Annotated in this window: 108 protein-coding genes (1 of these 108 cut by a window edge); 63 read left to right on the top strand and 45 right to left on the bottom strand. The window is 68.5% G+C overall.

The genetic code is table 11. The annotated features are described in order from the left end of the window. Window positions 1-424, bottom strand: the 5' portion of a protein-coding gene (locus tag AC1DMS_RS24670) for an FtsX-like permease family protein (protein ID WP_478181921.1). 2,183 nt of this gene lie to the left of the window's left edge; the window shows 424 of its 2,607 coding nt (coding positions 1-424); its start codon is at window positions 422-424; its stop codon lies beyond the left edge, outside the window. 100 nt (window positions 425-524) lie between these two features. Here AC1DMS_RS24670 and AC1DMS_RS24665 point away from each other — a divergent pair, with 100 nt between their 5' ends. Then, window positions 525-1,928, top strand: a complete 1,404-nt coding sequence (locus tag AC1DMS_RS24665; protein ID WP_478181920.1) for a serine hydrolase domain-containing protein — start codon at window positions 525-527, stop codon at window positions 1,926-1,928. A gap of 19 nt (window positions 1,929-1,947) precedes the next feature. Here the strand turns inward: AC1DMS_RS24665 and AC1DMS_RS24660 are convergent, their stop codons facing one another. The 5 genes from AC1DMS_RS24660 to AC1DMS_RS24640 form a co-directional block, all read right to left on the bottom strand. Next, window positions 1,948-3,177 carry an RNA polymerase sigma factor gene (locus tag AC1DMS_RS24660; protein ID WP_478181919.1) on the bottom strand — a complete coding sequence of 410 codons (1,230 nt, stop codon included), beginning with the start codon at window positions 3,175-3,177 and terminating at the stop codon, window positions 1,948-1,950. Further along, on the bottom strand, window positions 3,174-3,545 hold the full coding sequence (locus AC1DMS_RS24655; protein WP_478181918.1) for a YciI family protein: 372 nt from the start codon (window positions 3,543-3,545) through the stop codon (window positions 3,174-3,176). Before AC1DMS_RS24655 ends, AC1DMS_RS24660 begins: the two co-directional genes overlap by 4 nt. Window positions 3,546-3,693: 148 nt before the next feature. After that, complete coding sequence (locus tag AC1DMS_RS24650) at window positions 3,694-5,055, bottom strand: NAD(P)H-dependent oxidoreductase (protein WP_278876028.1); 1,362 nt, start codon at window positions 5,053-5,055, stop codon at window positions 3,694-3,696. Between the two features lie 4 nt (window positions 5,056-5,059). After that, window positions 5,060-5,965, bottom strand: a complete 906-nt coding sequence (locus tag AC1DMS_RS24645; RefSeq protein WP_012748569.1) for a phytanoyl-CoA dioxygenase family protein — start codon at window positions 5,963-5,965, stop codon at window positions 5,060-5,062. Beyond that, window positions 5,962-6,669 carry a GntR family transcriptional regulator gene (locus AC1DMS_RS24640; protein ID WP_478181917.1) on the bottom strand — a complete coding sequence of 236 codons (708 nt, stop codon included), beginning with the start codon at window positions 6,667-6,669 and terminating at the stop codon, window positions 5,962-5,964. Before AC1DMS_RS24640 ends, AC1DMS_RS24645 begins: the two co-directional genes overlap by 4 nt. A gap of 114 nt (window positions 6,670-6,783) precedes the next feature. Here AC1DMS_RS24640 and AC1DMS_RS24635 point away from each other — a divergent pair, with 114 nt between their 5' ends. Beyond that, on the top strand, window positions 6,784-7,740 hold the full coding sequence (locus tag AC1DMS_RS24635; protein WP_478181916.1) for a threo-3-hydroxy-L-aspartate ammonia-lyase: 957 nt from the start codon (window positions 6,784-6,786) through the stop codon (window positions 7,738-7,740). An 8-nt stretch (window positions 7,741-7,748) separates the two neighbouring features. Here the strand turns inward: AC1DMS_RS24635 and AC1DMS_RS24630 are convergent, their stop codons facing one another. From AC1DMS_RS24630 to mutL, 4 genes are all read right to left on the bottom strand, one after another. Then, entirely contained in the window at window positions 7,749-8,399 is a 651-nt protein-coding gene (locus AC1DMS_RS24630; RefSeq protein WP_478181915.1) for an ABC transporter ATP-binding protein, read from the bottom strand. Then, on the bottom strand, window positions 8,396-9,385 hold the full coding sequence (gene miaA, locus AC1DMS_RS24625) for a tRNA (adenosine(37)-N6)-dimethylallyltransferase MiaA (RefSeq protein WP_478181914.1): 990 nt from the start codon (window positions 9,383-9,385) through the stop codon (window positions 8,396-8,398). Before miaA ends, AC1DMS_RS24630 begins: the two co-directional genes overlap by 4 nt. 33 nt (window positions 9,386-9,418) lie before the next feature. Beyond that, window positions 9,419-10,417 (bottom strand): alpha/beta hydrolase, encoded by a 999-nt coding sequence (locus AC1DMS_RS24620; protein ID WP_012748564.1) that lies wholly within the window; start codon window positions 10,415-10,417, stop codon window positions 9,419-9,421. A 185-nt stretch (window positions 10,418-10,602) separates the two neighbouring features. Further along, the gene (gene mutL, locus AC1DMS_RS24615; protein ID WP_478181913.1) at window positions 10,603-12,486 is read right to left on the bottom strand and encodes a DNA mismatch repair endonuclease MutL; all 1,884 of its coding nucleotides are present in this window, start codon (window positions 12,484-12,486) and stop codon (window positions 10,603-10,605) included. Window positions 12,487-12,654: 168 nt separating this feature from the next. On the opposite strand from mutL, the gene AC1DMS_RS24610 reads away from it, so the two are divergent. Further along, entirely contained in the window at window positions 12,655-13,323 is a 669-nt protein-coding gene (locus tag AC1DMS_RS24610) for a DedA family protein (protein ID WP_062366482.1), read from the top strand. A 73-nt stretch (window positions 13,324-13,396) separates the two neighbouring features. Here the strand turns inward: AC1DMS_RS24610 and AC1DMS_RS24605 are convergent, their stop codons facing one another. The 3 genes from AC1DMS_RS24605 to tsaE all read right to left on the bottom strand — a co-directional run bounded on the left by AC1DMS_RS24605 (window position 13,397) and on the right by tsaE (window position 15,883). After that, window positions 13,397-13,687 (bottom strand): glycine zipper domain-containing protein, encoded by a 291-nt coding sequence (locus tag AC1DMS_RS24605; protein WP_230537887.1) that lies wholly within the window; start codon window positions 13,685-13,687, stop codon window positions 13,397-13,399. A gap of 133 nt (window positions 13,688-13,820) precedes the next feature. Next, window positions 13,821-15,377 (bottom strand): N-acetylmuramoyl-L-alanine amidase, encoded by a 1,557-nt coding sequence (locus AC1DMS_RS24600; RefSeq protein ID WP_018905883.1) that lies wholly within the window; start codon window positions 15,375-15,377, stop codon window positions 13,821-13,823. After that, window positions 15,374-15,883, bottom strand: a complete 510-nt coding sequence (tsaE, locus tag AC1DMS_RS24595) for a tRNA (adenosine(37)-N6)-threonylcarbamoyltransferase complex ATPase subunit type 1 TsaE (protein ID WP_062366485.1) — start codon at window positions 15,881-15,883, stop codon at window positions 15,374-15,376. Before tsaE ends, AC1DMS_RS24600 begins: the two co-directional genes overlap by 4 nt. Here tsaE and queG point away from each other — a divergent pair. Next, window positions 15,869-16,957 (top strand): tRNA epoxyqueuosine(34) reductase QueG, encoded by a 1,089-nt coding sequence (gene queG / locus AC1DMS_RS24590; protein WP_478181912.1) that lies wholly within the window; start codon window positions 15,869-15,871, stop codon window positions 16,955-16,957. The two genes, tsaE and queG, sit on opposite strands and share 15 nt — an antisense overlap. Here the strand turns inward: queG and AC1DMS_RS24585 are convergent. Beyond that, on the bottom strand, window positions 16,954-17,871 hold the full coding sequence (locus AC1DMS_RS24585; RefSeq protein WP_018905886.1) for an AEC family transporter: 918 nt from the start codon (window positions 17,869-17,871) through the stop codon (window positions 16,954-16,956). The genes queG and AC1DMS_RS24585 overlap by 4 nt on opposite strands. A 106-nt stretch (window positions 17,872-17,977) precedes the next feature. Here AC1DMS_RS24585 and AC1DMS_RS24580 point away from each other — a divergent pair, with 106 nt between their 5' ends. The 6 genes from AC1DMS_RS24580 to AC1DMS_RS24555 all read left to right on the top strand — a co-directional run bounded on the left by AC1DMS_RS24580 (window position 17,978) and on the right by AC1DMS_RS24555 (window position 23,313). Then, window positions 17,978-18,952 (top strand): tripartite tricarboxylate transporter substrate binding protein BugE, encoded by a 975-nt coding sequence (locus tag AC1DMS_RS24580; protein ID WP_012748556.1) that lies wholly within the window; start codon window positions 17,978-17,980, stop codon window positions 18,950-18,952. A 68-nt stretch (window positions 18,953-19,020) separates the two neighbouring features. Beyond that, window positions 19,021-19,932, top strand: coding sequence for a site-specific tyrosine recombinase XerD (xerD, locus tag AC1DMS_RS24575; RefSeq protein ID WP_018905887.1), 912 nt, complete (start codon window positions 19,021-19,023; stop codon window positions 19,930-19,932). Window positions 19,933-19,978: 46 nt separating this feature from the next. Further along, window positions 19,979-20,935, top strand: coding sequence for a Bug family tripartite tricarboxylate transporter substrate binding protein (locus tag AC1DMS_RS24570; RefSeq protein WP_478181941.1), 957 nt, complete (start codon window positions 19,979-19,981; stop codon window positions 20,933-20,935). A 44-nt stretch (window positions 20,936-20,979) separates the two neighbouring features. Then, the gene (locus AC1DMS_RS24565; RefSeq protein ID WP_307596587.1) at window positions 20,980-21,570 is read left to right on the top strand and encodes a TetR/AcrR family transcriptional regulator; all 591 of its coding nucleotides are present in this window, start codon (window positions 20,980-20,982) and stop codon (window positions 21,568-21,570) included. Window positions 21,571-21,663: 93 nt separating this feature from the next. Next, entirely contained in the window at window positions 21,664-22,797 is a 1,134-nt protein-coding gene (locus AC1DMS_RS24560) for a thiolase family protein (protein WP_369663116.1), read from the top strand. Between the two features lie 39 nt (window positions 22,798-22,836). After that, a complete protein-coding gene (locus AC1DMS_RS24555) occupies window positions 22,837-23,313 on the top strand; it encodes a MaoC family dehydratase (protein ID WP_012748551.1) in 477 nt (158 codons plus the stop codon). A 9-nt stretch (window positions 23,314-23,322) separates the two neighbouring features. On the opposite strand, the gene AC1DMS_RS24550 is transcribed toward AC1DMS_RS24555, so the two are convergent. Next, window positions 23,323-24,135 carry a ferritin-like domain-containing protein gene (locus AC1DMS_RS24550; protein WP_369663115.1) on the bottom strand — a complete coding sequence of 271 codons (813 nt, stop codon included), beginning with the start codon at window positions 24,133-24,135 and terminating at the stop codon, window positions 23,323-23,325. 37 nt (window positions 24,136-24,172) lie between these two features. Here AC1DMS_RS24550 and AC1DMS_RS24545 point away from each other — a divergent pair, with 37 nt between their 5' ends. Further along, a complete protein-coding gene (locus tag AC1DMS_RS24545; protein ID WP_278876574.1) occupies window positions 24,173-24,697 on the top strand; it encodes a gamma carbonic anhydrase family protein in 525 nt (174 codons plus the stop codon). A gap of 123 nt (window positions 24,698-24,820) precedes the next feature. Beyond that, a complete protein-coding gene (gene hslO, locus AC1DMS_RS24540) occupies window positions 24,821-25,828 on the top strand; it encodes an Hsp33 family molecular chaperone HslO (protein ID WP_478181911.1) in 1,008 nt (335 codons plus the stop codon). Between the two features lie 53 nt (window positions 25,829-25,881). Here hslO and AC1DMS_RS24535 read toward each other — a convergent pair whose 3' ends face one another. From AC1DMS_RS24535 to AC1DMS_RS24500, 8 genes are read right to left on the bottom strand one after another with little or no spacing between them, the layout of a single operon-like run. Next, window positions 25,882-26,847 carry a hypothetical protein gene (locus tag AC1DMS_RS24535; protein ID WP_478181910.1) on the bottom strand — a complete coding sequence of 322 codons (966 nt, stop codon included), beginning with the start codon at window positions 26,845-26,847 and terminating at the stop codon, window positions 25,882-25,884. Between the two features lie 3 nt (window positions 26,848-26,850). Further along, window positions 26,851-27,552 (bottom strand): AAA family ATPase, encoded by a 702-nt coding sequence (locus tag AC1DMS_RS24530; RefSeq protein WP_478181909.1) that lies wholly within the window; start codon window positions 27,550-27,552, stop codon window positions 26,851-26,853. Then, complete coding sequence (gene pnuC / locus AC1DMS_RS24525; protein WP_369663113.1) at window positions 27,549-28,175, bottom strand: nicotinamide riboside transporter PnuC; 627 nt, start codon at window positions 28,173-28,175, stop codon at window positions 27,549-27,551. The genes AC1DMS_RS24530 and pnuC overlap by 4 nt, the downstream gene beginning before the upstream one ends. A 16-nt stretch (window positions 28,176-28,191) precedes the next feature. Further along, a complete protein-coding gene (ftsB, locus tag AC1DMS_RS24520) occupies window positions 28,192-28,470 on the bottom strand; it encodes a cell division protein FtsB (RefSeq protein WP_012748544.1) in 279 nt (92 codons plus the stop codon). Between the two features lie 17 nt (window positions 28,471-28,487). After that, complete coding sequence (eno, locus tag AC1DMS_RS24515) at window positions 28,488-29,771, bottom strand: phosphopyruvate hydratase (RefSeq protein WP_012748543.1); 1,284 nt, start codon at window positions 29,769-29,771, stop codon at window positions 28,488-28,490. 34 nt (window positions 29,772-29,805) lie between these two features. Next, entirely contained in the window at window positions 29,806-30,096 is a 291-nt protein-coding gene (locus tag AC1DMS_RS24510; protein ID WP_012748542.1) for a DUF1330 domain-containing protein, read from the bottom strand. After that, window positions 30,093-30,950, bottom strand: a complete 858-nt coding sequence (gene kdsA, locus AC1DMS_RS24505) for a 3-deoxy-8-phosphooctulonate synthase (protein ID WP_436311244.1) — start codon at window positions 30,948-30,950, stop codon at window positions 30,093-30,095. Before kdsA ends, AC1DMS_RS24510 begins: the two co-directional genes overlap by 4 nt. Next, complete coding sequence (locus tag AC1DMS_RS24500; protein WP_012748540.1) at window positions 30,947-32,626, bottom strand: CTP synthase; 1,680 nt, start codon at window positions 32,624-32,626, stop codon at window positions 30,947-30,949. The genes kdsA and AC1DMS_RS24500 overlap by 4 nt, the downstream gene beginning before the upstream one ends. Before the next feature lie 123 nt (window positions 32,627-32,749). Here AC1DMS_RS24500 and coaBC point away from each other — a divergent pair, with 123 nt between their 5' ends. The 4 genes from coaBC to AC1DMS_RS24480 all read left to right on the top strand — a co-directional run bounded on the left by coaBC (window position 32,750) and on the right by AC1DMS_RS24480 (window position 35,546). Beyond that, window positions 32,750-33,973 (top strand): bifunctional phosphopantothenoylcysteine decarboxylase/phosphopantothenate--cysteine ligase CoaBC, encoded by a 1,224-nt coding sequence (gene coaBC / locus AC1DMS_RS24495; protein WP_436300349.1) that lies wholly within the window; start codon window positions 32,750-32,752, stop codon window positions 33,971-33,973. Next, window positions 33,973-34,422: a hypothetical protein gene (locus tag AC1DMS_RS24490; protein ID WP_018905901.1), complete on the top strand. Its 450-nt coding sequence runs from the start codon at window positions 33,973-33,975 to the stop codon at window positions 34,420-34,422. The genes coaBC and AC1DMS_RS24490 overlap by 1 nt, the downstream gene beginning before the upstream one ends. A gap of 2 nt (window positions 34,423-34,424) precedes the next feature. Continuing rightward, entirely contained in the window at window positions 34,425-34,871 is a 447-nt protein-coding gene (dut, locus tag AC1DMS_RS24485; protein ID WP_012748537.1) for a dUTP diphosphatase, read from the top strand. A 174-nt stretch (window positions 34,872-35,045) separates the two neighbouring features. Continuing rightward, a complete protein-coding gene (locus AC1DMS_RS24480; RefSeq protein ID WP_012748536.1) occupies window positions 35,046-35,546 on the top strand; it encodes an outer membrane lipoprotein in 501 nt (166 codons plus the stop codon). 79 nt (window positions 35,547-35,625) lie between these two features. Here AC1DMS_RS24480 and AC1DMS_RS24475 read toward each other — a convergent pair whose 3' ends face one another. After that, window positions 35,626-36,150 (bottom strand): FKBP-type peptidyl-prolyl cis-trans isomerase, encoded by a 525-nt coding sequence (locus tag AC1DMS_RS24475; protein WP_418145650.1) that lies wholly within the window; start codon window positions 36,148-36,150, stop codon window positions 35,626-35,628. 14 nt (window positions 36,151-36,164) lie between these two features. On the opposite strand from AC1DMS_RS24475, the gene AC1DMS_RS24470 reads away from it, so the two are divergent. The 3 genes from AC1DMS_RS24470 to AC1DMS_RS24460 all read left to right on the top strand — a co-directional run bounded on the left by AC1DMS_RS24470 (window position 36,165) and on the right by AC1DMS_RS24460 (window position 38,184). Next, window positions 36,165-37,310 (top strand): JmjC domain-containing protein, encoded by a 1,146-nt coding sequence (locus AC1DMS_RS24470; RefSeq protein ID WP_412511361.1) that lies wholly within the window; start codon window positions 36,165-36,167, stop codon window positions 37,308-37,310. After that, on the top strand, window positions 37,300-37,815 hold the full coding sequence (locus AC1DMS_RS24465) for a hypothetical protein (RefSeq protein ID WP_412511360.1): 516 nt from the start codon (window positions 37,300-37,302) through the stop codon (window positions 37,813-37,815). Before AC1DMS_RS24470 ends, AC1DMS_RS24465 begins: the two co-directional genes overlap by 11 nt. A 93-nt stretch (window positions 37,816-37,908) precedes the next feature. Continuing rightward, on the top strand, window positions 37,909-38,184 hold the full coding sequence (locus AC1DMS_RS24460) for a hypothetical protein (protein ID WP_012748532.1): 276 nt from the start codon (window positions 37,909-37,911) through the stop codon (window positions 38,182-38,184). A gap of 81 nt (window positions 38,185-38,265) precedes the next feature. Here AC1DMS_RS24460 and AC1DMS_RS24455 read toward each other — a convergent pair whose 3' ends face one another. From AC1DMS_RS24455 to AC1DMS_RS24430, 6 genes are all read right to left on the bottom strand, one after another. After that, window positions 38,266-39,042: an MBL fold metallo-hydrolase gene (locus tag AC1DMS_RS24455; protein WP_478181908.1), complete on the bottom strand. Its 777-nt coding sequence runs from the start codon at window positions 39,040-39,042 to the stop codon at window positions 38,266-38,268. A 5-nt stretch (window positions 39,043-39,047) separates the two neighbouring features. Then, the gene (gene bamC / locus AC1DMS_RS24450) at window positions 39,048-40,142 is read right to left on the bottom strand and encodes an outer membrane protein assembly factor BamC (RefSeq protein ID WP_012748530.1); all 1,095 of its coding nucleotides are present in this window, start codon (window positions 40,140-40,142) and stop codon (window positions 39,048-39,050) included. Window positions 40,143-40,287: 145 nt separating this feature from the next. After that, on the bottom strand, window positions 40,288-41,214 hold the full coding sequence (dapA, locus tag AC1DMS_RS24445; protein WP_370880727.1) for a 4-hydroxy-tetrahydrodipicolinate synthase: 927 nt from the start codon (window positions 41,212-41,214) through the stop codon (window positions 40,288-40,290). 43 nt (window positions 41,215-41,257) lie between these two features. After that, window positions 41,258-41,827 carry a class I SAM-dependent methyltransferase gene (locus AC1DMS_RS24440; protein WP_478181907.1) on the bottom strand — a complete coding sequence of 190 codons (570 nt, stop codon included), beginning with the start codon at window positions 41,825-41,827 and terminating at the stop codon, window positions 41,258-41,260. A gap of 8 nt (window positions 41,828-41,835) precedes the next feature. Beyond that, the gene (locus AC1DMS_RS24435) at window positions 41,836-41,976 is read right to left on the bottom strand and encodes a hypothetical protein (protein WP_018905906.1); all 141 of its coding nucleotides are present in this window, start codon (window positions 41,974-41,976) and stop codon (window positions 41,836-41,838) included. 23 nt (window positions 41,977-41,999) lie between these two features. Continuing rightward, window positions 42,000-43,223 (bottom strand): MFS transporter, encoded by a 1,224-nt coding sequence (locus tag AC1DMS_RS24430; RefSeq protein WP_012748526.1) that lies wholly within the window; start codon window positions 43,221-43,223, stop codon window positions 42,000-42,002. A 178-nt stretch (window positions 43,224-43,401) separates the two neighbouring features. On the opposite strand from AC1DMS_RS24430, the gene AC1DMS_RS24425 reads away from it, so the two are divergent. Genes AC1DMS_RS24425 through AC1DMS_RS24405 form a run of 5 tightly spaced genes read left to right on the top strand, consistent with a single transcriptional unit; the run spans window position 43,402 to window position 50,115 of the window. Further along, window positions 43,402-45,399 (top strand): DNA topoisomerase IV subunit B, encoded by a 1,998-nt coding sequence (locus AC1DMS_RS24425; RefSeq protein ID WP_012748525.1) that lies wholly within the window; start codon window positions 43,402-43,404, stop codon window positions 45,397-45,399. A gap of 26 nt (window positions 45,400-45,425) precedes the next feature. After that, the gene (locus AC1DMS_RS24420; protein WP_307596552.1) at window positions 45,426-46,319 is read left to right on the top strand and encodes a lytic transglycosylase domain-containing protein; all 894 of its coding nucleotides are present in this window, start codon (window positions 45,426-45,428) and stop codon (window positions 46,317-46,319) included. Between the two features lie 43 nt (window positions 46,320-46,362). Further along, window positions 46,363-47,484 carry a Kelch repeat-containing protein gene (locus tag AC1DMS_RS24415; RefSeq protein WP_478181906.1) on the top strand — a complete coding sequence of 374 codons (1,122 nt, stop codon included), beginning with the start codon at window positions 46,363-46,365 and terminating at the stop codon, window positions 47,482-47,484. A gap of 46 nt (window positions 47,485-47,530) precedes the next feature. Next, the gene (parC, locus tag AC1DMS_RS24410; RefSeq protein ID WP_478181905.1) at window positions 47,531-49,927 is read left to right on the top strand and encodes a DNA topoisomerase IV subunit A; all 2,397 of its coding nucleotides are present in this window, start codon (window positions 47,531-47,533) and stop codon (window positions 49,925-49,927) included. Beyond that, window positions 49,927-50,115: a hypothetical protein gene (locus tag AC1DMS_RS24405; protein ID WP_062366517.1), complete on the top strand. Its 189-nt coding sequence runs from the start codon at window positions 49,927-49,929 to the stop codon at window positions 50,113-50,115. The genes parC and AC1DMS_RS24405 overlap by 1 nt, the downstream gene beginning before the upstream one ends. A 12-nt stretch (window positions 50,116-50,127) precedes the next feature. Here the strand turns inward: AC1DMS_RS24405 and AC1DMS_RS24400 are convergent, their stop codons facing one another. Then, window positions 50,128-51,231: an MBL fold metallo-hydrolase gene (locus AC1DMS_RS24400; RefSeq protein ID WP_478181904.1), complete on the bottom strand. Its 1,104-nt coding sequence runs from the start codon at window positions 51,229-51,231 to the stop codon at window positions 50,128-50,130. Between the two features lie 198 nt (window positions 51,232-51,429). On the opposite strand from AC1DMS_RS24400, the gene AC1DMS_RS24395 reads away from it, so the two are divergent. Together AC1DMS_RS24395 and AC1DMS_RS24390 are read left to right on the top strand one after the other, a co-directional pair. Then, window positions 51,430-53,022 (top strand): esterase/lipase family protein, encoded by a 1,593-nt coding sequence (locus AC1DMS_RS24395; protein ID WP_012748519.1) that lies wholly within the window; start codon window positions 51,430-51,432, stop codon window positions 53,020-53,022. Between the two features lie 71 nt (window positions 53,023-53,093). After that, window positions 53,094-53,630 carry a cysteine hydrolase family protein gene (locus AC1DMS_RS24390; RefSeq protein WP_478181903.1) on the top strand — a complete coding sequence of 179 codons (537 nt, stop codon included), beginning with the start codon at window positions 53,094-53,096 and terminating at the stop codon, window positions 53,628-53,630. A gap of 3 nt (window positions 53,631-53,633) precedes the next feature. Here the strand turns inward: AC1DMS_RS24390 and AC1DMS_RS24385 are convergent, their stop codons facing one another. After that, window positions 53,634-54,371, bottom strand: a complete 738-nt coding sequence (locus AC1DMS_RS24385; RefSeq protein ID WP_478181902.1) for a metallophosphoesterase family protein — start codon at window positions 54,369-54,371, stop codon at window positions 53,634-53,636. Window positions 54,372-54,709: 338 nt separating this feature from the next. Next, window positions 54,710-56,410 carry a hypothetical protein gene (locus AC1DMS_RS24380; protein WP_478181901.1) on the bottom strand — a complete coding sequence of 567 codons (1,701 nt, stop codon included), beginning with the start codon at window positions 56,408-56,410 and terminating at the stop codon, window positions 54,710-54,712. Window positions 56,411-56,545: 135 nt separating this feature from the next. Here AC1DMS_RS24380 and AC1DMS_RS24375 point away from each other — a divergent pair, with 135 nt between their 5' ends. The 11 genes from AC1DMS_RS24375 to AC1DMS_RS24325 all read left to right on the top strand — a co-directional run bounded on the left by AC1DMS_RS24375 (window position 56,546) and on the right by AC1DMS_RS24325 (window position 66,515). Then, the gene (locus AC1DMS_RS24375; RefSeq protein WP_012748516.1) at window positions 56,546-57,217 is read left to right on the top strand and encodes an amino acid ABC transporter permease; all 672 of its coding nucleotides are present in this window, start codon (window positions 56,546-56,548) and stop codon (window positions 57,215-57,217) included. A gap of 29 nt (window positions 57,218-57,246) precedes the next feature. Continuing rightward, window positions 57,247-57,900, top strand: a complete 654-nt coding sequence (locus tag AC1DMS_RS24370; protein ID WP_478181900.1) for an amino acid ABC transporter permease — start codon at window positions 57,247-57,249, stop codon at window positions 57,898-57,900. A 49-nt stretch (window positions 57,901-57,949) separates the two neighbouring features. Next, entirely contained in the window at window positions 57,950-58,747 is a 798-nt protein-coding gene (locus AC1DMS_RS24365) for a transporter substrate-binding domain-containing protein (RefSeq protein WP_478181899.1), read from the top strand. A 27-nt stretch (window positions 58,748-58,774) separates the two neighbouring features. Next, window positions 58,775-59,530 (top strand): amino acid ABC transporter ATP-binding protein, encoded by a 756-nt coding sequence (locus AC1DMS_RS24360; RefSeq protein WP_478181898.1) that lies wholly within the window; start codon window positions 58,775-58,777, stop codon window positions 59,528-59,530. Then, entirely contained in the window at window positions 59,530-60,273 is a 744-nt protein-coding gene (locus tag AC1DMS_RS24355) for a sugar phosphate isomerase/epimerase family protein (RefSeq protein WP_478181897.1), read from the top strand. The genes AC1DMS_RS24360 and AC1DMS_RS24355 overlap by 1 nt, the downstream gene beginning before the upstream one ends. Window positions 60,274-60,283: 10 nt before the next feature. Then, the gene (locus tag AC1DMS_RS24350; RefSeq protein WP_478181896.1) at window positions 60,284-61,237 is read left to right on the top strand and encodes a sugar kinase; all 954 of its coding nucleotides are present in this window, start codon (window positions 60,284-60,286) and stop codon (window positions 61,235-61,237) included. 2 nt (window positions 61,238-61,239) lie between these two features. Then, window positions 61,240-62,226, top strand: a complete 987-nt coding sequence (locus tag AC1DMS_RS24345) for a 2-hydroxyacid dehydrogenase (RefSeq protein ID WP_478181895.1) — start codon at window positions 61,240-61,242, stop codon at window positions 62,224-62,226. Between the two features lie 7 nt (window positions 62,227-62,233). Further along, window positions 62,234-63,262 (top strand): LacI family DNA-binding transcriptional regulator, encoded by a 1,029-nt coding sequence (locus AC1DMS_RS24340; protein ID WP_012748509.1) that lies wholly within the window; start codon window positions 62,234-62,236, stop codon window positions 63,260-63,262. Window positions 63,263-63,312: 50 nt separating this feature from the next. Then, window positions 63,313-64,149 (top strand): MurR/RpiR family transcriptional regulator, encoded by an 837-nt coding sequence (locus AC1DMS_RS24335; RefSeq protein WP_012748508.1) that lies wholly within the window; start codon window positions 63,313-63,315, stop codon window positions 64,147-64,149. A gap of 207 nt (window positions 64,150-64,356) precedes the next feature. Then, the gene (locus tag AC1DMS_RS24330) at window positions 64,357-65,811 is read left to right on the top strand and encodes an MFS transporter (RefSeq protein WP_478181894.1); all 1,455 of its coding nucleotides are present in this window, start codon (window positions 64,357-64,359) and stop codon (window positions 65,809-65,811) included. 44 nt (window positions 65,812-65,855) lie between these two features. Continuing rightward, window positions 65,856-66,515 (top strand): aspartate/glutamate racemase family protein, encoded by a 660-nt coding sequence (locus AC1DMS_RS24325; RefSeq protein WP_062366536.1) that lies wholly within the window; start codon window positions 65,856-65,858, stop codon window positions 66,513-66,515. A 25-nt stretch (window positions 66,516-66,540) separates the two neighbouring features. Here AC1DMS_RS24325 and AC1DMS_RS24320 read toward each other — a convergent pair whose 3' ends face one another. From AC1DMS_RS24320 to AC1DMS_RS24305, 4 genes are all read right to left on the bottom strand, one after another. Further along, on the bottom strand, window positions 66,541-66,999 hold the full coding sequence (locus AC1DMS_RS24320) for a RidA family protein (RefSeq protein WP_012748505.1): 459 nt from the start codon (window positions 66,997-66,999) through the stop codon (window positions 66,541-66,543). Beyond that, window positions 66,996-67,976 carry a transglutaminase family protein gene (locus AC1DMS_RS24315; protein ID WP_478181893.1) on the bottom strand — a complete coding sequence of 327 codons (981 nt, stop codon included), beginning with the start codon at window positions 67,974-67,976 and terminating at the stop codon, window positions 66,996-66,998. Before AC1DMS_RS24315 ends, AC1DMS_RS24320 begins: the two co-directional genes overlap by 4 nt. Before the next feature lie 47 nt (window positions 67,977-68,023). Continuing rightward, entirely contained in the window at window positions 68,024-70,759 is a 2,736-nt protein-coding gene (locus tag AC1DMS_RS24310; RefSeq protein ID WP_012748503.1) for a circularly permuted type 2 ATP-grasp protein, read from the bottom strand. An 84-nt stretch (window positions 70,760-70,843) separates the two neighbouring features. Beyond that, window positions 70,844-74,386 (bottom strand): transglutaminase family protein, encoded by a 3,543-nt coding sequence (locus AC1DMS_RS24305; RefSeq protein ID WP_478181892.1) that lies wholly within the window; start codon window positions 74,384-74,386, stop codon window positions 70,844-70,846. Between the two features lie 140 nt (window positions 74,387-74,526). Between AC1DMS_RS24305 and AC1DMS_RS24300 the strand changes: the two genes are divergently transcribed. The 3 genes from AC1DMS_RS24300 (at window position 74,527) to AC1DMS_RS24290 (ending at window position 79,524) form a co-directional block, all read left to right on the top strand. After that, on the top strand, window positions 74,527-76,971 hold the full coding sequence (locus AC1DMS_RS24300; RefSeq protein ID WP_478181891.1) for a DNA internalization-related competence protein ComEC/Rec2: 2,445 nt from the start codon (window positions 74,527-74,529) through the stop codon (window positions 76,969-76,971). Between the two features lie 91 nt (window positions 76,972-77,062). After that, window positions 77,063-78,556: a circularly permuted type 2 ATP-grasp protein gene (locus tag AC1DMS_RS24295; protein WP_478181890.1), complete on the top strand. Its 1,494-nt coding sequence runs from the start codon at window positions 77,063-77,065 to the stop codon at window positions 78,554-78,556. A gap of 11 nt (window positions 78,557-78,567) precedes the next feature. Continuing rightward, complete coding sequence (locus AC1DMS_RS24290; RefSeq protein WP_012748499.1) at window positions 78,568-79,524, top strand: alpha-E domain-containing protein; 957 nt, start codon at window positions 78,568-78,570, stop codon at window positions 79,522-79,524. A gap of 25 nt (window positions 79,525-79,549) precedes the next feature. Here AC1DMS_RS24290 and AC1DMS_RS24285 read toward each other — a convergent pair whose 3' ends face one another. Further along, the gene (locus AC1DMS_RS24285; protein ID WP_478181940.1) at window positions 79,550-81,394 is read right to left on the bottom strand and encodes a phosphoethanolamine transferase; all 1,845 of its coding nucleotides are present in this window, start codon (window positions 81,392-81,394) and stop codon (window positions 79,550-79,552) included. A 35-nt stretch (window positions 81,395-81,429) separates the two neighbouring features. On the opposite strand from AC1DMS_RS24285, the gene AC1DMS_RS24280 reads away from it, so the two are divergent. Then, window positions 81,430-81,891 (top strand): SH3 domain-containing protein, encoded by a 462-nt coding sequence (locus tag AC1DMS_RS24280; protein WP_478181889.1) that lies wholly within the window; start codon window positions 81,430-81,432, stop codon window positions 81,889-81,891. Between the two features lie 3 nt (window positions 81,892-81,894). On the opposite strand, the gene glpK is transcribed toward AC1DMS_RS24280, so the two are convergent. After that, on the bottom strand, window positions 81,895-83,388 hold the full coding sequence (gene glpK / locus AC1DMS_RS24275) for a glycerol kinase GlpK (RefSeq protein WP_062366547.1): 1,494 nt from the start codon (window positions 83,386-83,388) through the stop codon (window positions 81,895-81,897). 359 nt (window positions 83,389-83,747) lie between these two features. Continuing rightward, complete coding sequence (locus AC1DMS_RS24270) at window positions 83,748-84,515, bottom strand: DeoR/GlpR family DNA-binding transcription regulator (RefSeq protein WP_012748495.1); 768 nt, start codon at window positions 84,513-84,515, stop codon at window positions 83,748-83,750. Between the two features lie 121 nt (window positions 84,516-84,636). On the opposite strand from AC1DMS_RS24270, the gene glpD reads away from it, so the two are divergent. The 17 genes from glpD to AC1DMS_RS24185 all read left to right on the top strand — a co-directional run bounded on the left by glpD (window position 84,637) and on the right by AC1DMS_RS24185 (window position 100,593). Further along, a complete protein-coding gene (gene glpD, locus AC1DMS_RS24265; protein ID WP_278879888.1) occupies window positions 84,637-86,310 on the top strand; it encodes a glycerol-3-phosphate dehydrogenase in 1,674 nt (557 codons plus the stop codon). Further along, window positions 86,310-87,383, top strand: coding sequence for an ABC transporter ATP-binding protein (locus AC1DMS_RS24260; protein ID WP_478181888.1), 1,074 nt, complete (start codon window positions 86,310-86,312; stop codon window positions 87,381-87,383). The genes glpD and AC1DMS_RS24260 overlap by 1 nt, the downstream gene beginning before the upstream one ends. 2 nt (window positions 87,384-87,385) lie before the next feature. Then, window positions 87,386-88,456 carry an ABC transporter ATP-binding protein gene (locus tag AC1DMS_RS24255; RefSeq protein WP_062366553.1) on the top strand — a complete coding sequence of 357 codons (1,071 nt, stop codon included), beginning with the start codon at window positions 87,386-87,388 and terminating at the stop codon, window positions 88,454-88,456. Window positions 88,457-88,601: 145 nt separating this feature from the next. Then, the gene (locus AC1DMS_RS24250) at window positions 88,602-89,492 is read left to right on the top strand and encodes a carbohydrate ABC transporter permease (RefSeq protein ID WP_018907389.1); all 891 of its coding nucleotides are present in this window, start codon (window positions 88,602-88,604) and stop codon (window positions 89,490-89,492) included. Continuing rightward, window positions 89,489-89,713, top strand: coding sequence for a hypothetical protein (locus AC1DMS_RS24245; protein ID WP_478181887.1), 225 nt, complete (start codon window positions 89,489-89,491; stop codon window positions 89,711-89,713). The genes AC1DMS_RS24250 and AC1DMS_RS24245 overlap by 4 nt, the downstream gene beginning before the upstream one ends. Further along, window positions 89,703-90,515 carry a carbohydrate ABC transporter permease gene (locus AC1DMS_RS24240; protein ID WP_018907388.1) on the top strand — a complete coding sequence of 271 codons (813 nt, stop codon included), beginning with the start codon at window positions 89,703-89,705 and terminating at the stop codon, window positions 90,513-90,515. The genes AC1DMS_RS24245 and AC1DMS_RS24240 overlap by 11 nt, the downstream gene beginning before the upstream one ends. 15 nt (window positions 90,516-90,530) lie before the next feature. Continuing rightward, a complete protein-coding gene (locus AC1DMS_RS24235) occupies window positions 90,531-90,839 on the top strand; it encodes a DUF2160 domain-containing protein (RefSeq protein ID WP_012748489.1) in 309 nt (102 codons plus the stop codon). A gap of 114 nt (window positions 90,840-90,953) precedes the next feature. Continuing rightward, window positions 90,954-92,687 (top strand): ABC transporter substrate-binding protein, encoded by a 1,734-nt coding sequence (locus AC1DMS_RS24230; protein WP_012748488.1) that lies wholly within the window; start codon window positions 90,954-90,956, stop codon window positions 92,685-92,687. Window positions 92,688-92,849: 162 nt separating this feature from the next. After that, window positions 92,850-93,830 carry a hypothetical protein gene (locus AC1DMS_RS24225; RefSeq protein WP_062366557.1) on the top strand — a complete coding sequence of 327 codons (981 nt, stop codon included), beginning with the start codon at window positions 92,850-92,852 and terminating at the stop codon, window positions 93,828-93,830. Further along, window positions 93,820-94,953, top strand: a complete 1,134-nt coding sequence (locus tag AC1DMS_RS24220) for a beta-ketoacyl-ACP synthase III (RefSeq protein WP_436300319.1) — start codon at window positions 93,820-93,822, stop codon at window positions 94,951-94,953. The genes AC1DMS_RS24225 and AC1DMS_RS24220 overlap by 11 nt, the downstream gene beginning before the upstream one ends. 2 nt (window positions 94,954-94,955) lie before the next feature. Beyond that, window positions 94,956-95,351: a DarG family dialkylresorcinol biosynthesis protein gene (locus tag AC1DMS_RS24215; RefSeq protein ID WP_012748485.1), complete on the top strand. Its 396-nt coding sequence runs from the start codon at window positions 94,956-94,958 to the stop codon at window positions 95,349-95,351. Further along, a complete protein-coding gene (gene darH, locus AC1DMS_RS24210) occupies window positions 95,348-96,328 on the top strand; it encodes a BtrH-related acyltransferase DarH (protein ID WP_012748484.1) in 981 nt (326 codons plus the stop codon). Before AC1DMS_RS24215 ends, darH begins: the two co-directional genes overlap by 4 nt. 338 nt (window positions 96,329-96,666) lie before the next feature. After that, complete coding sequence (locus AC1DMS_RS24205) at window positions 96,667-97,575, top strand: ABC transporter ATP-binding protein (protein WP_478081384.1); 909 nt, start codon at window positions 96,667-96,669, stop codon at window positions 97,573-97,575. Between the two features lie 9 nt (window positions 97,576-97,584). After that, the gene (locus AC1DMS_RS24200; RefSeq protein WP_478081383.1) at window positions 97,585-98,742 is read left to right on the top strand and encodes an ABC transporter permease; all 1,158 of its coding nucleotides are present in this window, start codon (window positions 97,585-97,587) and stop codon (window positions 98,740-98,742) included. Beyond that, complete coding sequence (locus AC1DMS_RS24195; RefSeq protein WP_278879944.1) at window positions 98,739-99,017, top strand: acyl carrier protein; 279 nt, start codon at window positions 98,739-98,741, stop codon at window positions 99,015-99,017. Before AC1DMS_RS24200 ends, AC1DMS_RS24195 begins: the two co-directional genes overlap by 4 nt. Continuing rightward, window positions 99,014-100,093, top strand: a complete 1,080-nt coding sequence (locus AC1DMS_RS24190) for a beta-ketoacyl synthase N-terminal-like domain-containing protein (RefSeq protein ID WP_478084176.1) — start codon at window positions 99,014-99,016, stop codon at window positions 100,091-100,093. Before AC1DMS_RS24195 ends, AC1DMS_RS24190 begins: the two co-directional genes overlap by 4 nt. Further along, complete coding sequence (locus tag AC1DMS_RS24185) at window positions 100,090-100,593, top strand: hypothetical protein (RefSeq protein ID WP_018907381.1); 504 nt, start codon at window positions 100,090-100,092, stop codon at window positions 100,591-100,593. Before AC1DMS_RS24190 ends, AC1DMS_RS24185 begins: the two co-directional genes overlap by 4 nt. A 31-nt stretch (window positions 100,594-100,624) precedes the next feature. Here the strand turns inward: AC1DMS_RS24185 and AC1DMS_RS24180 are convergent, their stop codons facing one another. The 5 genes from AC1DMS_RS24180 to AC1DMS_RS24160 are packed head-to-tail and all read right to left on the bottom strand — an operon-like array spanning window position 100,625 to window position 106,385. Further along, entirely contained in the window at window positions 100,625-101,251 is a 627-nt protein-coding gene (locus tag AC1DMS_RS24180; protein WP_062366569.1) for an HD domain-containing protein, read from the bottom strand. A gap of 4 nt (window positions 101,252-101,255) precedes the next feature. After that, the gene (mltB, locus tag AC1DMS_RS24175) at window positions 101,256-102,347 is read right to left on the bottom strand and encodes a lytic murein transglycosylase B (protein ID WP_478081381.1); all 1,092 of its coding nucleotides are present in this window, start codon (window positions 102,345-102,347) and stop codon (window positions 101,256-101,258) included. A 52-nt stretch (window positions 102,348-102,399) separates the two neighbouring features. Further along, window positions 102,400-104,421, bottom strand: a complete 2,022-nt coding sequence (locus tag AC1DMS_RS24170) for a transglutaminase TgpA family protein (protein WP_478081380.1) — start codon at window positions 104,419-104,421, stop codon at window positions 102,400-102,402. A 46-nt stretch (window positions 104,422-104,467) separates the two neighbouring features. Next, window positions 104,468-105,439, bottom strand: a complete 972-nt coding sequence (locus AC1DMS_RS24165) for a DUF58 domain-containing protein (RefSeq protein ID WP_478081379.1) — start codon at window positions 105,437-105,439, stop codon at window positions 104,468-104,470. A gap of 25 nt (window positions 105,440-105,464) precedes the next feature. Then, window positions 105,465-106,385, bottom strand: a complete 921-nt coding sequence (locus AC1DMS_RS24160) for an AAA family ATPase (protein WP_012748474.1) — start codon at window positions 106,383-106,385, stop codon at window positions 105,465-105,467. Between the two features lie 86 nt (window positions 106,386-106,471). Here AC1DMS_RS24160 and AC1DMS_RS24155 point away from each other — a divergent pair, with 86 nt between their 5' ends. The 5 genes from AC1DMS_RS24155 to AC1DMS_RS24135 form a co-directional block, all read left to right on the top strand. After that, complete coding sequence (locus AC1DMS_RS24155) at window positions 106,472-107,425, top strand: histone deacetylase family protein (RefSeq protein WP_478081378.1); 954 nt, start codon at window positions 106,472-106,474, stop codon at window positions 107,423-107,425. Between the two features lie 39 nt (window positions 107,426-107,464). After that, window positions 107,465-108,745 carry a mechanosensitive ion channel family protein gene (locus AC1DMS_RS24150; protein WP_012748472.1) on the top strand — a complete coding sequence of 427 codons (1,281 nt, stop codon included), beginning with the start codon at window positions 107,465-107,467 and terminating at the stop codon, window positions 108,743-108,745. A 139-nt stretch (window positions 108,746-108,884) separates the two neighbouring features. Further along, entirely contained in the window at window positions 108,885-109,634 is a 750-nt protein-coding gene (locus AC1DMS_RS24145) for an electron transfer flavoprotein subunit beta/FixA family protein (protein ID WP_062361769.1), read from the top strand. A 76-nt stretch (window positions 109,635-109,710) separates the two neighbouring features. After that, the gene (locus tag AC1DMS_RS24140) at window positions 109,711-110,643 is read left to right on the top strand and encodes an electron transfer flavoprotein subunit alpha/FixB family protein (RefSeq protein WP_478081377.1); all 933 of its coding nucleotides are present in this window, start codon (window positions 109,711-109,713) and stop codon (window positions 110,641-110,643) included. A gap of 74 nt (window positions 110,644-110,717) precedes the next feature. Further along, window positions 110,718-110,863: acyl-CoA dehydrogenase N-terminal domain-containing protein (locus AC1DMS_RS24135; protein WP_478181939.1), on the top strand; the 146-nt coding region annotated here is incomplete at its 3' end.

The raw sequence follows: 110,863 nt of genomic DNA, 5'->3' as shown, positions 1-110,863 counted from the left end.
CATGGCCCGGCGCGAGCATCGCAAAGCGCGCGGCGTTCCTGCCGGGCTGCGGCATCAGCGCTGGCGCGATGGTGGGCAGCGCCAGCGCATCGATGCCGATCACGCGCATCGGCAGCTGGCGTTCGCCGGCCAGCGCGAGCCCCTGGAATTCGAGCACCGGGCTCGCGAGCGCCACCTGCGGATGCTGCGCGAGCCGTGCGAACACCGCTTCGTCGAAGCTGCCCTGCACGGCGCGCACTTCGAGATCAGGCTGGCCGTTGACCGAGCGCACGGCGCTCGAGAATTCATCGAGCGCGGAAGCGTTGATCAGCTGCACCGAGAACGCGAGCGCCACGCCCAGCATCACGGCCAGCACGGCCGCGGCGTTGCGCCAGGGATGGTGGCGCAGTTCCTGCCATGAGAAGGTGGAGAGCAAGGCACGCATGACGCGATTGTGGCCGCCGCGCGCCAAGTTCCGCGGCCGTGGCACCATGGCGCCTCTTCGATGCCTGGGGAATTCCACGATGCGGCTTTCTTGCTCCGCCTTGGCCCGCCGATGGACGGCCGCCTGGCTTGCTGCCCTGCTGCCGGCCGCCGCCGCATGGGCACAGCCGCTGCCCATCACCCTGGCCAGCGATCCCGCCGCCATCGCGAAGACGGCGCTGGGCGCCGAAAGGGGAACGCTGGTGGTCGGCGTGCTGCGCGGCGGCAACGCCGCCTATGGCGTGGCGCACAACCCCGAGCCGTCAGGCGCAATGCGCGCGATCGAGCCGAACAGCGCCGAGCAGCCGATGTTCGAGATCGGCTCCGTGACGAAGGTGTTCACGGGCCTGCTGCTGGCGCAGTCGGTGGAGCGCGGCGAGGTGAAGCTCGACGACGCGGTGGGCCAGCTGCTGGCCGGCAAGTTGGCGGCGCGGCTCTCTCCTGCGGTGGCCTCCGTGACGCTGCGCCAACTCGTGACCCACACCGGCTGCATGCCCGTGATGGCCGATGGCGTGGCCGGCGGGCCCGCGCTGGCCGCGCAGTTCCGTGCCTTCGACAAGGCGGCGTTCTGGGATGCGCTGTCGCGCATCCGGCTCACGGCGCCGGCGCCGCCCTGCGAAGCGGCGTACAGCAATTTCGGGATGGCGCTGCTGGGCCAGGTCCTGGCCGAACGGCTCGGCACCACCTGGGGCGAGCTGGTGCGCGCGCGCATCACCGAGCCGCTGGGCATGAACGACACGGTGATCCAGCTCGGCGACAAGGCCTCGCGCATGGCCCCGGCCTTTGCCGGCGACCGTCGCCAGCGGCTGCTCGACATGGCGGCCTATGCGCCGGCCAGCGCGCTGCGTTCCACGGCGGCCGACATGCTCACGCTGAGCCGCGCGATCCTCGCCGGCGCCAGCGGTCCGCTGGGCCCCGCGGCCGTGCGCATGCTCACGCCGCTCGCGCGCTACGAAGGCGCCGAGATCGGCTATGCGGTGATGGTGCGCGGCCCCGAGGGCGGCCGGCGCACCTACTACCACGCCGGCGTGACCGAGGGCTACCGCACGCTGTGGCTGCTTGCGCCCGACACCGGAGAAGCACTGATCGTGCTCGGCAGCAATGCGCGCGCGCCGCTTCAGTCCGTGATGCTGGCCATCGGCAAGAGCCGCTATCCGGTGCCGACCGCCCCGGTGCCGATCGATCCGCAGCGCCTTGCAGATTACGAGGGCGAGTTCCGCATCAACAGGGCCAAGACGCTGGGCTTTGCGGTGCGCAGCGGCCGCCTGCTGGTGCGCGAGACAGGCCGGGGCTACAACGCGCTCACGCCCATCGGCAGCGACCGCTTCGCGGTCACGGCCATCGGCGCCGAGGTCAGGTTCCGGCGCGGCGAAGGCAACGCGGTGGTCGGCGTGACGCTGGCGCAGGGCGGCAGCCGGCTCGATGCGCAGAGGGTGGGCGAGGCGGTGGCCGCTCCGCAGGATTGACCGCTCCGGCGCCAGAAGATCAAAGCCGTTCCGACATTGCGTTGAGGTAGGCGCGCACGGCGGCGTTGCTGCTGAGGCCGATCGCGCGGTCGTAGGCCTGGCGTGCCGCGGCGCGCGCACCGCCGGCTGCGAGCAGGTGCGCGCGGGCGGCCCAGAACGGCTGGTAGCTTTGCACCTCGGCCGCCGGCATGGCCTCCAGCGCGCGCAGGCCGACGTCGGGGCCGCGCGCATTGGCCAGTGCGCAGGCCAGGCTGACCTGGGCACCGATGCTGGGCCGCAGCGCCAGCAGTCCTTCATAGAGCGACACCAGCACTTCGGGCGGCACGGGCGCACCCACACGGCGCTCGCAATGGGCCGACTGGATGGCGGCCTCCAGCTGGTAGGGGCCGAGCGATTTCATCTCCGAGGCCCGGCGCAGGCAGCGTTCGGCCTCCGCGAGCAGGTCGGGGTTCCAGCGCAGCGGGTCCTGCTGGTCGAGCGGCACGTAGGCGCCGGCCTCGCTGCGCCGGGCCGCGGCGCGGCTTTCGCAGAAGAGCATCAGCGCGAGCAGGCCCAGCGGCTCGGGCTCATCGGGCATCAGGCTGCACAGGATGCGGCCGAGGTCGATGGCCTCGGCGGTGAGGCCGCGCGGCAGGGCGTCGGCGCCGTCGACGTCGTCCCAGCCGGTGCCGTAGGCGGCGTAGATGCCGCCCTGCACGTCCTGCAGCCGCTGCGGAAGTTCGCGCGCATGCGGATATTCGAAGGGAATGCCCGCGGCCCGGATGCGTGCCTTGGCCCGCACCAGCCGCTGGCCCAGCGTGGAAGGCGCGGTGAGAAAGGCACCGGCCATGCGGGCCGCGTCGAGCCCGAGCACGGTCTGCAGCATCAGCGGCGCGCGCGCCGCCGCATCGATGGCCGGATGCGCGCAGACGAACATCAGGCGCAGCCGCTCGTCGGGCACGGCTGCGCCCTCAGGGGCGTCGTCCATCTCACCGGCCAAGAGCAGCAGCGACTGCGTCGCATCGTCCTGCACGCGGCTGTGGCGCCAGGCGTCCAGCTTGCGGTGCCGCGCCACGCTCAGCAGCCAGGCCTCGGGCTGCGCGGGAATGCCGTCGGCCGGCCAACGCTCCAGCGCGCGCGCGAAGGCCTCGGCGAGCGCATCTTCCGATGCGGCGATGTCGTGCGTGCGCGCGGACAGGATGGCCAGCAGGCGGCCGTACGACTCGCGCGCCGCACGTTCGGCGGCCTGGTGAGCCGCCGGGTGGTTCACGGGGTGGCCGCCGCGAGGGCCGTGGCCGTGAAGACCGGCCGCACCTCCACGCCCCCGCTCGCTGCGCAGGGCGCGCGGGCCGCCCATTCGAGCGCGGCATCGAGGTCCGGCACGTCCACCACGAAGTAGCCGCCGAGCTGCTCCTTGGTGTCGGCAAAGGGGCCGTCCTGCACCTGGCGCTTGTCGCCGCGCACGCGCAGCGTGGTGCCGGTCATCGGCGGCAGGAGGCCGTGCCCGCCGAGCGAAATGCCCGACTGGCGCACCGCATCGGCATACGCCACCCAGCTGGCCCGGTAGGCCTGCGAGGACGCGTCGTTCCGCTGTTCGAATTCGGCCGCGGGCTGATAGAACATCAACATGTACTGCATGGTGTCTCTCCATCGTGGAAAAGAGGCTGAGCAGGATCGCTCACCACAATGACGGCCCGCAGCCGGTCATTTCGACACGGCGTCCGTGTCGAGCAGATGATTTTTTACGCGATTGCCGTTCGGCGCAACGGTTGCGCTACCTAGGCTTTCAGGCCGCCTTGGCCTGCGCGGCGGGGGCGAACATGGCCTCCATCTCGCTTCGCAGCCGGTAGGCGGAGGTCGAGGTGTCCATGGCCACGTCGGCCCAGCAGAGGCTCTGGCCCTTCTTCACCGGTCGCACCAGCTTGACGCTGTGCGCCAGCCCGAGCGGCAGCCCGCCCAGGCCGAGCGAGCGCTCGGCCGGCAGCAGCTTGCCCCAGACGGTGTAGCCGCCTTCGCCGTCGAGCATTTCGCCGGGCGCGAGATCGCGCTTGGCCGTGGCCACCACGTCGGCGTTCCAGCAGGTGGCCACGCCGGTCGGCTCGCCGCGCAAGGCGACGCTGGCCACCGACATGCCGACCTCCAGGCCGATCAGGTGCCAGCGCTTGTAGAGCGTGAAGTAGCGCCCGCTCGGGTCGGTGTGGGCGTTGTATTCCTCGAAGCAGTTCTTGATGTAGTCGGTCTCGGCCTCGACCGTGACCCACACGCCCATGCGGATGTCGTAGGGGATCTTTCGCCCGTTGGCCTCGAGCGAGGAAATGACCTCGACCATGCCCTTGCGTTCGAGCACGCCGCCTTCGCTCCGGGGGCGCGTGACGAAGGGAATGTCCTCCACGCTCGCGGGCGGGTAGAGCAGGCCGTCCGAAGGCACGGTGAGCCCGGTGGCGTTGGCCACCGCCGAGCTTTCGATGGACGGCTTGGAGCCGTCGAGAAAGCTGTTGAACATCTTCGGATTGAGGCCGCCGCGCAGCGCCTGTTCGGGCGTCAGGCCGTAGTTGCCCCAGACGGTCTCGGGCGTCGATTCGGTGAAGTGCGGCAGCCACTTGTGGCCGCGTCCGGCCGCGACCACCGGAAAGCCGCAGGTGCGCGCCCAGTCGACCAGGTCGCAGATCAGCGCGGGCTGGTCGCCGAAGGCCAGTGAATAGACCACGCCGGCCTGCTGCGCGCGGCGCGCGAGCAGCGGGCCGCAGAAGGCATCGGCCTCGACCGTGACGTTGACCACGTGCTTGCCATGTGCAAACGCATCCAGGCAATGCTCGACGGCTGCCACCGGGTTGCCGGTGCACTCGACCACGATGTCGATGGCGGGCTCGCGCGTCACGGCCTGCCAGTCGTCGGTGATCCAGGTGCTGCCCGTCTTCAGGGCCTCCTGCACCGAACCCGCCGCGGCGCGCTCGGGCTTCCAGCCGACGCGCTCGAGGTTGGCACGTGCCGCCGCGGGCGAGAGGTCGGCAATCGCCACCAGCTGCACGCCGGGCGTGCGCGGAATCTGCGCGAGGTACATCGAGCCGAACTTGCCGGCGCCGATCAGGCCGATGCGGATGGGGCGGCCTTCGGCGGCGCGCTGCTGCAGGCGGGCGTAGAGGCTCATGGCGTCAGGCCTCCGCGGTGTCGAGGACTTCGAGCGAGGTCTGCAGGGCACTCTCGGGCAGTCCGTTCTTCCACGGCACCTCGACCGGGTAGGGCTTGAGCAGGCAATCGTCGGGCAGCAGCTCGATGGGCGCGAAGTTTCTGTGCGCGATGTACTCGGGCCGCTTGTGGCGCCGGATGTGGTTGCTGACAGCGCACAGGCTCAGGTACACCGCCACGCGGTTGAACGGCGAAAGATTGCTGCCCGAGGCATGCACGAGGCAGCTGTGGAACAGGATCATCGAGCCGGCGGGCCCCTTGGGCGAGACGATGCCGCCCCCGACGTGGCGGCCCGCCGCGTCGTAGTGGCCTTTGCCGCCAGCGCGGTCCACCAGCTGCCGGATCAGGTCGTTGTCCACCGTCCACAGCGGATAGCTGGTGGTCGTGAGGTCGTGCTTCGCATCCACCACGCCCTTGCGGTGGCTGCCCGGAATGAACATCAGCGGGCCGTTGTGCTCGTTCACCTCGTCCAGGAAGATCGCGACGTTCATCGCGCGCTCGGTGGGCATCAGGTCGTCGTTGAGCCAGGTGCCGTAGTCCTGGTGCCACTGCCATACGTCGCCTTCGAACGCCATCTTGCCGTTGATCTTGAACTGGTGCATGTAGACCTCTTCGCCGAAGAGGTCCATCACCGGCTCCACCATGCGCGGATGGCGCGCGAGCCGCGCAAATGGCTCGCTGATCAGGTGCGCGGCAAAGTTGGTGCGCACCGCATCCGAGCCCTTCTCGCGCACGTTGAAGGCCTCGCGCTTGCTGTACAGGTCGGGCACCGCATCGGTCAGCGCCCTGGTTTCTTCGGGCGAGAAATGGCCGGGAAAGAACAGGTAGCCGTCGCGCTCGAACTGCGCGCGTTGCTCGGGGGTCAACTTCATGCCTTGTCTCCTTTGCGGGTGGGGGTGGATGCGGATGCGGTGCGCGCGAGCTGCTGCGCGAGCCGCCGGCCCAGTGCCTCGCTGGCCCGGGCGACGTGTTCCTCGCTCAGCTGCGCAGCGCGCTGCGCATGGCCGGCCGCAATGGCGGCGGCGATGGCTTCGTGCTCGTCCCAGAGCGTCTCGCGCTGCGGCTCGGCCTGCAGCACGGCGCCCATCGCGCGGCGCAGGTGGCGCCAGTGCTGGTCGGCGCTCTGGCCGATCAGCGGATTGCCCGAGGCCTCGTAGATGGCCTGGTGGAAAGCCATGTCGGCATCGATCATGGCTTCGACATTGCGCCCGCGCGCTGCACGGCGGCCGCGCTCCAGCAGCTTGGGGTCGATGCGAAAGCGCTGTGCGGCTGCAAGCCGCGCGGCCAGCACGTCGAGCGCGCCGCGCACCTGGTAGACCTTGCGCATCCAGTCGGCGTCGAGCGGCGCCACCAGCACGCCGCGGCCGGGCGCGTCGTGCACGAAACCGTCCTTCTTGAGCAGGCGCAGCGCCTGCAGCACGGGCTGGCGCGACACCGACAGGCGCTGCGCGATGTCTTCCTGCGTGATCCGCTCGCCGGGCGCCAGCGCGCCGCTGCTGATGGCGCCGAGCAGGGCGCGATAGACCTGGTCGACGAGGTCGGGCGCGGCTTCGATGCTGACGAGCTGGGCGGGCATGGACGGCTTTCCTTGAACTCTGTATACAGAGTACGGAATCCGGAGCCGCCGCGCATCCCGGGTTTTTACCCATGGGGGCTGCAAAAGAAGGTAACCCGCCGCTAAGCTCGGCCCATGCAACTACCTACCTACGACGACGTCATCGCCGCGGCCGCGCGGCTTGAGGGCCACGCCCACCGCACGCCCGTGCTGCAATCGCAGACGGCCGACGAACGCTGGGGCGCCAAGTTCTTCTTCAAGTGCGAGAACTTCCAGCGCATGGGCGCCTTCAAGTTCCGCGGCGCCTTCAACGCGCTGTCGAAGTTCGACGCCGTGCAGCGCAAGGGCGGCGTGATCGCGTTCTCTTCGGGCAACCATGCGCAGGCCATTGCGCTGTCGGCCCGGCTCCTGTCGATGCCGGCCGTGATCGTCATGCCCAAGGACGCGCCCGCGGCCAAGGTCGCGGCCACGAAGGGCTACGGCGCCGAAGTGGTGATGTACGACCGCTTCACCGAAGACCGCGAGGCGCTCACGAAGCGGCTCGCACAGGAGCGCGGCATGACGATGATCCCGCCCTACGACCACCCGGACGTGCTCGCGGGGCAGGGCACGGCGGTGAAGGAACTCATCGAAGAGACCGGCCCGCTCGACCAGCTGTTCGTGTGCCTGGGCGGCGGCGGGCTGCTGTCGGGTTCGGCGCTGTCGGCGCGCGCGCTGGCGCCCGGTTGCAAGGTCTACGGCGTGGAGCCCGAGGCGGGCAACGACGGCCAGCAATCATTGCGCGCGGGAAAGATCGTGCACATCGAAACGCCCAAGACCATTGCCGACGGCGCGCAGACGCAGCACCTGGGGCAGTACACCTTCGGCATCATCCGGCGCGACGTGGACGACATCTTCACCGTGACCGACGCGCAGCTCGTCGATGCAATGCGCTTCTTTGCCGAGCGCATGAAGATCGTGGTGGAGCCGACCGGCTGCCTCGCCTTTGCGGGCGCGATTGCCGCGGGCAAGGCCATCGCGGGCCAGCGCGTGGGCATCGTGGTCAGCGGCGGCAACGTCGACCTCTCGCGCTACGCGGCGCTGCTCGCGTAGCAGCCCGCTCAGGCGCGGATTCCCTCGGCCGTGAGGTGCAGCAGGCGGTCCGCACGGGCTGCCGCGCTCTCGGAATGCGTCACCAGCACCAGCGAAGCGCCGTGCTTGCGCGTCTGGCCGATCAGCAGTTCCATCACCTTCGAAGCGGTGCCCGGGTCGAGGTTGCCGGTGGGCTCGTCGGCCAGCAGCAGGGCGGGCCGGTGCACCAGCGCGCGCGCGATGGCCACGCGCTGCAGCTGGCCGCCAGAGAGCGTCTGCGGCAGCCGCGCGCCCATGCCGGGCAGGCCCACCGCATCGAGCATGTGGGCGACGCGGCCTTCATCGCGCTTGCCGCCCAGCAGCATCAGCGGCAGCGAGACGTTCTGCGCCACGTCCAGGTGCGGCAGCACGTGGAAGGCCTGGAACACGAAGCCCACGTGGCGCCGGCGCCAGAGCGCGCAGGCTTCGCCGTCGAGCGCGCCGATGTCGACGCCGCCGTGCGTGACCGTACCCGCGTCCCAGCTGTCGAGCCCGGCCATGCAGTTGAGCAGCGTCGACTTGCCGACGCCCGATTCGCCCACGATGGCAACGAACTCGCCGGGCTCGACGCCGAGCGTCACGTTCTCGAAGACGGGCACGTCGCCGTAGTGCTTGGCGAGCCCGGAAATGCGCAGGGTCATGCGGTGTTGCCTGCGATGCGTTGAACAGCGGTCTGCAACGCGCCGGGCGCGTCGCAGGCGATGACGGTGCGCGCCGGCATGCTGCGCAGCCAGGTGATCTGCCGCTTGGCGAGCTGGCGCGTGGCCGCGATGCCGCGCTCGCGCAGCGTGCCGATGGCCTTGGCATCGGGCTGCGCGCCGCCGCATGTGTCGAGCATCTCCCAGGCCTGCCGGTAGCCCACGCAGCGCATCGAGGGAAGCTCGGTGGAAAGATCGCCGCGTGCGCGCAGCGCCCTGACCTCGTCGAGGAAGCCGGCGGCCAGCATGGCGTCGAAGCGCTCGGCAATGCGCGCATGCAGCCACGCGCGGTCGGTGGGTTCGAGCGAGAACAGCGCACCGCCGGCCAATCCTTTCACTGCCTTGTCCTTGTCGCCGGCATGAAAGCTCGACAGGGGCTGGCCGCTGCTTTCCCACACTTCGAGCGCGCGCTGGATGCGCTGGCTGTCTTGCGGCGCGAGCCGCGCGGCCGTCACGGAGTCGACCTTGGCGAGCCGCGCATGCATGGCGGGCCAGCCCAGCGCGGCGGCTTCGGCGTCGATGCGCGCGCGCACGGCGGCATCGGCGGCGGGCATGGCGTCGATGCCGTCGAACAGCGCCTTGAAATAGAGCATGGTGCCGCCCACCAGCAGCGGCAGGGCGCCGCGCGTGCGGATCTCGCCGATGAGCCGTGTCGCGTCGGCCACGAAGGCGGCGGCGCTGTAGCTTTCGCGCGGATCGAGGATGTCGATCAGGTGGTGCGGCACGGCGGCCTGCTCGGCCCGGCTGGGCTTGGCGGTGCCGATGTCCATGCCGCGATAGACCAGCGCCGAATCGACGCTGACGATCTCCACCGGGCGCACCCGCGCCAGCGCGAGCGCCACCGCCGTCTTGCCGGAGGCGGTCGGCCCCGCGAGCGCGATGTATGTCGGGTTTTCAGGAAGGCCGGAGGCGGCAGCGGAGGGCGGCATAAGCGCCCGAGGGTAACAACAAAACCGGAAGCTTCAGATCGCCTGCGCGCTGGCGCTGGCCTTGCCGCGCGCTTCCTGCGGCAGGGCGGGCGAATCGGTGCGCGGGGACGCCGGTGCGGCCGGCAGCGATGGCGTGCCGCGCAGCACCGGCGTGCCTTCCCCTTGCCGCGAAGCCAGCGTGGTCTCGGGCTTCATGCGGAACAGCTGCGAGAGCGCCGAGCGGTACTGAGCCTCGCCGATCGAATTGGTGTTGTGGTGCGAGCCACCCTCCACCAGCACGAAGAGCTTGGGCACGGTGGCCGCGTTGTAGAGCTTGCGGCCCAGCGTGGGGTTGATCAGGCTGTCGGCGGTGCCATGCACCACCAGCAGCGGCGCGCCGATGTCCTTGACGCGGTTGATGGCCTCGAAGCGCTGCGTGATGAACGGGCCGAACGGCAGCCAGCCCCACTTGAAGCCGCTCACCACGTCGGCAATGGAGGTGAAGGTGCTTTCGACGATGGTGCCGCTCTCGTCGTTGACGCTGGCGGCCAGGTCGATGCCGATGGCGCCGCCCAGCGAGTGGCCGAAGATGTAGCGGTGCTGCCGCGGATGCCGGGCCGCGAGCCAGGTCCAGGCGGCGCGCGCGTCCTCGCGCGCCGATTCTTCCGAGGGCAGGCCCTTGGAGCTCTTGCCGAAGCCGCGGTAGTCGATGGCCAGCACCGAGAAACCGAGCTCGTGCATGCGCTGGATGCGCGGCGCCGATCCGGCCACGTTGTAGCGGGCGCCGTGCAGGTACAGCATGACCGGACGGTCGGTGGTCTCGGGCTCGCCGCCGAGCCAGAGGCCGTGAAGGCGGGCGGATTCGCCGGTGATGGAGGACTGGAAGTCGATCCAGACGTCCTGCATGCCCTCGGTCATGGTCGCGGTGTTGCCCCAGCTGCGGTCGCTGGGTTGGAAGATCCACTCGCGCTGCTGTTCGTCGAATGTGGAGCAGCCGGCGGCCAGGAGGGCGCACAGCGAAAGAACGGAGGCAAGGAGGGACCAGCGTTTCATGGACTAGAGGGACAGCGAAGCCGGCGGAAAGTTCATGCTCGAGCAAGGAGCGCGCCGACACTGCGCCCCAGCACTTCCCCCCAAGCGCCCTCAAGTGGCACTTTGTTCTACATATGCAACGCCCGTGCCCGCTTCGCGGATGACCTCCAAAAACTCCGGAAAAACCCTCAAAATGCCCCGATTTGCTATCTGCCGCGCATAAAAAGCGCGTCCAGCTCCCGAATCGACAGCTGCCGCCAGGTCGGGCGGCCATGGTTGCACTGGTCCGAACGCTCGGTGGCTTCCATTTGACGTAATAAAGCGTTCATTTCGTCGATCGTGAGCCTGCGGTTGGCCCGGACCGCACCATGGCAGGCCATGGTCGAGAGCAATTCGTTCTGCGCGCGCTGCACCACGGTGCTGGCATCGTGCTGCGCCAGTTCGGCCAATACGCTGCGCGCAAGCTCCACCGGATCGCCATCGGCCAGAGTGCCCGGCACCGCACGCACCGCAAGGGTGCGCGGCGAAAACGGCGTGATTTCCAGCCCCAGCGTGGGCAGCACCGCGGCGCAGGCCTCGGCGGTGGCCACTTCCTGGGGCGTGGCCGCGAAGGTGGCCGGGATCAGCAGCGGCTGGCTCGTGATGGCGGCGCCGTCGAGCTGGGTCTTGAGCCGCTCGTAGACGATGCGTTCGTGCGCCGCGTGCATGTCGACCACGATCAGGCCCTGGCTGTTCTCGGCCAGGATATAGATGCCCTGCAGTTGCGCCAGCGCGCGGCCCAGGGGCCAGGCTTGCTCATTGGTGGACGGGGCGCCAGGAGCCGTCGATTCGGCCGGCAGCCCGGCAGGGGCCCGGAACGCTGCGGGCGCCGCTTCGGCAGCGGGCCAGGGGGAAGCGCCGGATCCGGGGTTCAAGGCGCCGGTCCGCTGGGGCCACAGGGCCTCGAAATCGCCGGCGCCGCGCTCCGCCGCCACGAAATTGATGCCCGGCTGGGCCCAGGCTGCACCTGACGCGGGCACGTTCGGCTTGAAAAAGGGTTGCTGCGGCGCCGCGGGCGTGACGGCATCGCCCGCGCGCGGTGCCGCAAGCGCGTTCTCGATCGCATGGCGCACCGTCTGGTGCACCTCGCGGCCATCGCGAAAACGCACCTCGATCTTGGTCGGATGCACGTTCACGTCGACGCGCGACGGGTCGATTTCGAGGTACAGCGCATACACGGGCTGGCGCTGGCCGTGCAGCACGTCCTCGTAGGCGCTGCGCACGGCATGCGAGAGCACCTTGTCGCGCACGAAGCGGCCGTTGACGTAGAAGAACTGCTGGTCGGCGCGCGAGCGGGCCGCATCCGGAATGCCGGCACGGCCGGCCACGCGCACCGCGCCGCCCAAGTACTCGACGGCCACGCTCTGCGCCACGAAGTCGTCGCTGAGCGCGTCGGCCAGGCGCTGCTCGCGCCGGTCGGCGGCGCGCCACTGTTCCATCAGCTTGCCGTCGTGCCACACCGAAAAGCCGACCTCCGGCCGCGCCAGCGCATGGCGGCGCACGGCCTCGATGCAGTGGGCCAGCTCGGTGGCGTCGGTCTTCAGGAACTTGCGCCGCGCGGGGGTCGCGAAGAAAAGCTCGCGCACCTCGACCGTGGTGCCGACCGCGCGGGCCACCGGCCGCAGTTCGCCGGTGCGGCCGTCGAGCGCGAAGGCGCCGTCGGCACCCGCAAAGCGCGAAAGAATGCTGAGCTCCGCAATGGCGTTGATGGCCGCGAGCGCCTCGCCGCGAAAGCCCATGGTGCCCACGGTCTCGAGGTCGTTCAGGCTCGCGATCTTGCTGGTGGCATGGCGGCGCAGTGCCACCGTGAGCTCTTCGCGCGGAATGCCCTGGCCGTCGTCCTCCACCGAGATCAGCCGCACGCCGCCCGAAGCCAGCCGCACCGTGACCTGGCGCGCGCCGGCGTCCAGCGCGTTGTCGAGCAGTTCGCGCACCACGGAGGCCGGGCGTTCGACCACTTCGCCCGCGGCGATCTGGCTGATCAGCTCGTCGGGAAGTTCGCGGATCGGACGGCGTTCGGGAGACGGAATGGAAGAGGGAAGGGCGCTCACGCGAGCATTCTAGAAGCCGGTTGCCGCCGCCGCGCGGCAGCGTGTCAGGCCGCCAGGTACATCGGGCTGCTGGCGCCAGACCAGGTCTGGATGTATCGACCTGTCATGTTGGATCTCCGAATTCTTCATGGGACGCCATGCGGCGCGCAGCAAGGATAATCCGCGACCATGGAAATCATCAGCTTTCTCGTCGACTTCATCCTGCACGTCGACAAACACCTCGAGGCCTTCGTCGTTGCCTACGGCCCCTGGGTCTATGCGCTGCTCTTCCTGATCGTGTTCGTGGAGACAGGCGCGGTGGTGATGCCTTTCCTGCCCGGCGACTCGCTGCTCTTCATCGTGGGCGCGCTGTGCGGCGTGGGGCTCATGAGCTTTCCGCTGGCCTGCGCAGTGCTCATTGCCGCGGCCATCCTGGGCGACCAGTGCAACTACAGCATCGGCCGCTACTTCGGGCCCAAGGTCTTCAAGTGGGAGGACTCGCGCTTCTTCAACCGCAAGGCCTTCGACCAGGCCCATGCGTTCTACGAGCGCTATGGCGGCATCACGATCATCCTTGCGCGCTTCATGCCCTTCATTCGCACCTTCGCGCCTTTCGTGGCCGGCGTGGCCGAAATGAGCCGCGCGAAGTTCAGCATGTTCAATGTAGTGGGCGGGCTGGTCTGGGTGCTGGGCATCGCGACGGCGGGCTACTTCTTCGGCAACCTGCCGTTCGTGCGCGAGCATCTCGACAAGATCATCTGGGCGCTGATCTTCGTGCCGGGCCTGATCGCGATCTTCGGTGCCTGGCGCGCATCGCGTGCAGAGAAGGCGCGCGCGCAGCTGCCGTCGAAGGCTTGATCGGCACCGGAAAAAAAAGCGCGCCAGTGATGGCGCGCTCGAGCAGAGAGAGAGAGTCAGGATTGGTAAAAGGTCAGTAGTTCGGGCCGTTGCGCGGGTAATAGGTGTTCGGCGGATAGGCGCGCTGGCTCTCGTAGTAGTTGCGCTCGTCGACGCTGCGGCCCACCTGGTTGCCGATCACGCCGCCAATGGCCGCGCCGCCCAGGGTACTGCCGGTGTTGCCGCCGATGGCGTGGCCCACGGCCGCACCGCCGAGCGCGCCGATGCCGGTGCCCAGGTTCTGGTTGGGGCCGGACGCGCAACCGGCCAGCGCCATGACCGCGCCTGCCGCTGCAGCGGAAATCCAGATTCGTGCCTTCATCATCATGGTGTCCACCTTTCTAGAGTGATGGAGCCATGATGGACAAAAGGCGCCGGCCCCCCGTGTAGGAGCCTGCCGCGCCTGCCTGTGCGTTGCCACGGGCCGGCCCGCGTGGGACGGCACGGCGCGCGCGGGCTCAGAGCTGGCGGCTGCGCGCGAGCGGCGGGTTCTGCGCAAAGTAGCGCTGGATGCCGCGCATCAGCGCATCGGAAAGGTTTTCCTGGTAGCTGACGCTGCGCAGGTTGGCTTCTTCTTCGGGGTTGCTGATGAACGCCGTTTCGACCAGCACGCTCGGGATATCGGGTGCCTTGAGCACCGCGAAGCCGGCCTGCTCGACCGCGGGCTTGTGCAGCCGCGCGCCGATGCCGCGGATCTCGCCGAGCATGGCGCCGCCGAGCTTGAGGCTGTCGTTGATCTGCGCCGTGGTGCTCATGTCGAGCAGCGCGCGCTGCACCTGCACTTCGTGGTTCCCCACGTTCACGCCGCCGACCTTGTCGGCTTCGTTTTCCTTGTTGGCGAGCCAGCGCGCGGCGCTGCTCGAGGCGCCGCTCTGGCTCAGCGCAAAGACGCTCGCGCCGCGCGCGGCGGGCGTGGTGAATGCATCGGCATGGATGCTCACGAAGAGGTCGGCCTGCACGCGCCGCGCCTTCTGCACGCGCACACCCAGCGGCACGAAAAAATCGGCGTCACGCGTGAGAAACGCGCGCATCGGGTTGCCGTTGACGCTGCTCGCGTTGATGCGGTCGCGCAGGCGGTGCGCGATCTGCAGCACGATGTCTTTCTCGCGCGTGCCGTTGGGGCCGATGGCGCCCGGGTCTTCGCCGCCATGGCCGGGATCGAGCGCCACGATGATGATGCGGTCGGTGCGGCTCGCGGTGGCGCTGCCGCGCGCGGACGCGAGGGGCGCGGGAGGCGCCACGGGTACGGCAGGCGCAATGGGCGGTGCGGGTGGCACGACGGGGCCGGGCCGCGTCGACTGCTGTGCCATCAGCTCGCCCAGCGGATCGGGTGCGGGCCCGGCCGCCGTGGCCGGCGGGCGGGCGGGAGATGGCGCGATGCTGCCGGGCGCGGGGATCGGCGCTGGCACGTTGGGCGACGGCCGCACGAGGATCGGCGGCCCGCCGTCGGGCGCGAGGCCCGAGGAGGGCGCGGCCGGCGGCGGCACCGACGGTGCGCTTGCCACGGCACCGTTGCTGCCGCCGGCGCTGCTGCCGCGCGGCGCTTCGCGCAGGCGCTCGGTGATCAGCGCTTCCATCGGGTCGATGGCTTTTTCGGGGTAGAGGTCGAGCACCAGCCGGTGCTTGTACGCGGCAATGGGCGCCAGCGAGAACACCTGCGGCACCACGGCCTGCTTGAGGTCGAACACGATGCGCACCACCTTGGGGGCGTTCTGGCCGACGCGCAGGCCGTTGATGTACGGGTCGCCCGGCTTGATCTTGCCGACCAGGTCGCGCAGCTCGGGGTTGAGATCGATGCCTTCGATGTCCACCGCCAGCCGCGGCGGACTGCCGACCACCAGCTGCTGCGAATGCAGCCGCGCATCGGATTCGATGGTCACGCGCGTGTAGTCGGCCGCGGGCCACACGCGCACTGCGAGGATGGTGGCGCCGCGCGCGATCTGGTGCACGCCGAGCATCAGCGCGATGCTGCCGCCCTGCAGCAGCACGCGCCGCTTGAGGCCGGTGGCCTTCATGCGCCGAGCTGCGCCAGCAGGGTGCTGCCGCGGGGAGTGTTCGCCAGGAGGGTCACGCTGCGTGTGTCGTCTGTCATTGCTTCTATTTTAATAGCGAGGTCGGCAATTGGTGTGCGGCCGGCAGCGTTCTCTGGCCACTCCGCGAGCTTGAGGCCCGGGCCCGCGAAAATGTCGCGGAAGCCGGCGTCGTCCCACTCGCGCGGATCGTTGAAGCGGTAGAAATCGAAATGGAAGATGGCCAGGCCGTCGGGCGCTTCGTGCGGCTCGACCACGGCATAGGTCGGGCTCTTGATGCGGCCCTCGATGCCGAGCGCGCGCAGCAGGTGGCGCACGAAGGTGGTCTTGCCGGCGCCGAGGTCGCCGTGCAGCGCAATGAAGGCATCGCGCAGCGCGGGCGAGGCCGCGAGTGCGCGCGCGAAGGCGTCGGTGTCTTCTTCGCTGCGCCAGTGCAGCGTGCGGCCGGCGTTCTTCGGCGTTTCTACAATCGGCAAGTGATCGTCAGCCATCCACTCGTTGCTCGTATTCAGGCATTGGCCCGGGAACTCGGATTCTCCCAAATCGGAATCGCGGGCGTCGATTTATCGAGCGCCGAGGAAGGTCTGATGCAATGGCTGGCCCATGGGTTCCATGGCGAGATGAAATACATGGCAACGCACGGCACGCGCCGCGCGCGGCCGGCCGAGCTGGTGCCGGGCACGGTGAGCGTCATCACGGCGCGCATGGACTACCTGCCGCGCGGCACGCCGCTCGACGATTGGCAGGCCGTGGAGTTCGATCGCCTCTCGCGGCCCGGCGAAGCCATCGTCTCGGTCTATGCGCGCGGCCGCGACTATCACAAGGTGATGCGTGCGCGGCTGGCCCGGCTGGCCGAGCGCATCGCCGAGGAAGTGGGCCCGTTCGGCCACCGCGCCTTCACCGATTCGGCGCCGGTGCTCGAAGCCGAGCTTGCATCCCGCAGCGGCCAGGGCTGGCGCGGCAAGCACACGCTGGTGCTGGACCGCAGCGCGGGCTCGATGTTCTTCCTGGGCGAGATCTACGTCGACATGGCGCTGCCCGAAAGCGAGCCGGTCACCGCGCACTGCGGCAGCTGCAGCGCCTGCATCGACGTGTGCCCGACCAAGGCGATCGTCGCGCCATACCGGCTCGATGCGCGGCGCTGCATTTCGTACCTCACCATCGAGCACGGCGGGCCGATTCCGCTGGAGCTTCGGCCGCTGATGGGCAACCGCATCTACGGCTGCGACGACTGCCAGCTGATCTGCCCCTGGAACAAGTTTGCGAAGAAGAGCGCGCTGCCCGACTTCGATGCGCGCGAGGGGCTCACCGGCCAGTCGCTGGCCGCGCTCTTTGCCTGGAGCGAAGAGGAATTTCTGCGCTTCACCGAAGGCAGCCCGATCCGCCGCATCGGCCATGAACGCTGGCTGCGCAACATCGCCGTGGCCCTTGGCAACGCACTGCGCGCGGGCGAGAGCGGCGCTGCAAAGGCACTGGCCACGCGGGCCTCGGACCCGAGCGAACTGGTGCGCGAGCACGTGGCGTGGGCGCTGGCGCAGCGCCCCGAAACGCCGAACGCGTCCTAGCGCGGCAGCGCCAGCGCAAACGGCAGGCTCAGCACGCCCAGCAGCGTGGACAGGGTCACGAGGCCCGCCACGTACGGTCCGTTGTAGCCCATGCGCGCCGCCAGCACATAGGCGCTGGAGGCGGTGGGCACGGCGGAAAACGCCATCAGCACCGAGGCCTGCGTCGCGTCCAGCCGCAGCGCAAGCGACAGGCCCCATGCCACCAGCGGCAGGAGCAGGTGCCGTATGGACAGCACCGACACCGCGAGCACCTTGCCGCGCCCCAGCGTGGCGAACTGCATGCCCGCGCCCGCGGCCAGCAGGCCGAGCGCAAGCGATGCGGCGCCGATGCGCGTGAGCGTGGGCGTGGCCCAGTTCGGCACGGTGAAGCCCAGCACGTTGGCCAGCAGCCCGGCCAGCGTGGCGACGATCAGCGGATTGCGCACCAGCTGCCGCGCGAAGCCGCTCTCGGCATGCCGTGCCATCGGCCAGACGGCCGCAATGTTGAACATCGGCACGCACACGCCGATCAGCACCGCAATCAGCAAGAGGCCCTGCGCACCGGCCAGCCGCTCGGCAAGCGCCAGGCAGATGAAGGAGTTGAAGCGGAACCCGATCTGCGCGCTGGCCGCATGGTCGCGGCGGTCGATGTGCGAACCGAGGCCGGGCACGAACGGCAGCGCGTAGGCCATCGCGATGCCGCACAAGCCGATGCCCACGCCTGCGGTGAGCAGGCTCGAGGTGGCGGCAAAGTCGAGCGGGCTGCGCACGATCGAGTGGAACAGCAGCACAGGAAATAGAAAGTAGTAGACCAGGCTTTCGACCTGGTCCCACACGCGGCGGTCGAGCGCCGTGTAGCGGCAAAGAAGCCAGCCGATGGCGATGAGCGAAAAATCCGGAAAGAGCAGCTGTGCGAAGTTCACCGCTTCGAGCATAAACCGTGGCGGACCATGGGTAATCCACAGCATGAGCGCGGTGCGAAGCCGCTAGCATCCGGGGCTTTGGTTTTTCGACATCAACCATTCAATCAAGGAGTTATAGATGCAACGTCGTCAATGGGGCGCCATGGTGGGAGCCGCCGCGCTGGTCGCGGCCGCGGGCCAGAGCTTCGCGCAGGGCTATCCGAACAAGCCGGTCGAGCTGAGCGTGCCCTTTGCACCGGGCGGCACGACCGACATCGTGGCGCGCGTGATTTCCGACCCGCTCGGCAAGGTGCTGGGCCAGCCGGTGGTGGTGATCAACCGCGCGGGCGGCGGCGGCATCGTGGGCGCAGCCGAAACAGCGCGCGCCACGCCCGACGGCTACAAGCTCGGCGTTGCCACGGTGTCGAGCACGGCGGCCAATCCGGCCATCAACCCCAAGGTGCCGTACGACCCGATCAACGACTTCACGCCGATCATCAACATTGCGGCCACGCCCAACATCATTGCGGTCAACCCGAGCTTCCCGGCCAAGAACTATGCGGAGTTCGTCGCCGAGCTCAAGAAGAACCCCGGCAAGTACTCGTACGCCTCGTCGGGCACCGGCGGCATCGGCCACCTGCTGATGGAGCTCTACAAGAGCCTCACCAACACCTTCGTCACGCACATTCCCTACCGCGGCGCGGGCCCGGCGCTCAACGACGTGGTGGCCGGCCAGGTGCCGATCATGTTCGACAACATCCCGTCGGCCATGCCCTTCATCCAGAGCGGCCGGCTGGTTCCGATCGTGGTGTCGGCGCCGCAGCGCCTGGCCGCGCTGCCCAACGTGCCCACCTTCAAGGAAGTGGGGCTCGAGCCGGTCAACCGCATGGCCTACTACGGCATCCTCGGCCCCAAGGGCCTGCCCAAGGAAGTGGTCGACAAGGTCAGCGCCGGCGTGAAGAAGGCGGTGGAAGATCCGGCCGTGAAGAAGCGCATCGAGGACACCGGTTCGCTGATCGTGGCCAACACGCCCGAGCAGTTCGCCGCGCAGATCAAGGCCGAATACGAGGTCTACAAGCAGGTGGTGGTGAAGCAGAAGCTCAAGCTCGACTGAGCTGCTTTTTCCTTCCGCAAAGCCGCCCGCGCCACGGGCGGCTTTTCTTTTTTGATATCTTGCAGCGCATGACAGAGGCCGCCGCCACGCAAACCCCCGAGATCGACGACTTCATCGATGCCCTCTGGCTCGAGGACGGGCTGTCGAAGAACACGCTGGCCGCCTACCGCCGCGACCTCGCGCTGTTCGCGCAGTGGCTGGGCAGCCAGCGCAGCGGCCGCGCGCTCGACACGGCGCAGGAGTCCGACCTGCAGGCCTACATGGGCGCGCGCCTGTCGACCCGGGGCAAGGCCACCTCGGCCAACCGGCGGCTCACGGTGTTCAAGCGCTACTACCGCTGGGCGCTGCGCGAGCGCCGCATCGCAGCCGATCCGAGCATCCGGCTCGCGCCCGCGCGGCAGATGCCGCGGGCCATCAAGACGCTGTCGGAAAAGCAGGTGGACGACCTGCTGGCCGCACCCGACGTGGAAACCCCACTTGGCCTGCGCGACCGCGCGATGCTCGAGCTGATGTATGCGAGCGGCCTGCGCGTGAGCGAGCTGGTGGCGCTCAAGGTCATCGACATGAGCCTCAACGACGGCGTGCTGCGCGTACTCGGCAAGGGCAGCAAGGAGCGCCTCGTGCCCTTCGGCGGCGAGGCGCGGCGCTGGATCGAGCGCTACCTGGACGAGTCGCGCCCCGCCATCCTCGACGGGCAGCAGACGCCCGACCTGTTCGTGACCGCGCGCGGCGCAGGCATGACGCGCGTGATGTTCTGGATCATCGTGAAGAAGCAGGCCGCCGCGGCCGGCATCCATGTGCCGCTGTCGCCCCACACGCTGCGCCACGCCTTCGCCACGCACCTGCTGAACCACGGCGTCGACCTGCGCGCGGTGCAATTGCTGCTCGGCCATGCCGACATTTCCACGACCACCATCTACACCCACGTGGCGCGCGAGCGCCTCAAGCAGCTGCATGCGCAGCACCACCCGCGCGGCTGAAGGCGCGGTGTTCCTTCACTTCACCAACAGCAAAGAGACTTCGTTCATGCAGAAAAGAATCTGGGTCGCGGCGGCATTGCTCGCTGCCGGCGGCGCACAGGCCCAGGCCATTCCGAAGACCATCCGCCTCATCGTGGCGTACCCCGCGGGCGGCGTCAGCGACGTGGTCGCGCGTGCGCTCGGCGACAGGCTCGCCTCGCAGATGGGCACCACGGTGGTGGTCGACAACCGCGCCGGCGCCAGCGGTGCCATCGGCATGGATGCCGTGGCCAAGGCCGCACCCGACGGTGCCACGCTGGGCTTCTCGGCCATCAGCCCGCTGGTGCTGAGTCCGCACCTCGGCAAGCTGCCCTTCGATCCGCTCAAGGACATCGCGCCGGTGGCGAGCGTGATGTATTCGCCGGTGCTGCTGATCGCCACGCCGGCCAGCAGGGCGCGCGACTTCCGCGCGCTGATCGCCGATGCCAAGGCGCAGCCCGGCGCGGTGCGCTGGGCCACCTCGGGGCCGGCATCGCTCGGCCACATCGTGCTCGAGCAGGTGAAGGCGGCCACGGGCGTCGATATCACGCACGTGCCCTACAAGGGCGGCGGCCAGCAGCTCAACGATGCGCTCGGCGGGCAGTTCGAGATTCTCTCGAGCAATGCGAGCCCCACGCTCACTTCGCACATCCGCTCGGGCAAGCTGCGTCCGCTGGCCGTGGGTGCGCCCGCGCGGCTCGAGAGCCTGCCGCAGGTGCCCACGCTGGGCGAGCTGGGCTTCAGTGCCGCGAACATCAACTCGGTGTTCGGCGTCTTCGCGCCCGCGGCCACGCCGCCCATATTGATCGAGAAGTACAACGCCGAGATCAACAAGGCCCTGGCCAGCCCCGAGCTGCGCGCCAAGCTCACGGCCACCGACAACGTGCCGACCGGCGGCACCCCCGCGGCCTTCGCTGCGGAGATCGCCTCGGAGTTCGAAGGCAATGCGCGCATCGTGAAGGCCGCGAACATCAAGGCCGATTGACCCTGCGGCTTGTGCTCCCGATTTCCCTACCTTATAGTAGGTAGATGACCAGCGCCATCGCCCCCTCGACCGCACTCGCCGCCGGCAGCACCCGGGAGCAGATTCTCGGGGTGGCGCGCCGCCTGATCGAAACGCGCTCCTACCTGGGCTTCAGCTTCCAGGATGTGGCCGATGCGGTCGGCGTCCGCAAGGCGAGCCTGTACCACCACTTTCCGACCAAGGAAGCGCTGGGCATTGCGGTGATCCGGCAGGCCACGCAACTCTTCAAGGATTGGGACGCGGCGCGGGTGCGCACGCCGAAGGACGCGCTCGAATCCTATTTCCGCATGTACCGCGACACGCTCAAGGCAGGCTCGGGCATGTGCCCCGCGGGAGCGCTGACGCCCGGCTGGGATTGCATCGACGAGGAACTGCGCCAGGCCGTGCAGGAACTGCGCAACACCCAGGTGCTGTGGCTCACGGGCGTGCTGGGCGCACTGGCGCCGGCCCGGCAGAAGAAGGGCGCATCGCTTGCATCGCAGGCGGCCTATGTGTTCTCGGTGTGCCAGGGCGCGCTGCTCGCATCGCGCATGACGGGGCGCGTCGAAGACTTCGACGAAGCCATTGCGCAGCTCAGGAGTTCCTTGCCCGGCTGATCGCCGGGCGGCCTCGCGGGCACGCGGCGCGTGCCTATTTTTTGACCTCGTTGCCTACCGATTGGATGGTAGGTTTTGCCAAGGAGTGTTTCCATGAAAGCCGTCATTTCCGCCTATGCCCGCTCGCCTTTCCACTTCGCGAAGAAGGGTGCGCTTGCCGAGGTGCGCCCCGACACGCTGGCCGCCGGCGTGGTTCGCGGCCTGCTGCAGCGCACCGACCTCGACCCCGCGCTGCTCGAGGACATCATCCTGGGCTGCGCCTACCCCGAGGCCTCGCAGGGCAACAATCTCGCTCGCATCGTCGGCCTGCTCGCGGGCCTGCCGCACGAGGTGGGCGGCATGACGGTCAACCGCTTCTGCGGCTCGTCGATGCAGGCGGTGCACATTGCCGCGGCGCAGATCGAGGCGGGCATGGGCGAGGCCTTCCTGTGCGTGGGCGTGGAGTCGATGACGATGGTGCCGCAGGGCGGCTTCAACTTCTCGCCCAACCCCGAACTGCAAGAAAACACCGATGCCTATATCTCGATGGGCGAGACCGCCGAGAACGTTGCGCAGCGTTGGAACGTGAGCCGCGCCGACCAGGAGGCCTTTGCGGTGGAGTCGCACCGTAAGGCCGCCGCTGCGCGCGCGCAAGGGCGGCTCGCGGGCGAGATCGTGCCGGTGCGCCTGGCCTCGGGCGAGGTGGTCGATGCCGACGGCTGCATCCGCCCGGCCACCTCGGCCGAGGCGCTGGCGGGCCTCAAGCCGGCGTTCCGTCCTGATGGCGTGGTGACGGCCGGCACCTCGTCGCCGCTGACCGACGGCGCCGCCGCCGTGCTCGTGACCAGCGATGCCTTCGCCGCGAAGCACGGCCTGCAGGCGCTCGCGCGCATCCGCGCGTTCGCGACCGTGGGCGTCGACCCAGCCATCATGGGCATCGGCCCGATTCCGGCCACGCGCAAGGCGCTGGCGCGCGCCGGGCTCAAGGCCGCCGACCTCGACGTGATCGAACTCAACGAGGCCTTCTCGTCGCAGGCGCTGGCCTGCATCCGCGACCTCGGCCTCGATGCGGCGAGGATCAATCTCGACGGCGGCGGCCTTGCCATCGGCCATCCGCTGGGCGCGACTGGTGCGCGCATCACGGGCAAGGCGGCGTCGCTGCTCGCGCGCGAGAACGGCCGCTATGCGCTGGCCACGCAATGCATCGGCGGCGGGCAGGGCATTGCCACGATTCTCGAGCGCATCTGAATAGTTCGAGAATGCGCGCAGGCACTACAAGGAACTCCCATGGCGGCACTCCCTGACGACACGGGCGCCAAGCGCGCGCTTTACCTCGAAGACCTGTCGGTCGGCGACCGCTTCCAGAGCGGCGAACATGCGCTGGATGTGGCGCAGATCAAGGCCTTTGCATCGCAGTTCGATCCGCAGCCCTTCCATACCGATGAAGAGGCCGCGAAGACCACCTTCTTCGGCGGCCTCGCGGCCAGCGGCTGGCACACGGCGGCGCTCACCATGAAGCTGATGGTGGAAAGCGGCATTCCGCTGGCCGAAGGCATCATCGGCTCGGGCGGCGAGCTGCAGTGGCCCAAGCCGACGCGGCCCGGCGACGTGCTGCACGTGGTGAGCGAGGTGCTCGACATCACGCCATCGCGGTCCAAGCCGGGCCGCGCGATGGTCACGATGCGCTGCCGCACGCTCAACCAGCGCGGCGAGGTGCTCCAGTACTTCACGCCCAAGCTGGTCGTGCACGCCCGGCCCGCGTAGGCTTGCCGTTCAGTCCCTGCCGCCGACCGAGAGCGCGCGCAGCTCTTCGGCGCTGAAGCCCGCGCGGCCACGGGCTTCGAGGTTGAAGGGCGGCTTCAGGCGCGGCGCTTCGTAGCGCGCCACGAGTTCTGGATAGGTCGCCTCCGGGTCGCGGCCGGCGCGTTCGCAGAGCCAGCGGTACCAGCGGTTGCCGATGGCCACGTGGCCCACTTCGTCGCGCAGGATGATGTCGAGGATCTCGACCGCGCGCAGCGCATCGGGCGTGTTCACGCGCTTGAGCTTGGCCTGGATCAGCGGCGTGGCGTCGAGCCCGCGCGCTTCGAGCGTGCGAGGCACCAGCGCCATGCGCGCGAGCACGTCGTCCCTGGTCTTCTCGCACATGCTCCAGAGTCCGTCGTGCCCGGGGAAGTCGCCGTAGCGCCAGCCCATGTCCTGCAGGTGCGCATGCAGCAGCGTGAAGTGCTGCGCCTCTTCGTCGGCCACGCGCAGCCAGTCGCGGTAGTAGGCCTCGGGCATGCCGTCGTAGCGCCAGACGGCGTCGAGCGCGAGGTTGATGGCGTTGAACTCGATGTGGCAGATCGAATGGATCAGCGCGGCGCGGCCTTCGGGCGTGAAGGGCGAGCGCTTCTGCACGGCGGTGGCGGCCACGCGCAGCGGCCGTTCGGGGCGGCCCGGCACGCCGACGTCATCGCCCACGACGCGCAGAGGGTCGGTCGCTATGGAATTGGTAGCGGCCAGGGCAGCAGTGGCGCGCGTTGCCGCAACTTTCTGTTCAGGGTCGGTGAGTCGCAGCGCGGCCAGCGCGCTCAATCGGGGGTGCATCCCTACAATTCTAGGTTTTGCCCCCGGAGACTCCACGATGGCCCTCTATGAACTCGACGGCGTTGCGCCGCAACTCGGCACCGGCGCCTGGGTCGCCGATAGCGCGGAGGTGATCGGCAACGTGCAGTTGGGCGACAACGCGAGCATCTGGTTCGGCGCGGTGCTGCGCGGCGACAACGAGAAGATGACCATCGGGCGCAACAGCAACGTGCAGGACATGTCGATGCTGCATTCCGACCCCGGCAGCCCGCTCACCATCGGCGAGAACGTCACCATCGGCCACCAGGTCATGCTGCATGGCTGCACCATCGGCGACAACTCGCTGATCGGCATCCAGGCGGTGGTCTTGAATAACGCGAAGATCGGCCGCAATTCGATTGTTGGCGCCGGCAGCGTCGTGACCGAGGGCAAGGAGTTTCCCGACAACTCCCTGATCTTCGGCTCGCCCGCCAAGGTGATGCGCACGATCAGCGACGAAGACGCCGCGCGCCTGCGGCACGGCTCCGATCACTACGTCAAGAACGCCATTCGCTATGCGAAGGGCTTGAAGAGGATTGGCTAACCCCCAGGCTTGCCCACTTCGTGTGGCCTCCCACCCCCTTGCAGGGGGCAATACCAGCGGCCCGGCGGAGCCGGTTCCGCGGTATTCCGCGCGAAGACTGCTTATTTAGAGAAGGATGATGTTTTGAGCGAGCTGCACAAATTCCTGTTCGATGGCCTGCCGGTGCGCGGCATGATCGTGCGCCTGACAGATGCGTGGCAGGAAATCCTGGCGCGGCGCGCCTCCAACACCGCCACCGGCGCCTACCCGCCGCCGGTGGCCGAACTGCTCGGCGAGATGACGGCCGCGGCCACGCTGATGCAGGCCAACATCAAGTTCAACGGCGCGCTGATCCTGCAGATCTTCGGCGACGGTCCGGTCAAGGTGGCCGTGGCCGAGGCCAAGCCCGACCTGAGCCTGCGTGCCACCGCCAAGGTGATCGGCGACCTGCCGGCCGATGCGCGCCTGCCCGAGATGGTCAACGTCAACAACAAGGGCCGCTGCGCCATCACGCTCGACCCCAAGGACAAGCTGCCGGGCACGACGCCCTACCAGGGCGTGGTGCCGCTGTTCGACGAGGAGGGCGAGAAGCTCGGCCGGCTCAGCGACGTGCTGCAGCACTACATGCTGCAAAGCGAGCAGCTCGACACCACGCTGGTGCTCGCGGCGGACGACCAGGTGGCGGCGGGCCTTTTGATCCAGCGCCTGCCGGTGAAGGGCGAGGGCAACCTCGAGGGCACTTCCGGCACTTCCGGCAAGGACCACGACCAGGCCAACGAAGACCAGATCGGCCGCAACGAGGACTACAACCGCATCTCGATCCTCGCCTCCAGCCTCACGCGCGACGAGCTGCTCACGCTCGACATCGAGACCATTCTTCGCCGCCTGTTCTGGGAAGAGAAGCTGCTGCGCTTCGAGCCGCAGGCGGGCCTGCTGGGCCCGCACTTCGCGTGCACCTGCGGCCGCGACCGCGTGGCGCAGATGATCCGCGGGCTCGGCGTCGAGGAGACCGAGGAGATCCTGGCCGAGCGCGGCGACATCGAGGTGGGCTGCGACTTCTGCGGCAAGCAGTACCGCTTCGATGCGGTCGACGCGGCGCAGATCTTCAGGCCGCCGACGGACCAGATCCCGGGCAGCCCGATCGTCCAGTAACGCTTTTCACCGGGCGAGCTTCGGCGCGCCGGTGAGCCGGCCGCGCGCTCCGCTCAGCGCGGCACCTTGCCGTCGAAGTCGCTGAACGCGATGTCGGGCGCGCTGGTGTTGTGGCGCGAAGGCAGGCTGCGCCCGAAGCGCACCTGCGTGGCGTTCAGCGTCTTCACGTCGGGCAGCGGCAGCACCTGCTCCGCGGCCTCGGGCGATTCCTGCCAGCGCAGCTCGCTCACGTCGGCGTTGTCGGGCGCCACGTACATCGAGCGCAGCACGGCAAAGGGCCGCGCATTCGCCGTGGGCTTGGAAAGCGTCACGTCGAGCGCGGTGCGCTCGCGGCTGATCTCGGACACCTTGGCCACGGCGCTGCCGCCGCCGACGAAGCGCAGGTGGATGGCCAGCGGCTTCGGCACGATGCGGATCGACGCGATGTCGACCACCGGCCGGCTGCCCTGTTCGACCGGGCCGAGCAGGAACGAGGAGCCATACACCCCGTCGCCGAAGCGTGCCTGCGGCAGCGGCTTGATGCGCCAGTAGCCGTCGGCCGGGTAGAGCACCAGCGCTTCGAGCGCCTTGCCCTCTTCCTTGCGGAAGATCTGCAGCATGTGGAAGCCGCGGTCCGTGCGCGCGCCCACGCGCACCGGCACCTGCTGCGGCCGCCAGAAGCTGGGCAGCGTCATGCCGACGATGCGCCACTGCGCGTCGTCGAGCAGCACCACGCGGCGCGGCTTGAACTTGTGCGCGGGATCGGTGGGATGCGCGCCGCCGTCGAAGTTGCAGCCCGAGAAGTCGGGGGCGGTGACGTCGTTGCCGATGCTGTCGAGGTAGGCCGGCTGCAGTGCCTCGATGCGCATGCGCCGGATGCCTTCGCCGCGCAGCACCATCGACACGTTGTCTTCCTCGGCGCAGGCGGTGGCCGTGGTGGCGTTCTCCACGGTGGCCGCGACGGGCGCCGCCGTGGCGGCCGTGGCCAGCAGGGCAGCGAGGAAGAAGCCGCAAGGGCGGGAGAAACGAGGCGGGAACATCGATCAGGTCTCCGAACTGGGGGGTGAAGGCGTGTCGTCGCGGCGTCCGATCAGGTCGCTGAAAAGCCGATGCTCGCATTCCGGGTCGGAGCACTTCTCGCAAGGCCATGACCAGGAGGCGGGTTTGGATTCGAGGCGGCCGCGCGCAGGGGCCCGGCCTTCGCTGCCGGCGATGGAGTTGATGGCGTTCCATGCATTGCAGAGCCTTTCGCCGCCGGTGCCGTGCACCACGGCAAAGGAAAGCCCCGCGCCCGCGAGCGCCGCGCGCACCAGCGCATCGGTGGGTTCGCGCGCGTGGTCGCCATCGCGCAGCGGGTCGGCGATCCACGGGATGTCGAGCGCGGTCAGCAGGGTGATCGCATAGCGCGCCTGCGCCGCCAGCGCGTCGGCATGCAGCGAGGTGTCGCCGAACAGCAGTTCGCTGTAGACCGCGGTCATGAGGCCCGTGGTGTCGGCCACCACCACGCCCGAAGCGGCCGCGGCGTCGATGCGGCGCGTCTGCTCCTCTGCAATGGCCCGCTGCTCGTCGGGGCGCGGCGTGCGGCCTTCGCGCTCGCACCATTCGCGCAGGTATTCGCCCACCAGCGTGGTGGCAATGCCGCGTTCCTGCAGGCGTTGCGCGAGCGCGCGGGCGAGTTCGGTCTTGCCGGTGCTCTCGGCACCGAGCAGCGCAATCACGCATCCGGTCGGCAAGGTGGGCGTCATGCGCGCGCTGCCGCCCCGCCGTGCATGCGCGCACGCCACGCAAGAAAGCCCGCCACGCTGAGCACCGCGAACACGGCGTAGAGCCCGACCGTGAGCCACAGCCCCTTGTGGATGAAGAGACCCACGCTCACGACGTTCACCGCCAGCCACACCAGCCAGTTCTCGATGAACTTGCGCCCGAGCAGGAACTGGCCGACGAGGCTGAGCCCGGTCGAGAACCCGTCCCACCAGGGCACGTCGGTGTCGGTGAAGCGGCGCAGGAAAAGCGCGACCGCGGGCCATGCCAGTGCGCAGGCCGCGAGTGCCAGCGCCACGCCGCGCGGCGAAAGCCGGCTCACGCGCAATGCGCTGCCATCGGCGCGGTGGCCGCGCAGCCATTGCGACCAGCCCCAGAGCGCGACCACTGCAAAGAACACCTGCAGCGAGGCGTCGCCGTAGATGCGTGCCTGTGCGAAGACGGCCACGTAGAGCAGCGAACTGAGGATCGCCAGCGGCCAGCCCCAGTGGATCTCGCGCATGTTGCAGCCGACCATCGCAACCGCCAGCACCGCCGCCACGAGTTCGAGCCAGCTGACCGGTGAGCCCCAGAGCGCGAATGCAGGGGCCGAGAAGAACTCGGGCATCAAAAGCAGCCGTTGTTCAGTGGGTAACTTGAACGAACACTTCGTTGGGCTTGACCATGCCCAGCTCCTGCCGCGCACGCTCTTCGACCATCTCGAGGCCGATCTTGAGGTCGTTGACTTCGGAGGCCAGCCGTTCGTTGTTGACCACGGCCTTGGCGTTGGCCGCCTTCTGGTCGGCCAGCTTGGACTGCAGCTGCGCCACGTCGCGCACGCTGCCGCGCCCGTTCCACAGCTGCCACTGCAGGATGACCAGCAGCAGCAACAGCACGATGGGTGGAACGAGGCGCGAGCGCATGCCGCCGGCTTCGCGTGCTACTTCAGGTTGTAGAACGCGCCGCGGCCCGGGTAGCTGGCGATGTCGCCGAGGTCTTCCTCGATGCGCAGCAGCTGGTTGTACTTGGCGATGCGGTCCGAGCGCGAGAGCGAGCCGGTCTTGATCTGGCCCGCATTGGTGCCCACCGCGATGTCGGCGATGGTGCTGTCCTCGGTTTCGCCCGAGCGGTGCGAGATGACGGCCGTGTAGCCCGCGCGCTTGGCCATCTCGATGGCGGCGAAGGTCTCGGTCAGCGTGCCGATCTGGTTGATCTTGATCAGGATCGAGTTGGCAATGCCCTTGTCGATGCCTTCCTGCAGGATCTTGGTGTTGGTGACGAACAGGTCGTCGCCCACCAGCTGCACGCGCTTGCCCAGGCGTTCGGTCAGCAGCTTCCAGCCGTCCCAGTCGCCTTCGTGCATGCCGTCCTCGATGCTGATGATCGGGTACTTGTCGACCCAGGTGGCCAGCATGTCGGCCCAGTTGCCGGCCGAGAGCGTGAGGTTCTCGCCCGAGAGCACGTAGTTGCCGTCCTTGTAGAACTCGCTCGCGGCGCAGTCCAGGCCCAGCGCAATCTGCTCGCCCGCCACGAAGCCGGCCTTGTCGATGGCTTCGAGGATCAGCTGGATGGCCGCTTCATGGCTTTCGACGCTGGGTGCGAAACCGCCTTCGTCGCCGACGGCCGTGCTGATGCCGCGGTCGCCCAGGATCTTCTTGAGCGCATGGAACACCTCGGCGCCGTAGCGCACGGCTTCGCGGAAGCTCGGTGCGCCCACGGGGATGATCATGAACTCCTGCAGGTCCAGGCTGTTGTTGGCGTGCGCGCCGCCGTTGATGACGTTCATCATCGGCACCGGCAGCTGCATGCCGCCCATGCCGCCGAAGTAGCGGTACAGCGGCAGGCCCGACTCCTCGGCCGCGGCGCGTGCCACCGCCATCGAGACGGCGAGGGTGGCGTTGGCGCCCAGGCGGCCCTTGTTGTCGGTGCCGTCCAGGTCGATCATCGTGCGGTCGAGGAAGGCCTGCTCGCTGGCGTCCAGGCCGAGCACGGATTCCGAGATCTCGGTGTTGATGTTCTCCACCGCCTTGAGCACGCCCTTGCCGAGATAGCGCTTCTTGTCGCCGTCGCGCAGCTCGATGGCTTCGCGCGAACCGGTCGATGCGCCCGAGGGCACGGCCGCGCGGCCCATGGTGCCCGATTCGAGCAGAACGTCGCACTCGACGGTGGGATTGCCGCGGCTGTCGAGGATTTCACGGCCGACGATGTCTACGATTGCACTCATGCGTTTCTCTTTCTTTCAGTCTCGATTCGATTGATCAAAGGCCTTCGACAGCGACCATGCGCATCACCGCGGCGCCGGCACGGGCTTCGCGTGCCTTCAGGTATTCGGGCGTTTCGTAGAAGGCCTTGGCCTTCTCGAAGCTGGGGAACTTCAGGATGACGAGGCGCGAAGGCGTCCAGTCGCCCTCGAGCACTTCGACCTGGCCGCCGCGCACGCACACCTCGGCGCCGTGCGCCTGCATCGCGGCGCTCGACCACTTCTTGTATTCCTCGTACTGCGCCGGATTGGTGACCTCGACGTGGGCGATGACATAACCACTGCTCATGATTGAAAGACGTCCTCTAGAAATGCGTTCTTCTTGGTGACCTGGTCGAGCGCCAGCAGCGTCTCGAGCAGGGCCTTCATGTGCTTGAGCGGCACGGCGTTGGGGCCGTCGCTCAGCGCCTTGGCGGGATCGGGGTGCGTTTCCATGAAAAGGCCGGCCACGCCCACGGCCACGGCCGCGCGCGAGAGCACCGGCACCATTTCGCGCTGGCCGCCCGAGGTCGCGCCCTGGCCGCCCGGCAACTGCACCGAGTGGGTGGCGTCGAACACCACGGGCGCGCCGGTCTCGCGCATGATCGCGAGCGAGCGCATGTCCGACACCAGGTTGTTGTAGCCGAAGCTCGCGCCGCGCTCGCAGGCCATGAAGCTGTCTTCGGGCAGGCCGGCTTCCTTGGCGGCAGCGCGCGCCTTGTCGATCACGTTCTTCATGTCGTGCGGCGCAAGGAACTGGCCCTTCTTGATGTTGACCGGCTTGCCCGACTGCGCCACCGCGCGGATGAAGTCGGTCTGGCGGCACAGGAAGGCGGGCGTCTGCAGCACGTCGACCACCTTGGCGGCCTCGGTGATGTCGTCCTCGGTATGGACGTCGGTCAGCACGGGCAGGCCGAGTTCGCGCTTCACCTTGGCCAGGATCTCCAGGCCCTTCTCGCGGCCCGGGCCGCGAAAGCTGGTGCCCGAGGAGCGGTTGGCCTTGTCGAAGCTGCTCTTGAAGATGAACGGAATGCCGAGCGAGGAAGTGATTTCCTTCAGCGTGCCGGCCGTGTCCATCTGCAATTGCTCGGATTCGACCACGCAGGGGCCGGCAATCAAAAAGAAAGGCTGGTCGAGCCCGATGTCGAATCCGCAGAGTTTCATGCAACCGCCTTCAGGTTCTTTGCGCCGCCCGCGCTCCGGGCCTTGTGGTCGAGCGCCGCCTTGATGAAGGCATTGAAGAGCGGATGGCCGCTCCACGGCGTCGACTTGAATTCAGGGTGGAATTGCACACCCATGAACCACGGGTGCACGTCCTGCGGCAGTTCGACGATCTCGGTCAGGTGCTCGCGCTGCGTCAGCGCGGAAATGACCAGGCCGGCGGCGCGCAGTTCGTCGAGGTAGTTGACGTTGGCTTCGTAGCGGTGGCGGTGGCGTTCGGTCACCACGTCGCCGTAGATGCTGTGGGCCAGCGTGCCGGCCGAGACGTCGGAGCTTTGAGCGCCCAGGCGCATGGTGCCGCCGAGGTCGGACTTCTCGTTGCGCGTCTTCACGGTGCCGTCGGCGTCCTTCCACTCGGTGATCAGCGCGATTACGGGGCAGGGCGTCTCGGGGTCGAACTCGGTGCTGTTGGCGTTCTTCAGGCCCGCCACGTGGCGCGCGTATTCGATGGTGGCCACCTGCATGCCCAGGCAGATGCCGAGGTAGGGCACCTTGCCTTCGCGCGCGAAGCGGGCGGCCGAGATCTTGCCCTCGACGCCGCGCTGGCCGAAGCCGCCGGGCACCAGGATCGCGTCGTACTTGGCGAGCCGCGAGACATCTTGCGGGGAAATGGTTTCGGAATCGATGTAGTCGATCTTCACGCGCGCATGGTTCTTCATGCCGGCGTGGCGCAGCGCCTCGTTCAGCGACTTGTAGCTGTCGGACAGGTCGACGTACTTGCCGACCATCGCGATGCTGACTTCCTGCTGCGGATGCTCGACCTCGTACACCAGCTCGTCCCAGCGCTGCAGCTTGGCGGGCGGCGTGTTGATGCGCAGCTTGTCGCAGATCAGGCCGTCCAGGCCCTGCTCGTGCAGCATGCGCGGCACCTTGTAGATGGTGTCGACGTCCCACATGGAGATCACGCCCCATTCGGGCACGTTCGAGAACAGCGAGATCTTGGCGCGCTCGTCGTCGGGAATCGGGCGGTCGGCGCGGCACAGCAGCGCGTCGGCCTGGATGCCGATGGCGCGCAGTTCCTTGGCGGTGTGCTGGGTGGGCTTGGTCTTGAGCTCGCCGGCGGCGGCGATCCACGGCACGTAGGAGAGGTGCACGAAGGCCGAGTTGTTCGGGCCCATGCGCAGGCTCATCTGGCGCACGGCTTCGAGGAAGGGCAGCGATTCGATGTCGCCCACGGTGCCGCCGATCTCGACGATGGCCACGTCCACCTCATGCGCGGTGCCCAGGCCGGCGCCGCGCTTGATGTATTCCTGGATCTCGTTGGTGATGTGCGGAATCACCTGCACCGTCTTGCCCAGGTAGTCGCCGCGGCGCTCCTTCTCGAGCACGGTCTTGTAGATCTGGCCAGTGGTGAAGTTGTTGGCCTTGCGCATCCGCGTGGTGATGAAGCGCTCGTAGTGGCCGAGGTCGAGGTCGGTCTCGGCACCGTCGTCGGTGACGAACACCTCGCCATGCTGGAACGGTGACATCGTGCCGGGGTCGACATTGATGTACGGATCGAGCTTGATGAGGGTGACCTTGAGGCCGCGCGATTCGAGGATCGCGGCGAGGGAGGCGGAGGCGATTCCCTTGCCAAGGGAAGATACGACACCACCGGTGACGAAGACAAATTTGGTCATGCCAGTTCCGGACCAGAGATCCGGGCAGTGGGAAATTGCGATTATAGGTGTCCCCTTTGTGCCCCTTCGGCCCAAGGCCATCCCGTTCCTGATCTTGTCGGTATGTGAGCAACAATATGACTCATGCAAGATCTCGCCGGCAAACACATCGTCCTGGGCCTTACCGGTGGTATCGCCTGCTACAAGTCGGCCGAGCTGTGCCGCCTGTTCGTGAAGGCGGGCGCCACCGTCCAGGTCGTGATGACCGAGGCGGCCGAGCAGTTCATCACGCCGGTCACGATGCAGGCGCTCTCGGGGCGCACCGTCTACACCTCGCAGTGGGACGCGCGCGAGCCCAACAACATGCCGCACATCAACCTGAGCCGCGAGGCCGACGCCATCGTGCTGGCGCCCTGCAGCGCCGACTTCATCGCGCGGCTGGTGCAGGGCCGGGCCGACGACCTGCTGAGCCTGATGTGCCTCGCCCGACCCATGGACCGCGTGCCGCTCCTGATCGCGCCGGCCATGAACCGCGAGATGTGGGCGCATCCCGCCACCCAGCGCAACCTGGTGCAGGTGGCGGCCGATGGCGCCACGGTACTGGGCGTGGGCAGCGGCTGGCAGGCCTGCGGCGAGACGGGCGACGGCCGCATGCTCGAGCCGGCGCAGCTGCTCGAGGACATCACGGCCTTCTTCGTGCCCAAGCTGCTGGCGGGCCAGAAGGTGCTGGTGACCGCGGGCCCCACCTTCGAGCCGCTCGATCCGATCCGCGGCATCACCAACCATTCGTCCGGCAAGATGGGCTTTGCCATTGCGCGCGCGGCGCGCGAGGCCGGTGCCGAAGTCACGCTGGTGGCCGGCCCGGTGCACCTGCCGACGCCGCGCGGAGTGAGCCGCATCGACGTGCTCAGCGCGCAGGACATGCTCGAAGCCACCCTCCATGCTGCGCAGTCCGCTAGCATTTTTGTAGCGACGGCGGCGGTTGCCGACTGGCGGCCCGCCACCCACAGCGAGCAGAAGATCAAGAAGGACGGCAGCGGCAAGACGCCGGTGCTCAATTTCGTCGAGAACGCCGACATCCTGCTGGCCGTGGCCCAAAGCGAGCGCGCGCAGGCCCGCAAGCTGTTCTGCGTGGGCTTCGCGGCCGAGAGCGAGAACCTGGCCGAGCACGCCAAGGCCAAGCGCGAGCGCAAGGGAATTCCGCTCCTGGTCGGCAACATCGGACCGCTGACCTTCGGGCAGGACGACAATGCGCTGCTGCTGGTGGACGCAACGAGCACGCGCGAACTGCCGCGTGCGCCCAAGCTCACCCTGGCACGCGAACTCATGACCGAGATCGCCGCCCGGCTGCCCGACTGGAGAGTCTGATGAACCCCCAATGGAACACGCCGCCCAATGGCGACTTCGCCAGCTACGTCGAGCGGCTGTCGGCCCAGGCCGCGCTGCCGAAGCGGGCGGCGCACGAGGGCGACCACGGCCTGGACGTGGGCATCACGCCCGCACCGGGCGCGCAGGGCGCTGCGGCGGCCGCGGCCCAGCGGCGCGAATCGTCGAACGGAGATGCCTCCGCGCCAGGCGCCGGGGCGCTGGCGCCCATGGCGCTCAAGCTCATGGCCGCCGTGGGGGCCGTGGTGCTGCTGGCGCTGTGGTCGGCCGGCGTTTCCCTCGTTGTGCTGGTGTTCCTGGCGGGCGCGGCTTTCTGGCTCGCCAGCAAGCTCAAGGGACTGAAGCTCACACCCGGTGTCGCCAAGTGGCAGCAGCTGCTCGAGGAAGCCGCCCGCAAGCAAAGAGAACAGCAACACAAGCAAGGCAAGTAGAAGTGAAAGTAGACGTTCGTATCCTCGATCCACGCATGGTGGACCAATTGCCCGCCTATGCCACGCCCGGCAGCGCAGGGCTCGATCTCAGGGCCTGCCTCGATGCGCCGATCACGCTGGAGCCCAACGGCTGGCAGCTCGTGGGCACCGGCATCGCGATCCACCTGGCCGACCCGGCCTATGCGGCGCTGATCCTCCCGCGCTCGGGCCTCGGCCACAAGCACGGCATCGTGCTCGGCAATCTGGTGGGCCTGATCGACAGCGACTACCAGGGCGAACTCAAGATCAGCGCCTGGAACCGCAGCGACACGCCCTTCGTGCTCCAGCCGATGGAGCGGCTCGCCCAACTCGTGATCGTGCCGGTGGTGCAGGCGCAGTTTCGCGTGGTCACAGAATTTGCAGCTTCGCAACGCGGCGAAGGCGGCTACGGCTCCACCGGCAAGCACTGACCGCTCCCCGTCTTTGCGCGGCTTCGTGTCGGGCCCGTAAAGACCGGAACTGACGGTTCGCGGCGCGCTCCTACGTTTCGGTGTGTGTCCTGCGTCATCCCCACAGCGGGCAAGACGTTGGATACAGGCTTTGGCGCATCGGGATGCGCCGATTTATCCGAGGAGCCTCTCAACATGAAAATTTCAACGCGCTTCATTTCCATTGCCGCTTCCGTGGTGGCGCTTGCCACGCTCACGGCCTGCGTTGCTCCCGCGCCGGTCTATCACACGACGCGCTATCCCTACCAGGCGCCGCCGCAGGCGGTTCCCTACCAGGAGGCGGCCTATGTCGAATACGGCCACGTCGCCAACATCGAGGTGCTGCGCAGCGAAACCGGGGGCACCGGCACCACCGGCGGCGGCGCGGTGGCGGGCGGTGTGCTCGGCGGCGTGGTGGGCAACCAGTTCGGGCACGGCAGCGGCCGCGCCGCGGCCACCGCGCTGGGCATCGTGGGCGGTGCGCTGCTGGGCAACACCATCGAGGGACAGGCCAACGGGCCGCGCGCCTACGAGAGCTACCGCATCTCGGTGCAGACCGACCGCGGCGGCTACCGTGCCTTCGACGTGCAGCATCCGGGCGACCTGCGCATCGGCGACCGCGTGCGCATCGACAACGGCCAGATCTCGCGCATGTAGCCGCATGCCGCAGCAAGCAGCAAAAAGCCGGGCACTGCCCGGCTTTTTGCTGCTTGCTGCGGCGATTTGCCCTCAGGGGTCAGTGCAGCAGGTCGTTGCCCGGCGCCGTGGGCGGCACCTTGAAGAAGGCCGTACCCGCCGTTCCACTACCGACTTCTTCTTCCGTGGCCTCGCGCACCGAGCGAACCGTGATGTCGAGCCGGATTGCGATGCCGGCGAGCGGATGGTTGCCGTCGAGCACCAGATGGTCCGGATAGATCTCGGCCACGGTGTAGATCACGTCCTTGGGCATGGCGTCGCTCACGCCTGGGGGCAGGGCGGCGCCGTCGAAGGTCATGCCTTCCTCGGTGCCTTCGGGGAACAGCGAGCGCGGCTCCAGAAAGAGCAGTTGGTCGTTGAAGTCGCCGAAGCCCTGTTCGGGCTCGAGCTGCAATTGCACCCGTGCGCCGGGCTCGTGGCCCTGCAGGGCGGCTTCGATCACATCGAAGAGGTCATCGCCCCCCACCATGAATTCCACCGGTTCGTCGAGCACGTCCAGAACTTCGCCCAGGGTGTCTTTCATCGTCCAGGTCAGGCCGACCACGCATTGTTCAGAGATTTCCATTGCAGAATTCTCCCATGGAGATTACACAACCGCTGCCGTTGCTCGGCGGCCTGAGCGCCGCGCAGTTCATGCGGCGGCACTGGCAGAAGAAACCGTTGCTGGTGCGCCAGGCCATACCCGCCATGGTGCCACCGATCGAGCGCAGCGCGCTCTTTGCCCTGGCCGAGCGCGAGGACGTCGAATCGCGCCTCATCCGCCACGGCAAGGCCGGCTGGACGCTCAGGCACGGGCCGCTCGCGCGGCGCGCGCTGCCGCCACGCAAGCAGCCGGCCTGGACGCTGCTGGTGCAGGGCGTCGACCTGCATCACGACGGTGTGCATGCGCTGCTGCAGCAGTTCCGCTTCCTGCCCGATGCGCGGCTGGACGACCTGATGATCAGCTATGCGAGCGACCAGGGCGGCGTGGGCGCGCATTTCGACAGCTACGACGTGTTCCTGCTGCAGGCGCAGGGCAGGCGGCGTTGGTCGATCGGCCGGCAGAGCGACCTGCGCCTGCAGCAGGGCGTGCCGCTCAAGATCCTCGAGAACTTCGAGCCCGAGCAGAGCTTCGTGCTCGAGCCGGGCGACATGCTGTACCTGCCGCCGCGCTATGCGCACGACGGCGTGGCGGTCGGCGACGACTGCATGACCTGCTCCATCGGCCTGCGGTCGTCCGCGGTGGGGGAGCTTGGCGCCGACCTGCTGGCCCGCGTGGCGCAGGCCTATGCCGAGGCGCTCGAAGATGCGGGCCCGGCCGAGCTCGCGCGCTACCGCGATCCGACGCAGCCCGCGGTCGAGGCGCCGGCCGCGATGCCGGCCGCGCTGCAGGCCTTTGCGCGCAAGGCGGTCGACGCCGCGCTGCGCGATCCGGACGCCATCGACCGCGCGCTGGGCGAATCGCTGACCGAGCCCAAGGCCAACGTCTGGTTCGACTCTGAAGGCGCCGAGGCACCGGCGGAACTGCACGCCGTGGCGCTCGACCGCCGCACGCGCATGCTCTACGACGCGCGGCACCTCTACATCAACGGCGAGAGCTTCCGCGCAGGCGGGGCCGATGCAACGCTGATGCGGCGGCTGGCCGACCGGCGCGCGCTCGGGCCGCGCGAACTGGCGCGCGCGAGCGACGGTGCACTCGCACTGCTGGCCGAGTGGTGCGAAGCGGGGTGGGCCCATGCCGAGTGAGAGTTTCGCGGCGGCCGCACCGGCCTTGCCCGAGGGACGCTTCGATGGCCCCGAAGCCTTTGCGGGCATGGTGCGGGCCGCGCTGTCGAGCGCTGCGCGGCAGGGGTGGAAAGAACTGGTCTTCAGCGACCCCGACTTTGCCGACTGGCCGCTCGGCGAGCGGGCCAGCATCGAGGCGCTCCAGGCCTGGTCGGCCGCGGGCCGCCGCTTCGTGCTGCTGGCGCAGCGCTTCGATGCGGTCGAACGTTCACATGCGCGCTTCGTTGCGTGGCGGCGCATGTGGGGCCACATCATCGAATGCCGCGCGGTGCGTGCGGAGGCGGGCAGCACCGCGGTGCCGAGCGCCATCTGGACGCCCGGGTGGTTCGCCCACCGCACCGATCCCGAGCGCAGCCGGGGCCTGTGCGGCTTCGATCCGCGGGCGCGGCGCGAACTGCGTGAAACAATCGATGAGTCGTGGCGAGTGGGTGTTGCCGCCTTTCCGGCGTCGACACTGGGCTTGTAAGCCAATGCCGCGAATGAGGCCGCGAGACACAAACGGGCGGCGATGCGGGTCTAGAATTTTTTCGTTCTGACATCCATTGCCAAAGGAGTTTCCATGAAGAAGTCATCGTCCGTCCTGCTCGCTTCGTTGATCGCCGCTGCCGCACTCGTGGCCTGCGGAAAGAAAGAGGACGCCGCGCCGGCGGTTGTGACACCCCCGCCCGCCCCGGTGACCGAACCGGCCCCGCCGCCGCCCGCCGCCGCACCGGCCCCGTCGACCAGCACCGATCCGTCGGCCGCGACCACGCCTTCGCCGGGTGCATCCTCGGCGCTGGACGCCGCCAATGCCGCGACCGAGGCCGCCAAGAAGAACGAAGCGCCGAAGCAATAAACCCGGGTGTTCGTTCACCCAGCAAAAAGCCGCCTGGTGGCGGCTTTTTGCATGGGGGCGCGGAACAGCAACGCCGCGCGATCACACATCCAGCCAGGGCGAGCCTTCCAACGCACTGGCCGTGAGCATCTCGGCCTCGTGCCCGCCGAGGGCTTCGGCCATCAGGCGCCGCACGATGTCGGGGCGGTTGTTCTGCTCGCTCAGATGGGCCGCGACCACGTGGCGCAGGCCGTCGTGGCGCACCGCGCGTGCGATTTCCGCGGCCGCATCGTTCGACAGGTGTCCGTGCCTGCCGCCGACGCGCAGCTTCAGGAAGGCGGGATAGGCCGAATTGGCGAGCAGTTCGCTGTCGTGGTTGAACTCGAGCAGCAGCGCATGCACGCCGCTCAGGCGGGCCAGCACATGCGCGGTGGCATGGCCCAGGTCGGTCAGCACGCCCAGCGTGCGCGCGCCGTCGGAGCAGCGAAGCTGCAGCGGCTCGCGCGCATCGTGCGGCACGGTGAAAGGCCGCACCGCGATGTCGCCGACCGCGAACTCGGCATCGTCCCGCGCGAGGTTGAGCCGGCCTTCGAAATCGCGGGCCCCGGTAGCGAGCCAGGTGCCTTCGCTCATCCAGACGGGAATGCGGTTGCGCCGCGACAGCGAGTGGGCGCAGCCGATGTGGTCGCCGTGCTCGTGGGTGATGAAGACCGCGTCGATGTCGCTGGCCGCGAGGCCGGCCTTGGCAAGCCGAATATCGAGTTGCCGCAGGCCGAAGCCGCAGTCGACCAGGAGCCGCGAAGTGCGCCCGCCGCTGGTGGATTCCACCAGCGCGGCGTTGCCCGTGCTGCCGCTGCCGAGGCTTCGGAAGCGGAGCATGCGGCTTACTTCAGGTCGTCGGCGATGACCTGGACGATGCGCTGCGCGTTCGCCGAGGTTTCGGGCGCGCCGTTCGCGTTCAGCACCGAGACCGTGGTGCTCTCGCCCTGGCCGCCCTTCACGAGGATGCGGAACTTGATCGGTGCTTCGTTCTTCTCGGAGCTGCCGAACAGCTTGCCGAAGAAGCCGGGCTCCTTCTTGTCGGGGTTCGGGGTCACGTAGCGCACGTAGTAGATGCCGGCGCTGCGGTCGCGGTCTTCCACGGTGAAGCCGGTGCGGTCGAGCGCCAGGCCCACGCGGCGCCATGCGCGGTCGAAACCTTCGTTGATCTGCACGACCGGCTGGCCGCTCACGTTGGCGACGGTCGCGGTCTTGGAGGGCGCGGTGGTGGCGGCCAGGATCTTCGACTGCTCTTGCGTCACGCCGAGCTTGACCATCAGGCGGCGCAGGAACTCGGTCTCGAGCTCAGGGTCGCTCGGACGCGGCTGCCACACGGTCTGGTCCTGGCGGCTGTTGTTGTAGACCTCCTGCATGCCGCGGTGGCTGATGAAGATCTCGGTGCCCGTGGGCGTGCGCTCCAGGCGCGTGCGGAAGCGGTCGAGCTCGCCGGTCGAGTAGACCGAGTCGACCAGCTTGCCCAGCGTGCCGCGGATGATGTCCTGCGGCAGCTTGGCGCGGTTCTCGGCCCAGTCGGTTTCCATGATGCCGAGGTTGCGCTGCTCGGTGGTCAGGAGGAAGCCGCTTTCCTGCCAGAAGTCCTTCACCGGATCCCAGAGCTGGTCGGGCGAGCGGTTGATGACGATCCAGCGCTGCGTGCCCGAGCGCTCCATGCGCACGTCGCCGATGTTGGCCACCGCGGTGGGAATGCCCGGCGCATTGGCGGCACCGGCCTGGTAGGCGTTGGCCGTGACCGCACCGCCCGGCACCGCATAGCGGTTCTCGCGCGAGAGCTGCGACAGGTCGGGCGGGACTTCGAGCGTGGGGGCCTTGCCGGCGCTCTTGTAGTCGATCTTGTCGCTCTCGAGAACGGAGCAGGCGGCGAGGCTGACAACGAGGGTGGCCAGCAGTGCAGCTCGCGAAATGTGCGAAAGGTTCTTCAACGTCGTCTTCCTTGTTGGAATGGGTTCGGTCAATCTGTGGGCCGCTTTGCCCGCACTCTCTGAGCACGGTTCAGGCAAAAGGTTGCGTAACCTCGATGCGGCAGGGGAAAGCGATGGGAGGTGTCGGGAAGAAAAGCGGGGAGGATCAGCCCTTGAGCAGGCCGGTGGCGCGCAAGGCAGCCTCGACCACGGGCCGGTTCGTTTCCGCCAGCTCGGTGAGCGGCAGCCGCAATGCGCCGCCGCACAGCCCGAGTCTGGACATGGCCCACTTCAGCGGGATCGGGTTGGGCTCCACGAACAGGTGGCGGTGCAGCGGCATCAGCTCGAACTGGATCTGCATCGCGCGGCGTACATCGCCTGCGATGGCCGCAACGCACAGCTCGTGCATCTTGCGCGGCGCGATGTTGGCCGTGACGCTGATGTTGCCCTGGCCGCCGCAGAGCATGAGGGCGACTGCAGTGGGGTCGTCGCCCGAATAGACGGCAAAGTTCTTGGGCAGGTCGCGGATGAGCCATTGCGCGCGCTCGATGTTGCCGGTGGCTTCCTTGATGCCGATGATGCCCGGCACCTGCGCGAGGCGCAGCACGGTGTCGTGCGCCATATCGGCCACGGTGCGGCCCGGCACGTTGTACAGCACGGTGGGCAGGTCGCCCACGGCTTCGGCGATGGCCTTGAAGTGCTGGTACTGGCCTTCCTGCGTCGGCTTGTTGTAGTAGGGCACGACCTGCAGCTGCGAATCGGCGCCCACGCCCTTGGCGAACTTGGCGAGCTCGATGGCTTCCTTGGTCGAGTTGGCGCCGCAGCCGGCCATCACGGGCACGCGGCCCTTGGCCTGCTCGACCGCCACGCGGATGATCTCGCAATGCTCTTCCACGTCGACCGTGGGCGATTCGCCGGTGGTGCCGACCACGCCGAGGCAATCGGTGCCTTCGTCGATGTGCCAGTCGATCAGCCGGCGAAGGGCGGGGTAGTCGACACTGCCGTCGTCGTGCATCGGCGTGGCGAGAGCGACGATGCTGCCTGTCAGTTGCTCCAAGGGGAATCTCTCTGTCGGGTGGACGAAAGCGCCGATTCTACTGACTCCGGCATTCCCGGAAACGGCCGCCCCGGCGGGCTCAGTTTCCCTGCAGCAGATGGCGCGGGGGCTGGCCGGCGTCGGCATTGCCGGCGCGGATGGCCGCGATGCGCTGCACGAAGCGCGCCGGTTCGGCAACAAAGCCGTCCTCGTAGGCCACCACGCGCAAATCCTTGCATGCGGCCAGCAGTTCGCCGGGCTGCAGCAGGAAGTCGGGGCGCGAGGGCTTGCCGACCGTCTCGTTGCCGGCCGCGAAGGTTTCGTAAAGCAGCACGCCGCCGGGGGCGACCGCGGCCACGATGTCCGCCATGCGCGGGCGCCACAGGTAGTTGGTGACGACCACCGCGCCGAAGGCCTGGCCCGCGAACGGCCAGGGGCCGGCCTCGATGTCGGCGGTCAGCACATGGCCGAAGGCGCCCGCGGCCTCGGCAGCCTCGGCCGAGCGGTCCACGCCTGTCGCCGCATGCCCGCGCGCCGCGAACCATTGCATGTGCCGTCCATGGCCGCAAGCCACGTCGAGCACGGTGGCGCCAGGGGCGAGCAGGTGCGACCACCGCACGATCCATTCCGACGGCGCGGTTCCGCCATGCGAAGGCGCTACATCTTTCATAGCAATCATCAGAAGCAGGACCAGACCTGGTCGACCAGCGTGACCAGGAAATCCGGGTGCACGTAGAGCACAAAGACGCCGCCCAGCGCCGCCAGCGCGGCGGCCAGCCAGCCGGCGTGCACGAGGCGGTGGCGCATCTGCGGAGTCATGGGGCCATTGTCCACGGCCAGGGTCAGCCGGGCATGGCGGCCGGCCGGCCGCCGCGCGCGATGGCGCTTTCCTTCACCGGCAGGTTGATCAGCGCCGCGAACACGCCCAGCGCGATCGCGATGTACCAGACGATGTCGTAGCTGCCCGTGGTGTCGTACAGGTAGCCGCCCAGCCAGACGCCGATGAACGAGCCGACCTGGTGGCTCAGGAACACGAAGCCGCTGAGCATCGACAGGTGCGCCACGCCGAAGATGCCCGCGATGATCGCGTTGGTCGCGGGCACCGTCGACAGCCAGAGGAAGCCCATGGCCGCCGAGAACACGTACACGCTGAGCGGCGAAATGGGCGCCAGGAGGAACAGCGCGATCGAGACCGCCCGTGCAAAGTAGATGGCCGCGAGGATCTTGCGCTTGGCCAGCTTCTGGCCCAGCAGCCCGACCGTGTAGGTGCCGAACACGTTGAAGAGCCCGATCAGCGCCAGCGCGTAGCCCGCCACCTCGGCCGGCAGGCGCTGGTCGCGCAGGTAGGTCGGCATGTGGATGCCGATGAAGGCGAGCTGGAAGCCGCAGACGAAATACCCCGCCATCAGCAGCCCGAAGCTCGGATAGCGGAAGGCCTCGCCCACCGCCTGCAGCACCGATTGGTCGCGGTGCCCCGCGAGCGCGCCGCGCTGCGGTTCGCGCAGGCCGAAGGCCAGCGGCATGATCACCAGCGCCAGCATCGCCACCGCCGCGAGCGCGCTCTGCCAGCCCAGCTGCCTGATCAAGAGCCCCTCGATCGGCGCCAGCAGGAACTGCCCGAAGGAGCCGGCCGCCGCCGCCACGCCCATGGCCCAGGAGCGCCTCTCGGCCGGGATCTGGCGTCCGATCACGCCGTAGACGACCGCATAGGTGGTGCCGGCCTGCGCCGCGCCGATCAGCACGCCGGCGCTCAGCGTGAACAGCAGCGGCGTGGGCGAATACGCCATGCCCAGCAGGCCCAGCGCATAGAAGGCCGTGCCGGCGATCAGCACCCGGAAGGCGCCGAAGCGATCCGCCACCATGCCCGCGAACACGCCGAAGATGCCCCACGACAGGTTCTGCACGGCCAGCGCGAACGAGAAGGTCTGGCGGCTCCAGTCCTGCGCCTGCGTGATCGGCTGCAGCCAGAGGCCGAAGCCGTGGCGGATGCCCATGGAGAGCGTGACGATCATGGCGCCGCAGATCAGCACCTGCTTGATCGAGAGAGTGGGAGAAGAGGCTTGCATGGCGTCGAATGTAGCGACTGGCCACTTTGGCAGGTGCGCTGGCGGCCAAGGCCATTGATGATTTGTGGCGCGGGCTTTGATGCGCGGCACGCATCAAAGCCCGCGCCCTGCCGTGAACGCGCCGCGTGCCTGTATGGGTATCCAGTTGTTTGGCGGCGACTGACTACAATCCGCCCCCATGGCGACTCCCCCCAAGACTCCCCCCAGTTCATCGTCCGCGTCCTCCGGGTACTCGGAAGGCTCCATCCGCGTGCTCAAGGGCCTGGAGCCCGTGAAGCAGCGCCCGGGCATGTACACCCGGACCGACAACCCGCTGCACGTCATCCAGGAAGTGCTCGACAACGCCGCTGACGAGGCGCTGGCGGGCCATGGCAAGAAGATCAAGGTCACGCTGCATGCCGACAACTCGGTCAGCGTCGAGGACGACGGCCGCGGCATTCCCTTCGGCCTGCATCCTGAAGAAAAAGCCCCCGTGGTCGAACTGGTCTACACCCGGCTGCACGCCGGCGGCAAGTTCGACAAGGGCTCGGGCGGCGCCTACAGCTTCTCGGGCGGTTTGCACGGCGTGGGCGTGTCGGTGACCAATGCGCTGTCCAAGCGGCTCGAAGTCACGACCCACCGCGAAGGCTCGGTCGCCAGGCTGGCCTTCAGCGGCGGCGACGTGATCGAGCCGCTGCAGGTGCGCAAGCTCGAAGCCGGCGAGCGCAAGCAGGGCACCACCGTGCGCGCCTGGCCCGACGCCAAGTATTTCGAGACCGCCGCGCTGCCGATGGCCGAGCTCACCCACCTCTTGCGCAGCAAGGCCGTGCTGATGCCGGGCGTGAGCGTCACGCTCACGGTCGAGAAGACCAAGGAAACCCAGCAGTGGCTCTACAAGGGCGGCCTGAGCGACTACCTGATGCAGACGCTCAACGGCGACCCCGTGATCCCGCTGTTCGAAGGCAGCGGCCACGCCGACAAGAACGCCGACAACTTCGCCGAGGGCGAGGGCGCCGACTGGTGCGTGGCCTTCACCGAAGATGGCCAGCCGGTGCGCGAGAGCTACGTCAACCTGATTCCCACCAGCGCCGGCGGCACGCACGAGAGCGGCCTGCGCGACGGCCTGTTCACCGCGGTGAAGGGCTTCATCGAGCTGCACTCGCTGCTGCCCAAGGGCGTGAAGCTGCTGCCCGAGGACGTGTTCGCACGCGCCTCGTACGTGCTGAGCGCCAAGGTGCTCGACCCCCAGTTCCAGGGCCAGATCAAGGAACGCCTCAATTCGCGCGATGCCGTGCGCCTGGTGTCGAGCTTCGTGCGCCCGGCGCTCGAGCTCTGGCTCAACCAGCACGTCGACTATGGCCGCAGGCTCGCCGAACTCGCCATCAAGGCCGCGCAGACGCGCCAGCGCGCCGGCCAGAAGGTCGAGAAGCGCAAGGGCTCCGGCGTGGCCGTGCTGCCCGGCAAGCTGACCGATTGCGAGAGCAAGGACATCAGCCACAACGAAGTCTTCCTGGTCGAGGGCGACTCCGCCGGCGGCAGCGCCAAGATGGGCCGCGACAAGGAAAGCCAGGCCATCCTGCCGCTGCGCGGCAAGGTGCTCAACACCTGGGAAGTGGAGCGCGACCGGCTGTTCGCCAACACCGAAATCCACGACATCTCGGTGGCCGTGGGCGTCGATCCGCACGGCCCCACCGATTCGCCCGACATGAGCGGCCTGCGCTACGGCAAGATCTGCATCCTCTCGGATGCCGACGTGGACGGCTCGCACATCCAGGTGCTGCTGCTCACGCTGTTCTTCCGCCACTTTCCGAAACTCATCGAAGCCGGCCACGTGTATGTCGCAAAGCCGCCGCTGTTCCGCGTCGATGCGCCTGCGCGCGGCAAGAAGCCGGCCTCCAAGGTCTATGCGCTCGACGAGGGCGAACTCACGGCCACGCTCGACAAATTGCGTAAAGATGGCGTGCGCGAAGGCGCCTGGAGCATCAGCCGCTTCAAGGGCCTGGGCGAAATGAGCGCGGAACAATTGTGGGAAACCACGCTCAATCCCGATACCCGGCGCCTGATGAAGGTGCAATTGGGGCGCTTCGACTTCAGCTCCACCCAGGGCGAGATCACCAAGCTCATGGGCAAGGGCGAGGCAGCCGCCCGGCGCGAACTGATGGAACTGCGCGCCGACGATGTCGACATCGATGTTTGACTACCCTCGTGAAAATTCCAGATTTCATGCGTCCGTTGCTCCTGGCCCTGCTGCTGTGCGCGCAGCAGGGGCTCGCGCACGCCGCTGACGTCTACGGCTACATCGACAGCAAGGGCGTGGCGCACTTCGCGTCGGAAAAGATCGACGAGCGCTACCAGGTCTTCTTTCGCCGCGGCCAGAGCTTCGACACCGCGCAGGGCCTGGCGCCGTTCGCGCGCGGCGGGCGCAAGCTCGATGGAAAGGTGCCGCAGGCCTCGCAAACCCTGCTGGCGCTGTTCGAGGCCTCGCCAAGCTACAAGACCGCCAAGGCCGCGCTGCGCGATGCGTCGAACAAGCATTCGATCGACTACGAACTGCTGCAGGCGCTGATCGCCACCGAATCGGGCTTCGATGCCCAGGCCGTTTCGCCTAAGGGTGCGATGGGGCTCATGCAGCTCATGCCGGCCACCGCGCAGCGCTATGGTGTCGCAGCCGACAAGCGCAGCACCATCGAGAAGAAGCTGTTCGACCCGCGCATCAACATTGCCGCGGGCTCGCGCTACCTGCGCGACCTGATCGCGATGTTTCCGGGCCAGATCGAGCTGGCCCTTGCTGCCTACAACGCGGGCGAAGGCGCGGTGCAGCGCGCGGGCAACAAGATCCCAAACTACAAGGAAACGCAGAACTACGTGCAGACCGTGCTGCAGCTCTACGCCTACCTCAAGCCATCGGCGGCGGGATCATCGGCCATGGCAAGCGGCGGCGGCGCGCGCGGCGGCAAGGCGCCGGGGCGCATCCGCATGGAACTCACGGTGCCCAAGGGCGGCGCCCTGGGCCGCGGCAACATGCCGCCCGACTCGCCGGGCGCCATGCCGGCCATGCCCGATGCGCCCGAGCCATCGGCGGTGCCGGACAGCGGCTCGGACGCGCCGGTGTCCTGATGGCCTGCCCCGTCTTTCTCCGCCGATGAAGGAGCCCTTCTTCATGCACCGCCGAAGCTTCGTTCTCGCGACCGCCGCCTGCGCGGTGGCCGGCGCCGCGCGCGCGCAGCACGCGGCCACGCACGACACGCTGCCGCCGGCGCCTTCGTCGAAGGAGCCCTATGCGCGGCTGCAAGGCGGCGTTCCGCACCACATGACGCCCGAGCAGGAAGCCCAGCGCGTCACCGACAGCCCCGCACCGGCCGGTCCCGCGGGACGCTGGGAGCAGCGCGCGGCCTTGCCCATTCCGCGCAGCGAGATGGCCTGGGCCGCCGCGGCGCAAGGGCGCATGCACGTGGTCGGCGGCTATGGCGAGGGCGCGGTCAACCGCGACTACCACCACATCTACGACCCCAAGGCCGACCGCTGGCTCGACGGCGCACCGCTGCCGCGCGGCGCCAACCACGTGGCGGTGGCGGCCGACGGCGACCGGATCTACGCCCTGGGCGGCTTCGTCGAGCAGAACCGCCGCTCCGACACCAATGCCTACGTCTACGAGATCGCAGCCAACCGCTGGAGCGCCATCGCGCCGCTGCCGCGACCGCGCGGCGCTGCGGCCGCGGTGATGCAGGGCGGCGTGCTGCACCTGATCGGCGGCGCCTCCGAGCCTGCGGCCGAACGCGCGAGCGTGGGCTGGCACGAAGTCTACGACCCCAAGGCGGACCGCTGGTCCTCCGCCAAGCCGCTGCCCGGTGCGCGCGACCACGTGGGCTGCGTGGCGTACGGCGGCCAGATCCACGTGATCGGCGGGCGCTTCAACACCTTCGAATACAACACCGACCTGCACCACGTCTACCTGCCCGCGCGCGACACCTGGGAGCTGCGTGCGCCGCTGCCCACGGCGCGCTCGGGCCACGGCCTCGTGGTGTACCGCGGCCGCTTCTTCGCGATGGGCGGGGAGGGCGGCTTCCTGGTGGGCGGCGTGCCGCGCCAGGCCAAGGTGTTCGGCCAGATGGAAAGCTACGATCCCGTGGCCGACAGCTGGCAGCGCCATGCCCCGATGCTCACGCCGCGCCATGCGGTGGGCGCCGCGGTGATCGGCGACTGGATCTACGTGGCCGGCGGCGGCGCGGTGCTCGGCGGCGCCGTGCAGTCCGCGGTGCACGAGGCTTTCACACTAGGCTGAACGCGCAAGCGCACGGCCCGCAACTGTTTTTCTTTCTCTCTTCTCCATGGACGACTCCCAACCTCCGCTCGATCTCCAGGGTCCCACCGACGGCGACACCACCCTCACACTGGCCGACTACGCACAGACCGCCTACCTCGAATACGCGCTCAGCGTGGTCAAGGGCCGCGCACTGCCCGACGTGTCCGACGGCCAGAAGCCGGTGCAGCGGCGCATCCTGTATTCGATGTCGCGCATGGGCCTGGGCTTCGGCGGCGCCAACGGCACCGTGGGCGCCAAGCCGGTCAAGAGCGCGCGCGTGGTCGGCGACGTGCTCGGCCGCTTCCACCCGCACAGCGACCAGGCCGCCTACGACGCGCTGGTGCGCATGGCGCAGGATTTTTCGCAGCGCTATCCGCTGGTCGACGGCCAGGGCAACTTCGGCAGCCGCGACGGCGACGGCGCCGCGGCCATGCGCTACACCGAGGCGCGCCTGGCCCGCATCACCAGCCTGCTGCTCGACGAGATCGACGAAGGCACGGTCGACTTCATTCCCAACTACGACGGCAGCACCGAGGAGCCGCGCCTTCTGCCCGCGCGGCTGCCCTTCACGCTGCTCAACGGCGCGAGCGGCATCGCGGTCGGCCTGGCCACCGAGATCCCGAGCCACAACCTGCGCGAGATTGCCGATGCCTGCGTGGCGCTGATCAAGTCGAACGGCAAGCTCAGCGACGAGGAGCTGCTGCAGATCGTGCCCGGCCCCGACTATCCGGGCGGCGCGCAGATCATCAGCGGGCCGGCCGACATCGCCGACGCCTACCGCACCGGCCGCGGCTCGCTGAAGGTGCGCGCGCGCTGGAAGATCGAGGACCTCGCGCGCGGCCAGTGGCAGCTGGTGGTCAACGAGCTGCCGCCGGGCGTCAGCACGCAGAAGGTGCTCGAGGAAATCGAGGAAATCACCAATCCGAAGGTCAAGGCCGGCAAGAAGGCGCTCTCCGCCGACCAGACCCAGCTCAAGGCCGCGATGCTCTCGGTGCTCGACGTGGTGCGCGACGAATCCAGCAAGGACGCCGCGGTGCGCCTGGTGTTCGAGCCCAAGACCTCGCGCATCAGCCAGGACGAATTCATCACCACGCTGCTCGCGCAGACCTCGCTCGAGACCTCGTCGCCGATCAACCTCACGATGGTGGGCATCGACGGCAAGCCCACGCAGAAGTCGCTGCGCCAGATGCTCAACGAGTGGATCGCGTTCCGCGAGGTCACCGTCGAGAAGCGCTCGCGGCACCGGCTGGGCAAGGTGCAGGACCGCATCCACATCCTCGAGGGGCGGCAGCTGGTGCTGCTCAACATCGACGAGGTGATCGCGATCATCCGCGCAGCCGAGGACCCGAAGGCTGCGCTGATCGCGCGCTTCAATCTCAGCGAAATCCAGGCGGAAGACATTCTTGAAATCCGGCTGCGCCAGCTTGCGCGGCTGGAGGCCATCAAGATCCAGCAACAACTCGACGAGCTGCGCACGGAGCAGAAGAAGCTCGAGGACATCCTCGGCAGCCCGGCCGCGCTGCGCCGCCTGCTGGTGAAGGAAATCGAAGCCGACGCCAAGACCTTCGAAGACCCGCGCCGCACGCTGATCCAGGCCGAGAAGCGCGCCGTGGCCGAAGTGAAGGTGGTCGACGAGCCCGTGACCGTGATCGTCTCGCAGAAGGGCTGGGTCCGCGCGCAGAAGGGCTGGGCGAGCGAGAAGGCCGCCGGCAACGGAGGCACTGCGCCCGAATACAGCTTCAAGTCCGGCGACACGCTCTACGGCGCCTTCGAATGCCGCAGCGTCGACACGCTGCTGGTGTTCGGCTCGGCCAAGGACAAGAGCGTGCGCGTCTACACCGTGCCCGTGGCCTCGCTGCCCGGCGCGCGCGGCGACGGCCAGCCCGTGACCACGCTCATCGAGCTCGATGCCGGCACGCACGTCACGCACTTCTTCGCGGGCCCGGTGGGCGCCAGCCTGCTGCTGGCCAACACCGGCGGCTACGGCTTCATTGCCACCGTCGAGAACATGATGTCGCGCCAGCGCGGCGGCAAGGCCTTCATCGACGTGGGCGAGGGCGAACAGCTCTGCCGCCCCTCGCTGGTGGGCGGCGCGAGCGGCGCCGAGCCGATGCCGGCCGCCACGCACGTGGCCTGCGCCTCGACCGGCGGCCGCATCCTGACCTTCGACATCGCCGAGCTCAAGAGCCTGCCCAAGGGCGGCCGTGGGCTCGCGCTGATCGACCTCGATGCCAAGGACACCCTGGCGGGTGCCGCGGCCTACACGCGCAGCGTGAAGATCGAAGGCATCGGCCGCGGCGGCAAGGAGCGCGATGAAACCCTGGAAATCCGCACGCTCAACAATGCGCGCGGCAGCCGAGCGCGCAAGGGCAAGGCGGCCGACCTCGGCTTCAAGCCGACGAGCATCGTGCGGGTGCTGTGATGGGCGGCATTGACATCAGCGTCATCGGCCTCGTGATCGCGGTGGTCACGGGCCTTGCAAGCTTCTGGTTCGGCCGGCGCATGCGCCTGAAGCGCGGGGCCAAGCAGCGCGAGAAGGACCGCATCGCGGCGCAGGCCGGCGAGACCCGGCAGCAGCGCCGGGCACGCGAGCGCAAGGAACGCGGCTAGCGCCTTTTCGCCTCAGCGCAGGCCCTGCCACCAGCGCTCGTTGGTGCGGGCCTTTCCCACCGTGAGCACTTCGCCGATCACCGGCGTGGCGAGCTCGATCTTCTTGGCCTGCGACAGGTCGGCAATGCGGTCCAGCGGATCGTGCCAGGTGTGGAAGGCGAGGTCGAAGGTGCTGTTGTGCACCGAATAGAGCACCTTGCCGCGCAGGTCCTCGAAGGCCTGCACGCTCTGCTCGGGCGTCATGTGGACAGCGGGCCAATAGGCGTCGTAGGCACCGTTTTCCATCAGCGCCAGGTCGAAGCCGCCGAAGCGCTCGCCGATCTGCTTGAAGCCCGCAAAGTAGCCCGAGTCGCCGCTGTAGAAGATGCGCTGCTCGCCGCTTTGCACCACCCATGAAGCCCACAGCGTGCGGTCGCGGTCGGTCAGCGTCCGGCCCGAAAAGTGCTGCGCCGGCGTGGCGGTGAGCTTGACGCCGTCGTGCTCGCCGCCTTGCCACCAGTCGAGCTCCGTCACGCGCTCCTCGGGCACGCCCATGGCCACCAGCCGCGCGCGCACGCCCAGCGGCACGAAGTAGCGCTGCACGCGCAGCGCGAGGTACTCGATGGTGGCCACGTCGAGGTGGTCGTAGTGGTCGTGCGAGAGGATCAGGCCTTCGATCGGTGGCAACTGCTCGAGCGTGAGCGGCGGCTTGTGGAAGCGCTTGGGACCGACGAAGGTGAACGGCGACGCGCGCTCGCTGAACACGGGGTCGATCAGCCAGTACTTGCCCTGCAGCTTGAGCAGGTGCGACGAATGGCCGAGCCGCACCACATGGTTGGCCTTGGGATCGAGCGCCTCCAGGTCGGCGGTGGCCAGCATGCGCACCGGGATCGGGTCGACCGGCACGGTGCCCACCTTGTCGCCGACGATGAAGCGCGACCAGATCCGCCAGCCGCTGGCCGAAGGCAGCACGTCCGGGTTCGGCGGGTTCTGGAAGCTGCAGCCCTTGAACTGCGGCGATGCGTCGTAGCGCGCCTCGCATCCGCTGTTGCTGGTGCAGCCCGCGACGAGCGCGCAGCTCGCCGCGAAGAGCGATGTGCCGTAGCCGCGAAGGCGGCGCTTCAGAAAGGAGATCATGGCGAGGTGTTGTCCGGTTTTTGCGGCGCGAGCTTAGCCGCCGCGCCGCCGCCAATGGTTTCAGCGGCAGAAACATTCGGCGCACAGGGATATTTCCGCGCCGCTCGTCGTAGGCCATGCGTTCTATGGCCGCCCGCGGCATCGCGCGGCACACTGAAGCGCGCCACGTTCCGCGGGCTTCAAGGAGGCGACCACACCATGAGCAGCAATCGCTATCCCATCATCTACGTGCGCGGCTACGCCATGACCGAGGCCGAGCGCGACGACACCGCGGCCGATCCGTTCTGCGGATTCAACGTGGGCTCCACCGTCTACCGCGCCACCGTGAAGAAGGACGCGCCGGCGCAGAAGTTCGTCTTCGAATCGCCCGTGGTGCGCCTTCTGGCCGACTTCCAGTACCAGAGCGTCTACCAGAACGGCCTCGATATCCTCGACAACGACTGGAAGCCTTCGCCCGACGAAACCGGCAAGGACGTGGACGGCATTCCGGCCGCATCGATCGTCATCTACCGCTACTACGACGGCGGCTCGGAGCTGCTGGGCGACGGCAAGTCGCGCGACGTGAAAATCTACGCGCAGGGCTTGAGCAAGCTGATCCTTCGCGTGCGCGACCTGGTGGCACTGCGCGAAGGAGCCGCTTTCTCGCCGGCCGACTTCCGCTGCTACCTGGTGGCGCACTCGATGGGCGGGCTGGTGGTGCGTGCCTTCCTGCAGAACCCGGCGCTCGGCGATGCGGCGGCGCGCGCCTGCGTCGACAAGGTGTTCACCTACGCCACGCCGCACAACGGCATCGACATGGGCGGCATCAACGTGCCGGCCTGGCTCACGGCCAACGAGATGAACACCTTCAACCGCGAGCGGATGTCGGAGTTCATGGACACGGCGCCGGTCGATGGCCGCATGGACTACCTGCCGGCCGCCGCGTTTCCGCCCGAACGCTTCTTCTGCATGGTGGGCTCCAACCGCGGCGACTACGAGGCCGCCAAGGGCCTCTCGCGCATGTTCGCGGGCCACGGCAGCGACGGACTGGTGCGCATCGAGAACGCCTCGCTCTGGTCCATCGACGAGGCCAGGCGCAGCAAGCCGGTGGCCACCGCCTACGCCTTTCGCTCGCACTCGGGCTACTTCGGCATCGTCAATTCCGAGGAGGCCTACCAGAACCTCGTGCGCTTCCTGTTCGGCGACGTGCGCGTCGATCTCTGGTTCGAGGTCGATGGCGTAACGCTGCCGCCGGACCTCCCCAAGGACGCCGACGTCGACGCGCTCTACCAGGTCGAACTACTGGCCGCGCCGCGCGGCAAGCGCTGGTACCTGAGCCGGCGCGTGGCCGAGGAAGACTCGCCCGCCTGCCGCACGCACAAGGAACTGACCGACCCCGAAAAGCCCGAGCGCCGCTCGATCTATCTCTCGACCGTGTTCCTTGCCAACAAGGCGCGCGTGAAGCAGGACCGGCCGACGCTGGCCTATGCGATGACGCTCGGCGTGCGCGTGCCCGACTACCAGGTGAACAAGAAGTTCTGGCTCGACGGCCACTACGAAGGCAGCTCGCTGTTCCGCGACACGCTGGTGATCGAGATCGCACCGCCGCAGCCCGACGACCCGGCGCAGAACTGGAACGTGAAGTACGGCTGGCAGACCGACACCGCGGGGCAGGCCTCGCTGCCGATGAGCCCGAAGCAGCTGGCCGACGGCAAGCTGCAGTTCATCGTGCCGCTTTCGAGCCTGGGCGCGGCGCCGGCGGCACCCGGCATCAGCGGCAAGGTGCGGCTGGAGGTGAGCGCCTGGAGTTGAGGAGAGCGTCGTCCGGCGGGCGCCGGCGTCATACTCGGGCGGTCCAGGGTCCTGCCTTCTCCTCCTCCCCCATGAAAACTGCCGTTCTCGTCATCGACATGCAGCGTGGCCTCTATGACGACCTGCCGCGCCCCCACGAGGCCGCCGAGGTCGCGCAGCGCATCAACGATCTCACCGCGCGTGCCCGTGCCGCGGGCGTGCCGGTGGCTTTCATCCAGCACGAGAACGCCGTCGACCTCGAATTCGATTCCGAGCGCTGGCAACTTTCCAGCGCGCTGGAGGTCGATCCGGACGACACGAAGATCCGCAAGGCCACGCCCGATTCGTTCCTGCGCACGCCGCTGCAGGCATGGCTCGCGGGGCATGCGGTGCAGTGCGTAGTGGTCTGCGGCTACTCGTCGGAGTTCTGCGTGGACACCACCGCGCGCCACGCCGCAGCGCTCGGCTACGAGGTCGTGCTTGCGGCCGACGCGCACACCTCGCACGACAAGCCGCACGCCACCGGCGACTTCATCCGCGCCCACCACAACGCCACGCTGTCGGACATCACGAGCTTCGGCGTGCCGATCCGCGCGGTGCCGAGCGCGAAGATCGTGTTCGGCGATTGATCCCTAGGGCATGCGCCCGGTGGCGAGGGCATGGGCCCAGTCCGGCCGCTCGTGCGCAAGCGCCAGGGCCGCCATGGCCATGTGGTCGTAGGGCACTGCGACCAGCCGGGAAGTCCAGCCTTCTTCGCGCCGCTCGACGATGGCATAGCGCGCCTTTGGCGAGCCGGTTTCGACGGCATGCGGATACGGGTGAATGTCGTCGTAGGCCGGCAGGCCGACGCTGCCCGGATTGACGATCAGCTGCCCGCCCGATGCACGCGCCACGCGCGGCACATGCGTGTGGCCGCAGGCGATCAGCTGCGCATCAACTTCGCCGAGCCGGGCATCGATTTCCGCCTGCGTGGCCGGGCGGAAGTCCGTGGGCTCCACGGTCTCCAGGAAGTATTCGAGGTCGCTGGCCGGCGTGCCATGGCAGAGCAGGACTTCCGGACTGAAGCGCAGGCTGTGCCCGAGCGAAGCCATCCACTCGAACTCCTTCGCGCCGAGCCGGGCATGGGCGAACGCATCGGACGCTCCGCGCTTGTCTGCGGGCGTTGTGAGCAGCTGGCGTTCATGGTTACCCGCGAGATGGACCCAGTCCTGCGCCATCAGGAATTGCGCGGTCTCCAGCGGCATCAGCGGACCGGAGAGGCTGTCGCCGAGGTTGACGATGGCATCCGCGCCGCGGCGGGTAATGTCTTCGACCACGGCCTCGAGCGCGGGGAGGTTTCCGTGGATGTCGGAGACGAGGGCTATGCGCATTGGTGGGTTTGTCTTTGGGGCCGGGCGATCTTAGTCCTGAGGTGCTTTGTTTTAGGCCTTTGTTTCAGGGCGCGTGCACAGGCCACCGGGTACTCCCCTCCGCGAATGTCCCCCGCCTTCGGCTCCTCCTTTATTTCGCTGCGGGGAGCACCCGATGCCCTGTGCACCAGGGCACGCTCGTGGTGTACCGCTGATCAACGGCCGCTCCGCATAACGCTCCCGCTGATGGGGTGCCTTGCGCAGCGAAATAAAGGAGGAGCCCGAAGGGCGGGGGACATTCGCGGAGCAAGGTACCCCGTCGGCGGGTGCGTCGCCCTGAACAACGCACCCAGGCAAGATCAATCAGCCCCAGACCGCCAGACCCGCGCCAGCGCACCGAGTTTCCCGCGAAACCCCAGTCGATCGTTCGACAGCGCGTCGATGAAGTCCGACAGCCGCTGCGACTTCACCATCGTGTAGATCGTGAGCCAGGTCGTGAGGACGAACACCACGCCGAACCAGAGCGCCTTGCGCCACAGCGGTGCGTCGGCCTCGGCCAGCAGGTTCATGCCGAGGAAGCCCGTGGTCACCGTGCCGATCAGGCCGAACAGCGTGACCACCGTGAGCCGCACCACGGTGCTGGCCTGCCGGCGCAGGCTGTCGGCATCCAGGTAGGTGTTCATGTCGGCGATGCGCGCCTTGACCTCGTCGTAGAGCGGGTCGAGCCCGAGATGCGCGGTGCACATGTGCGAGAGCGCCCGCACCTGCGCCTGCTCCGAGATCTCGTGGAACCAGTAGCGGTGCGTGAACCGCAGGAAGCGCTCGAAGCTCGAGCGGATCGCGCGCTTGAACTGCTTCACGCTCGGCGTGCTGTGGATGTCGAGCCGCTTGAGGGCTTCGACCAGCTGGTCCGAGAACATCAGCAGCGCCGCCTTCTGGAAATGCGCGATCAGGAACAGCAGGAAGTGCTGGTGGCGGAACTGCGCGAGCACGCCGCGGTCGCGGCAGCAGAAGAATTCGGAGCGTGCATCGCCCACCACGATCAGCGCATGGCCGTTGCACAGGTAGCGCGTGTTGGGCGCCGCGCCGGCATCGACCCAGAAGCGGTCGTAGCAGTAGCGGTGCTCGAAGTCGGCCAGGTGCTGCTCCGCGTAGGGCAGGTGGGCATGCTGCGCCGCATCGGCTTCGGCCGCGCCCGTGACGAGGCCGAGCCGGATGAAGTCGTTGCGCGAGAGGCGCTTGGGATCGTCGAGCGAAAGGTAGGCCATCAGCGGCATGCGGTAGTACTCGATCTGCCGGTAGCGCAGCGCGCCGGGCTCGTCGGAATGGTCGCTCACCAGCGGCTGCATCAGGTAGGCCCAGTGGGCCGAGATGCGCGGCGCGCGGTGCTGGGCCACGTGCGAGAGAAAGGCTTCGCGCTGCTGCGCATCCGAGCGCGCGAGCACGCGGCCGTCGGCGGCCAGCCATTCGACGCTGGCCATGCAATGCAGCGCGCCGCCCTCGGCGTTCCAGCCCGCGGGATAGGCGCGGCCGAAGCGGTAGAGCAGGTCCTGCGCCTGAGCAAGGCTCAGGTGGTTGGCGCCGACCTCGAGGTTGAGCAGCACCACGTCGATGTCGAAGAAGAAGTACAGGTCGCAATGCACCACGTCGAGCGTGATCGGCGCGTCGCCCTGCTGCGCCACCACGCGCACGGCCGCAATGTCGTGGCGGCGGAAGATGCGCATCGGCGAATCGCCGTCGCTGCCGGTGCCCGTACCGTCCTTGTTCTTCGAGCGGCCCTCGCCGTAGAGAAAGCGCTGCACGTAGGGCAGGAAGCTCACGAACTCGTTGTAGTGCCGCTCGTGGAAGCGGCTGCTGTCGCCGGTGTATTCGTCGATTTCCTCGCGCCAGGGCGAGGCCTCGCCCATCTCGCGCAGCACATGCCAGGGGCCGTGGTGCGTGGGCTTGGCGTCGGGCGCCGGCACCAGCCGCAGCGGCCAGAGCAGGGCCTGCCTGAAATGCTGCACGGCAGGAGGTGCAAGCACCTCTGCGGACGCGGTGGCCTCGGATGTATTCAGCATCGCGCGAGTGTAGGCAGAAGGGCTGTCAAAACACTGACCTAGGGAAATCCCTGGCTTGGCCTGAAACCGGTTTCATATAAGCTGCAAGCATTGCTTTCGAGGCATGCGCACGGCCACGCCGTGCTCGCCCCACCCATGAACTACCAGTTTCAATTCGACGCCGTCTTCGCTGCCTGGCCGCTGCTGCTCAAGGGCACCTGGATCACGATCCAGCTCTCGCTCGTGGCCACGCTGCTGGGCCTGGTGGTCGCGATTTTTTGCGCCTGGGGCAAGACCTCGGGGCCCGGTTGGCTGCGCTTTGTCGTCAACGCCTACATCGAGGTGATCCGCAACACGCCGTTCCTGGTGCAGCTGTTCTTCTTTTTCTTTGCGCTGCCGGCCATCGGGCTGCGCTGGTCGCCACAGACGGCCGCGCTGGTGGCCATGGTGGTGAACCTGGGCGCCTACGCCACGGAAATCATCCGCGCGGGCATCGAGTCGATTCCCAAGGGGCAGATCGAGGCGGGCAGGGCGCTCAACCTCAAGCCCTGGGAGATCTTCCGCTTCGTGATCATCAAGCCCGCGCTCAAGGCCATCTACCCGGCGCTCACGAGCCAGTTCATTTTGCTGATGCTGAGTTCGGCCGTGGTGTCGGTCATCTCGGCCGACGACCTGACCTCGGTGGCCGCCAACCTGCAGTCGCAGACCTTCCGCAGCTTCGAGATCTACATCGTGGTGGCCGCCATCTACCTTGCGCTGGCGCTGGCCTTCTCGGCGATGTTCAAGCTGATCTACAAGCGCACGCTCAACTACCCGGACCGCCGGTAGCAGGCCCCAGAGCGGAGCAGGAAAAAACCATGCGTACCTTCGGCTTTCCCGAATTCCTTTTCATCCTCGAAGCGGCCAAGTGGACGCTCGCGCTGTCGGCCATTGCCTTCGTGGGCGGCGCGATCTTGGGGCTCGCCATTGCGCTGATGCGAACGTCGGAGTCGCCGTGGGCACGCGGCGTGTCGACCACCTTCATCCAGATCTTCCAGGGCACGCCGCTGCTGCTGCAGCTGTTCCTGGTGTTCTTCGGCGCGCCGGTGCTGGGGCTGGACATCAACCCCTGGGTGGCGGCCGGCGTTGCGCTCATCCTGAACAGCGCCGCCTTCCTCGGCGAGATCTGGCGCGGCTGCATCGAGGCCATTCCGCGCGGCCAGTGGGAAGCCGCCGAGGCGCTGAGCCTCAAGTACGGCGCCCGAATGCGCGATGTGGTGCTGCCGCAGGCGCTGAAGATCGCGCTGGCACCCACGGTGGGCTACGTGGTGCAGATCACCAAGGGCACGTCGCTCGCCGCGATCATCGGCTTCGTCGAGGTCACGCGCGCCGGGCAGGTCGTCAACAACGCCACCTTCCAGCCGCTGGTCGTGTTCTCGGTGGTGGCCGCCATCTACTTCGCGATCTGCTGGCCGCTGTCGCTGCTTGCTGCCCGCATGGAGCGCAGGCGCGCACGGGCGCTGGCCCGCTGATTCCTTTCCCTTTCTCATTGCTTCCTTCTTTATCCAGGAGACACTTTCCATGACCCGTACCACCACCCGCCGCGCAGCGCTCGCAGCACTTGGCCTTGGCGCCGCGCTCACCGTGTTCGCACCCTTCGCCTCGGCACAGTCCGTGGCCGACATCAAGAAGAAGGGCGAGATCACCATCGGCATGCTGGTCGACTTTCCGCCCTACGGCACCACCAATGCGCAGAACCAGCCCGACGGCTACGACGCCGACGTGGCCAGGCTGCTGGCCAAGGACTGGGGCGTCAAGGCCAACATCGTGCCGGTGACCGGCCCCAACCGCATTCCCTTCCTCCTGACCAACAAGGTCGACCTGCTGGTCGCTTCGCTCGCCATCACGCCCGAGCGCGCCAAGCAGGTGCAGTTCTCGCAGCCCTATGCGGCCGCGACCATCGTGCTGTACGGCGCCACCAAGACCCCCATCAAGGCGGCCGGCGACCTGAAGGGCCTGCGCGTGGGCGTGGCCCGTGCTTCCACGCAAGACGTGGCCGTGACCAAGGCCGCGCCCGAAGGCACCGAGATCCGCCGCTTCGACGACGACGCCTCGGCCATGCAGGCGCTGATCTCGGGCCAGGTCGATGCGATCGGCTGCTCGGTGACCGTGGCCGCGCAGATCGCCAAGCGCGTGCCTGCCGGCACCTACGAGAACAAGTTCACGCTGGTGCAGCAGTCGATGGGCATCGCGATGCGTCCGGGCCAGGAAGAGCTGACCAAGGCGGTGAACGACTTCGTCGCCAAGAACACCGCCAACGGCGAGCTCAACAAGCTCTACCAGAAGTGGCTGCAGGCCGACCTGCCCAAGATGCAATAAGCGAAAGCGCTTGAAGGGAATCCTGGCATGACGACGGAATCGATCATCCGCATGGAAGCGGTCAACAAGTGGTACGGTGAATTCCAGGTGTTGACCGGCATCGACCTGTCGGTGCGCCAGGGCGAGCGCATCGTGATCTGCGGGCCCTCGGGCTCGGGCAAGTCCACGCTCATCCGCTGCATCAACCGGCTCGAGACGGTGCAGAAGGGCCGCATCGTGGTCGACGGCATCGAGCTCACCGCGGGCGGCAAGAATGTGGACGCGGTGCGCGCCGAAGTGGGCATGGTGTTCCAGCAGTTCAACCTGTTTCCGCACCTCACCATCCTGGAGAACTGCACGCTCGCGCCGATGCGCTCGCGCGGCATGACAAAGGCGCAGGCCGAAGAGGTGGCCATGAAGTACCTCACGCGCGTGCGCATTCCCGAGCAGGCCGGCAAGTACCCCAGCCAGCTCTCGGGCGGCCAGCAGCAGCGCGTGGCGATTGCGCGCGCGCTGTGCATGTCGCCCAAGATCATGCTGTTCGACGAGCCCACCTCGGCGCTCGACCCCGAGATGGTCAAGGAAGTGCTCGACACCATGATCGGCCTGGCCGAAGACGGCATGACCATGCTGTGCGTGACGCACGAGATGGGCTTTGCCCGCAGCGTGGCCGATCGCGTGATCTTCATGGCCGACGGAAAGATCGTCGAGCAGGCGCCGCCGCAGGAATTCTTCGGCAACCCGAAGGACGAGCGCACGCGCCAGTTCCTCGGCCAGATCCTGAGTTCGCACCAGGCCCACTGATGTCCTTCCAGGTATTGATTTCTCTGTCGTCCTTCGGTGCGGCCGAGGTGGGCAGGCATGGCCAGCTCTGGTGCGCGCAGATGGCGTTGGAGGCCGGTGCCGATTCGGTCGAGGTGCGCGGCGAGATGCTGCGCAACGCCGACGCGGAGCTGCCTTCGCTGGCCGGACTGGCCGCGGTGTATTCGAGCCCCGAGGGGCTCTGGGCCGAAGGCGGCTGGCTCGACAGCGCCGCGCTGGCACGCGGCATCGCGGCCGCAACCAGGCTCGGCGCCCGGCGGCTCAAGATGTCGATCGGCGACTTTCGCGCGTCTTCGCACGGCTCGCTTTGGGGCCTGAAGGTGCAGCTTGCGGAAACCCGTGTCGAACTGCTGATCGAGAACGACCAGACCGTGCGCGCCGGCACGCTGCCCGCGCTGCAGGGTTTCTTCGACGCGGCCGACCGCGCCGGCGTCGAGCTCGGCATGACCTTCGACATGGGCAACTGGCACTGGCTCGGCGAGTGCCCGCTGCAGGCCGCGCAGGCGCTGGGACGCCGCGTGCGCTACGTGCACTGCAAGGGCGCGCAGCGGCTGCCGCACAAGTGGGTGGCGGTGCCGCTGGCCGACTCGGCCGCGCCGTGGCGCGCGGTGCTGCGTGCGCTGCCTGCCGATGTGCCGCACGCCATCGAATATCCTCTGGCCGGCGACGACCTGCCGGCCGTCGTGCGCGCGCAGGTCGACTTCCTCCGCGCCGCGCGAGGCTAGGGAGACACACATGACAGAACCCACCGCTTTCGACGTTGCCCTGTTCGGCGAAGCCATGCTGCTGCTCGTGGCCGACCGGCCGGGCCTGCTGGAGGACGCGCAGGCGTTCCACAAGCGCACCGCCGGCGCCGAGACCAACGTGGCCATCGGCCTCTCGCGCCTGGGGCTCAAGGTGGGCTGGGCCAGCCGCCTGGGCACCGACTCGATGGGGCGCTACCTCATCGCGGCGATGAAGGCCGAGGGCATCGACTGCTCGCACGTCATCTGCGATCCGGCGCAGCGCACCGGCTTCCAGTTCAAGGGCCGCGTCACCGACGGCAGCGATCCGCCGGTCGAATACCACCGCAAGGGCTCGGCCGCGAGCCAGATGGGCCCGGCCGATATCGATGAGGCCTGGCTGCGCTCGGCGCGCCACCTGCATGCCACGGGCGTGTTCGCGGCCATCTCCGACACCAGCCTGCAGGCTGCGCTCAAGTCCATGGACGTGATGCGCGCGGCCGGCCGCACGATCTCGTTCGACACCAACCTGCGGCCCACGCTGTGGCCGTCGACCGAGACCATGCGCCACTGGATCAACGAACTCGCCTCGCGCGCCGACTGGGTGCTGCCGGGCATCGAGGAAGGCCTGCTGCTGACCGGCCATGACAAGCCCGAAGACGTGGCGAAGTTCTACCGCCAGCGCGGCGCGAAGCTCGTGGTCGTCAAGCTCGGTGCAGCGGGCGCCTACTACGACAGCCACGTGGCGGGCACCGGGCATGTCGACGGCTTTCCGGTGAAGGAAGTGATCGACACCGTGGGCGCGGGCGACGGCTTCGCAGCCGGCGTGGTGAGCGCATTGCTCGAAGGCCGGAGCGTGCCCGAGGCCGTGCGCCGCGGCGCCTGGATCGGCGCGCGCGCGGTGCAGGTGCTGGGCGACACCGAAGGCCTGCCGACGCGCGCGCAACTCGAAGAAGCAGGACTCTGACCATGACGACGACAAAAAAGAACGTGCTGGTCTTCCGGCCCCTGCCTGAAGACCAGCTGGCACGCCTGCAGGCTGCGCACCATGTGACCGTGGCCGATCCGCGCAAGGAGCCCGAGGCCTTTGCCGCCGCGCTGCCCGGCGCACATGGACTGATCGGTGCGAGCCACACGGTCGATGCGGCGCTGCTCGACGCGGCGCCGCAGCTCCAGGTGATTTCGAGCATATCGGTCGGCGTCGACAACTACGCGCTGGCGGAACTGCACAGGCGCGGCATCGTGCTGTGCCACACGCCCGACGTGCTGACCGAGACCGTGGCCGACACGGTGTTCGCGATCCTGATGGCCACGCAGCGCCGCGTCGTCGAGCTCTCGACCATGGTGCGCGAAGGCCGCTGGACCAAGAACATCGGCGACGAACTCTTCGGCACCGACGTGCACGGCAAGACGCTCGGCATTCTCGGCTTCGGCCGCATCGGCCAAGCCGTGGCCCGGCGCGCGGCGCTGGGGTTCGGCATGCCGGTGCTCTACCACGCGCGCCGCCCGGTCGACCTGGCCGCGCAGGCGCCCGAGTTGCAGGGCCGCGCCACGCATACGCCGCTCGACGATCTGCTCGCGCGCTCGGACATCGTGCTGGCAATGCTGCCGCTGACCGACGCGACGCGCGGCATGATCGACGCCGCCTTCTTCGCGCGCATGAAGCCCGGCGCGGCCTTCATCAACGGCGGCCGCGGCGCCACGGTCAACGAAGAAGCGCTGCTGCACGCGCTCGACCACGGCACGCTGCGCGCGGCCGGGCTCGACGTGTTCGCGAAGGAGCCGCTGCCCGCCGATTCGCCATTGCGCACCCATCCGCGCGTGACGCCGCTGCCGCACATCGGATCGGCCACGCACGAAACGCGGCACGCCATGGCGGAGCTTGCGACGACCAACCTGCTGCAGGTGCTGGCGGGCGAGAAGCCGACGGCGCCGTACGACACGGCGGCGGCATGAGCCGCGCATGAACCCCAGCGGCCGCGCCACCATCGCCGACGTCGCCGAGGCGGCGGGCGTTTCCAAGGCCACCGTCTCGCGTTTTCTCAACCACCGCGAGCGCCTGCTGAGCCGCGACATCGCGGCGCGGGTGGAGGCGGCCATCGCCAAGCTGGCCTACACGCCGAGCCCGATGGCGCAGGCGCTGAGCCATGGGCGCTCGCGCCTCATCGGCCTGATCGTGGCCGACATCACCAACCCCTATTCGGTGGCCGTGCTGCGCGGCGCCGAGAAGGCCTGCCAGGACGCGGGCTACCTGGTGATGCTGTTCAACCTGGGCAACGAGAGCGAACGCGAGCGCGAGGCCATCGATGCGCTCGCGGGCTACCAGGTCGACGGCTTCATCCTCAACACCCTGGGCCGCGGCAGCAACGTGGTCGACGCGGTCACGCTGCACGGCAAGCCCGCGGTGCTGGTGGACCGGCGCCACACCGGCATGCACACCGATTTCGTCGCGCTCGACAACCATTCGGCCATGCGCGACACCTGCGGCCACCTGGTCGAGGGCGGCTACCGCGAACTGCTCTACGTGACGGAGCCGCAGAAGGGCGTGAGCTCGCGGCGCGAGCGCACGGCCGCCTTCGGTGCCTGCGTGGCCGCGCACGAGCCGCGCGTGGCGGGCGAGGTGTTCGAAAGCGTGGAGGGCGACGGCGATGCGCTCGACGAGGCATTGCGCGCGCTGCGCCAGCGCGCCAAACGGGGGCGCCGCGCGGCCGTGGTCGCGGGCAATGCGGTGGTCACGCTGCGCATCGCGCAGTCGATGGCGCGGCTGGGCTGGCAGTTCGGGCAGGACCTGGGCTTCGTCGGCTTCGACGATCCCGAATGGGCCTCGCTGATCGGCCCCGGCCTGAGCACCGTGGCGCAGCCGACTGACGCCATCGGCCGCACGGCCGCCACCTGCCTGATCGAGCGGCTGCGCGGGCTCGATGCCGCACCGCGCCAGCTGCTGCTGCCGGGGCAGCTGGTGGTGCGGGGCTCGTCGCAGGCACAGCCGTAGCGCCGCGAGGCGGCGTGGCATCATCGTGCGCCGCTTCCCACCGCCCACCCATGTCCGCCGATTCCTTCGTCCGCCGCGTTCGCAGCCAGCTCGACCAGCTGCCCGCAACCGAACGCCAGCTTGCCGATTTCGTCCTGGAGTTTCCCGGCGAACTGGCCAGCTATGCGGGCAATGAACTCGCGGAACTCGCGGGCGTGTCGCCTTCCACCGTGAGCCGCTTCATCCGGCGCATCGGCTACGAGAACTATGAAGAGGCACGGCGCCACGTGCGGGAAGAAAAGCAGACCGGCTCCCCGCTGTTCCAGAACGCCACCGAAGCCTCCAAGCGCGGCCATCTTGTGGCCACGCACTTCCAGCAGTCGCAGGCCAACCTCGCGAACACCTTCGAGCGCCTGGACGACCGGCAGATGGCCGAGATCGTGAAGGCGATCATCGGCGCGGGGCAGGTGCTGATCTTCGGCACGCGCAGCAGCCATGCGTTCGCGCTGTACCTGCGCTGGCAGATCATCCAGGTGGTGCCGCGCGTCACGGCCATCCCGGGACCGGGCGAAACGCTGGCCGAGCACCTGGCGGGGCTGGGCGAGCGCGACTGCGTGATCGTGTTCGGCCTGCGCCGGCAGACCCGCCAGCTCGACACCCTGCTGGCGGCCGCGCACCGCGCCGGCGCGAAGATCGTCTACATCAGCGACCGCGCCTCGCCTGATTTCGCGGATGCCACCTGGTCGCTGCAATGCGACTGCCGCGGCCCAGGGCTGCTCGACAACCACGCGGCCGTGATGGGCGTGTGCGACCTGATCGCCACGATGGTGGTCGAGGCTGCCGGTTCGGCCGGCCGCAAGCGGCTGGCGGCGATCGAGCTGGGGCACGAGGAAAACGGCGAGCTCTGAGGGGCTGAGCTGGCACCCGGCTGTCGAGGCCGAAAAAACGGGCACGAAGCTTGCGCAGGCTTGTGACGGGATGAAATTTGGATTTCAATTGCACCAAGTAGGTGAAATCCATATGCCATTCAGGTGCGTTGCCGCCTACCATGCGTTCCGCGACACCGGGCTGCGACGCGCAAACGAGCACTTCAATCCTTTCTCAAGGGGTTTTCCATGGCTGGACCTGCACTCTCCTCCGGGCCCGACTCGCCCCGAGTCGCCGAGCTCGATCGCGCGCTCGACACCATCGGCGTCACGCGTTCGCACCACACGATCATCTTCCTGATCCTCATCGGCTGCCTGTTCGATGCCTTCGAGCAGAACGCGGTGGGCATCGTCGGCCCCATGCTGCGCGAGCAGTGGGGGCTGAGTGCATCGGACATCGGTTTCCTGAACACCGTCACCTTCGCCTGCGCAGCCACCGGGCGCATCGTCTCGGGCTTCATTGCCGACCGCTACGGGCGCCGCGTGATGCTGTCGATCGACCTGCTGCTGTTCACGCTCGGTGCGGGCATCTGCGCGATGGCGCCGAACTTCACGGTGATGGCGCTGGGCCGCGCGGTGGTGGGCTTTGGGCTGGGCGGGGAGATCGCCATTGCCGTGACCATGCTGGCCGAGTTCTGCTCGACCAAGTTCCGCGGCACGGCCGTGGGGCTGGTGAACGTGGGCGCCGGCGGGCTGGGCAACTTTCTTGCGCCGGCTTTCGGCCTGCTGGTGTTCTGGATGTTCCCGGGCGACAACGCCTGGCGCTGGCTGTTCGCCTGCCTCATGGTGCCGGCTCTGCTTGGCGCGTTCTATCGCCGCTTCATCCCCGAGACGCCGCGCTTCCTGCTGTCGCAGGGCCGCGTCAGGGAGACGAACGCGGTGCTCTCGCGGCTGGCCTCGGGGCGGCTGTCGGGCAAGCTGGCGGCCGAGCGTGAATACATCACCGACGACCGCACGGGCGCGCAGGCCGCACGGCCGAAGGTGCGCGTGACCGAAATATTCCGCGGCGCGCTGGCGCGGCGCACCGCTGCGCTGTGCATCACGATCTGGATGACCTACGGCGCGCAGATATCGGTGCTCACGCTGATGCCGACCATCCTCGTGACGCTGGGCTACAGCATGTCCAAGAGCCTGATGTTCACGATGGTGATGCAGGGCGGCAGCCTGCTGGGCGCCATTGCGGCCTCGCTGCTGGGCTTTCACTTTCCGCGCAAGCGGGTGCTGACGGCCGGCGCCGTGTGCGCCTGCCTCGCGGCGCTGGCCATCGGCTTCGTGGCCAAGAGCATCGCCGTGATCCTGGTCGCGGGCGCGGTGTTCCAGTTCTTCGTGCTGCTGCTCAACACCACCATCTGGATCTTCGCCCCCGAGCTGTATCCGACGCGCGTGCGCGCCTTCGGCACCGCTTTCATCCTGGCCACGGGCACCGCCGCGGGCGCGCTGATGCCGCTGGTGGCGGGCCGGCTGTTCGACGCCTTCGGGCTGGTGGGTGTGTTCGGCCTGGCCGCCGCGATGTACGCGGTGTTCGTTGCCAGCGTGCAGTGCGTGCCCGAGACCTATGGCCAGTCGCCCGATGCATTGCCGCTGGCCGGCGAGGCCGAGCTTGGCGACGGGACGCCGGCAGCGTCGCTCGCGCGTTCGAACTGAGCCGCGCAACAACCGATCTCCCAAAGAAGAAAGCGTCCTTCCGCATGCCAGACATCCTGCTCATCAACCCCAACGCGTCCGTCGCGACCACCGACATGATGGTCGGGATCGCATCGGCCGAAGCCCCCGCAGGCTGCCGCGTGACGGGCCGCACGGCGACCCAGGGCCCGCCGATGATCGTCAACGAACGCGAGCTGGACGCAGCCGCGGCCGAGGTGCTCAAGGTGTGGCGCACGGCGGCGGGCGAGCGCTGGGACGGCGTGATCGTCAGCGCCTTCGGCGATCCTGGCGTGGAACTGGTGCGGCGCGACGCGTGCGTGCCCGTGGTCGGCATCGCCGAGGCGTCGATGCTCGCGGCGGGCGAGGGCGGCCGGCGCTTCGGCATCGCCACCATCACGCCCGATCTCGCGGCGCCCATCGAGGCGCGCGCCGCCGCGCTCGGGCTGCGCGCGCAGTTCAGCGGCATCCGCCTCACGCAGGGCGATCCGCGCGCGCTCGTGGCCGATGCGCGCGCGCTAGAAGAGGCGTTGGCGCAGGCCGTTCAGCGCTGCATTGCCGACGATGGTGCCGAGGCCGTGATCATCGGCGGCGGCCCGCTCGGGCAGGCGGCGCTCGCGCTGACGCCGCGGTTCAAGGTGCCGGTGATCGCGCCGATCGGCGCCGCGATGCGGCTGCTTTGTTCGAAGCTCGCGGTCACGCCCTGAGGCGGTGCGAGGCAACGAAAGAAGATCAGCCGACTTCTGCGATCAGCTCGATCTCGACGCAGGCGCCCATCGGCACCTGCGCCACGCCGAACGCGCTGCGCGCATGCGCGCCCTTCTCGGGGCCGAACACTTCGGCGAAGAATTCGCTCGCGCCATTGGTCACGAGGTGCTGTTCGGTGAACGTGCCCACGGAGTTGACCAGGCTCATGACCTTGACGATGCGCGTGACCTTGTTCAGGTCGCCCACGGCCGCATGCAGCGTGCCGAGCAGGTCGATGGCAATGGCGCGCGCGGCCTGCTTGCCTTCTTCGGTGCCGATGTTCGCGCCGAGCTGGCCGGCCCAGACCTTGCCGTCTTTTTTGGCGATGTGGCCCGAGAGAAAAACGAGGTTGCCGGTGCGCACGAAGGGCACGTAGGCCGCGGCGGGGGCAGCGACGGGGGGCAGGGTGATGCCGAGGCTGGAAAGCTTGTCGTAAACGCTCATTGAAGATCCTTTTCAGTGGGTTGCGATGGAGTCTGTGATTGTGACTGCGCTGCCTCTTCGGCCTGCGCGCGCAGCTCCTCGATGGGACGCACCGTCACGCCCACCTTGAGCGTGTGGCGCGCGCCGCCGTGCAGCACGCCGCGCATCGGCGAGACGTCGGAGTAGTCGCGGCCGATGGCGAGCGCGACGTAGTCTTCGCCGGGTTGGCGCCCGTTGGTGGGGTCGAAATCGGCCCAGCCGCCGGTGCTTTCAGGACCGTCGCCTTCGCCCGGCAGGTAGACCGACACCCACGCGTGCGAGGCATCGGCGCCCACCAGCCGCGGCTGGCCCGGCGGCGGCTGCGTGAGCAGGTAGCCGCTCACGTAGCGCGCCGGCAGGCCCATGACGCGAAAGCACGCGATCATGATGTGGGCGAAGTCCTGGCACACGCCCTTGCGCTGCGCCAGCGCCTCGGCGGCGGGCGTGTTGATCTCGGTGCTGTCGGCGTCGTAGGCGAAGTCGCGGTACATGCGCTCGGTGAGGTCCATGGCCACGTCGAAGGTGGGCCGCTCGGGTGCGAAGCTCGCGCGCGCATAGGCCGCGAAGTCGTCGTGGCGCGGCACGTAGGGCGACGGAAACACGAACTCCGAGGCCGGGTCGAAGGTGGCGTCCTTGCGGTAGCGGAAGCGCTCGCGCACGGCCTCCCAGGGCAGCTCGCGCGCAATGCCGGGCGCGAGCTGCGGCGCCCCGGTCTCGACCACGCTTTCGGCCGTGACGACGAGGCTGTCGTGCGTGGCCTCGAGCGCGAAGAAGGCGCGCGTGTTGCCGTAGACGTCGGGCACTTCGCTGCGCTGCGCGGGCGGCGGCTCGATCGCGAGCTTGTGGCTCACGAGCCACTGCGAGGCGGTGGCCAGCGGCTTCAGGTGGGCCAGGTGCTGCGCCGTTTCGACCGCGGGCGAATACTCGTAGCGGGTTTCGTGCGTGACGTGAAGGAGCATGGGGGTCCTGTGGGGTTGCAGCGCGAAGCGGCGCGGGCCGTCCCGCCTCAGGCGCCGACCGAGCGCAGCGATTCCGAGGTGAGCGTGAAATAGCGCGTGCCGATGGCGTCGGACACATGGTAGGCCGCCGTCTCGCAACTGGCCAGAAGCTGCACCAGCGCCGGGTAGTCGGCCTCGGCGCCGGCCGCGCAGAGATGCTCGAGCGTCCAGGCGGCGGGGTCGGGCAGCTCGTACGACAGCGCGGTGAGCTTGCCGGGCGCGCTGCCGGCCAGGCGCGCAATGCGCCCGCGCAGCGTCTGCGTGACCCATGCCAGCGAGCGCGGGTTCTCGGCATCGAGCACCAGCAGGTCGACCAGCGTGGCCACGTCGCGCCGCTGCTGGTAGCGGGCGTGGAAGGTGATGGTGCTGTCGAACAGCGCCACCATGGCTTCGAAGCCGCTCACTTCGTGCACGGCGCCGTTCTCGAAACCGGCCTCCAGCGCGCTCGCAAGAAAGCCCAGCCGCTCGATGTGGCGGCCGATCGACAGCAGGCGCCAGGCGTCGTCGCGCGTCATGCGGTCGGTCTGCGCGCCGGTCATGGCGGCGAGCGCGGTGCTGGCGGATTCGAGCGCGCGCAGCGCGGCGCCGGTGGCAAAGCTGCCTTCGCCGGCCTGCTCGGCCGCGCGCCGCAGGAAGTCGGCCTCGGCGCGCACGATCTGGTTCCAGGTGTCCTGCGAGAGCCGTTCGCGCACGGCGGCGGCGGCCTGCCGGATGCAGCGCAGGCTGAAGCCCACGCTGCCGCCGCGCGCCACGTCGCCGAGCTCGGCGATCAGCGCGCGTTCGAACACGCGGCGCGACTGCGGCGCGCTCGGCGCCTCGGCCGGCACCAGCGCATTGCGCAGCGCCATGCGGTGCAGCCAGTCGAGCAGCGGGCGCGACGATTGGTCTTCGCTGCCCAGCAGGTTGAGCGTGAGGCGCGCGAGGCGCACGGCGTTTTCGGCGCGCTCGGTGTAGCGGCCGAGCCAGAACATGTTCTCGGCCGCGCGGCTGGTCACGGGCGCGCGGTGCCGCGCGAGCGAGGCCGGCGTGGCATGCGGCTGCAGCAGCGTGGTGCGGTCGACTTCGCCATGCGTCTGCACCCACACGTCGGCGCTGCTGCCGCCGCGCTGCATGGAGGCGATCTGCGCATCGCGGCCCGCCAGCCGGGCCAGCCCGCCCGGCAGCACGCGCCAGGACTGCGGCCCGTCGCTCACCGCGAAGACGCGCAGCAGCATCGCGCGCGGCGCGATGTGGCCGGGGCCCATGTCGTTGGCCCAGGTGGGCATCTGCGACAGCGGCAGGTAGCTCTGGACCGTGTGGGCCTCGCCCTCGCGCACGATGCGGCCGGCCCATTCGTCGAGCTCGCGCCGGCCCAGCTTGCTGCCGAGCACCGCGTCGAAGCTGGTCTGTCCGTCCGACCCGGGATAGGTGGGCTTGATGGCGCAGTCGCCCAGCTGCGGCAGCACCGCCTCGAGCGCGGCGCGCTCGCCGCACCACCAGGTCGGCAGCGCCGGCAGCTTGAGCTTTTCGCCGATGAGGCGGCGCGCGAGCCCGGGCAGGAAGCCCAGCAGCGCGGGCGACTCGAGGAAGGCCGAGCCCGGCATGTTGGCCACCAGCACATTGCCGGCGCGAATCGCCTGCAGCAGGCCCGGCACGCCCAGCGTGGAATCGGGGCGCAGCTCGAGCGGGTCGAGGAACTGGTCGTCCAGCCGCTTGATGAGGCCGTGCACCGGCCGCAGCCCCTGCAGGGTCTTGAGGTAGAGGCGCTGGTCGCGCACCGTGAGGTCGCTGCCCTCGACCAGCGTCAGGCCCAGGTAGCGCGCGAGGTACGCATGCTCGAAGTAGGTCTCGTTGTAGGGGCCGGGCGTCAGCAGCGCGATGTGCGGCGGCACGCCGGCCGGGCACATGCGCTGCAGGCCGTCCATCATGGCGCTGTAGGTGGCGGCCAGGCGCTGCACCTGCAGGGCCTCGAACGCCTGCGGAAACTGGCGCGTGATGGCCAGCCGGTTCTCGAGCAGGTAGCCCAGGCCCGAGGGCGCCTGGGTGCGCTGCGACACCACCCACCAGTTGCCGTCGGGCCCGCGGGCGAGGTCGAAGGCCGCGATGTGCAGCCATGTGTCGCCCGGCGGCTTCACGCCATGCATCGCGCGCAGGTAGCCGGGATGGCCGTGCACCAGCGCCGCCGGCAGCAGGCCTTCGGCCAGCAGCTGCTGCGGGCCGTAGACATCGGCCATGACGCGGTCGAGCACGCGCGTGCGCTGCAGCACGCCGGTCTCGATCTGGGCCCAGCTCTCGGGCGAGACGATCAGCGGGAACAGGTCGAGCGACCACGGGCGCTGCGGCCCGTCGGCATCGGCGTAGACGTTGTAGGTGACGCCGTTGTCCCGGATCTGCCGCTCGAGGCTGACCGCGCGCCGTGGCAGGTCGTTGAATCCGCCCGGGCCGAGCTGTTCGAAGAAGGCGTTCCAGGCGGGCGTGAGGGGCGGGGTGTCGCCGGGGGCGGGCTGAAGGACCTGGGTTTGAGTTTGTGTCTGTGATTGAGCCTGCGACGGACCCGGCGGCTGCGCCGCAGCGTCGTAGAGCATGGGCGGCATCGGCGCCAAGGGCGCTGCCCCCGCGGCCGGCCGCGCGGGCACGGCCGGCGTGGCTTGCCCGCGCAGTTCGTCGAAGTGGCCGGGCAGGGCGGCCGGCGCGAGCGCCGACGCCAGGGCGGCTGGAAATTCCAGCGCCTGGGCGTCGAACAGGGATTCGTTCAGGGGTTCCACAGGAGGTGGATTGTCACATTGCCGTCACCGGCCGGATGACGGGCGATGTGCTGAATGTCCTCTTGCGGGCTTTTCAAACCCCTGTCAGCGCCGCAAATCGAGCGTGAACGGGAATTCGCGGCTGCCCGCGAGCTCGATGGTGGCCGGCGGCGTGCGCATCAGCCCCGGCGTGTGGCCCATCTGCGTGAAGCGCGACATGCGCCGGCTTTCCGCCTCGTAGGCATTGACCGGGAAGGTATCGTAGTTGCGCCCGCCCGGGTGGGCCACGAAGTACTGGCAGCCGCCCAGCGAGCGCTTCATCCAGGTGTCGACGATGTCGAAGGTCAGCGGCGCATGGGCGCCGATGCTCGGATGCAGCGCCGAAGGCGGGTTCCAGGCCTTGTAGCGCACGCCCGCCACGAATTCGCCGACCGTGCCCGTGGGCTGCAGCGGCAGCACCTTGCCGTTGACGGTGATGACGTGGCGGCTTTCGTTCAGGCCGGTCACGCGCACCTCGATGCGCTCGAGCGACGAATCGACGTAGCGCACCGTGCCGCCGGCCGAGCCTTCCTCGCCCATCACGTGCCACGGCTCCAGCGCATTGCGCAGCGACAGCTCCACGCCCATCGCCTGCACCTGGCCCACCAGCGGAAAGCGGAACTCCAGGTGCGGCGCGAACCAGTCGGCATCGAAGGCGAAGCCGGCCTGGCGCATCTCGCTGATCACGTCGTCGAAATCCATCTTGACGAAGGTCGGCAGCAGGAAGCGGTCGTGCAGTTCGGTGCCCCAGCGGGTGACGGGCGCCTTGTACGGCTCGTCCCAGAAGCGCGCCACCAGCGCGCGGATGAGCAGCTGCTGCGCAATGCTCATGCGCGCATGCGGCGGCATCTCGAAGGCGCGCAGCTCCAGCAGGCCGAGGCGGCCGGTGCTCGAATCGGGCGAGTAGAGCTTGTCGATGCAGAACTCGCTGCGGTGCGTGTTGCCCGACACGTCGATCAGGATGTTGCGCAGCGTGCGGTCCACCAGCCAGGCCGGCATGTTCTGGCCGTGGATCTCGCGGCTTTTCGCGATTTCCTTCAGGGCAATTTCGAGCTCGTAGACCTGGTCGTTGCGCGCCTCGTCCACGCGCGGCGCCTGGCTGGTCGGGCCGATGAACATGCCCGAGAACAGGTAGCTCAGCGAAGGGTGGTTGTGCCAGTAGAGCAAGAGGCTCGCGAGCAGCTCGGGCCGGCGCAGGAACGGGCTGTCGGCCGGCGTGGCGCCGCCCATCACGAAGTGGTTGCCGCCGCCGGTGCCGGTGTGGCGCCCGTCGGTCATGAACTTCTCGGCCGAGAGGCGGGTCTCGAACGCGGCGTTGTAGAGGAACTCGGTGTGGGCGACCAGTTCCTTCCAGTTGTGGGCCGGATGGATGTTGACTTCGATCACGCCCGGGTCGGGTGTGACGGCCAGCATCTTCAGACGCGGATCGCGCGGCGGCGGATAGCCTTCCATCACGATGCGCATGCCGAGCTGCTGCGCGGTGGCTTCGACGGCCGCGACCAGGTCCAGGTAGTCCTCCAGGCGCGCGAGCGGCGGCATGAAGACATAGAGCACGCCCGAGGCGCTGCCCTTTTTCTCGGCCGCGGGGCCATTGGCGCGGCGCGGATCGCGCACTTCGACGCACAGCGCGGTGCGCGTGACCCAGTGGGCCGATTCGCCGCGCACCGGCTGGCGCGTGGACGGCGTGGCGGAAGAGCGGGTGGCTGCGGCTGCGTCGTCGGCTGCGGTGGCATCGCCGCTCGCGGCCGTGCCTGCGGCGGCCGTCTCGCCCGGCGCCTGCATGCGCAGGGCCGCAGGCACCACCGGCGGCGCACCGAAGGCATAGGGCACGGCGCCCAGGTCGGCGCCCGCTGCGCCGCCGGCCGGCACGGCATAGCGCGCGCGGTAGTCGGCCGAACTCGGCAGCGCGGCGCGCGGCGCGGTGGGGTCGCGCTCGACCAGGTAGGGGTAGTCGCCCTTGCTGGCCCAGGGCTGCGAATCGAGCGGCAGGCGGTAGCCCATCGGCGAATCGCCCGGGATCAGGTAGAGCCGGTCGTCGCGCAGGAACCAGGGGCCGGTCTTCCAGCCCGGGCCTTCGAGCGCGGGCGCGTCGGCATTGGCGTTGGCGGGTTCCAGCGGCAGCATGTAGCCGATGACCGCGTCGAGCTTCTGCGTGAACACGCGGCGCAGGCGGACGCGCTCGAGCTCGTCGTCGAGCTTCGATTCGAAGGGGTCGACGTTGACCGGCAGGCGGCGTTCGCGCCAGAGGTAGTAGTAGACGTCTTCGTAGCCGGGCTGGACGTAGCGCTCGGTGATGCCGAGCTTGTGCGCCAGCACGGTGGTGAAGCGGCGCGCGTCTTCGCTCGTGTAGTGCGTGGGCACGCGCTCGTCGGCGAAGAGTTCGGGGTCGTGCCAGAGCGTCTGGCCGTCGGCGCGCCAGAAGATCGACAGCGCCCAGCGCGGCAATTGCTCGCCCGGGTACCACTTGCCCTGGCCGAAGTGCAGGAAGCCGCCCTGGCCGTATTCGGCGCGCAGCTTGTGCACGAGCTCGGTGGCATAGCCGCGCTTGGTGGGGCCGAGCGCATCGGTGTTCCACTCGGGCGCGTCGCGGTCGCTGGTGGCCACGTAGGTGGGCTCGCCGCCCATCGTGAGCCGCACGTCGCCGGCTTTCAGCCGCGCATCGACAGCGTCGCCGAGCGCGAGCACCTCGGCCCATTGCTCCTCGGTGTAGGGCTTGGTCACGCGCGGCGATTCGTAGATGCGCGTGACCTTCATCTCATGGCCGAAGTCGACCTCGGCTTCGTCCACCCCGCCTTCGATGGGCGCGGCGCTCGAAGGCGTGGGCGTGCAGGCGAGCGGGATGTGGCCTTCGCCGGCCAAAAGGCCCGAGGTGGCATCCAGGCCGATCCAGCCCGCGCCGGGCAGGAAGACCTCGCACCAGGCGTGCAGGTCGGTGAAGTCGACCGTGGTGCCGCTCGGGCCGTCGAGCGCCTTGACGTCGGGCGTGAGCTGGATCAGGTAGCCCGAGACGAAGCGCGCGGCCAGGCCGCAATGGCGCAGCAGCTGCACCAGCAGCCAGCCCGAGTCGCGGCAGGAGCCGCTGCCGCTGGTGAGCGTTTCTTCCGGCGTCTGCACGCCGGGCTCCATGCGGATCAGGTAGTTGACGTCCTGCTGCACCTGCTGGTTGAGGCCGACCAGGAAGTCGATGGTGCGCTGCTCCTTGCGCTCGATCTTGTCGAGGTAGGCCGCGAGCAGCGGCGTGGGTTCCTCGGTGACGAGGTAGGGCGCGAGTTCCTCGGCCTGCGAGGCGGTGTACTTGAACGGGAAGTTCTCGGCCTGCGGTTCGAGGAAGAAGTCGAAGGGGTTGTAGACCGCCATCTCGACGACCAGGTCGACCGTGACCTTGAACTCGCGCGTCTTCTCGGGAAACACGAGCCGCGCCTGGTAGTTGGCGAACGGGTCCTGCATCCAGTTGACGAAGTGCTCGGCCGGCTCGACCTGCAGCGAATACGAGATGACGTTGCTGCGGCAGTGCGGCGCGGGGCGCAAGCGCACGACCTGCGGGCCCAACTGCACCAGGCGGTCGTATTTGTAGTGGGTGACGTGGTGGAGTGCGGCGTGAATGGACATGCGTTTTGTGTGCAGTACTGCGAGATTGCATCGAAAAGATGTCTCTTGTGAGACGCATACTAGCCCAGAAGCAAAGCAATTAACGCGCCACTGAGCGCGAGCATGGGGAGGGTTTGCATCATGTGTTATGGAGTTGGCCGGTGAGACCGGCACGTGCCGCGGCGGCGTCGTGGGCCTTTGCTGCGCTGGGCGGATCGCTGCTCGGCGCGGCCTTGCAACTGCAGCAGCCGCGGCTGTGGAGCGCGGGTGCCTATGCGGCGCTGCTCTTCGCGGGCCTTGCGGGGCTGGCGGTGCTGTCGCGCCGATGGCGATGGCACCTTCGCATGCCAGCAGGGCTTGCGATGGCCCTTGCGCTGGCCTGCGGTGCGCTTGCCGCCGGCGGGCTCGCGGGCTGGCGCGCGGCGGTCTACGCAGCGGGCGCGCTCGACCCGGCCCTCGAAGGCCGCGACCTGCGGGTGGTGGGCGTGGTCGCGCAGATGCCCCAGCGCAACGAGGGCGGCACGCGCTTTCGGCTCGATGTGGAGTCGGCGCGCTGGGCGGATGGGCGCGCCGGGGCTGCGCCACGCGTTCCGGCGCGCATCGCGCTCGGCTGGTACCGCGAGGACAGCTCTCTCTGGGGGCGCGCCACGGAAGGCCGAGCCACCGCCGGCGACGCGGCCGCGCTGCATGCGGGCGAGCGCTGGCGCCTCACGGTGCGGCTCAAGGCGCCGCACGGCAATCTCAATCCGCACGGCTTCGACAGCGAACTGTGGCTCTGGGAGCAGGGCGTGCATGCCAGCGGCTATGTGCGAACCGGCGCCCGCGATGCCGCGCCGGCACGCCTGCAATCCACATGGCTGCATCCGATCGAGCGTGCGCGGGAGGCGGTGCGCGACGCGGTGTTCGAGCGCGTGGCCGACGCGCGGCAGGCCGGCGTCATCGCCGCCCTCGTCACCGGCGACCAAGGCGCCATCGACCGCAGCGACTGGGACGTGTTCCGCGCCACCGGCGTGGCCCACCTGATGTCGATCTCGGGGCTGCACATCACCATGTTCGCCTGGCTTGCCGCGCACGTGGTGGGCGCGCTGTGGCGGCGCAGCGGCTGGCTGATGCTTCGCGTTCCCGCGCCGCAGGCCGCGCTGGCCGGCGGCGTGCTGCTGGCCGGGCTCTATGCGCTTTTCAGCGGCTGGGGCGTGCCTTCGCAGCGCACGGTGTGGATGCTCGCGACCGCGGCGCTGCTGCGGCTCACGGGGCGGCGCTGGCCGTGGCCCCATGTCTGGCTGCTGATCGCGGCGGTGGTGGTGGCCGTCGACCCGTGGGCGCTGATGCAGGCCGGCTTCTGGCTCAGCTTCGTGGCGGTCGGCATCCTGTTCGCGACCGGCTTCATGCGGCCGGCCGAGGAGGCGGCGGGCCGGTCGGCCCGGCTGCTGGCCTTCTTCCGCGAGCAGTGGGTGATCACGCTGGCGCTGACGCCATTGAGCCTGCTGCTTTTCCAGCAGGTGTCGGTGGTGGGGCTGCTGGCCAATGCGGTGGCGATCCCCTGGGTCACGCTGGTGGTCACGCCGCTGGCGATGCTGGGGGCGGTGGCGCCGCCGCTCTGGGAGCTTGCCGCCTGGGCCGTGCAGGCGCTGGCCCTGCTGCTGCGGTGGCTGGCCGCACTGCCGTATGCCACGCTCTCGATGGCGGCGCCGCCCGTGTGGATGGCGGCCTGCGGCGTGGCGGGCGGCGTCCTGCTTGCGATGCGGCTGCCGTGGTCGCTGCGCACGCTGGGCCTGCCGCTCCTCTTGCCGGTGCTGCTCTGGCACGCGCCCCGGCCGGCCGCGGGGCAGTTCGAACTGCTGGCTGCGGACATCGGGCAGGGGAATGCGATCCTCGTGCGCACCGCGACGCACAGCCTGCTGTACGACGCGGGTCCGCGCTACAGCCTCGAGAGCGACGCCGGCCACCGCGTGCTCGTGCCGCTGCTGCGCGCCTTCGACGAGCGGCTGGACATGCTGGTGCTGAGCCACCGCGACAGCGACCACACCGGCGGCGCGCCCGCGGTGCTCGCGATGCAGCCGCAGGCGGCGCTGTCGAGCTCGATCGAAGCCGCGCACCCGCTGCAGTCGGTGCGGCCGGCCCGGCGCTGCGAGGCGGGGCAGCGCTGGAGCTGGGACGGCGTGGATTTCGAGATCCTCCATCCGGCGGCGGGCGACTACCTGTCGTTCACCAAGCCCAATGCCGTTTCTTGCGTGCTGCGCATCGCCAACGGCGGCGCCACGGTGCTGCTGGCCGGCGACATCGAGCGCCTGCAGGAGGCGGCGCTGGTGTCGCGCGCGGCCGACCTGCGCGCCGACGTGCTGCTCGCGCCGCACCACGGCAGCAAGAGCTCGTCGAGTGCCGTGTTCCTCGAAGCGGTGCGCCCGCGCATCGCGCTGGTCCAGGCGGGCTACCGCAACCGTTTCGGCCATCCGGCCCCGGAAGTGGTCGAGCGCTATGCCGCGCAGGGCGTGAAGCTGGTCGAGAGCGTGCCTTGCGGCGCCGTGCTGTGGCGCAGCCGGGAACCGGGCGAAGTCGGCTGCGAACGGGAGCGCAACGCCCGGTATTGGCACCACCGCCTGCCGTGAAAGCGGGCGGCGGCGCGGTGTTTCGCCTCAACATAGGGCTTTCACTGGCCTCGAACTTGCTAAGCTATGGCTCAAGGAGATTGGTCGTTCCATGCACAAATTCGACGAGATGTATGAGCAGTTGCCCTATGCGGGGGCTGCAATCCGACAGCACTACAAGCGCTACGACCAATGGCTTGCGAAGCAACCCGGCGAGGTGATGCGATCGCGGCGCGAAGAGGCGGAAATGATCTTCCGCCGGGTCGGCATCACCTTTGCGGTGTACGGCGCCAAGGACGAGGACGGTTCCGGCACCGAGCGGCTCATACCGTTCGACCTGCTGCCGCGCATCATTCCGGCCCACGAGTGGGAGAGCATGGAAAAGGGGCTGGTGCAGCGCGTGACGGCGCTCAACCGCTTCCTGCATGACGTCTACCACGACCAGGAAATCATCAAGGCCGGCATCATTCCGGCCGAGCAGATCCTGAACAACGCGCAGTTCCGCCCCGAGATGATGGGCGTCAACGTGCCGCACAACGTGTACTCCAACATCTCGGGCATCGACATCGTGCGCGCCCCCGATGCCCAGGGCAACGGCGAGTACTACGTGCTCGAAGACAACCTGCGCGTGCCCAGCGGCGTGAGCTACATGCTGGAGAACCGCAAGATGATGATGCGGCTCTTCCCCGAGCTGTTCAACCAGAACCGCATCGCGCCCGTGGCGCACTACCCCGACCTGCTGCTCGAAACGCTGCGCGCCAGCGCACCGCCCGCCACGGCCGAGCCCACGGTGGTGGTGCTCACGCCCGGCATGTACAACAGCGCCTACTTCGAGCATGCCTTCCTCGCCCAGCAGATGGGCGTGGAACTGGTCGAGGGGCAGGACCTGTTCGTGAAGGACAACTTCGTCTACATGCGCACCACGCGCGGGCCGCGGCGCGTGGACGTGATCTACCGCCGCGTCGACGACGACTTCCTCGACCCGGAGGTCTTCCGCCCCACCTCCACGCTCGGCTGCGCGGGCCTGATGCGCGCCTACCGCGAAGGCAACGTCGTCATCTGCAACGCCGTGGGCACCGGCGTGGCCGACGACAAGTCGATCTACCCCTACGTGCCCAAGATGGTCGAGTTCTACCTCGGCGAAAAGCCGATCCTGAAGAACGTGCCCACCTACATGTGCCGCAACAAGGACGAGCTGCAGTACACGCTCGACAACATGAAGGACCTCGTCGTGAAGGAGGTGCACGGCGCCGGCGGCTACGGCATGCTGATCGGCCCGGCCGCCACGCAGGCCGAGATCGAGGACTTCAAGAAGGCCGTCATCGCCAAGCCCGACGGCTACATCGCGCAGCCCACGCTGAGCCTGTCGACATCGCCGACCTTCGTCGATGCCGGCATTGCGCCGCGCCACATCGACCTGCGCCCCTTCGTGCTTTCGGGCAGCGAGGTGCAGATGGTGCCCGGCGGCCTCACGCGCGTGGCGCTCAAGGAGGGCTCGCTGGTGGTCAATTCATCGCAGGGCGGCGGCACCAAGGACACCTGGATCCTGGAAGCCGACCGCGCGCCCAGGCCCAACAAGGCGGCACAGACGCAAAGCCAATCGTAGGAGCACAAAAGATGCTGTCACGCACCGCCGATCACCTCTACTGGATGTCCCGCTACACCGAGCGCGCGGAAAACACCGCCCGCATGCTCGACGTCAACTACCAGACCTCGCTGCTGCCCCAGTCGGCCGAAGTGGCCAAGTACGGCTGGCAGGGCGTGCTGTCCATCAGCGAGCTGCTGCCCTCGTACAACAAGAAGTACGAGCAGATCACGCCGCACGACGTGATGGAGTTCATGGTCAAGGACGAGAGCAATCCGTCTTCCATCCTTTCGTGCCTCAAGGCCGCGCGCGAGAACGCGCGGGCGGTCCGCGGCGCACTCACCACCGAAGCCTGGGAAACCCAGAACACCACCTGGCTCGAGGTCAACCGCATGCTGCGCGCCGGCGATTTCGAGCGCGACCCGGCGCAGTTCTTCGAATGGGTCAAGTTCCGCTCGCACCTGTCGCGCGGCGTCACGCTCGGCACCATGCTGCAGGACGAGGCGTTCTACTTCTCGCGCCTTGGCACCTTTCTGGAGCGCGCCGACAACACCGCGCGGCTGGTGGACGTGAAGTTCCACGCACTCAACAGCGAGTTCTTCGGCACCGCCACGGAAGAAGACCAGGAGTACGACTTCTATCACTGGAGCGCGATCCTGCGCAGCGTCTCGGCCTTCGAGGTGTACCGCAAGGTGTACCGCGACGTGATCAAGCCCGAGCGCGTGGCCGAGCTGCTCATTCTTCGCGCCGACATGCCGCGCTCGCTGCATGCGAGCCTGGTCGAAGTGGTGAACAACCTCGCCAAGGTGCAGAACGAGCAGAGCGCCGAAACCCAGCGCCGCGCCGGCAAGCTGCTGGCCGACCTGCAGTACGCGCGCGTCGATGAAATCCTTGCGACCGGGCTGCATGCCTACCTCACGCAGTTCCTCGACCGGGTGAACGAGCTCGGCGGGCGCATCAGCCAGGACTTCCTGGTTCCGGCGCACTGAGCGGGCAGCCCCGGCGGCCTTTTCGTCAGCGCGAGAACGACTCGACGGCCACCGGGATCTTCGGAGGCTGCCAGCGGTAGGCCGGGTCCAGCACGTTGCGCTCGGGCACCTGGCCGCGCCACTGGATCTTGAGCAGGTCCATCAGCGTCCAGGCCGCCCAGTCGGCGCGAAAGGGCTGCTGCTGCGCGGCGCCGTCCGGCAGCGGCTGCCGGTTGCGCCAGATCACCGCCGGAATGCGGTAGCCCGAAGCGGTCGAAGGGCTGTGGCCCGCACGGTCGCTGCCATGCCCCACTTCCTGGCCGTGGTCCGACAGGTAGATCCAGGCGCGATAGTCATGCGGCTTGCCCGCGCTGCGCGTCTGCTGCAAAAGCTCGGACACCACGAAGTCGTGGTACAGCAGCGCGGCGTCGTACTCCTGCCGGAAGCGGCGCACCCAGGCCGACCGGCCGTTCTTCACCAGGCCGGTCTCGACCGCGTCCACGTCGTCGTCGAAGGGATTGGCGTTCTCGGGAAAGCGCAGGCTGTAGTGCGGGTGCGCGCCCATGAGGTGCACCACGATCAGCTTGCGGTCGGTGCCCGCATCCTGCAGCGCCTCCTGCACGCAGTCGAGGATCTCGCCGTCCAGCGAGGCGCTGGCGCGGCCGGGCGTGCGGTTCACCATGTCCACCACATCGGCGAAGCGCGCATGCTGCTGCTCGATGGCCAGGTCGTCATGGTTGCTGATCCACCAGACCTTGTAGCCCGCGGCGCGTGCCAGCGCCAGCAGGTGCGGCGGGTTCTCGCCGTTCTCCGTGTGGGGCAAGCCGAAGTGGAACAGGTTGCGCAGCGCGGGCAGGGTGCTCGCATCCGCCGACCACGCGTGGCGCAGCACGGCCATCTGGTCGCCGGCCTGCGCCTTGTGCGCCAGCAGACGCGGCGTGGTCGGGCGGCCGTAGCCGTAGAGCGCCATGTTGTCGCGGTTGATGCTGTCGGTGATGACCAGCACCACCGTCGACGGGCCGGCCTCCAGCGGCACGGGCGCGATCGCCTTGGCCTGCGCCATCATGCGGTCGCGCACCTGCTGCTGGTCGGCCCATGCGGCGCGCAGCGCCTGGACCGAATGCGACCACTGGGACCAGAACAGCGCGGGATGAAGGCGGCGCCACGGCTTGCTCGCATAGGCCAGGCAGGCGAGCAGCAGCAGCGCGAGCACCAGCGATCTCAGCCAGAACGGTAGGCGCGGGCGCACACCCGGCGCCGCCGAAGCTGAAACCGCCGCCGCACCGCGCCGCACGAACATGCCCGCGAGCACCGCGGCCCCCGCCAGCGCCGCCGACCAGACGACGGCGGACCGCCAGTGCATCCTCAGGTATTCGGTGCTTTCGCGCACGCTGGTGTTGGCCGCGGCACCCAGCACCATGGCGCCGTCAGGCGCGGCCTGGTAGGTGTCGAGCAGGTAGGCGCGCGCCACGCCGTCGAGCGCGAAGCCCATCACCCAGAGCCAGACGAGCGCCGCGCGCAGGCGCCGCAGCCGCGCGCTGCGCAGCGGCCACGCGAGCCACAGCACCATCGGCGCGGCGAGCAGCGCGAGCTGCGCGATCCGCCGGCCGTCATGGCCCAGCACGATGAATGCCAGCAGCGTGGCACCGACCGCGCCGCAGGCGAGCAGGGGGTGCGAGGCGTTCCGGACAGCGGACGCTTCGGAGTGGAGGGTGGTCAATCGTGCAAAGCGGGAGGTCGAGAGGGCGGGCGCATTTTGCCCCGCGGCGTGTGCGCTGCCTGCCAGTGTCCGGGCTGCAACGGGGTCTTTGCTGCGGCGCTGCGGGATATCCCCCACGGAACTTATTGCGCCTCGCAGGCCCAGACGGGCTCGCCCGGCATCGCCGGAGATCTTCGTGAAGCCCGATAGAAAGGAACCCTCCCTCCATGTTCAGATCCAGCCGACTGCCCGCGCTGCTCCTCGCATTCGTTCTCTCGTGGGTGGCGCTGCCGTCCGCATTCGCCGCCGAGCGGCAGATGGTCAGTTCCGCGGCCAAGACCCTGAACATGCGCACCGGTCCGGGCCAGCGCTACGAAGCGCACTGGACCGTGGGCAAGGGCTATCCGTTCCGCGTGATCGGCCGCAAGGGCGACTGGCTGCGGGTCAGCGACTTCGAGAACGACAAGGCATGGGTCTACCGCCCGATGACCAGCAAGACGCCGCATCACGTGGTGAAGGCCAAGGTGGCCGTGCTGCGCAGGTCGCCGAGCACGCGCAGCCCGGTGGTGAAGCGGGCGGCCTATGGCGACGTGCTGCGCACGCTCGAGCGCCGAGGCGACTGGGTCAAGGTCCGGCACGAAGGCGGCGGCATCGGCTGGGTGGCGCGGCGCCTGGTGTGGGGCTGGTAAGCCTCAGGTTGCCGTGGCCTGCCGCACTGCGCGCTCCCAGCGCGCCATCGACTCCTCGGCCTGTGCGCGGCCCATGGTCGGCATGAAGCGCCGCTCCACCTTCCACAGCTTCGACAGCTGCCGCGCGTCGCTGTAGACACCGGTCGACAGGCCTGCGAGGTACGCCGCGCCGAGCGCGGTGGTCTCGATCACTTCGGGCCGCACCACGGGAATGCCCAGCAGGTCGGCCTGGAACTGCATCAGCAGGTCGTTCACGCTCGCGCCGCCGTCCACGCGCAGTTCAGCGACGGGCGTGCCGCCGGCCGCCACCGCATCGCGGCTCATGGCCTGCAGCAGCGCGGCGCTCTGGTAGGCGATGCTCTCGAGCGCGGCGCGCGCGATGTGTGCCACCGTGGTCCCGCGCGTGAGGCCGGTGATGGTGCCGCGCGCGTCGGCATCCCAGTAGGGCGCGCCCAGGCCGGTGAAGGCCGGCACCATCATCACGCCGCCCGCATCGGGCACGCTTTCGGCGAGCGACTGCACTTCCGCGCTGCCCTTGATGGCCTTCAGGCCGTCGCGCAGCCACTGCACCACGGCGCCGCCGACGAACACGCTGCCTTCCATCGCGTACTGCGGCGTGGCGCTGGTCTGCGCGGCGCTGGTCACGAGCAGGCCGTTGTGCGAGGGCTGGAATTCGCCGCCCGTGTGCATCAGCAGGAAGCAGCCGGTGCCGTAGGTGTTCTTGGCCATGCCGGCCGCAAAGCAGGCCTGGCCGAAGAGGGCGCTCTGCTGGTCGCCGGCCACGCCGCCGATGGGCAGCGCGCGGCCGAGCAGGGCGGCGTCGGTGTCGGCAAAGTGCGAGCTCGACGGCTGCACGCTGGGCATGAGCGCCGCGGGAATGTCGAGCGCCTTGAGCAGGTCGGCATCCCATTCGTTGCGGTGCACGTTGAAGAGCATGGTGCGCGAGGCGTTGCTCACGTCGGTCACGTGCACCTTGCCGCCGGTGAGCTGCCACATGAGCCAGCTGTCGACGGTGCCGAAGGCGAGTTCGCCGCGCTCGGCCTGCGCGCGCGCGCCGGGCACGTTGTCGAGCAGCCAGCGCAGCTTGGTGCCGGAAAAATAGGCGTCGATGACGAGCCCGGTCTTCTCCTGGATGGTGGCGGCCATGCCCTGGTCGCGCAGCTGCGCGCACATCGGCTCGGCGCGCCGGTCCTGCCAGACGATGGCGTGGTGCACGGGCTGGCCGGTCTTGCGGTTCCACAGCAGGGTGGTCTCGCGCTGGTTGGTGATGCCGATGGCGTGGATGTCCGCGGGCTGGAGCTTGGCCTTGGCGAGCACGTCGCGCGCGGTGGCAAGCTGGCTGTGCCAGATCTCCATCGGGTCGTGTTCGACCCAGCCGGGCCGCGGATAGATTTGCGTGAGCTCCTTCTGCGCGATGGCGACGATGCGGCCTTCGCGGTCGAACACGATGCTGCGGGAGCTGGAGGTGCCCTGGTCGAGGGCGAGCAGGTAGGTCATGGCTTGAATGGTCCTCGTCGGGTCATGTCATTTGTTCTTGGCGCTGTTGTTCTTGTTGTTCAGGGCGCGTGCACAGATCACCGGGTACTCCCCTCCGCGAATGTCCCCCGGCCTGCGGCCTCCTCCTTGATTTCGCTGCGGGGAGCACCCGATGCTCTGTGCACATGGGCGCGCTGCTGGTGTATCGCTGATCAACGACCGCTCCGCATAACGCTCCCGTCGATGGGGTGCCTTGCGCAGCGAAATCAAGGGGGAGGCCGAAGGCCGGAGGACATTCGCGGAGCAAGGTACCCCGTCGGCGGGAGCGCGCCCCGAACAATGCCCCACGCGACGAACAAAAGAACGAACTCTCATTTGACTCAATCGCGCGCAATCTCGAGCCGAACCTGCGCCGCATGCAGCAGATCGGCAAAAGGCGCCGGCGGCTCCGCGTCGGTGAAGAGGCGGTCGATCTGCGACAGCGTGCCCAGCTGGATCATCGCGGGCCGGTTGAACTTGCTCGCGTCCGCGGCCAGCCACACCTCGCGTGCCTGCGCAATGATCGTTTGCGCCACCTTCACCTCGCGCAGGTCGAAGTCGCGCAGCGACCCGTCGGGCTCGATGCTCGACACGCCGATCAGCGCGATGTCCACCTTGAACTGGCGGATGAAATCGATCGTCGCCTCGCCCACGATCGCGCGGTCGCGCGGGCGCACCGAACCGCCCGCCACGATCACCTCGCACGAGGTGTTGCCGCTCAGGATCGTCGCCACGTTCAGGTTGTTGGTGATCACGCGCAGGCCCGTGTGGCGCAGCAGCGCCTTGGCGATGGCCTCGGTCGTGGTGCCGATGTTGAGGATCAGCGAACAGTCGTTGGGCACCAGCTCGGCCACGCGCCGCGCGATGCGCGCCTTGCCTTCTGCATGCAGCGTTTCGCGCTGCTGGTAGCCGATGTTCTCGGTGGTGGAACTCGGCACGCGCACGCCGCCGTGAAAGCGCGTGAGCAACCCCTGGTCGGCCAGCCGCTGCACGTCGCGCCGCACTGTCTGCAGCGTGACACCCAGCATGTCGGCCAGTTGCTCGACGGTGACCGAGCCGCGCGTGCGCACGGTATCGAGAAGATTGATCTGGCGCGGATTGGAGTTCACAGAGGCGTCGTGGAAAGCGTGAAGACTCTCCAGAGAGTACAGGCCGCGTCACTTTAAAACGAAAGAAAACGAATCCAACTAAGGGAAAACTCGGAGGAAAATCGCGCCAAAAGGAATCCAAATGAAAAGACGCGAAAATACAATGGCGCCCTTCCGTGACCAAAGTCATGAACCAACGGGCCCATCTTCTGTGAGCGATTTCTCCTCCAATCCGCCTTCGCCGGCAACCGATTGCGACGTGCTGATCGTCGGCGGCGGCATCAACGGCTGCGGCATTGCGCGCGACCTGGCCGGCCGGGGCTGGCGCGTGGTGCTGTGCGAGAAGGACGATCTCGCCTCGCACACCTCGTCGTCCTCCACCAAGCTGATCCACGGCGGCCTGCGCTACCTCGAGTACTACGAGTTCTCGCTCGTGCGCAAGGCGCTGCAGGAGCGCGAAGTGCTGCTCAAGAGCGCGCCGCACATCATGTGGCCGCTGCGCTTCGTGATGCCGCACGACCCGTCGATGCGGCCGGCCTGGATGATCCGCATCGGCCTCTTCCTGTATGACCATCTCGCCCGACGCGAAGTGCTGCCGGGCTCGCGCAGCATCGACCTGCGCAGCCATGCGGCCGGCGCGCCGCTCAAGCCGCAGTTCAAGCGCGGCTTCGTCTATTCCGACGGCTGGGTCGACGATGCGCGGCTCGTGGTGCTCAACGCCGTCGATGCCAGGGCCCGCGGCGCCGAGGTGCTCACGCGCACCCGCTGCGTGCATGCGCAGCGCGACGCCGACGGCTGGACCGCCACGCTCGAGGCCGCGGACGGCGGCATCCGCGCGGTGCGCGCACGCGCCGTGGTCAATGCCGCGGGACCGTGGGCGGAATCGTTCCTGCGCGGCGTGGCGCAGTCGGCCAAGGGCGAGCCGCTGGCCACGCGCCACCTGCGGCTGGTCAAGGGCAGCCACATCGTGGTGCCGCGCCTGTTCGAACACGACCACGCCTACATCTTCCAGAACCCCGACAAGCGGATCATCTTCGCGATTCCCTACCAGGACGAGTTCACGCTGATCGGCACCACCGACATCGAGCTGAACGGCGACGATCCCGGAGCCGCGCGCATCGCCGAGGAAGAGATCGCCTACCTCTGCATGCAGGCGAGCCGCTATTTCGACAAGCCCGTGAAGCCGGCCGACGTGGTCTGGACCTATTCGGGCGTGCGCCCGCTGCTCGACGATGCGTCGGGCGACCCCTCGGCCGTCACGCGCGACTACATGCTCGAGTCGAACACCACCGCGGCACCGCTGCTGTCGGTCTGGGGCGGCAAGATCACCACCTTCCGCAAGCTGGCCGAGGACGCGGCCGACGAGGTCGGCAAGATGCTCGGCCAGTCGAGCGCGCAGCGTCCGCCCTGGACCGATGGCGCCTTCCTGGCCGGCGGCGATCTTTCCGCATGGATCGGCGCCGCCACTCGGCCCGACGACGATTTCGAACGCTTCGTGGCCGCGGTGCAGGCGCGCCATGCATGGCTGGACGCCAAGCTCGCGCGTCGCCTGGCACGTGCCTACGGCGCGCGCGTGGCCGAGCTGCTCGGCGACGCCAAGTCCATGGAAGACATGGGCGAAGCCGTGGCACCTGGCCTTCACGAGCGCGAACTGCGCTTCCTGCAAGAGAACGAATGGGCCGTGAGCGCCGACGACGTGCTCTGGCGCCGCTCGAAGCTCGGCCTGCGCTACACGGCCGAAGAGCGCCGGCAGGTGGCCGCCTGGCTGCAGGCACGCACCACCAACAACAGCTACATGATCAACGGGGAGCGCTGATGCAATTGACTCTGGAGCGCGTCACCAAGAAGGTCGGCGCGCAGACCTGGCTCTACGAACAGAGCATTGCGCCCCAAAGCGGCGCGGTCACCGTGCTGCTGGGCGCCACGCAGGCCGGCAAGACCAGCCTGATGCGCCTGATGGCGGGACTCGACACGCCCAGCACCGGCCGCGTGCTGGTCGACGGCAAGGACGTGACCGGCATGCCGGTGCGCGAGCGCAACGTGGCCATGGTGTACCAGCAGTTCATCAACTATCCATCGCTCACGGTGGCCGACAACATCGCCTCGCCGCTCCGGCTGCGCGGCGAGAAGAACGTCGAGGCGCGCGTGAAGGCGCTGGCCGACAAGCTGCACATCGGCATGTTCCTCGAGCGCCTGCCGGCCGAGCTGTCGGGCGGGCAGCAGCAGCGCGTGGCGCTGGCGCGCGCACTGGCCAAGAACGCGCCGCTGATGCTGCTCGACGAACCGCTGGTGAACCTCGACTACAAGCTGCGCGAAGGCCTGCGCGAAGAGCTCACGCAGCTGTTTGCCACCGGCGATTCGACGGTGATCTACGCCACCACCGAACCTGGCGAGGCGCTGCTGCTGGGCGGCTACACGGCCGTGATGGACGAGGGCGAACTGCTGCAATACGGCCCGACCGCCGAGGTGTTCCATGCGCCGCAATCGCTGCGCGTGGCGCGCGCCTTCAGCGATCCGCCGATGAACCTGCTGGCCGGCACCGCAACGCCCGGCCGCGTGCAGCTCGCAGGCGGCCCGGCGCTGGCGCTGGCAGTGCCTGAAAGCGTTTCGGGCGCGGTCACGGTCGGCCTGCGCGCGAGTGCATTGAACGTGGACGCGGGGGAGGGCGACATCGCCTTGCCCGGCAAGGTGGAGCTGGCCGAGATCTCGGGCTCCGACACCTTCGTGCACGTGGAGACGGCGGTCGGCGAGCTGGTGGCGCAGCTCACCGGCGTGCACCGCTTCGAGCTGGGCACGGCGATCACGCTGTACTTCAGTGCTTCGCAGGCCTATGTGTTCGATGCCGGCGAAAAGCTGGCGCTCGCGCCGGCATGGCGCAAAGGAAACTAGCTATGGCACGCATCGATCTCGACCTGGCCCACGCCTACCGCCCCAACCCGAAGCAGGACAGCGACTATGCGCTGCTGCCGCTCAAGATGAGCTTCCGCGACGGCGGCGCGTACGCCTTGCTCGGCCCGTCGGGCTGCGGCAAGACGACCATGCTCAACATCATCTCGGGCCTGCTGGTGCCGTCGCAGGGCACGGTGACCTTCGATGGCCGCGACATGACGCGCGCCACGCCGCAGGAACGCAACATCGCGCAGGTGTTCCAGTTTCCGGTGATCTACGACACCATGACCGTGGCCGAGAACCTCGCGTTTCCGCTGCGCAACCGCAAGGTGCCCGAAGACCAGATCAGGAAGCGCGTGGGCGAGATTGCCGAAATGCTCGACATGAGCGGGCAGCTGAACCAGCGCGCCTCGGGCCTCGCGGCCGATGCCAAGCAGAAGATCTCGCTCGGCCGCGGCCTGGTGCGCAGCGACGTCTCGGCGGTGCTGTTCGACGAGCCGCTGACGGTGATCGATCCGCACCTCAAGTGGCAGCTGCGCCGCAAGCTCAAGCAGATCCACCGCGAGCTCAAGCTCACGCTGATCTACGTCACGCACGACCAGGTCGAGGCGCTCACCTTCGCCGAAGAGGTGGTGGTGATGACGCGCGGCAAGGCCGTGCAGGTGGGCAGCGCCGAGGCGCTGTTCGAGCGGCCGGCGCATACCTTCGTGGGCCACTTCATCGGCTCGCCGGGCATGAACTTTCTTTCGGCGAAGAGCGCGAACGGCGCGCTCGAGGTGGCGGGCACGCCGCTCGTGCCGACGCGCGAACTGCCGCAGGGCGCGCTCAAGATCGGCATCCGGCCCGAGTACCTGCGCCTGTCGAACGCGGGCGCCGCCGGCGCCGTGCCGGCCGTGGTGAAGCAGGTGCAGGACGTCGGCACGCACGCGATGCTGAGCGCCGAGGTCGACGGCGGCGTGGTCAAGGTGCGGCTGCACTCGGACGACCAGCCGCCGGCAGTGGGCGACACCGTGTGGCTGCGGGTGCTCGACACCCACACCTGCTACTACAAGGACGAGGAGCTGGTGGCATGAACACCTTGATCACAGGCAGCGTGGTGCCTTTGCCTTTCTCCCTCCCCTCCCGGGGGAGGGCCGGGGTGGGGGCAAGCGGCGCCTCCATCGGGCGCTCTGCCTGCCCCCATCCCAACCTTCCCCCGCAAGGGGAAGGAGCCAAGCCATGAACGCAACCAACAAGCCCATCAATCAAAAGGCCTGGTGGCTCGTGCTGCCGGTGCTGATCTGCGTGGCCTTCTCGGCCATCGTGCCGCTGATGACGGTGGTCAACTATTCGGTGCAGGACATCATCTCGCCCGACCGGCGCGTGTTCGTCGGCACCGAGTGGTTCGCCTCGGTGATGCGCGACGACGAGCTGCACCAGGCGTTGTGGCGCCAGCTGGGCTTTTCGCTGTCGGTGCTGCTGGTGGAGATTCCGCTGGGCATCTGCCTGGCGCTGTCGATGCCGGCCAAGGGCTGGAAGTCTTCGGCGGTGCTGGTGGTGGTGGCGCTGTCGCTGCTGATTCCCTGGAACGTGGTGGGCACCATCTGGCAGATCTACGGCCGCGCCGACATCGGCCTGCTGGGCCATGCGCTGCAGAAGCTGGGCATCGACTACAACTACACGGGCAGCGCGGCGGACGCGTGGCTCACGGTGCTGGTGATGGACGTGTGGCACTGGACGCCGCTGGTGGCGCTGCTGTGCTTTGCCGGCCTGCGCTCGATTCCCGACGCCTACTACCAGGCCGCGCGCATCGATGGCGCAAGCAAGTTCGCGGTGTTCCGCTACATCCAGCTGCCGAAGATGCGCGGCGTGCTGATGATCGCGGTGCTGCTGCGCTTCATGGACAGCTTCATGATCTACACCGAGCCCTTCGTCCTGACGGGCGGCGGGCCGGGCAACGCCACCACCTTCCTGAGCCAGTACCTCACGCAGAAGGCCGTGGGGCAGTTCGACCTGGGGCCGGCGGCTGCTTTCTCGCTGATCTATTTCCTGATCATCCTGTTGTTCTGCTTCGTGCTCTACAACTGGATGCAGCGGGTGGGGACGCAGGAAGTGGAGGTCGAGAAATGAACAGCCGTTTTTCGGGGCGCGCACCCGCCGACGGGGTACGCGGCGAAGCGAATGTCCCCCGGCCTGCGGCCTCCTCCTTGATTTCGCTGCGCAAGGCACCCCATCAGCGGGAGCGTGATGCGGAGTGGTCGTTGATCAGCGGTACACCAGCCCCGAACGGCAGCGCCAAGAACAACAGCAACAAGAACAAAAACAAATGGAGCAACCGACATGAACGATAAGAGATTCCGCAAACGCAGCATCTTCCTGGTGCTGTACATCCTGTTCGCGCTGCTGCCCATCTACTGGATGGTCAACATGAGCTTCAAGACGAACGAGGAAATCGTCTCGAGCTTCTCGTTCTTTCCACACGAGCTCACCTGGGCCAACTACGCGCGCATCTTCACCGACGAGTCGTGGTACTCGGGCTACATCAACAGCCTGATCTACGTGGCCATCAACACCGTGATCTCGCTCACCGTGGCGCTGCCGGCGGCGTATGCGTTCTCGCGCTATTCGTTCCTCGGCGACAAGCACGTCTTCTTCTGGCTGCTGACCAACCGCATGACCCCGCCCGCGGTGTTCCTGCTGCCGTTCTTCCAGCTCTACAGCACCGTCGGCCTGATGGACACCCACCTGGGCGTGGCGCTCGCGCACCTGCTGTTCAACGTGCCGCTGGCGGTGTGGATTCTCGAAGGCTTCATGAGCGGCATTCCGCGCGAGATCGACGAGACGGCCTACATCGACGGCTATTCGTTCCCGCGCTTCTTCGTGAAGATCTTCCTGCCGCTCATCAAGGCCGGCGTGGGCGTGGCGGCGTTCTTCTGCTTCATGTTCAGCTGGGTCGAGCTGCTGCTCGCGCGCACGCTCACCAGCGTGAACGCCAAGCCCATCGTCGCGACCATGACCCGCACCGTGAGCGCCTCCGGCATGGACTGGGCCACGCTGGCCGCAGCCGGCGTGCTCACCATCGTGCCGGGCGCCATCGTGATCTGGTTCGTGCGTCACTACATCGCAAAAGGCTTTGCGATGGGTCGGGTCTAGGAGGAGGGCGGAAACATGTTCGATTGGATGGTCTGGACCACCCCGGTGGCCGTTTTCTTCATCTGCATCGCGCTCATGCTGGTCGGCATGACGGTGTGGGAGTTCAAGTCGCCCACCACCATGCGGCGCGGCTGGCTGCCGATTGCCACCACGCGCGGCGACCGGCTCTTCATCGGGCTGCTTGCCGCGGCCTATGTGAACCTGGTCTTCATCGGCCTGGCCGGCAAGTTCCAGGAATGGATGAGCCTGGAAGCCGAGCCCTCGATCTGGATCAGCTTCGTGCTGTCGATGGGGCTGCTCGCGCTGGTGATGCGCAAGGGCTGAGCGGCCGAAGATAGCCTGCTTCGTTTTTTTCCACACAGCGTTCCGGCTCTCCGCCTCCCCGGAGCCGTGATCGGACACAACACCGGGGAAGCACCAACCGAGGAGACAATTTTCATGAAGATGCGCTACACGGCATTGGCACTGGCAGCGGCGATGTTCGCCGCGCACGGTGCGGCATCGGCGGGCGAGGCCGAAGCCAAGAAATGGATCGACAGCGAATTCCAGCCATCGACCTTGTCCAAGGACAAGCAGATGGAAGAAATGAAATGGTTCATCGAAGCCGCCAAGAAGCTTCAGGCCAAGGGCGTGAAAGAGGTGTCCGTCGTCTCCGAAACGCTGACCACCCACGAGTACGAATCGAAGACGCTGGCCAAGGCCTTCGAGGAAATTACCGGCATCAAGGTCAAGCACGACCTGATCCAGGAAGGCGACGTGGTCGAGAAGCTGCAGACCTCCATGCAGTCGGGCAAGTCGATCTACGACGGCTGGGTGTCCGACTCCGACCTGATCGGCACGCACTACCGCTACGGCAAGATCATGTCGCTGACCGAGTACATGGGCGGTGCGGGCAAGGAGTACACCAACCCCGGCCTCGACCTGAAGGACTTCATCGGCACCAGCTTCACCACCGCGCCCGACGGCCAGCTCTACCAGCTGCCAGACCAGCAGTTCGCCAACCTCTACTGGTTCCGCGCCGACCTGTTCGCGCGCAAGGACCTGCAGGACAAGTTCAAGGCCAAGTACGGCTACGACCTGGGCGTGCCGCTCAACTGGAGCGCCTACGAGGACATCGCCGAGTTCTTCAGCGTCGACGTGAAGAACATCGACGGCAAGCCGATCTACGGCCACATGGACTACGGCAAGAAGGACCCGTCGCTGGGCTGGCGCTTCACCGATGCGTGGCTTTCGATGGCGGGCGCCGCCGACAAGGGCATTCCCAACGGCATGCCGATCGACGAATGGGGCATCCGCGTGGCCGCGGACAAGTGCACGCCCACGGGCGCGGCCGTCTCGCGCGGCGGCGCCACCAACTCGCCGGCTGCTGTGTACGCGCTCACCAAGTACATCGACTGGATGAAGAAGTACGCGCCCAAGGAAGCCATGGGCATGACCTTCGGCGAATCGGGCCCGGTGCCGGCGCAGGGCCAGATCGCCCAGCAGATCTTCTGGTACACGGCCTTCACGGCCGACATGACCAAGAAGGGCCTGCCGGTCGTGAACGAAGACGGCTCGCCCAAGTGGCGCATGGCCCCCGGCCCGAACGGCCCGTACTGGAAGCAGGGCATGCAGAACGGCTACCAGGACGTGGGCTCGTGGACCTTCTTCAAGGGCCATGACGCCAACAAGACGGCGGCCGCCTGGCTCTACGCGCAGTTCATCACCGCCAAGACCACGTCGCTGAAGAAGTCGATCACCGGCCTGACCTTCATCCGCGACAGCGACATCCGTTCGGACTTCTTCACCCAGAATGCCAACAAGTACGGCGGCCTGATCGAGTTCTACCGCAGCCCGGCGCGCGTGGCCTGGACGCCCACCGGCACCAACGTGCCCGACTACCCAAAGCTCGCGCAGCTCTGGTGGAAGAACGTGGCCGAGGCCGTCACGGGCGAGAAGACCCCGCAGAAGGCCATGGACAACCTGGCCGACGAGATGGACAACGTGATGGCCCGCCTCGAGCGCGCCGGCATGGCCAAGTGCGCGCCCAAGCTCAACCCGAAGGGCGACCCGGCCAAGTACCTGAGCGACGACCACGCGCCCTGGAAGAAGCTGGCCAACGAGAAGCCCAAGGGCGAGACCATCGACTACAACAAGCTGCTGACGGCCTGGAAGGAAGGCAAGGTGCGCTGAGCGGCTGCTTTCCCGCAGACAACAGCGTTCCACGAAGGGCCGCGCCGAAGGGCGCGGCCTTTTTTTGCTCATTCGTGGGGCCGACGCGACGGCATGACCAATGGCAGATGCGCCAGTGCTACGGTTGGCTTACATTCGACGGCCCTCGCCTTGCCCCAGCACGTGAACTCAAGCATTTCCAGCCCCGCCGCGCGCATCAAGCGTGTCCTGGTGATCCACTATTCGCAGACCGGCCAGCTCGGCAGCGTCGCCGAGCAGATCGTCGCGCCGCTCAGGGCCGATCCGGGGATTTCCGTGCATGTCGAAACCCTGCGCCCGCTGGCGGATTTCCCGTTCCCCTGGCCCTTCCTGGCCTTCTTCGACGCGTTCCCGGAGTCGGCCCACATGAAGCCGCCGCCGCTGGCGCCGCTCTCGCTCACGGGTGACGAGCAGTTCGACCTGGTCATCCTGCCCTACCAGGTATGGTTCCTGGCGCCGTCGCAGCCGGTCGTCGCCTTTCTCAAGCATCCGCTGGCCCGGCGCCTGCTCGCGGGCAAGCCGGTGGTCACGGTCATTGCCTGCCGCAACATGTGGCTGCTGGCCCACGAGAAGCTCAAGGGCCTGCTCGACGCGGTGGGCGCGCGCCTGATCGACAACGTGGTGCTCACCGATCCCGGCCCGACGCTCGCCACCTTCTTCACCACGCCGGCCTGGCTGATCTGGGGCCGCAAGCGCGGTTTCTGGGGCATGCCCGACGCGGGCCTGAGCGATGCGCAGATCCGGGGCGCGGGCCGTTTCGGCCGGGCGCTGCGCGAGGCGCTGCACGGCGACCGGGAGCGCGGATCGCAGCCGCTGCTCGCGGGCCTGGGTGCGGTGCAGGCCGATGCGCGGCTTCTCGTGAGCGAAAAGGCCGGCACGCGCAGCTTTTTCCTCTGGGGCAAGCTGATCATGGCGGCGGGCCGGCCCGGCGCCTGGCAGCGCAAGCCGCTGCTGCTGCTCTACGTGGTGTTCCTGCTCGTGCTCATTGTCACGGTCGTGCCGGTGAGCTTGAGCCTGCAGGCGCTGCTGCGGCCGTTGTTCAAGGGGTGGCTGACTAAAATGACGGCGCGCTTCGAACGCCCTTCGGGCTCGGCCACGGACCGTTCTCCCCTTTATGACGACTGAAGTCTTCCTGACCCGCACCGCCGCCTTCCTGCCCTTTTCCCCGGTCAGCAATGAAGACATCGAAGACGTGCTCGGCCGCATCGGCGGCAAGGCCTCGCGCGCGCGGCGGCTGATTCTTCGCAGCAACGGCATCCAGTCGCGCCACTACGCGATCGACCGGGCCACCGGCCGGCTCGCCATGAGCAATGCGCAGCTCACGGCCGAGGCCATCCGGGCGCTCGGCGACATCGGCCCAGTGGATTGCCTCGCCACCGGCACCTCGCTGCCCGACCAGCTCATGCCCAACCACGCGGTGATGGTGCACGGCGAGCTCGGCTGGCCGCGGCTCGAAGTGGTGGCTTGCGCGGGCATCTGCCTGGCGGGCACCACGGCGCTCAAGCACGCCTGGCTCTCGGTGCGCTCGGGCGATGCGCGGCGCGCGGTGGCCACCGGCTCGGAACTGGCCTCGGCCGTGATGCGCGGCTCCAGGTTCGAAGCCGAGCTCGAACACAAGCTCCAGGCGCTCGAGGAGCGGCCCGAACTCGCCTTCGAAAAGGACTTCCTGCGCTGGATGCTTTCCGACGGCGCCGGCGCGGTGCTGCTCGAGCGCGAGCCGCGCGGCCCGCTGTCGCTGCGCGTGGAATGGATCGACCTGTCTTCGGCCGCGCACGAGCTGCCGGTGTGCATGTACGCGGGCGCCGACAAGAACGCCGAAGGCGGGCTCGACGGCTGGGCCCGCACCGATCCCGAAGACTGGCGGCGCGAATCGACCTTTGCCGTCAAGCAGGACGTGCGCCTGCTCAACGAGAACATCGTGCGCGCCACGCTGGGCGAGCCGCTGGCGGCCATCGTCGAGAAGCGCGGCCTGAAGGCGGCGGATGTCGACTGGTTCCTGCCGCACCTGTCGTCCGGCTATTTCGTCGAACCCGTGAGCCGCTGCCTCGAGCAGATGGGCTTTGCCATTCCGCGCGAGCGCTGGTTCAGCAATCTTGCGACCAAGGGCAACACCGGATCGGCATCGCCCTACATCATGCTCGACGAACTGTTCCGTTCGGGCCGCATCAAGCCCGGCCACAAGCTGCTGATGTTCGTGCCCGAAAGCGGCCGCTTCTCGAGCGGCTTCATCTACATGGAAGCCATCTAGCTATGGACCTCGACGCCGTTCCCCAAGAAGGCAACGCCACCCTCGACGGCCACGCCAAGCTCATGTACGCGCGCGACGCGCAGGGCCGCGTGGTCACCACCCGCTCGCGCGGCTGGGAGGCGGAAGAAATCGTCACCAGCCATGCGGTCGACGTGCTCGTCGAACAGGCCCGGGAGGCGAAGGAGCGCGTGGCCCGCGGGCTTGCGTCGCCGCTCGAATACTGGATGTACGAGCGCCGCATGGACGTGGCGCTGCTCTCGCAGACCAGCGGCTTCTGGCAATGGCGCGTGCGGCGCCACCTGAAGCCGAAGCACTTCGCGGCGCTGCCCCAGAAACACCTGGCGCGCTATTCGGAGGCGCTGGGGCTTCCCGTTTCCACCTTGCAGGGCCTGCCGTGAAATTCGAACACCAGCAAGCGGCGCATTGCGAAAGCGGCGTCATCTCGAACCTCATGCGCCACCACGGCGTGCCCATGACGGAGAGCATGGCGCTTGGCCTGTCGTCGGCACTGTCCTTCGCCTACCTGCCGTTCATCAAGCTCTCGGGCCTGCCGCTCATCTCGTACCGCATGCCGCCCAAGGCCATCATCAAGGGCCTGCTGGCGCCGATGGCCGCGCGCTTTCGCTTCGAGACCTTCCGCAGCGCCGAGGCCGGCGCGCAGCGCCTCGATGCGCTGCTCGCGGGCGGGCAGATCGTGGGGCTGCAGACCTCGGTCTACTGGCTGCCGTACTTTCCGCCCAACATGCGCTTCCACTTCAACGCGCACAACCTGCTGGTGTACGGCAAGGACGGCGACGACTACCTGATCAGCGACCCGGTGTTCGAGGAGCCGGTGCGCTGCGCCAGCGCCGATCTTTCGCGAGCGCGCTTCGCCAAGGGCGTGCTCGCGCCCAAGGGCCTCATGTACTACCCGCAGGCCATCGAGCGCAAGACGGTCGATGCGGCGTCGGTGACCAAGGCGATCCGCAAGACGGTGCGCACCATGCTCGCGCCGGTTCCGATCGTCGGCGTGCGCGGCATGCGCACGCTGGCCAGCCGCATGCAGAAGCTGTCGCCGGGCGATCCACGCAGCGTCGACTTCATCGGCCACGTGGTGCGCATGCAGGAAGAAATCGGCACGGGCGGGGCGGGCTTCCGCTTCATCTACGCGGGCTTCCTGCAGGAGGCGGCGCAGCTGCTCGACAAGCCGCAGCTGCAGCAGATGTCCGAGCGGCTGATCTCCATCGGCGACGATTGGCGTGCGTTTGCACTCAAGGCCGCGCGCATGGTGAAGGGCCGCGAGCCGGTCGATCCCGCGGCGCTGGCCGGCAAGCTGCGCGAGCAGGCGCAGCAGGAAGAAACCTTCTTTCGCGACCTCAGGGCCGCTGTTGCCTGAATGGGAGCTTGTTCTTCCATGAGTCGCGTTGGAGGGCATTCGGGGCGCTGCTGTTCAGGGCGGGTGCACAGGCCACCGGGTACTCCCCTCCGCGAATGTCCCCCGCCTTCGGCTCCTCCTTTATTTCGCTGCGGGGAGCACCCGATGCCCTGTGCACCAGGGCACGCTCTGTGTGTATCGCTGATCAACCACCGCTCTGTCCAACGCTCTCGTCGATGGGGTGCCTTGCGCAGCGAAATCAAGGGGGAGGCCGAAGGCCGGAGGACATTCGCGGAGCAAGGTACCCCGTCGGCGGGAGCGCACCCCGAACAGCAGCCTCCCAAACAAGACACCGCCCGATGCTGGAACTGAAGAACCTCGGCCACCGCTATCCGCACGCCGACGCGGCCGCGCTGACCGACGTCTCGCTTGCGGTGCCCCGGGGTTGCGTCATGGGCCTGCTCGGCCCCAACGGCGCGGGCAAGACCACGTTGATTTCGCATCTGTCGGGCGCGCTCGCCGTGCAGTCGGGCGAGATCCTCATCGACGGCCAGCCGCTGCAGCAGGTGCGCGCCAAGGCCCCCACGCGCATCGCCGTGGCGCCGCAGGACCAGGCCTTCTATCCGATGCTCACCGTGGCCGAGAACCTCGCATGCTTTGCCGCGGCGGGTGGCCTGGACGGCGCGCGCAAGAAGGCGCGCATCGAGGCCTGCACGCACTTTGCGCAGCTCGAACAGTTTGTCGGCGTGCGCGCCGAGCGGCTCTCGGGCGGCCTCAAGCGCCGCCTCAACCTGGCCATCGCGCTGCTGCCCGAGCCCGAGCTGATGCTGTTCGACGAGCCCACGGTGGGCGTCGATCCGCAGTCGCGCGCCTTCATTCTCGATGCCATCAAGAGCCTGGCGCAGCAGGGCGCGGCGGTGATCTATGCCTCGCACTACATGGAAGAGATCGAGGCCATTGCCGATCGCGTGGCCATCCTCGACCATGGCCGCGTGCTGCGCGAAGGCTCGCTCGAGCAACTGCTGTCCAAGAGCGCCATGCTGCTCACGCTGGCCGCCGACGGGCTCGACGCGCAGAAGCTCTCGCGCTTCGGCACGGTGGAGCAGGGCGGCGTGCACTGGCGCATTCACCTGCGCGAAGGCACCGGGCCTGGCCCCGTGCTGCAGGCGCTGGAAGCCGAAGGCATCGAGGTGCGCCACGCCGAGTTCGGCCGCCACGATCTCGAGCAGCTCTTCATGGCGCTCACCCATCGCTCGCTGCGCGACTGAAGAAGCACCATGCTCCTCGCGCTCATCAAGAAGGAACTGCTCGCACTCGTGCGCGACATGCACGGGCTGGCGGCGCTGTTCCTGATGCCGATGGTCTTCATCGTGCTGATGTCGCTCACGTTGAAGGACATCTACCGCCCGCCGCTGGCCGAACTGAGCTATGCGGTCGACCGGCGCGACACCGAGACACCCGCGCAATGGCTGCAGCAGATCTGGCAGCGCAGCCACGGCGCGCCCAGGGCGCTCGATGCCGACTGGCAGGCGCAGCTGCGAAGCGGTGCGCTCAAGTACGTGATCGTGCTGGAGCCCGGACTGTCGGCGGAGCTCGAATCGGCCGCGCTGTCGACCAAGGCCCACATCCGGCTTCTGACGGACCCGGGCATCGACGCCAACCTGTTCAACGCGCTGCGCGCCGAGCTCGTCGGGGCGTCCGGCGAACTGAAGGCGCGCCTGGCGCTCGCGGTGCCCGGCACCTCGGGCCCGCCGCCGGGTGCCTCGATCCAGGCGCTGGTGAACGCCGAGCGCTTTGCCACCGCCGGCCCGCGGCCCACTTCGGTGCAGCAGAACGTGCCCGCGTGGCTGGTGTTCGGCATGTTCTTCGTGGTTGCTTCGCTCTCCAGCCTGTTCGTGCAGGAACGCAGCTCGGGTGCGCTGGGCCGGCTGCGCAGCCTGGGCGTGTCGCGCGTCATGCTGCTGATGTCGAAGGCGCTGCCCTACCTGGGCGTCAACGCGCTGCAGGCCGTACTGATGCTGGCCGCCGGCATCTGGCTGATGCCGCTGATCGGCGGCGACGCGCTTTCGCTCGCGGGCATCCATTGGGGCGCGCTGGTGCTGGCGCTGGCGGCCGTGAGCCTGGCCGCGGTGAGCCTCTCGCTGGCACTGGCCTGCGCGGTGCGCAGCCATGCGCAGGCCGCCACCATCGGGCCGATGGTCAACGTGCTGATGGCGGCGGCGGGCGGCATCATGGTGCCCAAGTTCGTGATGCCGGGCTTCATGCAGCGGCTGGTCGAGATCTCGCCAATGAACTGGGGGCTGGAGGCGCTGCTCACCGTGCTGCTGCGCGGCGGCGGCGTGGCCGAGACGCTGCCGCAGGTCGGCCGGCTCGTGGTGTTTGCGGCGGCCATGTTCCTTCTCGCCGTCTTTCTGTTTCGCAGGCGCGCATCGTGACCACCCATTTCCATTCCGCTGAATTCATCGCCAGCCTGAAGGCCATGGTGCTCGAGGCCGTCGAAAAGGACGCGCCGCCGGGCGGCCTTGGCGACGACGAGCCGCTGTTCGGGCCCGAGGCCCGGCTCGACCTCGATTCGCTCGACGCGCTGCAGGTGTCGATGACGATCCAGCAGCGCTTCGGCGTGCGCATGCCCGACAGCAAGGAAACGCGCCGCGCGCTCACTTCCATCGTCCATCTGGCGGACCACCTGGTGCAAGCGGGCAAGGCATGAGCGTCAGGAGCGTGTACCTTGCCGGCATGGGCCTGGCCTGCACGCTGGGCAACGATCTTCCGACCGCCGTGGAGGCCCTGGCACGCGGCGGCGTTCCGCCTGTACCGGTCGCGGTTTCGGAAGGCGTGCAGTGGCCGGTCCACATGCTGCCGCCGCAGGAAGGCGACTGGCGGCAGCGGCTCGCGCGCGTCGTGCGCGGCGTGGCCGCACAGGCGTACGAAGGAACAGCGGCAGCGCGGTCCGGGCCGCTCTTCGTCGCATCGTCCTCGCTGGACATCGGCGGCATGGAGCACACGGTGCAGGACCTGCGGCTCGGCGGCGACCTGCAGGACTTTGCGGGCCTCGTGGCCGCTGCGCTCGACTGGCAGGGGCCGGTCTTCACCATCTCCACGGCCTGCACCTCGGCGCTCAATGCGGTGCTCGCGGCTTGCGACCTGATCCGAGGCGGCCAGGCCGACGAGGCGCTGGTGATCGGCGCCGAGCTCGGCAACCGCTTCACGGTGGCCGGCTTCGGCGCGATGCAGCTGCTCTCGCCGGATGGCGCGCGGCCTTTCGGCGCCGGGCGCAACGGGCTGGTGCTCGGCGAGGCGGTGGCCGCATTGCGGCTCGGTTCGCGCGCGGCGCGCTGGCGCATTGCGGGCGGGGCCAACGTGGTCGATGGGCGCAATCCCTCGGGCACCGAGGCCAGCGCGGTGCTTGCGATGTGCCATCAAGCGTTGGCGCAGAGCGGGCTGCGGCCGCAGGACATCGGCCTGGTCAAGGTGCAGGCCGCGGGCAGCCCGGCCAACGATGCGATCGAGGCGCTGGCCTTGAAGCAGGTCTTCGATCCGCTGCCGCCGCTGGTGTCGCTCAAGTCGGCGATCGGCCACACGCTGGGCGCCTCGGGGGCCGCCGAGCTGGTCTTGCTCGTTGCCTGCATCGAGAGTGGCGTGTGGCCGTCCGCTGGCTATGCCATCGACGATGAACTCGGCATTGCGCTGAGCACGCAGGCGCCGGCCGGGCTGCGCAACATCCTCTTCAACGTGGTCGGGTTCGGCGGCGGGCACGCCTCGCTGGTGCTGGAGGATGGCCGATGAACGCCGGTTCCGCCCCCGCATGGCGCACCGTCGCCCACTTCGCGGCCGATCCGCTGCCTGTTGACTGGCGCGACCAGCTCGCGCACCGGCTCGGCCGGCGGCCGCGGCGCGTCGGGCTCTGGACCGAGCTTGCGATGTTCGGGGCCCGGCAGTGCCTCGATGCCGCGGGCGAGGCGGCCTTGCCCGCGGGGGCCCGCCTGCGTGTATCGAGCCTGCGCGGCGCCTGGGGCGCGACGCATGCGGGCCTGGCGCAGCTCGACGCCGGCATGCTGATGCCGTTCACCTTCATGCAGGGCCAGCCTGCGCTGATGCTGGCGGAGGTCGGCCGCTGCCTCGAATGGCAGGGCGACGCGAGCTTTGCGCTGTGCCGCGATCCGCAGCAGTTGCTGCAGCTCTCGAAGCTGGGCGCCGCAAGCGCCGGCTTGCTGGTCGGCGTGGTGGAAGAGGAGCGCAATGGCGAGAAGCCGCGCTCCGAATGGTGGCGGCTGGTGCCGGCCTGAAGCACCGCAAAGCCGCTCCGGAACCGGGCGATCAGGCCAGCGCCGCGATCGACCGTGCCAGGTTGGCGCGGGCCCTTGCCTCCAGCAGCGCGTGCATTCGCGGCGTGGCGTAGATCGCCTCGCGCGCAAGAAAGCGCTGCAGGATCGCGCGGCGGCGCGGCCGGCGTACCTCGTCGGGCACGAAGGCATATTCGGCATGCACCTGCCGTTCGTATTCGTCGAAGCGCGCAGGATCCGCGCCAAGGATCGACAGGTCGATGTCGACCAGCAGTTCGGCGTCGCGGCCTTCGGGCACGGCATCGTGGCGCGTGGCCATCACGAGGGCATGCACGCGTTCGGCGGCGTCGGACGGAGCACCGGCCGAGACGATGGCGCTGCGCGCCCAATCGGCGCTGCGTGCCTCGTTGTCGTGCGCATGCACGTCGTAGACCGCGTCGTGGAACCACAGCGCGAGCGCCACTTCACCGGGGTGCTCGGCCGCTTCCTTCTCGCGCTCGAACCAGGCCAGGCATTCGCCGAGGTGCTGCAGCGTGTGGTAGTGGCGCTGCGGCTCGCCGTAGCGGCGCTGCAGCTCGATGCCGAGCGCCTCGTCGGCAGCGGCCACGCCCAGCGCGCGCCAGGCAGCGTTCCAGTGGTTCCGCAGTGCCTCGGGCGCCATCGGGCTATGGCTCCATGGCGGCCTTGACCTCCTGGCCGAGGTCGAGCACCGACATCGCGTAGTAGCTGCTCCAGTTGTAGCGCGTGATCACGTAGAAGTTGCGCGTGCCGGCCACATAGGTCGGCGGCGCGTCGGCGCCGTTCTGCAGTTCGATCAGTGCGAGCAGGCCCTTGTGGCGCAGGCCCTCGCCTTCGGGCACCGCACCGGCCGCCACGAAGCTGTCGGTGCTGAAGCTCGGCAGGATGTCGGGCGCCAGCAGCAGCGCCTTCTTGAGGCGGGCCTCCTCGAAATGCACCGGGTAGGTCGCGGGCATGCCGGGCGTCCAGCCGAAGGCCTTGAAGTAGTTGGCCACCGAACCGATCACGTCGGCGGGGTTGTCGACGAGGTCGATGCGGCCGTCGCCGTCGAAGTCGACCGCGTACTTGGCGATGCTGCTGGGCATGAACTGCGGCATGCCCATGGCGCCCGCATAGCTGCCCACGGGCAGCAGGGGGTTGTCGGCTGTGCGGCTTTCGGTGCTCAGGAAGCTCTCGAGCTCGCCGCGGAAGAAGGCTTCGCGCTCGGCCGCGCGCGGATGGGCCTGCGGAAAGTCGAACGACAGCGTGGCCAGTGCATCGATCACGCGGAAGCTGCCCATGTTGCGGCCGTAGATGGTCTCCACGCCGACGATGCCCACGATGATCTCGGCCGGCACGCCATACATCGCCTCTGCGCGCGCGAGCGTGCCGGCGTTGCTGCGCCAGAAGCGCACGCCGGCGGCGATGCGCGTCGCGTCGATGAAGCGGCTGCGGTAGGCCTGCCAGTTCTTCACCGTGCCGGCCGGGCCCGGCAGCATCAGGCGCGGCACGTTCGGCAAGAAGCGCGCGCTGCCGATGGTGGCGCGCACCCATTCGCGGTCGAGGCCGCGGCGCTCGGCCACCTCGTCGGCAAAGCGCATGGCGTCGTCGCGCGTGGCGTAGGGCGTGCTGCCGGCCACGGTTTTCACGCTGCGGGCGCTGGGAGCTTTCTGGGCCTGCGCCCCGATGGACCCTGCGCAGCAGGCGGCGAGGAGGGCGACGGCGGCGGCGCGGCGCGGTGCGGGAAGAAAAAATCGCATGGCGCCGATTGTGCCGTTCGCACGAGCCCGGCTCGGCGGGACGCGTGCGGCCTCAGCGCCGCGCGGTGGGCGCGGCCGGCCAGTCCAGGCGCCGGAACTCGGCCCGCAGCGCCGCGAGCGAAGCCGGCGAGGCCGGGGCGTAGCGCTGGGCTTCGAGCTTCAGCAGCCATTCGCGCACGGCCTGTGCCGCCGGGCCGAAGCGCGCCTCGGCCTGGGCGGCCATCTGGCGCGGCGGCGCGGTGTCGGGCAGCTGGAGCCCGGCCTTGGCGAGGCGTGCGCGTGCCTGGCCGAGCAGGCGCAGCCACGGGTCGTGCTGGCTGCGCTCCCACAGGGTCCATGCCGCGCCGGCAAGGCTTGCGCCCACCAGCAGGTAGAGCAGCACGTAGGCCAGGTCCTCGAGGCTCGGCGCGTTGAAGCCGATGCTCTTGAGCAGGTTGAGCTGGCGGCTTTGCGTGTAGTTGAGCACCCACTGGTTCCAGCCGTTGTTCACTGCCTCCCAGGCGGCGCGCAGGTTCTGCGCCAGCGTGGGGCTCATCGCGCCGATGGCGCCGGCGAACAGGCCCGGCTGCGGCACCAGCCGCTGCAGCTGGCCGACCCGCCCCGGCGACACCGCGCCCGTGGGATCGACGCGCACCCAGCCGGTGCCGTCTTCCCAGACTTCGGCCCAGGCGTGCGCATCGCTCTGGCGCAGGACCCAGTAGTTGTCGACGCTGTTGAGTTCGCCGCCCTGGTAGCCGGTCACGATGCGCGCCGGAATGCCCGCCGCGCGCATCAGCACCACGAAGGCCGAGGCGATGTGTTCGCAGAAGCCCTCCTTGCGGTCGAACCAGAACTCGTCGGCCGTGTCGTTGCCGTAGACGCCGGGCTCCAGCGTGTAGCTGTAGCCGCCGGTGCGCAGCCGCTGCAGTGCGGCGCGGATGAAGGCCTGGGTGCCGCCGCTGGCCAGCGCGGGCTGGGCGCGCATTTCCGCGGCGAGCGCGGCGGTGCGCGGGTTCGATCCGGGCGGCAGCGCGAGGTAGGGCCGCAGCGCGGCCGTCTGCCGCAGCGGGCCGCTGTGGAACTGGGTGTAGCTCTCGGCGCGGTAGCGCACGAGATCGGAGATGGGGCGGTTCGCCACCCATTGCAGGTCGGGCGTGCCCGTGACTTCATAGCCGGGCGCCTGCGGTGCGGTGGGCGCCGCATCGAGCGTGAGCAGCCAGGGGCGGTGGTTGGGCTCGAGCGTGACCTCGTAGCGCACCGGCGGGCCGCTGGTGCGCAGGTTGCCCGATGGCGGCGCGCCGCGCGCCCAGGACGGCAGCGCGCTCCACTCGCGCCCGTCGAACTGCGCGAGCACCGGACCGCGGAAATACAGCTGGCTCTGCGGCGGCGCGCGGTTGTCGTCGAACTTGATGCGCGCCGCAATGCTGCCGTCGAGCGCGAGTTCGGCAATGGTGCCCACGCGCATGGTGTTCGACAGGCCCGTGCGTCCGGCCATCGCATCGGCGGGCGTGCCCCACAGCGGCGCAAAGCGCGGAAACAGCAGGAACAGCGCGAGCATGATCGGCGCGCCCGCCAGGGCCATCCAGCTGGCGGTGCGCGCGGCCTGCATCAATGGCGGCTTGCCCACCGGCATGTGCGCATTGACCAGCGCGGTGAGCAGGCCCAGCAGCGCCAGCAGCATGGCGACCGCGGTCATCAGCGACTGCGAGTAGAAGAAGTTCGTGAGCATCGCGAAGAAGCCCAGGAAGAAGATGACGAAGGCGTCGCGGCGCGCGCGCAGCTCCAGCGTCTTGAGCGCGAGCAGGATCACGATCAGCGTGACCCCGGCGTCGCGCCCCAGCAGGGTGCGGTGGGTGGCGAAGGTGGCGGCCAGCGCCAGCACCAGCAGGCCCACGCGCGCCCACTTGCCCGGCAGCGGACGGGCCTCCACGGCGAGCGTGCTGCGCCACACCAGCACCATCGCCGTGATGGCGGTGCACCACCAGGGCAGGTTCGCGGCCTGCGGCAGCACGATGAGCGCGATCACCGCAAGCAGGAACAGCGTGTCCCGGGCGTCCCGTGGCAGCGCCGAGATCTCGCGCATGAACTTGTTCATGTGCGCGGCTCCCGGCCTGGAGAAGAACGAGCGGAGTTCGGATGATTCAACATAGCGCCAGCGCCTCCAGGCAGGCTCTTCGGTGGGCTTCGCCCTGCGAGGGCTGCACCACGCGCGCGGCCACGCGGATGCCGTAGTCCACGCCCAGGCGGTCCGCCATCAGCACCCAGGCGCACAGCCGCGACACCCGGGCTTCGGTGTCGGCCAGCTGGGTGGCCTGGGCGTCGAGCCACAGTTCTTCGCGCTGCGTCTGCTGCGTGTCGCGGCTCACCAGGTCTTCGGAGCCGGTGGCTTGCGCGCGGGCCGCCTTCTTCCAGACCACGAGCTTGAGCGGATCGCCACGCCGGTAGGCACGGAGGCCGTCGTATTCGCCGGCGGCCTGGGCGCGCAGGGCGGCCGACGTGGCGGCCGGGCCCGACAGCGGCTCGCCCGGCGGCAGCGGCGGCGGATGCGCCTCGGGCGCGGGATAGACCAGCATCTTCGCGGCCGGGCGCCACACCGTCCAGACGCGGAAGGTGCCAAGCGGAAAGCGCGTTTCGGCGGTGAGCGTGGGCACTGGATGGAGCCCACGCCGCTCGGGCTTGAAGGCGATCTCGACGGTGGCGCTGCCCTCGGCCGGGACGTCGGTCCAGGCCCACTGGCCGCTGCCGCGAACGGCCATGCCGATGCCGTAGCGCACGCTGCGCCGCGTGTTGTGCAGCACCACGCGAAAGACCGCGGCGGCGCCCGCATAGTGCGCCTCCGGCGCCATCATGTGCATGGCCAGGCCGCGTAGCGTGGCGTGGCTCACGTGCATGCCCACGGCCACGCTGCCCGCGAGCAGGAAGGTCAGCAGGTAGCCGAGGTTGAGCTGGTAGTTGATCGACGCGATCAGCAGCACCAGCAGCGTGGCGCCCAGCGTCCAGCCGGCGCGCGTGGGCACGATGTAGACGTTGCGCTGCGTGAGCTCGAGCGTGTCCGAAGGCGGCCGGCGCGACAGGAACCAGCCGTCCATGCGCGAGCGTAGCGACGCGATCATCGGCGGCCGGCGGGCGTGCTTGTTTTCACGGCAGCGGCACGTCCGCGATCATCGCGCGCACCTGCTCCACCGCGCCCCGGCCCGCGTCGCCCACCGGCGTGAGGCGGTGCGCAATGGTCTGCGGCAGGATCGACTGCACGTCGTCGGGCGCAACATAGTTGCGGTTGGCCAGCAGCGCCTGCGCCTTGGCGGCGCGCAGCACGGCAATGCCGGCGCGCGGCGAGAGGCCCTGCAGGAACCAGCGGCCGGAGCGCGTGGCCGCGATCAGGTCCTGCACGTAGTTCAGCAGCGGCTCGGCCGCATGCACCTGCTGCACGCGCTGCTGCAGCGCCGTGAGCTCGCCGGCTGTCAGGAGCGCGGGCAGGGTGGCCAGCATTTCGCGGCGGTCGGCGCCCGAGAGCAGCTCGCGTTCGGCGGCGCGGTCGGGGTAGCCCAGCGAGATGCGCATGAGGAAGCGGTCGAGCTGCGATTCGGGCAGCGCGAAGGTGCCGAGCTGGTCCTGCGGGTTCTGCGTGGCAATCACGAAGAAGGGCGTGGGCAGCGGCCGCGTCTCGCCTTCGATGGTGACCTGCTTTTCTTCCATGGCCTCGAGCAGCGCGCTCTGCGTCTTGGGGCTGGCGCGGTTGATTTCGTCCGCCAGCAGCACCTGCGCGAAGATCGGCCCGGGGTGGAAGACGAAGGCCTGCTGGCCCCGGTCGTAGATGGCCACGCCCGAGAGGTCGCCCGGCATCAGGTCGGCAGTGAATTGCACGCGGGAAAACTGCAGCCCGAAGGTGTGCGACAGCGCATGGGCGAGGGTGGTCTTGCCGACGCCCGGCACATCCTCGATCAGCAGGTGCCCGCCCGCGAGCAGGCAGGCCACGCAGTCGCGCACCTGGGGCTCCTTGCCCACGATCACCGTGTTAAGCTGACTCAGCAAAGTGGCAAGCTTCGCAGCAACGTCCATATTTGTATCCATATGCAAACGATACCGTAAGACTGCGCGGCCCCATGCCGTGTGAGGTCTAGATACGACAGAGACACGGCAAACACATGGGCAAGACCGGCTACTTCACACATCGCGATTGCTGGAAGCACGACATGGGCCGGGGCCATCCCGAATGTCCCGAACGGCTCGACGCCATCGAGGACAGGCTGCTGCTCACCGGCGTGGGCGATGCCCTCGAACACCGCGACGTGCCGCTGGCCACCCTGGCCCAGATCACCCGCGCACACAGCGAGGCGCACCTCGAACACCTTGAATCGCTGCACCAGCGCCTGGTGGCCGACGAGCCGGCCGGCGGCCCCCGCCATGCGCAGCTCGACCCCGACACCATTTTGAACCGCTTCACCCTGCTGGCTGCGCGCCGCGCCGCCGGCGCCGCCATTGCTGCCACCGACGCGGTGATGGCGGGCGAGGTCGACAACGCGTTCTGCTCGGTGCGCCCGCCCGGGCACCACGCCTGCTATGAACAGGCCATGGGCTTCTGCTTCCTCAACAACGTGGCCATTGCGGCGCGGCATGCGCTCGAGGTGCACGGGCTGGAGCGCGTGGCCATCGTCGATTTCGACGTGCACCATGGCAACGGCACCGAGAACATCCTGTCGAACGATCCGCGCGTGCTGATGGTGGGCTTCTTCCAGCATCCGTTCTATCCGTACAGCGGCACCGATCACCCGGCCTCCAACATGCTCAACCTGCCGATCCCGGCCTACACCAGGGGCATGGACGTGCGCGAGCTGATCGAGGCCGCCTGGATGCCCCGGCTCGAGGAATTCGCGCCCGAGATGATCTTCGTGAGCGCGGGCTTCGACGCCCACCGCGAGGACGACCTGGGCCAGCTCGGCCTCACCGAGAACGACTTCGCCTGGATCACCGGCCGCGTGCGGGACGTCGCGCAGCGCCATGCGCAGGGCCGCATCGTCTCGATGCTCGAAGGGGGCTACAACCTGGACGCCCTCGCGCGCAGCGTCGAAGCCCATATCCGCGTCCTTGCCGATCTGTAGAGCCGCCGGCGCACATGCCGCGCCCTGTTTTTCCAAGAGATGAATTTCAACGATTTCACACAACGCCTGGGCCAGGTCGACGCACGCGGCCTGGGCATCGAGCTGGCGGCACTGGTCGCCTGCGTGGTCCTGGCCTGGGTGGCCACCCGCTGGTTCGGGCGCGACCAGCCGAAGGATTCCATCTGGTTCGGCGAGCGCACCTTCGACGGGCTCTTGTTCCCGCTGCTGGCGCTGGTCTTCGCCGAGCTGGCCCGGCGCCTGGTGAGCGGCTACCAGCCCGTACTGGTGCTGCGCATCGGGGTGTCGGTGTTCCTGTCGCTGGCGGTCATCCGGCTGTTCGCGCGCGTGATGCGGGCGGTCTTTCCGGCCTCCAACCTGGTGCGGCTGCTGGAGCGAACGATCTCGTGGCTCGCCTGGATGGCCGCCATCCTCTGGATCGTCGGGCTGCTGCCGCCGGTGCTGGCCGAGCTCGACGGCATCACGCTGGCCTTCGGCAAGACGAGCGTCAGCCTGCAGACCATCATCCAGGGCGTGCTGTCGGCCGGGCTGGTGCTGGTGATCGCGCTGTGGATTGCCGCCACCATCGAGAAGCGCATCCTGCGCGAAGCCGTGACCGACCTGTCGATGCGCAAGGTGGCCTCGAACGCGGTGCGCGCCATCCTGCTGCTGGTGGGCCTGCTGTTCGCGCTGTCGGCGGTGGGGGTCGACCTCACGGCGCTCTCGGTGCTGGGCGGCGCGCTGGGCGTAGGCCTGGGCTTCGGGCTGCAGAAGCTGGCGGCCAACTACGTGAGCGGCTTCGTGATCTTGCTGGAGCGCTCCATCCGCATCGGCGACAACGTCAAGGTCGACACCTTCGAGGGCCGCATCACCGACATCAAGACCCGCTACACGCTCATCCGCGCGGGCAACGGGCGCGAGGCCATCGTGCCGAACGAGTCGCTCATCACCAGCCGCGTCGAGAACCTCTCGATGGCGGACCGCAAGTTCAACATCACGACCAGCATCGTGGTGGGCTACGACAGCGACGTGGCGCAGGTGCAGGCCATCCTGTGCGCGGCGGCCAAGGCCCAGGCCCGGGTGATGACCGACCCCGAGCCCGTGACCTATCTCGCCAGCTTCGCGCCCGACGGGCTGGAGTTCACGCTGAACTTCTGGGTGGCCGACCCTGACAAGGGCAAGGACAACGTGCGCTCGGCCATCAACATCGCCATTCTCGAGGGCCTGCGCAGCGCGGGCGTGGACATTCCCTATCCGCAGCGCGTGCTGCGGGTGGAGTCGCTGCCGCCGGGCGTTTCCGCCACGCGCGAGGCTGCCGTATAATCACGAAAAAGCACGGTCGTTCTTTTTTGTTGCACGGCGGTGCCAAGTCGCCATGGGCGCAGGTGCGGCAAAGGCCGGACCCTAAAATGACCGGCTGCCCTCGAAGCCCCCTTTTTGCAATCCCAATGGAGTCAAGTCAATGAAGGTTCTAGTGCCTGTCAAACGGGTCGTCGATTACAACGTCAAGGTGCGCGTGAAGAGCGACGGCACCGGAGTGGACATTGCCAACGTCAAGATGAGCATGAACCCCTTCGACGAGATCGCCGTGGAAGAAGCCGTGCGCCTGAAGGAAAAGGGCGTGGTCACTGAAGTGATCGCCGTCTCCTGCGGCGACGCCAAGTGCCAGGAAACCCTGCGCACCGCCATGGCCATCGGTGCCGACCGCGGCATCCTGGTCGAGACCACCGAAGAGCTGCAGCCGCTGGCCGTCGCCAAGCTGCTGAAGGCCCTGGTCGACAAGGAACAGCCCCAGCTGATCATCCTGGGCAAGCAGGCCATCGACGACGACGCCAACCAGACCGGCCAGATGCTCGCCGCGCTGGCCGACCTGCCGCAAGCCACCTTTGCCTCCAAGGTCGAAGTGGCCGACGGCAAGGCCACCGTCACGCGCGAAGTCGACGGCGGCCTGGAGACCATCACGCTCAGCCTGCCGGCCGTCATCACGACCGACCTGCGCCTGAACGAGCCGCGCTACGTCACCTTGCCCAACATCATGAAGGCCAAGAAGAAGCAGCTCGACACCTTCAAGCCCGAAGACCTTGGCGTGGACGTGAAGCCGCGCCTGAAGACCCTCAAGGTCAGCGAGCCGCCCAAGCGCGGCGCCGGCATCAAGGTGCCTGATGTTGCAACGCTGGTGGACAAACTGAAGAACGAAGCGAAGGTAATTTGAAGGCATTGCGGGACAGACCGCAGTGGCGAAGCCGCAAGCTCTGTCCCCAACTGATCAAGATTTTTTGGAACAAAAAATGACCGCACTTGTTATTGCCGAACACGACCACGCGACCGTCAAGCCCGCGACCCTCAACACCGTGACCGCGGCGCTCGCCTGCGGCGGCGACGTCCATGTGCTCGTGGCCGGTGCCAATGCCGCCGAAGCCGGCAAGGCCGCCGCGCAGATCGTGGGCGTCAGCAAAGTCATCGTGGCCGACAGCCCGTCGCTCGCAGAAAACCTGGCCGAGAACGTCGCCGCCCAGGTGCTCGCCATCGCTGCCAACTACAGCCACATCCTGTTCCCCTCGACTGCCAACGGCAAGAACGTCGCGCCGCGCGTGGCCGCCAAGCTCGACGTGGCGCAGATCAGCGACATCACCAAGGTCGAGAGCCCCGACACCTTCGAGCGCCCGATCTACGCCGGCAACGCCATCGCCACCGTGCAGAGCGCAGACCCGATCAAGGTGATCACCGTGCGCACCACCGGCTTCGACGCCGCAGCCGCCACCGGTGGCAGCGCAAGCGTTGAAACGGCCGAAGGCGTGGCCGATTCGGGCAAGTCCAGCTTCGTGGGCCGCGAAGTCACCAAGAGCGACCGCCCCGAACTCACCGCCGCCAAGATCATCGTCTCGGGCGGCCGGGCCCTGGGCAGCGCCGAGAAGTTCACCGAAGTGATGACGCCCTTGGCCGACAAGCTCAACGCGGGCCTGGGCGCGAGCCGCGCCGCGGTCGATGCGGGCTACGCCCCCAACGACTGGCAGGTGGGCCAGACCGGCAAGATCGTCGCGCCGCAGTTGTACATCGCAGCCGGCATCTCGGGCGCGATCCAGCATCTGGCCGGCATGAAGGACTCCAAGGTGATCGTGGCGATCAACAAGGACGAAGAGGCGCCGATCTTCTCGGTGGCCGACTACGGCCTGGTGGCTGACCTGTTCACGGCGGTGCCGGAACTGGTGAAGGCGCTCTGACGCGATTGCCGCACTGAGCCGGAGGGCATCGTTCGCGATGCCCTTTTCGTATCCGCTGTATCTGGAGACAAGAGATGAGCTACACCGCCCCCCTCAAGGACATGCTGTTCGACATCGAGCACCTGGCCAACATCGGCGAGATCGCCAGGCTGCCGGGCTTCGAGGACGCCGGCCTCGAAACCGCGCAGGCCGTGCTCKAGGAATGCGCGCGCTTCAACCA

The sequence above is a fragment of the Variovorax sp. 05T418 genome (assembly GCF_056396385.1).
This window is presented reverse-complemented; position numbering and strand designations above follow the sequence as displayed.

Bases quoted from the DNA above. Each gene is read 5' to 3' on its own strand.
- AC1DMS_RS24655 (WP_478181918.1), bottom strand. From the start codon at position 3,545: ATGCAGTACATGTTGATGTTCTATCAGCCCGCGGCCGAATTCGAACAG.
- AC1DMS_RS24650 (WP_278876028.1), bottom strand. From the start codon at position 5,055: ATGAGCCTCTACGCCCGCCTGCAGCAGCGCGCCGCCGAAGGCCGCCCC.
- AC1DMS_RS24645 (WP_012748569.1), bottom strand. From the start codon at position 5,965: ATGAAGTTGACCCCCGAGCAACGCGCGCAGTTCGAGCGCGACGGCTAC.
- AC1DMS_RS24640 (WP_478181917.1), bottom strand. From the start codon at position 6,669: ATGCCCGCCCAGCTCGTCAGCATCGAAGCCGCGCCCGACCTCGTCGAC.
- AC1DMS_RS24635 (WP_478181916.1), top strand. From the start codon at position 6,784: ATGCAACTACCTACCTACGACGACGTCATCGCCGCGGCCGCGCGGCTT.
- AC1DMS_RS24630 (WP_478181915.1), bottom strand. From the start codon at position 8,399: ATGACCCTGCGCATTTCCGGGCTCGCCAAGCACTACGGCGACGTGCCC.
- miaA (WP_478181914.1), bottom strand. From the start codon at position 9,385: ATGCCGCCCTCCGCTGCCGCCTCCGGCCTTCCTGAAAACCCGACATAC.
- AC1DMS_RS24620 (WP_012748564.1), bottom strand. From the start codon at position 10,417: ATGAAACGCTGGTCCCTCCTTGCCTCCGTTCTTTCGCTGTGCGCCCTC.
- AC1DMS_RS24610 (WP_062366482.1), top strand. From the start codon at position 12,655: ATGGAAATCATCAGCTTTCTCGTCGACTTCATCCTGCACGTCGACAAA.
- AC1DMS_RS24605 (WP_230537887.1), bottom strand. From the start codon at position 13,687: ATGATGAAGGCACGAATCTGGATTTCCGCTGCAGCGGCAGGCGCGGTC.
- AC1DMS_RS24600 (WP_018905883.1), bottom strand. From the start codon at position 15,377: ATGAAGGCCACCGGCCTCAAGCGGCGCGTGCTGCTGCAGGGCGGCAGC.
- tsaE (WP_062366485.1), bottom strand. From the start codon at position 15,883: ATGGCTGACGATCACTTGCCGATTGTAGAAACGCCGAAGAACGCCGGC.
- AC1DMS_RS24585 (WP_018905886.1), bottom strand. From the start codon at position 17,871: ATGCTCGAAGCGGTGAACTTCGCACAGCTGCTCTTTCCGGATTTTTCG.
- AC1DMS_RS24580 (WP_012748556.1), top strand. From the start codon at position 17,978: ATGCAACGTCGTCAATGGGGCGCCATGGTGGGAGCCGCCGCGCTGGTC.
- xerD (WP_018905887.1), top strand. From the start codon at position 19,021: ATGACAGAGGCCGCCGCCACGCAAACCCCCGAGATCGACGACTTCATC.
- AC1DMS_RS24570 (WP_478181941.1), top strand. From the start codon at position 19,979: ATGCAGAAAAGAATCTGGGTCGCGGCGGCATTGCTCGCTGCCGGCGGC.
- AC1DMS_RS24565 (WP_307596587.1), top strand. From the start codon at position 20,980: ATGACCAGCGCCATCGCCCCCTCGACCGCACTCGCCGCCGGCAGCACC.
- AC1DMS_RS24560 (WP_369663116.1), top strand. From the start codon at position 21,664: ATGAAAGCCGTCATTTCCGCCTATGCCCGCTCGCCTTTCCACTTCGCG.
- AC1DMS_RS24555 (WP_012748551.1), top strand. From the start codon at position 22,837: ATGGCGGCACTCCCTGACGACACGGGCGCCAAGCGCGCGCTTTACCTC.
- AC1DMS_RS24550 (WP_369663115.1), bottom strand. From the start codon at position 24,135: ATGCACCCCCGATTGAGCGCGCTGGCCGCGCTGCGACTCACCGACCCT.
- AC1DMS_RS24545 (WP_278876574.1), top strand. From the start codon at position 24,173: ATGGCCCTCTATGAACTCGACGGCGTTGCGCCGCAACTCGGCACCGGC.
- AC1DMS_RS24535 (WP_478181910.1), bottom strand. From the start codon at position 26,847: ATGTTCCCGCCTCGTTTCTCCCGCCCTTGCGGCTTCTTCCTCGCTGCC.
- AC1DMS_RS24530 (WP_478181909.1), bottom strand. From the start codon at position 27,552: ATGACGCCCACCTTGCCGACCGGATGCGTGATTGCGCTGCTCGGTGCC.
- pnuC (WP_369663113.1), bottom strand. From the start codon at position 28,175: ATGCCCGAGTTCTTCTCGGCCCCTGCATTCGCGCTCTGGGGCTCACCG.
- ftsB (WP_012748544.1), bottom strand. From the start codon at position 28,470: ATGCGCTCGCGCCTCGTTCCACCCATCGTGCTGTTGCTGCTGCTGGTC.
- eno (WP_012748543.1), bottom strand. From the start codon at position 29,771: ATGAGTGCAATCGTAGACATCGTCGGCCGTGAAATCCTCGACAGCCGC.
- AC1DMS_RS24510 (WP_012748542.1), bottom strand. From the start codon at position 30,096: ATGAGCAGTGGTTATGTCATCGCCCACGTCGAGGTCACCAATCCGGCG.
- kdsA (WP_436311244.1), bottom strand. From the start codon at position 30,950: ATGAAACTCTGCGGATTCGACATCGGGCTCGACCAGCCTTTCTTTTTG.
- AC1DMS_RS24500 (WP_012748540.1), bottom strand. From the start codon at position 32,626: ATGACCAAATTTGTCTTCGTCACCGGTGGTGTCGTATCTTCCCTTGGC.
- coaBC (WP_436300349.1), top strand. From the start codon at position 32,750: ATGCAAGATCTCGCCGGCAAACACATCGTCCTGGGCCTTACCGGTGGT.
- AC1DMS_RS24490 (WP_018905901.1), top strand. From the start codon at position 33,973: ATGAACCCCCAATGGAACACGCCGCCCAATGGCGACTTCGCCAGCTAC.
- AC1DMS_RS24480 (WP_012748536.1), top strand. From the start codon at position 35,046: ATGAAAATTTCAACGCGCTTCATTTCCATTGCCGCTTCCGTGGTGGCG.
- AC1DMS_RS24475 (WP_418145650.1), bottom strand. From the start codon at position 36,150: ATGGAAATCTCTGAACAATGCGTGGTCGGCCTGACCTGGACGATGAAA.
- AC1DMS_RS24470 (WP_412511361.1), top strand. From the start codon at position 36,165: ATGGAGATTACACAACCGCTGCCGTTGCTCGGCGGCCTGAGCGCCGCG.
- AC1DMS_RS24465 (WP_412511360.1), top strand. From the start codon at position 37,300: ATGCCGAGTGAGAGTTTCGCGGCGGCCGCACCGGCCTTGCCCGAGGGA.
- AC1DMS_RS24460 (WP_012748532.1), top strand. From the start codon at position 37,909: ATGAAGAAGTCATCGTCCGTCCTGCTCGCTTCGTTGATCGCCGCTGCC.
- AC1DMS_RS24455 (WP_478181908.1), bottom strand. From the start codon at position 39,042: ATGCTCCGCTTCCGAAGCCTCGGCAGCGGCAGCACGGGCAACGCCGCG.
- AC1DMS_RS24440 (WP_478181907.1), bottom strand. From the start codon at position 41,827: ATGAAAGATGTAGCGCCTTCGCATGGCGGAACCGCGCCGTCGGAATGG.
- AC1DMS_RS24435 (WP_018905906.1), bottom strand. From the start codon at position 41,976: ATGACTCCGCAGATGCGCCACCGCCTCGTGCACGCCGGCTGGCTGGCC.
- AC1DMS_RS24430 (WP_012748526.1), bottom strand. From the start codon at position 43,223: ATGCAAGCCTCTTCTCCCACTCTCTCGATCAAGCAGGTGCTGATCTGC.
- AC1DMS_RS24425 (WP_012748525.1), top strand. From the start codon at position 43,402: ATGGCGACTCCCCCCAAGACTCCCCCCAGTTCATCGTCCGCGTCCTCC.
- AC1DMS_RS24420 (WP_307596552.1), top strand. From the start codon at position 45,426: ATGCGTCCGTTGCTCCTGGCCCTGCTGCTGTGCGCGCAGCAGGGGCTC.
- AC1DMS_RS24415 (WP_478181906.1), top strand. From the start codon at position 46,363: ATGCACCGCCGAAGCTTCGTTCTCGCGACCGCCGCCTGCGCGGTGGCC.
- parC (WP_478181905.1), top strand. From the start codon at position 47,531: ATGGACGACTCCCAACCTCCGCTCGATCTCCAGGGTCCCACCGACGGC.
- AC1DMS_RS24405 (WP_062366517.1), top strand. From the start codon at position 49,927: ATGGGCGGCATTGACATCAGCGTCATCGGCCTCGTGATCGCGGTGGTC.
- AC1DMS_RS24400 (WP_478181904.1), bottom strand. From the start codon at position 51,231: ATGATCTCCTTTCTGAAGCGCCGCCTTCGCGGCTACGGCACATCGCTC.
- AC1DMS_RS24395 (WP_012748519.1), top strand. From the start codon at position 51,430: ATGAGCAGCAATCGCTATCCCATCATCTACGTGCGCGGCTACGCCATG.
- AC1DMS_RS24390 (WP_478181903.1), top strand. From the start codon at position 53,094: ATGAAAACTGCCGTTCTCGTCATCGACATGCAGCGTGGCCTCTATGAC.
- AC1DMS_RS24385 (WP_478181902.1), bottom strand. From the start codon at position 54,371: ATGCGCATAGCCCTCGTCTCCGACATCCACGGAAACCTCCCCGCGCTC.
- AC1DMS_RS24380 (WP_478181901.1), bottom strand. From the start codon at position 56,410: ATGCTGAATACATCCGAGGCCACCGCGTCCGCAGAGGTGCTTGCACCT.
- AC1DMS_RS24375 (WP_012748516.1), top strand. From the start codon at position 56,546: ATGAACTACCAGTTTCAATTCGACGCCGTCTTCGCTGCCTGGCCGCTG.
- AC1DMS_RS24370 (WP_478181900.1), top strand. From the start codon at position 57,247: ATGCGTACCTTCGGCTTTCCCGAATTCCTTTTCATCCTCGAAGCGGCC.
- AC1DMS_RS24365 (WP_478181899.1), top strand. From the start codon at position 57,950: ATGACCCGTACCACCACCCGCCGCGCAGCGCTCGCAGCACTTGGCCTT.
- AC1DMS_RS24360 (WP_478181898.1), top strand. From the start codon at position 58,775: ATGACGACGGAATCGATCATCCGCATGGAAGCGGTCAACAAGTGGTAC.
- AC1DMS_RS24355 (WP_478181897.1), top strand. From the start codon at position 59,530: ATGTCCTTCCAGGTATTGATTTCTCTGTCGTCCTTCGGTGCGGCCGAG.
- AC1DMS_RS24350 (WP_478181896.1), top strand. From the start codon at position 60,284: ATGACAGAACCCACCGCTTTCGACGTTGCCCTGTTCGGCGAAGCCATG.
- AC1DMS_RS24345 (WP_478181895.1), top strand. From the start codon at position 61,240: ATGACGACGACAAAAAAGAACGTGCTGGTCTTCCGGCCCCTGCCTGAA.
- AC1DMS_RS24340 (WP_012748509.1), top strand. From the start codon at position 62,234: ATGAACCCCAGCGGCCGCGCCACCATCGCCGACGTCGCCGAGGCGGCG.
- AC1DMS_RS24335 (WP_012748508.1), top strand. From the start codon at position 63,313: ATGTCCGCCGATTCCTTCGTCCGCCGCGTTCGCAGCCAGCTCGACCAG.
- AC1DMS_RS24330 (WP_478181894.1), top strand. From the start codon at position 64,357: ATGGCTGGACCTGCACTCTCCTCCGGGCCCGACTCGCCCCGAGTCGCC.
- AC1DMS_RS24325 (WP_062366536.1), top strand. From the start codon at position 65,856: ATGCCAGACATCCTGCTCATCAACCCCAACGCGTCCGTCGCGACCACC.
- AC1DMS_RS24320 (WP_012748505.1), bottom strand. From the start codon at position 66,999: ATGAGCGTTTACGACAAGCTTTCCAGCCTCGGCATCACCCTGCCCCCC.
- AC1DMS_RS24315 (WP_478181893.1), bottom strand. From the start codon at position 67,976: ATGCTCCTTCACGTCACGCACGAAACCCGCTACGAGTATTCGCCCGCG.
- AC1DMS_RS24305 (WP_478181892.1), bottom strand. From the start codon at position 74,386: ATGTCCATTCACGCCGCACTCCACCACGTCACCCACTACAAATACGAC.
- AC1DMS_RS24295 (WP_478181890.1), top strand. From the start codon at position 77,063: ATGCACAAATTCGACGAGATGTATGAGCAGTTGCCCTATGCGGGGGCT.
- AC1DMS_RS24290 (WP_012748499.1), top strand. From the start codon at position 78,568: ATGCTGTCACGCACCGCCGATCACCTCTACTGGATGTCCCGCTACACC.
- AC1DMS_RS24280 (WP_478181889.1), top strand. From the start codon at position 81,430: ATGTTCAGATCCAGCCGACTGCCCGCGCTGCTCCTCGCATTCGTTCTC.
- glpK (WP_062366547.1), bottom strand. From the start codon at position 83,388: ATGACCTACCTGCTCGCCCTCGACCAGGGCACCTCCAGCTCCCGCAGC.
- glpD (WP_278879888.1), top strand. From the start codon at position 84,637: ATGAAAAGACGCGAAAATACAATGGCGCCCTTCCGTGACCAAAGTCAT.
- AC1DMS_RS24260 (WP_478181888.1), top strand. From the start codon at position 86,310: ATGCAATTGACTCTGGAGCGCGTCACCAAGAAGGTCGGCGCGCAGACC.
- AC1DMS_RS24255 (WP_062366553.1), top strand. From the start codon at position 87,386: ATGGCACGCATCGATCTCGACCTGGCCCACGCCTACCGCCCCAACCCG.
- AC1DMS_RS24250 (WP_018907389.1), top strand. From the start codon at position 88,602: ATGAACGCAACCAACAAGCCCATCAATCAAAAGGCCTGGTGGCTCGTG.
- AC1DMS_RS24245 (WP_478181887.1), top strand. From the start codon at position 89,489: ATGAACAGCCGTTTTTCGGGGCGCGCACCCGCCGACGGGGTACGCGGC.
- AC1DMS_RS24240 (WP_018907388.1), top strand. From the start codon at position 89,703: ATGAACGATAAGAGATTCCGCAAACGCAGCATCTTCCTGGTGCTGTAC.
- AC1DMS_RS24235 (WP_012748489.1), top strand. From the start codon at position 90,531: ATGTTCGATTGGATGGTCTGGACCACCCCGGTGGCCGTTTTCTTCATC.
- AC1DMS_RS24230 (WP_012748488.1), top strand. From the start codon at position 90,954: ATGAAGATGCGCTACACGGCATTGGCACTGGCAGCGGCGATGTTCGCC.
- AC1DMS_RS24220 (WP_436300319.1), top strand. From the start codon at position 93,820: ATGACGACTGAAGTCTTCCTGACCCGCACCGCCGCCTTCCTGCCCTTT.
- AC1DMS_RS24215 (WP_012748485.1), top strand. From the start codon at position 94,956: ATGGACCTCGACGCCGTTCCCCAAGAAGGCAACGCCACCCTCGACGGC.
- AC1DMS_RS24205 (WP_478081384.1), top strand. From the start codon at position 96,667: ATGCTGGAACTGAAGAACCTCGGCCACCGCTATCCGCACGCCGACGCG.
- AC1DMS_RS24200 (WP_478081383.1), top strand. From the start codon at position 97,585: ATGCTCCTCGCGCTCATCAAGAAGGAACTGCTCGCACTCGTGCGCGAC.
- AC1DMS_RS24190 (WP_478084176.1), top strand. From the start codon at position 99,014: ATGAGCGTCAGGAGCGTGTACCTTGCCGGCATGGGCCTGGCCTGCACG.
- AC1DMS_RS24185 (WP_018907381.1), top strand. From the start codon at position 100,090: ATGAACGCCGGTTCCGCCCCCGCATGGCGCACCGTCGCCCACTTCGCG.
- AC1DMS_RS24180 (WP_062366569.1), bottom strand. From the start codon at position 101,251: ATGGCGCCCGAGGCACTGCGGAACCACTGGAACGCTGCCTGGCGCGCG.
- mltB (WP_478081381.1), bottom strand. From the start codon at position 102,347: ATGCGATTTTTTCTTCCCGCACCGCGCCGCGCCGCCGCCGTCGCCCTC.
- AC1DMS_RS24170 (WP_478081380.1), bottom strand. From the start codon at position 104,421: ATGAACAAGTTCATGCGCGAGATCTCGGCGCTGCCACGGGACGCCCGG.
- AC1DMS_RS24165 (WP_478081379.1), bottom strand. From the start codon at position 105,439: ATGATCGCGTCGCTACGCTCGCGCATGGACGGCTGGTTCCTGTCGCGC.
- AC1DMS_RS24160 (WP_012748474.1), bottom strand. From the start codon at position 106,385: ATGGACGTTGCTGCGAAGCTTGCCACTTTGCTGAGTCAGCTTAACACG.
- AC1DMS_RS24155 (WP_478081378.1), top strand. From the start codon at position 106,472: ATGGGCAAGACCGGCTACTTCACACATCGCGATTGCTGGAAGCACGAC.
- AC1DMS_RS24150 (WP_012748472.1), top strand. From the start codon at position 107,465: ATGAATTTCAACGATTTCACACAACGCCTGGGCCAGGTCGACGCACGC.
- AC1DMS_RS24145 (WP_062361769.1), top strand. From the start codon at position 108,885: ATGAAGGTTCTAGTGCCTGTCAAACGGGTCGTCGATTACAACGTCAAG.
- AC1DMS_RS24140 (WP_478081377.1), top strand. From the start codon at position 109,711: ATGACCGCACTTGTTATTGCCGAACACGACCACGCGACCGTCAAGCCC.